This is a genomic window from Saccharothrix carnea, from assembly GCF_003014735.1.
Lineage (GTDB): Bacteria > Actinomycetota > Actinomycetes > Mycobacteriales > Pseudonocardiaceae > Actinosynnema > Actinosynnema carneum.
In genome coordinates this window covers 226628-340786 of record NZ_PYAX01000001.1, presented here as the reverse complement: position 1 = coordinate 340786, position 114159 = coordinate 226628, and the positions used below count along the sequence as shown (strand labels likewise).

Annotated in this window: 119 protein-coding genes (1 of these 119 running past the window's edge); 87 read left to right on the top strand and 32 right to left on the bottom strand. The window is 71.7% G+C overall.

The window, feature by feature from the left end; translation table 11 throughout:
- The 5 genes from B0I31_RS01665 to cobA form a co-directional block, all read left to right on the top strand.
- Window positions 1-627: the 3' portion of a bifunctional cobalt-precorrin-7 (C(5))-methyltransferase/cobalt-precorrin-6B (C(15))-methyltransferase gene (locus B0I31_RS01665; protein WP_106613494.1), read on the top strand. 231 nt of this gene lie to the left of the window's left edge; only the last 627 of its 858 coding nucleotides appear in the window; its start codon lies off the left edge, out of view; the stop codon is at window positions 625-627.
- The gene (locus tag B0I31_RS01660) at window positions 624-1883 is read left to right on the top strand and encodes a cobalamin biosynthesis protein (RefSeq protein WP_106613493.1); all 1260 of its coding nucleotides are present in this window, start codon (window positions 624-626) and stop codon (window positions 1881-1883) included. Before B0I31_RS01665 ends, B0I31_RS01660 begins: the two co-directional genes overlap by 4 nt.
- A 102-nt stretch (window positions 1884-1985) precedes the next feature.
- Window positions 1986-2777, top strand: a complete 792-nt coding sequence (locus B0I31_RS01655) for a S1 family peptidase (protein ID WP_106613492.1) — start codon at window positions 1986-1988, stop codon at window positions 2775-2777.
- 71 nt (window positions 2778-2848) lie between these two features.
- On the top strand, window positions 2849-3115 hold the full coding sequence (locus B0I31_RS01650; RefSeq protein ID WP_146173704.1) for a hypothetical protein: 267 nt from the start codon (window positions 2849-2851) through the stop codon (window positions 3113-3115).
- A gap of 59 nt (window positions 3116-3174) precedes the next feature.
- Window positions 3175-4392: a uroporphyrinogen-III C-methyltransferase gene (gene cobA / locus B0I31_RS01645; RefSeq protein ID WP_106613490.1), complete on the top strand. Its 1218-nt coding sequence runs from the start codon at window positions 3175-3177 to the stop codon at window positions 4390-4392.
- On the opposite strand, the gene B0I31_RS01640 is transcribed toward cobA, so the two are convergent.
- Window positions 4337-5278 (bottom strand): hypothetical protein, encoded by a 942-nt coding sequence (locus B0I31_RS01640; protein WP_219910568.1) that lies wholly within the window; start codon window positions 5276-5278, stop codon window positions 4337-4339. The genes cobA and B0I31_RS01640 overlap by 56 nt on opposite strands.
- 88 nt (window positions 5279-5366) lie before the next feature.
- Between B0I31_RS01640 and B0I31_RS01635 the strand changes: the two genes are divergently transcribed.
- Complete coding sequence (locus B0I31_RS01635) at window positions 5367-6251, top strand: ArsR/SmtB family transcription factor (protein WP_106613489.1); 885 nt, start codon at window positions 5367-5369, stop codon at window positions 6249-6251.
- Window positions 6252-6370: 119 nt separating this feature from the next.
- Here the strand turns inward: B0I31_RS01635 and B0I31_RS01630 are convergent, their stop codons facing one another.
- From B0I31_RS01630 to B0I31_RS01610, 5 genes are all read right to left on the bottom strand, one after another.
- Entirely contained in the window at window positions 6371-7210 is an 840-nt protein-coding gene (locus tag B0I31_RS01630) for a spermidine synthase (RefSeq protein ID WP_106613488.1), read from the bottom strand.
- Window positions 7211-7454: 244 nt separating this feature from the next.
- Entirely contained in the window at window positions 7455-8936 is a 1482-nt protein-coding gene (locus B0I31_RS01625) for a DEAD/DEAH box helicase (RefSeq protein WP_425444338.1), read from the bottom strand.
- 427 nt (window positions 8937-9363) lie between these two features.
- On the bottom strand, window positions 9364-10341 hold the full coding sequence (locus B0I31_RS01620) for a serine protein kinase RIO (RefSeq protein ID WP_106613486.1): 978 nt from the start codon (window positions 10339-10341) through the stop codon (window positions 9364-9366).
- 224 nt (window positions 10342-10565) lie between these two features.
- Window positions 10566-11078 (bottom strand): hypothetical protein, encoded by a 513-nt coding sequence (locus tag B0I31_RS01615; protein ID WP_106613485.1) that lies wholly within the window; start codon window positions 11076-11078, stop codon window positions 10566-10568.
- Window positions 11079-11145: 67 nt separating this feature from the next.
- Window positions 11146-12096, bottom strand: coding sequence for a GlxA family transcriptional regulator (locus B0I31_RS01610; protein ID WP_106613484.1), 951 nt, complete (start codon window positions 12094-12096; stop codon window positions 11146-11148).
- A gap of 86 nt (window positions 12097-12182) precedes the next feature.
- Here B0I31_RS01610 and B0I31_RS01605 point away from each other — a divergent pair, with 86 nt between their 5' ends.
- The gene (locus B0I31_RS01605; RefSeq protein ID WP_106613483.1) at window positions 12183-12425 is read left to right on the top strand and encodes a hypothetical protein; all 243 of its coding nucleotides are present in this window, start codon (window positions 12183-12185) and stop codon (window positions 12423-12425) included.
- Window positions 12426-12436: 11 nt separating this feature from the next.
- On the opposite strand, the gene yaaA is transcribed toward B0I31_RS01605, so the two are convergent.
- Window positions 12437-13174: a peroxide stress protein YaaA gene (yaaA, locus tag B0I31_RS01600; protein ID WP_106613975.1), complete on the bottom strand. Its 738-nt coding sequence runs from the start codon at window positions 13172-13174 to the stop codon at window positions 12437-12439.
- 130 nt (window positions 13175-13304) lie between these two features.
- Window positions 13305-13655, bottom strand: coding sequence for a VOC family protein (locus B0I31_RS01595; protein ID WP_106613482.1), 351 nt, complete (start codon window positions 13653-13655; stop codon window positions 13305-13307).
- 126 nt (window positions 13656-13781) lie between these two features.
- Between B0I31_RS01595 and B0I31_RS01590 the strand changes: the two genes are divergently transcribed.
- Complete coding sequence (locus B0I31_RS01590; protein ID WP_106613481.1) at window positions 13782-15527, top strand: proline--tRNA ligase; 1746 nt, start codon at window positions 13782-13784, stop codon at window positions 15525-15527.
- Between the two features lie 36 nt (window positions 15528-15563).
- Here B0I31_RS01590 and B0I31_RS01585 read toward each other — a convergent pair whose 3' ends face one another.
- The 3 genes from B0I31_RS01585 to B0I31_RS01575 are packed head-to-tail and all read right to left on the bottom strand — an operon-like array spanning window position 15564 to window position 17841.
- Window positions 15564-16244, bottom strand: a complete 681-nt coding sequence (locus B0I31_RS01585; RefSeq protein ID WP_106613480.1) for an HAD family hydrolase — start codon at window positions 16242-16244, stop codon at window positions 15564-15566.
- Window positions 16241-16936, bottom strand: a complete 696-nt coding sequence (locus tag B0I31_RS01580; RefSeq protein ID WP_106613479.1) for a DUF8017 domain-containing protein — start codon at window positions 16934-16936, stop codon at window positions 16241-16243. The genes B0I31_RS01585 and B0I31_RS01580 overlap by 4 nt, the downstream gene beginning before the upstream one ends.
- Window positions 16933-17841: a DUF8017 domain-containing protein gene (locus B0I31_RS01575; RefSeq protein ID WP_106613478.1), complete on the bottom strand. Its 909-nt coding sequence runs from the start codon at window positions 17839-17841 to the stop codon at window positions 16933-16935. The genes B0I31_RS01580 and B0I31_RS01575 overlap by 4 nt, the downstream gene beginning before the upstream one ends.
- Before the next feature lie 126 nt (window positions 17842-17967).
- On the opposite strand from B0I31_RS01575, the gene B0I31_RS01570 reads away from it, so the two are divergent.
- A complete protein-coding gene (locus B0I31_RS01570; RefSeq protein WP_106613477.1) occupies window positions 17968-18999 on the top strand; it encodes a YhgE/Pip domain-containing protein in 1032 nt (343 codons plus the stop codon).
- Here B0I31_RS01570 and B0I31_RS01565 read toward each other — a convergent pair.
- Window positions 18895-19302: a YjbQ family protein gene (locus B0I31_RS01565; RefSeq protein WP_073899510.1), complete on the bottom strand. Its 408-nt coding sequence runs from the start codon at window positions 19300-19302 to the stop codon at window positions 18895-18897. The genes B0I31_RS01570 and B0I31_RS01565 overlap by 105 nt on opposite strands.
- A gap of 57 nt (window positions 19303-19359) precedes the next feature.
- Here B0I31_RS01565 and B0I31_RS01560 point away from each other — a divergent pair, with 57 nt between their 5' ends.
- From B0I31_RS01560 to B0I31_RS01545, 4 genes are read left to right on the top strand one after another with little or no spacing between them, the layout of a single operon-like run.
- Entirely contained in the window at window positions 19360-20136 is a 777-nt protein-coding gene (locus B0I31_RS01560; RefSeq protein WP_106613974.1) for an SDR family oxidoreductase, read from the top strand.
- A 30-nt stretch (window positions 20137-20166) separates the two neighbouring features.
- Complete coding sequence (locus B0I31_RS01555; RefSeq protein WP_106613476.1) at window positions 20167-20646, top strand: DUF4442 domain-containing protein; 480 nt, start codon at window positions 20167-20169, stop codon at window positions 20644-20646.
- 7 nt (window positions 20647-20653) lie between these two features.
- Window positions 20654-21655 carry an aminotransferase class V-fold PLP-dependent enzyme gene (locus B0I31_RS01550; RefSeq protein ID WP_106613475.1) on the top strand — a complete coding sequence of 334 codons (1002 nt, stop codon included), beginning with the start codon at window positions 20654-20656 and terminating at the stop codon, window positions 21653-21655.
- Between the two features lie 25 nt (window positions 21656-21680).
- On the top strand, window positions 21681-22439 hold the full coding sequence (locus tag B0I31_RS01545) for a hypothetical protein (RefSeq protein WP_146173703.1): 759 nt from the start codon (window positions 21681-21683) through the stop codon (window positions 22437-22439).
- Here B0I31_RS01545 and B0I31_RS40320 read toward each other — a convergent pair whose 3' ends face one another.
- Together B0I31_RS40320 and B0I31_RS40315 are read right to left on the bottom strand one after the other, a co-directional pair.
- Window positions 22440-22874: a ferritin-like domain-containing protein gene (locus B0I31_RS40320; protein WP_245949584.1), complete on the bottom strand. Its 435-nt coding sequence runs from the start codon at window positions 22872-22874 to the stop codon at window positions 22440-22442.
- Entirely contained in the window at window positions 22871-23314 is a 444-nt protein-coding gene (locus tag B0I31_RS40315) for a hypothetical protein (RefSeq protein WP_245949583.1), read from the bottom strand. Before B0I31_RS40315 ends, B0I31_RS40320 begins: the two co-directional genes overlap by 4 nt.
- A 181-nt stretch (window positions 23315-23495) precedes the next feature.
- Between B0I31_RS40315 and rimP the strand changes: the two genes are divergently transcribed.
- The 22 genes from rimP to B0I31_RS01435 all read left to right on the top strand — a co-directional run bounded on the left by rimP (window position 23496) and on the right by B0I31_RS01435 (window position 43829).
- The gene (gene rimP, locus B0I31_RS01535; RefSeq protein WP_106613473.1) at window positions 23496-24020 is read left to right on the top strand and encodes a ribosome maturation factor RimP; all 525 of its coding nucleotides are present in this window, start codon (window positions 23496-23498) and stop codon (window positions 24018-24020) included.
- Entirely contained in the window at window positions 24017-25039 is a 1023-nt protein-coding gene (nusA, locus tag B0I31_RS01530) for a transcription termination factor NusA (protein WP_106613472.1), read from the top strand. The genes rimP and nusA overlap by 4 nt, the downstream gene beginning before the upstream one ends.
- Entirely contained in the window at window positions 24981-25406 is a 426-nt protein-coding gene (locus B0I31_RS01525) for a DUF448 domain-containing protein (RefSeq protein ID WP_106613973.1), read from the top strand. The genes nusA and B0I31_RS01525 overlap by 59 nt, the downstream gene beginning before the upstream one ends.
- A gap of 88 nt (window positions 25407-25494) precedes the next feature.
- Window positions 25495-28599: a translation initiation factor IF-2 gene (gene infB / locus B0I31_RS01520; RefSeq protein ID WP_106613471.1), complete on the top strand. Its 3105-nt coding sequence runs from the start codon at window positions 25495-25497 to the stop codon at window positions 28597-28599.
- Window positions 28600-28671: 72 nt separating this feature from the next.
- Entirely contained in the window at window positions 28672-28968 is a 297-nt protein-coding gene (locus tag B0I31_RS01515; RefSeq protein WP_073899524.1) for a DUF503 domain-containing protein, read from the top strand.
- 50 nt (window positions 28969-29018) lie between these two features.
- The gene (gene rbfA, locus B0I31_RS01510) at window positions 29019-29468 is read left to right on the top strand and encodes a 30S ribosome-binding factor RbfA (RefSeq protein WP_106613470.1); all 450 of its coding nucleotides are present in this window, start codon (window positions 29019-29021) and stop codon (window positions 29466-29468) included.
- Window positions 29469-29541: 73 nt separating this feature from the next.
- A complete protein-coding gene (locus tag B0I31_RS01505) occupies window positions 29542-30519 on the top strand; it encodes a DHH family phosphoesterase (RefSeq protein ID WP_106613972.1) in 978 nt (325 codons plus the stop codon).
- Between the two features lie 93 nt (window positions 30520-30612).
- Window positions 30613-31911 (top strand): MATE family efflux transporter, encoded by a 1299-nt coding sequence (locus tag B0I31_RS01500; protein ID WP_106613469.1) that lies wholly within the window; start codon window positions 30613-30615, stop codon window positions 31909-31911.
- 100 nt (window positions 31912-32011) lie between these two features.
- Complete coding sequence (locus tag B0I31_RS01495; RefSeq protein WP_106613468.1) at window positions 32012-33334, top strand: MFS transporter; 1323 nt, start codon at window positions 32012-32014, stop codon at window positions 33332-33334.
- Window positions 33335-33510: 176 nt separating this feature from the next.
- Window positions 33511-34410 (top strand): tRNA pseudouridine(55) synthase TruB, encoded by a 900-nt coding sequence (gene truB, locus B0I31_RS01490; RefSeq protein WP_106613467.1) that lies wholly within the window; start codon window positions 33511-33513, stop codon window positions 34408-34410.
- A 17-nt stretch (window positions 34411-34427) separates the two neighbouring features.
- On the top strand, window positions 34428-34832 hold the full coding sequence (locus B0I31_RS01485; protein WP_146173702.1) for a hypothetical protein: 405 nt from the start codon (window positions 34428-34430) through the stop codon (window positions 34830-34832).
- Between the two features lie 47 nt (window positions 34833-34879).
- The gene (locus tag B0I31_RS01480; RefSeq protein ID WP_106613465.1) at window positions 34880-35821 is read left to right on the top strand and encodes a bifunctional riboflavin kinase/FAD synthetase; all 942 of its coding nucleotides are present in this window, start codon (window positions 34880-34882) and stop codon (window positions 35819-35821) included.
- Window positions 35822-35912: 91 nt separating this feature from the next.
- Window positions 35913-36401 carry a helix-turn-helix domain-containing protein gene (locus B0I31_RS01475; RefSeq protein WP_073899538.1) on the top strand — a complete coding sequence of 163 codons (489 nt, stop codon included), beginning with the start codon at window positions 35913-35915 and terminating at the stop codon, window positions 36399-36401.
- A gap of 30 nt (window positions 36402-36431) precedes the next feature.
- Window positions 36432-36884: a 2'-5' RNA ligase family protein gene (locus tag B0I31_RS01470; protein WP_181319939.1), complete on the top strand. Its 453-nt coding sequence runs from the start codon at window positions 36432-36434 to the stop codon at window positions 36882-36884.
- 124 nt (window positions 36885-37008) lie between these two features.
- Window positions 37009-37278: a 30S ribosomal protein S15 gene (rpsO, locus tag B0I31_RS01465; RefSeq protein WP_106613463.1), complete on the top strand. Its 270-nt coding sequence runs from the start codon at window positions 37009-37011 to the stop codon at window positions 37276-37278.
- Between the two features lie 221 nt (window positions 37279-37499).
- Window positions 37500-39743, top strand: coding sequence for a polyribonucleotide nucleotidyltransferase (locus B0I31_RS01460; protein WP_106613462.1), 2244 nt, complete (start codon window positions 37500-37502; stop codon window positions 39741-39743).
- 74 nt (window positions 39744-39817) lie between these two features.
- Entirely contained in the window at window positions 39818-41146 is a 1329-nt protein-coding gene (locus B0I31_RS01455; RefSeq protein ID WP_425444345.1) for a M16 family metallopeptidase, read from the top strand.
- On the top strand, window positions 41143-41901 hold the full coding sequence (dapB, locus tag B0I31_RS01450; RefSeq protein WP_106613460.1) for a 4-hydroxy-tetrahydrodipicolinate reductase: 759 nt from the start codon (window positions 41143-41145) through the stop codon (window positions 41899-41901). Before B0I31_RS01455 ends, dapB begins: the two co-directional genes overlap by 4 nt.
- Before the next feature lie 25 nt (window positions 41902-41926).
- Window positions 41927-42382, top strand: a complete 456-nt coding sequence (locus tag B0I31_RS01445; protein ID WP_106613459.1) for a tetratricopeptide repeat protein — start codon at window positions 41927-41929, stop codon at window positions 42380-42382.
- A gap of 47 nt (window positions 42383-42429) precedes the next feature.
- Entirely contained in the window at window positions 42430-42552 is a 123-nt protein-coding gene (locus B0I31_RS42445) for a hypothetical protein (RefSeq protein WP_281262268.1), read from the top strand.
- A gap of 57 nt (window positions 42553-42609) precedes the next feature.
- On the top strand, window positions 42610-43389 hold the full coding sequence (locus tag B0I31_RS01440; protein ID WP_106613458.1) for a cellulose-binding domain-containing protein: 780 nt from the start codon (window positions 42610-42612) through the stop codon (window positions 43387-43389).
- A gap of 62 nt (window positions 43390-43451) precedes the next feature.
- Window positions 43452-43829 (top strand): PRC-barrel domain-containing protein, encoded by a 378-nt coding sequence (locus B0I31_RS01435; RefSeq protein WP_146173701.1) that lies wholly within the window; start codon window positions 43452-43454, stop codon window positions 43827-43829.
- On the opposite strand, the gene B0I31_RS01430 is transcribed toward B0I31_RS01435, so the two are convergent.
- Complete coding sequence (locus B0I31_RS01430; protein WP_106613456.1) at window positions 43777-44277, bottom strand: YqaA family protein; 501 nt, start codon at window positions 44275-44277, stop codon at window positions 43777-43779. The genes B0I31_RS01435 and B0I31_RS01430 overlap by 53 nt on opposite strands.
- 21 nt (window positions 44278-44298) lie before the next feature.
- On the bottom strand, window positions 44299-44850 hold the full coding sequence (locus B0I31_RS01425; protein WP_106613455.1) for a GNAT family N-acetyltransferase: 552 nt from the start codon (window positions 44848-44850) through the stop codon (window positions 44299-44301).
- A gap of 97 nt (window positions 44851-44947) precedes the next feature.
- Here B0I31_RS01425 and B0I31_RS01420 point away from each other — a divergent pair, with 97 nt between their 5' ends.
- The 4 genes from B0I31_RS01420 (at window position 44948) to B0I31_RS01405 (ending at window position 48778) form a co-directional block, all read left to right on the top strand.
- Entirely contained in the window at window positions 44948-45844 is an 897-nt protein-coding gene (locus tag B0I31_RS01420) for an EamA family transporter (protein WP_245949580.1), read from the top strand.
- Complete coding sequence (locus B0I31_RS01415) at window positions 45834-47045, top strand: winged helix-turn-helix domain-containing protein (RefSeq protein WP_106613971.1); 1212 nt, start codon at window positions 45834-45836, stop codon at window positions 47043-47045. Before B0I31_RS01420 ends, B0I31_RS01415 begins: the two co-directional genes overlap by 11 nt.
- A 64-nt stretch (window positions 47046-47109) precedes the next feature.
- Window positions 47110-48123 carry an aldo/keto reductase gene (locus tag B0I31_RS01410; protein ID WP_106613454.1) on the top strand — a complete coding sequence of 338 codons (1014 nt, stop codon included), beginning with the start codon at window positions 47110-47112 and terminating at the stop codon, window positions 48121-48123.
- 70 nt (window positions 48124-48193) lie between these two features.
- Complete coding sequence (locus tag B0I31_RS01405) at window positions 48194-48778, top strand: TetR/AcrR family transcriptional regulator (RefSeq protein WP_106613453.1); 585 nt, start codon at window positions 48194-48196, stop codon at window positions 48776-48778.
- Between the two features lie 79 nt (window positions 48779-48857).
- Here B0I31_RS01405 and B0I31_RS01400 read toward each other — a convergent pair whose 3' ends face one another.
- Window positions 48858-49745, bottom strand: coding sequence for a DUF4097 family beta strand repeat-containing protein (locus tag B0I31_RS01400; RefSeq protein ID WP_106613452.1), 888 nt, complete (start codon window positions 49743-49745; stop codon window positions 48858-48860).
- Between the two features lie 9 nt (window positions 49746-49754).
- Window positions 49755-50276, bottom strand: coding sequence for a toxin-antitoxin system HicB family antitoxin (locus tag B0I31_RS01395; protein WP_106613451.1), 522 nt, complete (start codon window positions 50274-50276; stop codon window positions 49755-49757).
- A gap of 175 nt (window positions 50277-50451) precedes the next feature.
- Between B0I31_RS01395 and thyX the strand changes: the two genes are divergently transcribed.
- The 6 genes from thyX (at window position 50452) to B0I31_RS01365 (ending at window position 56370) form a co-directional block, all read left to right on the top strand.
- Window positions 50452-51204 carry an FAD-dependent thymidylate synthase gene (thyX, locus tag B0I31_RS01390; protein ID WP_106613450.1) on the top strand — a complete coding sequence of 251 codons (753 nt, stop codon included), beginning with the start codon at window positions 50452-50454 and terminating at the stop codon, window positions 51202-51204.
- Between the two features lie 5 nt (window positions 51205-51209).
- Entirely contained in the window at window positions 51210-51599 is a 390-nt protein-coding gene (locus B0I31_RS01385; protein WP_106613449.1) for an ACT domain-containing protein, read from the top strand.
- Window positions 51600-51671: 72 nt separating this feature from the next.
- Complete coding sequence (locus tag B0I31_RS01380) at window positions 51672-53126, top strand: serine/threonine-protein kinase (protein ID WP_106613448.1); 1455 nt, start codon at window positions 51672-51674, stop codon at window positions 53124-53126.
- Between the two features lie 9 nt (window positions 53127-53135).
- Complete coding sequence (locus tag B0I31_RS01375) at window positions 53136-53756, top strand: TIGR03085 family metal-binding protein (protein ID WP_106613447.1); 621 nt, start codon at window positions 53136-53138, stop codon at window positions 53754-53756.
- Window positions 53757-53794: 38 nt separating this feature from the next.
- Window positions 53795-54691, top strand: coding sequence for a 4-hydroxy-tetrahydrodipicolinate synthase (gene dapA / locus B0I31_RS01370; protein ID WP_106613446.1), 897 nt, complete (start codon window positions 53795-53797; stop codon window positions 54689-54691).
- Window positions 54688-56370: a ribonuclease J gene (locus tag B0I31_RS01365; protein WP_181319938.1), complete on the top strand. Its 1683-nt coding sequence runs from the start codon at window positions 54688-54690 to the stop codon at window positions 56368-56370. The genes dapA and B0I31_RS01365 overlap by 4 nt, the downstream gene beginning before the upstream one ends.
- 254 nt (window positions 56371-56624) lie before the next feature.
- Here the strand turns inward: B0I31_RS01365 and B0I31_RS01360 are convergent, their stop codons facing one another.
- Window positions 56625-57413: a lysophospholipid acyltransferase family protein gene (locus B0I31_RS01360; RefSeq protein WP_106613445.1), complete on the bottom strand. Its 789-nt coding sequence runs from the start codon at window positions 57411-57413 to the stop codon at window positions 56625-56627.
- A 131-nt stretch (window positions 57414-57544) separates the two neighbouring features.
- On the opposite strand from B0I31_RS01360, the gene B0I31_RS01355 reads away from it, so the two are divergent.
- Window positions 57545-59986 (top strand): FtsK/SpoIIIE family DNA translocase, encoded by a 2442-nt coding sequence (locus B0I31_RS01355; RefSeq protein ID WP_106613444.1) that lies wholly within the window; start codon window positions 57545-57547, stop codon window positions 59984-59986.
- Between the two features lie 207 nt (window positions 59987-60193).
- Window positions 60194-60880 carry a glycoside hydrolase family 12 protein gene (locus B0I31_RS01350; protein ID WP_106613443.1) on the top strand — a complete coding sequence of 229 codons (687 nt, stop codon included), beginning with the start codon at window positions 60194-60196 and terminating at the stop codon, window positions 60878-60880.
- 67 nt (window positions 60881-60947) lie between these two features.
- On the opposite strand, the gene B0I31_RS01345 is transcribed toward B0I31_RS01350, so the two are convergent.
- From B0I31_RS01345 to B0I31_RS01325, 5 genes are all read right to left on the bottom strand, one after another.
- Entirely contained in the window at window positions 60948-61379 is a 432-nt protein-coding gene (locus B0I31_RS01345) for a phospholipase (RefSeq protein ID WP_106613969.1), read from the bottom strand.
- Between the two features lie 397 nt (window positions 61380-61776).
- A complete protein-coding gene (locus B0I31_RS01340; RefSeq protein WP_106613442.1) occupies window positions 61777-62034 on the bottom strand; it encodes a hypothetical protein in 258 nt (85 codons plus the stop codon).
- A complete protein-coding gene (locus B0I31_RS01335) occupies window positions 62031-62408 on the bottom strand; it encodes a hypothetical protein (RefSeq protein ID WP_106613441.1) in 378 nt (125 codons plus the stop codon). The genes B0I31_RS01340 and B0I31_RS01335 overlap by 4 nt, the downstream gene beginning before the upstream one ends.
- A complete protein-coding gene (locus B0I31_RS01330) occupies window positions 62405-63259 on the bottom strand; it encodes a MerR family transcriptional regulator (RefSeq protein WP_106613440.1) in 855 nt (284 codons plus the stop codon). The genes B0I31_RS01335 and B0I31_RS01330 overlap by 4 nt, the downstream gene beginning before the upstream one ends.
- 63 nt (window positions 63260-63322) lie before the next feature.
- On the bottom strand, window positions 63323-63823 hold the full coding sequence (locus B0I31_RS01325; protein ID WP_181319936.1) for an amino-acid N-acetyltransferase: 501 nt from the start codon (window positions 63821-63823) through the stop codon (window positions 63323-63325).
- Between the two features lie 292 nt (window positions 63824-64115).
- Between B0I31_RS01325 and B0I31_RS01320 the strand changes: the two genes are divergently transcribed.
- The 9 genes from B0I31_RS01320 to B0I31_RS01280 all read left to right on the top strand — a co-directional run bounded on the left by B0I31_RS01320 (window position 64116) and on the right by B0I31_RS01280 (window position 71336).
- Window positions 64116-64565, top strand: coding sequence for an AAA family ATPase (locus B0I31_RS01320; protein WP_483880258.1), 450 nt, complete (start codon window positions 64116-64118; stop codon window positions 64563-64565).
- Complete coding sequence (locus B0I31_RS01315; RefSeq protein WP_181319986.1) at window positions 64528-64806, top strand: RloB family protein; 279 nt, start codon at window positions 64528-64530, stop codon at window positions 64804-64806. Before B0I31_RS01320 ends, B0I31_RS01315 begins: the two co-directional genes overlap by 38 nt.
- Before the next feature lie 96 nt (window positions 64807-64902).
- Window positions 64903-66279 (top strand): 30S ribosomal protein S12 methylthiotransferase RimO, encoded by a 1377-nt coding sequence (gene rimO / locus B0I31_RS01310; RefSeq protein WP_106613438.1) that lies wholly within the window; start codon window positions 64903-64905, stop codon window positions 66277-66279.
- Window positions 66280-66326: 47 nt separating this feature from the next.
- Complete coding sequence (gene pgsA, locus B0I31_RS01305) at window positions 66327-66860, top strand: CDP-diacylglycerol--glycerol-3-phosphate 3-phosphatidyltransferase (RefSeq protein ID WP_245949661.1); 534 nt, start codon at window positions 66327-66329, stop codon at window positions 66858-66860.
- A 14-nt stretch (window positions 66861-66874) separates the two neighbouring features.
- Window positions 66875-67348, top strand: coding sequence for a CinA family protein (locus B0I31_RS01300; protein WP_106613436.1), 474 nt, complete (start codon window positions 66875-66877; stop codon window positions 67346-67348).
- 156 nt (window positions 67349-67504) lie between these two features.
- Entirely contained in the window at window positions 67505-67930 is a 426-nt protein-coding gene (locus tag B0I31_RS01295; RefSeq protein WP_073899596.1) for a helix-turn-helix domain-containing protein, read from the top strand.
- A gap of 284 nt (window positions 67931-68214) precedes the next feature.
- Window positions 68215-69078, top strand: coding sequence for a PspA/IM30 family protein (locus B0I31_RS01290; RefSeq protein WP_106613435.1), 864 nt, complete (start codon window positions 68215-68217; stop codon window positions 69076-69078).
- A gap of 16 nt (window positions 69079-69094) precedes the next feature.
- Window positions 69095-69871 (top strand): phage shock envelope stress response protein PspM, encoded by a 777-nt coding sequence (gene pspM / locus B0I31_RS01285; protein ID WP_106613434.1) that lies wholly within the window; start codon window positions 69095-69097, stop codon window positions 69869-69871.
- A gap of 220 nt (window positions 69872-70091) precedes the next feature.
- The gene (locus B0I31_RS01280; protein ID WP_106613433.1) at window positions 70092-71336 is read left to right on the top strand and encodes a uracil-xanthine permease family protein; all 1245 of its coding nucleotides are present in this window, start codon (window positions 70092-70094) and stop codon (window positions 71334-71336) included.
- Between the two features lie 60 nt (window positions 71337-71396).
- Here the strand turns inward: B0I31_RS01280 and B0I31_RS01275 are convergent, their stop codons facing one another.
- The 3 genes from B0I31_RS01275 to B0I31_RS01265 are packed head-to-tail and all read right to left on the bottom strand — an operon-like array spanning window position 71397 to window position 74070.
- Window positions 71397-72419 carry a quinone-dependent dihydroorotate dehydrogenase gene (locus B0I31_RS01275; protein WP_106613432.1) on the bottom strand — a complete coding sequence of 341 codons (1023 nt, stop codon included), beginning with the start codon at window positions 72417-72419 and terminating at the stop codon, window positions 71397-71399.
- Window positions 72420-72429: 10 nt separating this feature from the next.
- Window positions 72430-73224, bottom strand: coding sequence for a DNA-formamidopyrimidine glycosylase family protein (locus B0I31_RS01270; protein WP_106613431.1), 795 nt, complete (start codon window positions 73222-73224; stop codon window positions 72430-72432).
- 9 nt (window positions 73225-73233) lie between these two features.
- On the bottom strand, window positions 73234-74070 hold the full coding sequence (locus B0I31_RS01265; protein WP_181319935.1) for a ParA family protein: 837 nt from the start codon (window positions 74068-74070) through the stop codon (window positions 73234-73236).
- A 34-nt stretch (window positions 74071-74104) separates the two neighbouring features.
- On the opposite strand from B0I31_RS01265, the gene B0I31_RS01260 reads away from it, so the two are divergent.
- The 3 genes from B0I31_RS01260 to shbA all read left to right on the top strand — a co-directional run bounded on the left by B0I31_RS01260 (window position 74105) and on the right by shbA (window position 76318).
- Entirely contained in the window at window positions 74105-74827 is a 723-nt protein-coding gene (locus B0I31_RS01260; protein ID WP_106613429.1) for a class I SAM-dependent methyltransferase, read from the top strand.
- 78 nt (window positions 74828-74905) lie between these two features.
- Window positions 74906-75496 carry a sigma-70 family RNA polymerase sigma factor gene (locus tag B0I31_RS01255; protein ID WP_106613428.1) on the top strand — a complete coding sequence of 197 codons (591 nt, stop codon included), beginning with the start codon at window positions 74906-74908 and terminating at the stop codon, window positions 75494-75496.
- 231 nt (window positions 75497-75727) lie between these two features.
- Window positions 75728-76318 (top strand): RNA polymerase sigma factor ShbA, encoded by a 591-nt coding sequence (shbA, locus tag B0I31_RS01250; protein ID WP_245949660.1) that lies wholly within the window; start codon window positions 75728-75730, stop codon window positions 76316-76318.
- A gap of 18 nt (window positions 76319-76336) precedes the next feature.
- Here the strand turns inward: shbA and B0I31_RS01245 are convergent, their stop codons facing one another.
- The gene (locus tag B0I31_RS01245; protein ID WP_106613427.1) at window positions 76337-77668 is read right to left on the bottom strand and encodes a glutamine synthetase family protein; all 1332 of its coding nucleotides are present in this window, start codon (window positions 77666-77668) and stop codon (window positions 76337-76339) included.
- A gap of 36 nt (window positions 77669-77704) precedes the next feature.
- Here B0I31_RS01245 and B0I31_RS01240 point away from each other — a divergent pair, with 36 nt between their 5' ends.
- From B0I31_RS01240 to B0I31_RS01215, 6 genes are all read left to right on the top strand, one after another.
- Entirely contained in the window at window positions 77705-78805 is a 1101-nt protein-coding gene (locus B0I31_RS01240) for an amidohydrolase family protein (protein WP_106613426.1), read from the top strand.
- A 38-nt stretch (window positions 78806-78843) separates the two neighbouring features.
- Complete coding sequence (locus tag B0I31_RS01235) at window positions 78844-80145, top strand: DNA polymerase IV (RefSeq protein ID WP_106613965.1); 1302 nt, start codon at window positions 78844-78846, stop codon at window positions 80143-80145.
- 68 nt (window positions 80146-80213) lie between these two features.
- On the top strand, window positions 80214-80855 hold the full coding sequence (locus B0I31_RS01230) for a Crp/Fnr family transcriptional regulator (RefSeq protein WP_106613425.1): 642 nt from the start codon (window positions 80214-80216) through the stop codon (window positions 80853-80855).
- A gap of 84 nt (window positions 80856-80939) precedes the next feature.
- The gene (locus tag B0I31_RS01225) at window positions 80940-81200 is read left to right on the top strand and encodes a hypothetical protein (protein ID WP_106613424.1); all 261 of its coding nucleotides are present in this window, start codon (window positions 80940-80942) and stop codon (window positions 81198-81200) included.
- A gap of 188 nt (window positions 81201-81388) precedes the next feature.
- Window positions 81389-82330, top strand: a complete 942-nt coding sequence (locus B0I31_RS40310; RefSeq protein WP_181319934.1) for a hypothetical protein — start codon at window positions 81389-81391, stop codon at window positions 82328-82330.
- Window positions 82331-83504: 1174 nt separating this feature from the next.
- Window positions 83505-83888: a DUF3040 domain-containing protein gene (locus tag B0I31_RS01215; RefSeq protein ID WP_033437744.1), complete on the top strand. Its 384-nt coding sequence runs from the start codon at window positions 83505-83507 to the stop codon at window positions 83886-83888.
- 342 nt (window positions 83889-84230) lie between these two features.
- Here B0I31_RS01215 and B0I31_RS01210 read toward each other — a convergent pair whose 3' ends face one another.
- From B0I31_RS01210 to B0I31_RS01200, 3 genes are read right to left on the bottom strand one after another with little or no spacing between them, the layout of a single operon-like run.
- Window positions 84231-86669 carry a transglutaminase TgpA family protein gene (locus B0I31_RS01210; protein ID WP_106613423.1) on the bottom strand — a complete coding sequence of 813 codons (2439 nt, stop codon included), beginning with the start codon at window positions 86667-86669 and terminating at the stop codon, window positions 84231-84233.
- Window positions 86670-87935, bottom strand: coding sequence for a DUF58 domain-containing protein (locus tag B0I31_RS01205; protein WP_106613422.1), 1266 nt, complete (start codon window positions 87933-87935; stop codon window positions 86670-86672).
- Window position 87936: 1 nt separating this feature from the next.
- Complete coding sequence (locus B0I31_RS01200) at window positions 87937-88989, bottom strand: AAA family ATPase (protein WP_425444337.1); 1053 nt, start codon at window positions 88987-88989, stop codon at window positions 87937-87939.
- A 535-nt stretch (window positions 88990-89524) separates the two neighbouring features.
- On the opposite strand from B0I31_RS01200, the gene mraZ reads away from it, so the two are divergent.
- From mraZ to murD, 8 genes are all read left to right on the top strand, one after another.
- Window positions 89525-89956 (top strand): division/cell wall cluster transcriptional repressor MraZ, encoded by a 432-nt coding sequence (gene mraZ / locus B0I31_RS01195; RefSeq protein ID WP_106613421.1) that lies wholly within the window; start codon window positions 89525-89527, stop codon window positions 89954-89956.
- 170 nt (window positions 89957-90126) lie between these two features.
- Entirely contained in the window at window positions 90127-91074 is a 948-nt protein-coding gene (gene rsmH / locus B0I31_RS01190; RefSeq protein WP_106613420.1) for a 16S rRNA (cytosine(1402)-N(4))-methyltransferase RsmH, read from the top strand.
- Window positions 91071-91712 (top strand): cell division protein FtsL, encoded by a 642-nt coding sequence (ftsL, locus tag B0I31_RS01185; RefSeq protein WP_106613419.1) that lies wholly within the window; start codon window positions 91071-91073, stop codon window positions 91710-91712. Before rsmH ends, ftsL begins: the two co-directional genes overlap by 4 nt.
- Window positions 91713-91751: 39 nt before the next feature.
- Window positions 91752-93659 carry a peptidoglycan D,D-transpeptidase FtsI family protein gene (locus B0I31_RS01180; protein WP_106613418.1) on the top strand — a complete coding sequence of 636 codons (1908 nt, stop codon included), beginning with the start codon at window positions 91752-91754 and terminating at the stop codon, window positions 93657-93659.
- A gap of 169 nt (window positions 93660-93828) precedes the next feature.
- Window positions 93829-95358, top strand: coding sequence for a UDP-N-acetylmuramoyl-L-alanyl-D-glutamate--2,6-diaminopimelate ligase (locus tag B0I31_RS01175; RefSeq protein WP_245949577.1), 1530 nt, complete (start codon window positions 93829-93831; stop codon window positions 95356-95358).
- Window positions 95355-96815 carry a UDP-N-acetylmuramoyl-tripeptide--D-alanyl-D-alanine ligase gene (locus B0I31_RS01170; protein ID WP_106613416.1) on the top strand — a complete coding sequence of 487 codons (1461 nt, stop codon included), beginning with the start codon at window positions 95355-95357 and terminating at the stop codon, window positions 96813-96815. Before B0I31_RS01175 ends, B0I31_RS01170 begins: the two co-directional genes overlap by 4 nt.
- Window positions 96812-97900 carry a phospho-N-acetylmuramoyl-pentapeptide-transferase gene (mraY, locus tag B0I31_RS01165; RefSeq protein ID WP_106613415.1) on the top strand — a complete coding sequence of 363 codons (1089 nt, stop codon included), beginning with the start codon at window positions 96812-96814 and terminating at the stop codon, window positions 97898-97900. Before B0I31_RS01170 ends, mraY begins: the two co-directional genes overlap by 4 nt.
- A gap of 2 nt (window positions 97901-97902) precedes the next feature.
- A complete protein-coding gene (gene murD / locus B0I31_RS01160) occupies window positions 97903-99267 on the top strand; it encodes a UDP-N-acetylmuramoyl-L-alanine--D-glutamate ligase (protein WP_106613414.1) in 1365 nt (454 codons plus the stop codon).
- On the opposite strand, the gene B0I31_RS40305 is transcribed toward murD, so the two are convergent.
- Window positions 99252-99554 (bottom strand): hypothetical protein, encoded by a 303-nt coding sequence (locus B0I31_RS40305; RefSeq protein ID WP_181319985.1) that lies wholly within the window; start codon window positions 99552-99554, stop codon window positions 99252-99254. The two genes, murD and B0I31_RS40305, sit on opposite strands and share 16 nt — an antisense overlap.
- Window positions 99555-99563: 9 nt before the next feature.
- On the opposite strand from B0I31_RS40305, the gene B0I31_RS01155 reads away from it, so the two are divergent.
- The 14 genes from B0I31_RS01155 (at window position 99564) to ileS (ending at window position 114115) form a co-directional block, all read left to right on the top strand.
- Complete coding sequence (locus tag B0I31_RS01155; RefSeq protein ID WP_245949576.1) at window positions 99564-99683, top strand: DUF397 domain-containing protein; 120 nt, start codon at window positions 99564-99566, stop codon at window positions 99681-99683.
- A 61-nt stretch (window positions 99684-99744) separates the two neighbouring features.
- On the top strand, window positions 99745-101196 hold the full coding sequence (gene ftsW / locus B0I31_RS01150; protein ID WP_106613413.1) for a putative lipid II flippase FtsW: 1452 nt from the start codon (window positions 99745-99747) through the stop codon (window positions 101194-101196).
- 44 nt (window positions 101197-101240) lie between these two features.
- Entirely contained in the window at window positions 101241-102344 is a 1104-nt protein-coding gene (gene murG, locus B0I31_RS01145; RefSeq protein WP_245949575.1) for an undecaprenyldiphospho-muramoylpentapeptide beta-N-acetylglucosaminyltransferase, read from the top strand.
- Window positions 102341-103738 (top strand): UDP-N-acetylmuramate--L-alanine ligase, encoded by a 1398-nt coding sequence (gene murC, locus B0I31_RS01140; RefSeq protein ID WP_106613411.1) that lies wholly within the window; start codon window positions 102341-102343, stop codon window positions 103736-103738. Before murG ends, murC begins: the two co-directional genes overlap by 4 nt.
- Window positions 103735-104493 (top strand): cell division protein FtsQ/DivIB, encoded by a 759-nt coding sequence (locus B0I31_RS01135; protein WP_106613410.1) that lies wholly within the window; start codon window positions 103735-103737, stop codon window positions 104491-104493. Before murC ends, B0I31_RS01135 begins: the two co-directional genes overlap by 4 nt.
- 84 nt (window positions 104494-104577) lie before the next feature.
- On the top strand, window positions 104578-105090 hold the full coding sequence (locus tag B0I31_RS01130; RefSeq protein WP_106613409.1) for a DinB family protein: 513 nt from the start codon (window positions 104578-104580) through the stop codon (window positions 105088-105090).
- A gap of 209 nt (window positions 105091-105299) precedes the next feature.
- Window positions 105300-106640, top strand: coding sequence for a cell division protein FtsZ (gene ftsZ / locus B0I31_RS01125; RefSeq protein WP_106613408.1), 1341 nt, complete (start codon window positions 105300-105302; stop codon window positions 106638-106640).
- Window positions 106641-106912: 272 nt separating this feature from the next.
- The gene (pgeF, locus tag B0I31_RS01120; RefSeq protein ID WP_106613407.1) at window positions 106913-107617 is read left to right on the top strand and encodes a peptidoglycan editing factor PgeF; all 705 of its coding nucleotides are present in this window, start codon (window positions 106913-106915) and stop codon (window positions 107615-107617) included.
- On the top strand, window positions 107614-108312 hold the full coding sequence (locus tag B0I31_RS01115) for a YggS family pyridoxal phosphate-dependent enzyme (protein WP_106613406.1): 699 nt from the start codon (window positions 107614-107616) through the stop codon (window positions 108310-108312). The genes pgeF and B0I31_RS01115 overlap by 4 nt, the downstream gene beginning before the upstream one ends.
- A gap of 71 nt (window positions 108313-108383) precedes the next feature.
- Complete coding sequence (locus tag B0I31_RS01110) at window positions 108384-109001, top strand: cell division protein SepF (RefSeq protein WP_106613405.1); 618 nt, start codon at window positions 108384-108386, stop codon at window positions 108999-109001.
- A 20-nt stretch (window positions 109002-109021) separates the two neighbouring features.
- On the top strand, window positions 109022-109312 hold the full coding sequence (locus B0I31_RS01105) for a YggT family protein (protein WP_053715531.1): 291 nt from the start codon (window positions 109022-109024) through the stop codon (window positions 109310-109312).
- A gap of 51 nt (window positions 109313-109363) precedes the next feature.
- Entirely contained in the window at window positions 109364-110179 is an 816-nt protein-coding gene (wag31, locus tag B0I31_RS01100) for a DivIVA-like cell division protein Wag31 (protein WP_106613404.1), read from the top strand.
- Between the two features lie 28 nt (window positions 110180-110207).
- Entirely contained in the window at window positions 110208-110738 is a 531-nt protein-coding gene (locus B0I31_RS01095; protein WP_106613403.1) for a hypothetical protein, read from the top strand.
- 269 nt (window positions 110739-111007) lie between these two features.
- Complete coding sequence (gene ileS, locus B0I31_RS01090; RefSeq protein WP_106613402.1) at window positions 111008-114115, top strand: isoleucine--tRNA ligase; 3108 nt, start codon at window positions 111008-111010, stop codon at window positions 114113-114115.
- Window positions 114116-114159 lie beyond the last annotated feature (44 nt).

Genomic DNA, 114159 nt, shown 5'->3' with positions numbered 1-114159 from the left:
GCGGACGCGGTCGCGCGACCGTGGCCCGAACCCGGCGCGGTCCTGTGCCTGGCCGAGCAGAACTTCGCGCCCGCCGGCGAGGGCTGGGCGCTGCCGGACGACGATTTCGCCCACCGCGACGGCATGATCGCCGTCGCCGAGGTGCGGGCGCTGGTGCTGGCCCGGCTGGCACCGCGACCCGGCGTGCTGGTGTGGGACGTCGGCGCGGGTCCCGGCGCGATCGGCGTCGAGTGCGCCCGGCTCGGCGCGGCCGTCGTCGCGGTGGAACGCGACCCGGTGCAGTGCGTGCGGATCATCGCCAACGCCTCCGCGCACGGCGTGGACGTGCGCGTGGTCGAGGCGGAGCTGGGCGAGGCCGGGTCGGGCGAGGCGGGCGAGCTGCCCCGGCCGGACGCGGTGTTCGTCGGCGGCGGTGGCGCGGACGTGGTGCGGCGCAGCGTGCGGTCGGGTGCCCGGCGGGTCGTGGTGGCGACCCCCGACCTGGACCGCGTGCTGCCCGCGCGGGACGCGCTGCTGGAGGCCGGGTACTCCGTCGAGGGCAGCCAGGTGGCCGCCGCGCGGCTCACCGGCGGCACGTTGCTGGCCACCAACCCGGTGACCGTGCTGTGGGGGGTGAAGAAGGCGTGATCGGGGTGTTCGCCGCCGGTGAGCGCGGGCGGCGGGCCGCGGTCGAGCTGGCCGGGTTCCTCGGGCCGGACGCGGTGGTGCCGGACGGTCCGATCGGGCCCGCGTTGCGCGCGCTGTGGCCCCGGCTGGGTTCGGCGGTGTTCTTCCTCGGCACGGAGCCGACCGTGCGGCTGGTCGCGCCGTTGCTGCGGGACGAGCGGTCCGACCCGGGCGTGGTGTGCGTGGACGGCGGGTTCGCCGTGGCGCTGCTGGGCGGTGCGGACGCGCTGGCCGGCCGGGTCGCCGACGTGCTCGGCGCGCAGGCGGTGACCACGTCGGCGTCGGCGGGGTCGCCGCTGGACGAGCTGGTGGAGCTGCTGGACGCCACCGTGGAAGGTGACCTGGCCGGGTGCGGCGAGGCGGTGCGGCTCGGCGAGCCGGTGCTGCTGGCCAACCCGCTCGGCTTCCCGCTGCCCGCGCTGCCGGACAACGTCGTCGGTTCCGGCCACGAGGCCGCGTGGACCGTGCTGGTGGACGACCGCGTGCCCAAGGGACCGGCGGACGACCGCGTCGTGCGGGTGGTGCCGCGCACGCTCGTCGTGGGCGTCGGGTCGAGCACGGGGGTGTCGGCGGCGGCGGTGTCGGCGGCGTTGGCGCAGCTGGCGGAGAAGCGCGGGCTGGACCTGCGCGCCATCCGGGCGTTCGCCACGCTGGACCGCAAGGTCGCCGAGCCGGGCATCGCGGACGCGTTGGAGGACTGGGGTTTCTGGCACGACTCGACCACCGCGCCGCTGCTGTCCTACCCGGGCGAGGAGCTGGCGGTGATCCCGGTGCCGAACCCGGCGGAGCTGGCCATCGGCATCCCGAGCGTGGCCGAGGCGGCGGCGTTGCGCGGCGCGATGGAGCTGTCCGGCGGCGGTCGGGTGGAGATGGCGGCCGAGAAGGTGAAGGGCGAGGGCGTGACGGTCGCCGCCGCACGGGTGCTGCCGCGCGGCCGGTTGGCGCTGGTGGGGCTGGGTCCCGGTGACGCGGACGAGCGCACGCCGCGGGCCGAGGCCGAGCTGCGGCGGGCGTCGGTCGTGGTGGGCAGCGCCGACTGCGTGGCGCAGGTGCGGCACCTGCTGCGGCCCGGTACGCGGGTGGCGGCGGACGGCGCGGTGCGGTTGGCCGAGGCGGGCGCGGCGGTGGCGTTCGTGGCGGCGGGTGCCGGACCGGTTGTTGCCGGGCCGATTCGGGCGGATGTCGTCCGCGTGACGGGTGTCACTCGTCAACTGTGAAGTCCCGACAGCCCGTCGAAAGGCGGTTGTCGCTTCCGTCGTCTTGGTCCTAGCTGGAGGGTGCGCCCCGCAGAGGGGCGTCCCTGCACCGGAAGGATCGACATGGCGAAAACCCTGCGTCGCCTGCTCACCGTCCTGGCCGCGACGGTGGCCGCGATCGGTCTGATGACCACCGCGCCCGCCTCGGCCGAGACGTCCTCCGACACCGGCGTGTCGCCGTACATCGTCGGCGGCTCCCGCGTGTCCACCAGCACCTACCCGTGGGTCGTGTACCTGGCCACCAGCACCGGCGGCCAGTTCTGCGGCGGCACGCTCGTCAAGGCCAACAAGGTCGTCACGGCCGCGCACTGCGTGAGCGGCCGGAGCGCGTCGAGCACCCGCGTGGTGCACGGCCGCGACGACAAGCAGAGCACGGCGGGCACCGTGGCCACGGTGAGCGGGATCTGGGTGCACCCCAGCTACCGGACCGCCAGCTCCGGCTACGACGTCGCGGTGCTGACCCTGGGCACCAACATCAGCTCCACCTACCTGCCGCTGGCCACCCCGTCCGACACCGCCCTGTACGCGGCGGGCACCAGCGCCCGGATCTACGGCTGGGGCACGACGTCCTCGGGCGGCTCGGCCTCGCGGTACCTGCTCGGCGCGACCGTGCCGGTCACGTCCGACTCGACCTGCCGCACGGCCTACTCCAACTACAGCCCGACCTCGATGGTGTGCGCCGGCTACCCGCAGGGTGGCGTGGACACCTGCCAGGGTGACTCGGGTGGCCCGCTGGTCGCGGGCGGCAAGCTGATCGGCGCCACCTCGTTCGGCCGCGGCTGCGCGCTCGCGGGCTACCCCGGCGTGTACGCGCGGATCGCCTCGTACTACTCCGTGATCACCGCTCAGCTGTAACCACCCGCGACGTGCCCACGACCGGGTGTCTTGCCGGTCGTGGGCACGTCCGGCGTGTTCGATCCGGTGTCATGCGCCAACTACTCGTGATGCTGGTCCTGCTGCTCGCCGCGCCCGGCGTGGCGTCCGCGGCGGGAGCCCTGCACTCGTGCACCACGTCGGTCGAGGGCAAGGCGGCCTCGGGGGGGTGCGAGGGCCGCGGGTCGTTCCGCCTGGTCGCCTCCTGCGCGGACGGCACGACCGTCGACAGCTCGTGGTTCACCATCTCCAACGGCAGGGCCTGGACCAAGATCCGCTGCCGGTCGGCCGTCGTGGACGCGTGGATCGAGCAGAGGTAGCGCCGTGATGTGAAGCACCCGGGTTGGACAGGACATGTCTGGTGTGGATGCTTCTACCCATGCACGGTGAACAGCACTACCTCGTGGGCCTGGACCTGACCGGGCGGCGGGTCGTCGTCGTGGGCGGCGGCACGGTCGCGCAGCGCAGGCTGCCCAGGCTGGTCGCGGCGGGCGCCAGGGTGGAGGTGATCTCCCCCGAGGTGACCCCGGCGGTCCAGGGCCTGGTCGAGGGCGGTGAGGCGACGTGGCACGCCCGCGAGTACGCAGACGGCGATCTGGACGGCGCCTGGTACGTGCTGGCCTGCACGTCCTCGCCCGAGGTGAACGCCAGGATCACGGCGGACGCCGAGGAGCGCCGCGTGTTCTGCGTGCGCGCCGACGTGGCCGTGAAGGGCACCGCCGTGACGCCGGCGGTCGGCGAGCACGACGGCCTGCTGGTCGGCGTCCTCGCGGGCGGGCAGCACCGCCGGTCCGCCGGGGTGCGCGACGGGCTGCTCTCGGCGTTGCGCGACGGTTCGATCGCCGACCACCACGACCAGCCGGCGGGCGTGGCGCTGGTCGGCGGCGGCCCGGGCGACCCCGACCTGATCACCGTGCGCGGGCGCAGGCTGCTGGCCAGGGCGGACGTCGTGGTGGCCGACCGCCTCGCGCCGCGCGAGCTGCTGGACGAGCTGCCGCCGCACGTCGAGGTGGTGGACGCGGCGAAGATCCCGTACGGCCGGGCGGCCACGCAGGACTTCATCAACACCACGCTGGTCGACCACGCCAAGGCGGGCCGGTTCGTGGTGCGCCTCAAGGGCGGTGACCCGTACGTGTTCGGCCGGGGCTTCGAGGAGCTGATCGCGTGCGCCGAGGCGGGCGTGCCGGTCACCGTCGTGCCCGGCGTGACCAGCGCGTTCGGCGTGCCGGCGCTGGCCGACGTGCCGGTGACGCACCGGGGCGTGGCGCACGAGGTGGTGGTCGTGTCCGGCCACGTCGCGCCGGACGACGAGCGGTCGCTGGTCGACTGGTCGGCGTTGGCGCGGCTGTCCGGCACGGTCGTGATCCTCATGGGGGTGGAGCGGGCGGCGGCGTTCGCGGACGCCCTGATGGCGGGCCGTCCGGGCGACACCCCGGTGTCGGTCATCCAGGAGGGCGGCACCCGCACGCAGAAGGTCGTGCGGTCCACGCTGGCCTCGCTGGCCGCGGACATCGCCGAGCACGGCATCCGCCCGCCCGCGATCATCGTTGCGGGACCGGTTGCCGGGCTGGCGGGTGAGCTGCCGTTGCGGCCCTGAGGGCTGCCACCGCCCCGGCGGCGACGACCACGACCAGCCCGGCCGCCGCGGCCAGCGTCGTGCCGCCGGGGTGGGTCAGCGGTTCGCCGCGCAGGGCCTGCCAGACGAGCAGCGCGAACAGGCCCGTGTAGCCGAGGGCGGCCACTCTCACCAGGCGGGTGCGCACGCGTTCGGCGAGCCCGAGCGCGGCCAGGCCGAGCGCCAGCAGGACCATCACCTGCAGTCCGTGCATCCCGACGAAGTGCGGCACCCGCAGGTCGCCGCCGGTGGTGCTCCACCCGAGGACCGGCAGGCCCGGCCCGCCGTCCGGCACGCCGACGCTGTGCCCGGCGACCAGGTCGACCTCGCGGCCGCCCGCGTCGACCGCGGTGACCGGCTTGCGCTGGGCCACCATCAGGTACCCCGACGCCATGCCGATGATCGCCAGGCACAGCCCGCTGCGCACCGCCGACCGCACGTCCGGCCGCGCGAAGCGCTGGAACGACAGCACGAGCGCCAGCACCACGTTGGCCAGGAACACCGCCGGGATCGCCGTGCCGAACGTGATCTGCACGAACCGGTTCAGCGGGTCGTCGGAGCTGTTGTAGTGGGTGAACATGCCCCGGCCCGCCTGCAGGGCGATCAGCCCGACCTCCACGAACATGATCACCGCGATGAACGTGCCCGCGCCGCGCGTCCACCGCCGTCCCCGGTGCGGCAGGGAGAGCAGCCACGACAGGGTGAACGAGTAGACCGCCAGCGACAGCGTGAACTTGAACGGCTTCGCCCACAGCGGCGCGCCCTGCAACACCCTCCCGTCGAGCAGCATCGCCACCGCGCACCCCAGCGCGCCCACCGCCATCACCACGGCCACCCACAGGGTGGGCCGGTGCCACGTCTTCGTCATGGGCACCAGCGTCGGCCGGCGCCCGGCCGGGATCACTGGTGCAGGCCATGCCGTGCGAGGTAGGGCAGGCCACCGTCCAGGTGGGACAATGGCCGCGGTCGCGTGGAACGGGGACGTCGTGGCGGTGTGGGTGCGGCTCGCCGGGGTGGGGTTGGCCAAGGTGCGGTTCGCCTACTCCCCGGTGTTCGAGACCGTGATGGCGGTCGACGGGCTGCGCACGCCGGGCGCGCACGCCGTGCACCTGCCGTGGGTGCGGTGGGCGCGGGAGCGGCTCGACGGCATCGACGGGTTGGACACGCTGTTGGCCAGGCTGGAGGGCCCGGCGAAACCGGCCGACCTGATGCCCGTGCCGGACGTGCGGATGCCCGACCTCGACGCCGAGCTGCGGCAGGTCGCGCGACCCGAGGCGGACGTGATCCGGCGTTGCCACGACCGGCTCATCGCGCCGCACTGGAAGCGGATCACCGCGGTGCTGGAAGCCGACATCGCCGCGCGGGCGGCGACCCTGGCCGACAAGGGCGTCGAGGCGGTGTTCCACGACCTGCACCCCGAGGTCACGTGGGCGGACGGCGAACTGGTCCTGCACCGCAAGCCCGAGCACCGGGTCGACCTGGCCGAGCACGGTCTCGTGCTGTGCCCGAGCGTGTTCTGCTGGCCGAAGGCGTGGATCGCGATCGACCCGGTCGGCCAGGGCGTGCTCCGCTACCCGGCACGCGGCATCGGCACCCTGTGGGAGGACCGGGGGACACCGGACGACCTGGCCGCCCTGATCGGCCGCACCCGCGCCCACCTGCTCACGTTGCTCGAAGCGCCGAAGAGCACGACGGACCTGGCCGCGGCGCTCGGCGTCACGGCGGGTGCGGTGTCCCAGCACATCGGCGTGCTGCGGGCCGCACGGCTGGTGACGACCCGCCGTGAAGGTCGGCACGTGCTGCACATGCGCACCACCCGGGCCGACGCGTTGTTGAGCTAGTGCCGCGACCGGCACCCCGATGCACCCGTCCGGCCGGTGGAACACGGGGCAGAGGCTGCCGGTCGCGGCACTGGTCCCGGCGGAGGACGCTCGCCGAGCGACTCCGGTGGATCACGCGCTCACCGGTCCCAGCGGCGCACCGGGAGGACGGCGCCTGCCGGGTTCTCGGCGGTCAGCGGCGCCGCCGCACCGCGAAGGGCTTGGAGCTGGGCGGCCGAGAGGCAGAACACGCGGTGGCCCGCCGACTCCGCCCACGCGGTGAGCGCCCGCTGGGGCAACTCGCGGTCGGAGGCGGCCAGGACCACGTTGCCGTCCCGTTGGCCCAGGAGCAGGCCCGGTTCGGCGAGGAGCACGACGTGCCGGAACACCTCCGCGAGGGACGCTACGGCGCGGAGCGGCAGGTCCAGGTCCGCCGCGGACCACGCGTTGGCGAGGTGGAGGCCGCCGGGGCGGAGCACCCTGGCGCTCTCGCGCAGGAACTCCACGGTGGCCAGGTCGGGCGTCATGAGGCCCGCCCGGAAGACGTCCACGACGACCACGTCGGCGGACGCGTCGCGGGTGCGTTCGATGCCTGATTCGCCGTCCTCGACGCGCACTTCGAGGTTCGCGATCGCGTCCAGGTCGAGGTGCGAGCGCACTAGGTCGACCAGTGGGCCGTCCAGTTCGTAGACGGTCTGGCGCGAACCGGGACGGGTCGCCGCCAGGTACCTCGCGATCGTGAAACCACCGCCGCCGACCTGGATGGCCGACACCGGCTCGCCGGCGGGCCAGTGCAGGTCCAGCACTCGGGCGGCCCACTTGATGTACGGCACGTGCAGGTAGGTCGGGTCGGCCAGATCCACATAGGACTGGAGGGCGCCGTCGACCGTGAGCACCCAGCCGGTCGGGCGGTACGGCGCGGGTGCCAGCCTCGCCGTACCGAACCTGACCTGCCGGTTCACGGTCTCGCGGGCGTCCACGCCGCAACCCTAGCGGTCAGGTGCGTGCCGCCTGGCCGAGTTTGATCGGCCGCGTTGTCGCGGTCCCACGTCCGACCCGGGGGTGCCCCGACGACCTGCCCGCCGTGCGCGACGCGCGGTCGAGGCGAAGGCTCGGGGGAACGCAAAAGCAGAGGTCCCCGGCAAAGGGGACCCCTGCTTTCATGCTGCCACAAGGGTCTGACAATTTCGGGTGTCAGAGGCCGGTGCGGCGGTCAGCTGTGGACTAGTGCTGTGCCACCCGGCGGGGGCGGCCCGAGCTGCCGCGGTCCCGCTCGGAACGGCCGCCGCGGAAGCCGCCGAAGCCACCACCGCTGCCGCCGCCGCTGCGGCGAGGGCCACCGCCGCCGCCGCCACCACGACGGGCGCGCACCGGGACCTCCGGCTCGGCGACCGGGATGCCGCTGGGCACGCGGGCGCCCGTGATGCGGACCAGTTCCTCGTCGCCGGGACGGACCTTGGTGGACGTCGGTCGGACGCCCGCGCGCGCGGTCAGGCCCTGCACGGTGCGCCGCTGGTCGTGCGTGACCAGCGTGACGACCGTGCCCGACTGGCCGGCCCGCGCGGTGCGGCCGGCGCGGTGCAGGTAGTCCTTCGGGTCGGCGGGCGGGTCGACGTGGACCACGAGGCTCACGTCGTCCACGTGGATGCCGCGCGCCGCCACGTCGGTCGCGATCAGCACCGGCATGGAGCCCTCGCGGAACTGGCCCAGGACACGTGTGCGCGCGCTCTGCGCCTTCCCGCCGTGCAACGCACCGGCGTGCACGCCCATCGACCGCAGCTTCTTGGCCAACCGGTCCACGTGGTGCTTGGTGCGCACGAACATGATCGTGCGACCCTCGCGCGCGGCGACCTCGGTGACCACGTTCTGCTTGTCCTCGGCGGACACGAACAGCAGGTGGTGCTCCATCGTGGTGACGCTGCCCGTGGGCGGCGAGACCGAGTGGACCACCGGGTCGTGCAGGTACTGGCGGACGAGCTTGTCCACGTCGCCGTCGAGCGTGGCGGAGAACAGCAGCCGCTGGCCGTTCTGCGGCGTCAGGTCGAGGATCGCCCGGACCTGCGGCATGAAGCCCATGTCCGCCATCTGGTCGGCCTCGTCCAACGCGGTGAACATGACCTCGGACAGGTCGGCCGTGCCCTGCCGCACGTGGTCGGAGAGCCGACCCGGGGTGGCGATCAGCAGGTCGACACCACGGCGCAGCGCGTCGACCTGACGCGGGAACGACGTGCCGCCGACGACCGTGCGGCACCACAGGCCCAGCGAACGGGCGAACGGGCTGAGGGCTTCCTCGACCTGCATCGCCAGCTCACGGGTGGGCACGAGCACGAGCGCGCGCGGCTTGAGCGGCTTGGCCCGACCACCGGTCAGGCGGGACAGCAGCGCCAGGCCGAACGCCAGCGTCTTGCCGGAGCCGGTCTGGCCGCGGCCGAGGAGGTCACGACCCGCCATGGCGTCCGGCAGCGTGGCGGCCTGGATGGGGAACGGCTCGGTGATGCCCGCCTGCTCGAGCGCGCGCAGCAGCTCGTCGGACAGGCCCAGCTCGGCGAACGAGGGCAGCGGGCCCTCGGGCATCGTGCTCTCGACGTGTTCGGGGATGGTGGTCGTCAGCTCCGCGCTGGGAGCGGGACGACGGTTGCCCTGGCCTGGGCGCCGGTTACTGCGGGGCTTGCGGAACTGCGGGCGCTCGGAACGGCCTTGGGACATTGTCGGCAAAACAAACCTCCGGGACACGGCACGTCTCGAGGATTGCTCTGCTTGAGCAGGCGCGATCGCGGGGACGGGCCCGGCGCGCGGATCGCGCCGATAGTGGTTGGGAAGCACCACCGGCCACCCTGGCAGCCTGGGGCGCTCAGTGGCGCCACCGGGCGGTGCACCACTCAGTCTAGCTGATCACGCGCCGGAGTTCGTCATCCCGGCGGTGTTCTCGCGCACACGGGTGGTCGACCGGACGATCGCGGGTGCCGTGCCGAGGATAGCCGAGAACCGCAAAAGTGCACGTCACAAGACAGACGAACGTACCTCCCGCCAGCAGTCCGACGCAGTGCGCACCAACTGAACGGAGCAACCGCGAATCCGCGCGGTGACCACTTCGGGGTGTGCGACCCCGAAGTGGTCACCGAGACCGGTCCTCTCAGCGCAGACCGGCCACGTCGAGCAGCATCTCGGTGACGCCGTGCGGCTCCGCCAGCTCCGGCGCGAGGCCGCGCGCGGTGAACCAGCCGGCCACGTTGCGCACGTCCCGTTCCAGGAACTCCGGTCCGCGCGGGTTCGCCACCAGGTCCACCACCTGTGGCAGGTCGATCACGACCAGCCGACCGTCGTGCACCATCAGGTTGAACGCGGACAGGTCGCCGTGCGCCATCCCGGCGGACGCCATCACGCCCAGCGCGTCCACCAGTTGCCGCCACAGGTCGAGCAGCTCGTCCGGCTCCGGCCGCAGCTGCGCCAGCCTCGGCGCCGCCGCGCCGTCCGTGCCGACGAACTCCAGCAGCAGTTCGGTGCCGTCGCGCTGCACCGGATAGGGCACGGGTGCGCCCAACTGCCACAGCGTCGCCAGCGCGGCGAACTCGGCCACGGCCCACCGCTCGGCGATGAGGTTGCGGCCGAACGCGCTGCGGTTGGTCATCGCGCGCATCTCCCGGGACCGCCGCATGCGGCGGCCTTCGAGGTAGCCCGCGTCCCGGTGGAACAGCCGGTGGTCGTTGCTGCGGTACCGCTTCGCGGCCAGCAGGCACGACCGGTCGGTGCCGGGCAGCGCTCGTTCCAGCAGGAAGACGTCCGCCTCCTTGCCGGTCTTCACGATCCCCAGCTCGCGGTCCACCGCGGACAGGTCCGTGACCAGCCACTCCGGGTGCGGTTTCGGCCCCTGGTCGGCATCGCCCCAGGTGGACCAGCGGTCGCCGTCCTCCGGGACGTCCGCCGCGACGGCGTCCTCCCGCATCTGGGCGAGGCGGTCCTTGGCCTCCTCGGTGAGCCGGCCGCGACGGCCCGGCTCGACGTCGCCGTCGGTGCGGGCGGAGGCCTTCTTGGCTTTCTTGGCACGCCACTTGAGGTCGTCGGCGTGGTCGAAATCGGCTTCGAGATCGGTGTACTGATCGTGCTCGCGCACTGGATGAGCTCCAGGTGAAGTGGGAGTGATCGCCCCCACCCGGCGCGGTGTGGTCCTTCGCGCGGGTTCGCGTCAGGCGAGCGGGGCGAGCGGACGGGTCGGTGCCACGTCCCGGACAGCTGTCGCCATCTGGCACCTCCTCGACTCCGCCGTGGTCTGCCACCACCGGCGCTCTGCGCGTACGGGCACAGGCTGCCCTTCCCCGCCGCGCGGGCGCAACCGATTTATCGCGACTCCAGGCGGTAGCCGGCGAGCTCGCCCTGCCAGGCCGCCGCCAGCCGGCGGATCACCAGCGAGTCGTGCCGCAGCACGCGTTCGTCGTGCCACTGCGAGGCGCGCGGCGCGACGGCCAGCATCCGCTCCCGGGCCGTGCCGCTGAAGTCAACCAACGCGTCCACGGCGTCGTTCACCTCGTCCGGCCGGAGGGGGGTCGGCGTCGCGGTGTCCGGCAGGGTGAGCGCGGTGTCCGCGAACGTCGCCGAGGTGCCCAGGTCGTGCGCGAGCTGGTGCTCCAACGACTCCGCGTTGATCTGCCGCTGCTGCCACGTCCGGTCGGCCAGGGCCAGGCGCAGGCCGAGCAGTCGCGCCAGGCACAGCCCGGACCACACCCGCTTCAACGCCTCCGGCGCGTCGAGCGCGTCGGTCCGCAGGTCCTCGGTGGCCCCCCTCAGCTGGGCGGGGGTGACCGGTGCCGGGAACGTCCTGCCAGAGGCGTCATCGGGTGTGTCGGTGGTCACCCGGGCATTCTGTCATCACCCTCACGACAGGTGACAAATTCCGGACGCTCCGTCACGCAAATGGCGGTCAGCGGTGTGAAAACGAGCGTCGGTAATCCTTTGGGGGAACACCCACCACGGCGGTGAAGTGGTGGCGCAGCAACGCGGCCGTGCCGAAGCCGCACCGGTGCGCCACGTCCTCCACGGTGAGCCGCGTCTCCTCCAGGAGCTGGCGTGCGCGCAGGACCCGTTGGGTGGTGAGCCAGCGGTGCGGTGTCGTGCCGGTCTCGGCGGCGAAGCGGCGGGCGAACGTGCGCTCCGACATGTTCGCGCGCTCGGCCAGGCTCGTGACGGTGTGCTCGGCGTCGAGCCGGTCCTGCAGCCACGCCAGCAGCGGCTGGAGGCTGTCGGCCTGGTTCGGCGGCGTGGGCAGCGCGACGAACTGGCGCTGACCGCCCTCGCGCTGGGGCGCGACGACCATGCGGCGCGCGATGGTCGCCGTGACGGCCGCGCCGAACTCGCGGCGGACCACGTGCAGGCACGCGTCGATGCCCGCGGCCGTGCCCGCGCTGGTCACGATGTCGCCGTCGTCCACGAACAGCACGTCCGGGTCGACCTTGGCGTCGGGGAAGCGCTCGGCGAGCGCGGCGGCGTGGTGCCAGTGGGTGGTGCAGCGGCGGCCTTCCAGCAGGCCGGCGGCGCCGAGCACGAACGCGCCGGTGCACACCGACAGCAACGTGCTGCCCCGCCGGTGGGCTTCGCGGATGGCTTCGAGCAGCTGGGGCGGGTACTCCCGCCGGTTCGTCACCGCGGCCACCGCGACCAGGTCGGCGTCCACCAGCGCGTCGAGGCCGTGCTCGGGGGTCAGGGACACGCCGATGCTGGTGCGCAGCGGCTCGCCGGGGCGCTCGGCGCAGACCCGGAAGTCGATCGGCGGCACGCCGTCGTCGGTGCGGTCGACGCCGAAGACCTCGCAGAGCACGCCGAACTCGAACGGCGCCACGCCGTCCATGACGACGGCGGCAACGGTGCGCAGCATGCCACCACGGTACTTGGCAGGATCTTGACGCACAACGGCAAGACTGCCAATTGTGGCGGTTTCTTGCGCATCGCACAGTTAGTGCCATGACTTCGATCCTCATCGCCCTGGCCGTCGTCGCCCTCGTCGTCTACGGCTTGGAGCGCAACCACCAGCGACAACTCCACCTCGGCTCCCGGCTGGCGGGCAGTGCCGACACCGAGGACCGCGACGTGCCGCGCGTGCTGACCGACCTGCGGGCGACCGCCGCGCACTCGGCCCCGAACCGCGCCGACCGGCGCCACCGGGCCGTGGCCGTGCGTTCGGTCCACCCGGCGCGTTCGGCGTGAGGCGCGGACCGTCAGACGATCAGGTCGGCGGTCCGCGGACCGGTCGGCTCGACCCGCAGCCCGGCCCGGACCGCGACCCTGATCAGCCCCTTGAGGTCGGTGGGCTCGGACCGCGACTTGACGATCGCCTGCGCGAGCCGACCCTTGTGCGCCTTGTTGAAGTGGCTGACCGCGTTGCGGCGCCCCTTGCCGTCCTCGGTGACGACGCGGACCACGGCGGCGCCGGGGATGCGGGCCAGCGAGGTGTACGGGCTGGACCGCAGGTCGACCACGAACTCGTCGGCCGCCGCCAGCACCGGTTCGAGCGCGGGCCGCCACAGCCCGCCGAGCGGCCCGACTGACGGCAGCACGCTGCCGCCGGACAGCCGGTAGGCCGGGATCGGATCGCCGCCGCCGACGACGCCGAACAGCGCCGAGGCCACCGCGAGGCGGGCGAAGGCCCGTGACTTCTCGGTCTTGGTCAACTCCTCGAGCGCCAACGCGTCGTACAGCACCCCCGTGTACCGGGCCAGCGCGGGCAGCGTGGGCGAGCGGCGCAGTTCGGCGTTGCGCTCCACCTCGCCGGCCTGCCGTTCGGACAACCCGAGCACGGCCAGGCTGGCGGGCACATCGGTGGCGAGGTCGACCAAGGCGTCGACCAGCTTGCCGCGCACCGGCGTGAGCTCCGGGTGGGAGAGCAGGTCGAGGTCGAGCGGCGCACCGGACCCACCGAGGGCCTTGGTCTCGGACGGGGGCAGCAGTACCAACACGACGGCCAAGCCTATGCGCCCACCCCGACCGCACCCTCCGGCGCCCGACTCAGCCCGAACCCGACCCGCCCGCCCCGGCCACCGCTGAACCCCGCCCAGCGCTCACCCGACCCACCCTGCCCCGTCCAGCTCAGCTCGGCTGGCCGACGCAGAACTGGTTGCCGTCCGGATCGGCCAGGACGGTCCAGGCCAGGCCCGGGACGGTGTGCTCGCCGACCTCGGTCGCGCCCAGCTCCACCAGCCGCGCCACCTCGGCCGCGCGGTCCTCCACGTGGGAGTCGAAGTGCACCCGGTTCTTGCCCGGTGTCGGGTCGTCCACGCGTTGCAAGCCCAGTTGCGGCGCGCCCTCGCCGGTCGGGGCGAGGACCAGGAACTCGCCCCAGTCGTGCTGGATCGACGTGCCGAGCGCCTTGGTCCAGAAGTCCGCGAGCCGCCGCGGGTCCGCCGTGTCGATGGTGATCATGCCGATGCTGATGGTCATGGCCCGGCACGTTAGACCCGGCCACCGACAATTCCGGCCGCTCGCGTCGACCGGTAACCCGTTGGAACTGATCAGACCCGGTTCACTACCCTTTCCCGGACAACCCGCCCACGAGGAGCGCCCACCGTGATCACGAGGATGTCGTCGCTGTTCCTGCGCACCCTGCGCGAGGACCCGGCCGACGCCGAAGTACCCAGCCACAAGCTGCTGGTCCGCGCCGGCTACGTGCGCCGCGTCGCGCCGGGCGGTTACTCGTGGCTGCCGCTGGGGCTGCGGGTGCTGCGCAACATCGAGCAGGTCGTGCGCGACGAGATGGACGCCTTCGGCGCGCAGGAGATCCAGTTCCCCGCGCTGCTGCCGAAGGAACCCTACGAGGCGACGAACCGGTGGACCGAGTACGGCCCCAACCTCTTCCGCCTCAAGGACCGCAAGGGCGCCGACTACCTGCTCGGCCCCACCCACGAGGAGCTGTTCGCGCTCACCGTGAAGGGCGAGTACTCGTCCTACAAGGACTACCCGGTCACGCTCTACCAGATCCAGACCAAGTACCGCGACGAGGCACGTCCCCGCGCGGGCATCCTGCGCGGCCGCGAGTTCCTGATGAAGGACTCCTACTCCTTCGACCTCGCCGACGAGGGCCTGGCGCAGTCCTACCAGCAGCACCGCGAGGCCTACATCCGCATCTTCGACCGGCTCGGCCTGGAGTACGTGATCGTCTCCGCCACGTCCGGCGCGATGGGCGGTTCGGCGTCGGAGGAGTTCCTGGCCGTCGCGGAGACCGGCGAGGACACGTTCGTCCGCAGCACGGAGTCCGGCTACGCGGCGAACGTGGAGGCCGTGGTCACGCCCGCGCCCGCCGAGCAGGACCCGGCGGCGAAGCCCGAGGCGCAGGTCCACCACACGCCGAACACGCCGACCATCAAGACGATGGTGGACTTCCTCAACGCCAACACCGACCGCACCTTCACCGCCGCGGACACCCTGAAGAACGTCCTGGTGAAGACCAAGCGGCCCGGCGAGAAGGACTGGGCGCTGCTGGCCATCGGCCTGCCCGGTGACCGCGAGGTCGACCTCAAGCGCCTCGAAGCGGCGCTGGAGCCGGCCGAGGTGGCGATGCTGGAGGACGCGGACTTCGCCCGCAACCCCTTCCTGGTCAAGGGCTACATCGGCCCGGCCGCGCTGCAGGCCAACGGGGTCGAGTACCTGGTCGACCCGCGCGTGGTGCGCGGCACGGCGTGGGTGACCGGCGCGGACAAGGCCGACCACCACGTGGTGGACCTGGTCTGCGGCCGCGACTTCACCCCGGACGGCACGATCGACGTGGCCGAGGTCCGCGAGGGCGACACGTCGCCAGACGGCAAGGGCGTGCTGGTCGCCGCGCGCGGCATCGAGATCGGGCACATCTTCCAGCTGGGCCGCAAGTACGCGGACGCGTTCTCGCTGGACGCGCTCGGCCCGGACGGCAAGCCGATCCGGATCACCATGGGTTCCTACGGCATCGGCGTGTCCCGCCTGGTCGCCGCGATCGCCGAGCAGAGCCACGACGACCGCGGCCTGATCTGGCCGCGCAACGTGGCGCCCGCCGACGTGCACGTGGTCGTGGCGGGCAAGGACGAGACGCTGCTCGCGGGCGGCGAGAAGCTCGCGGGCGAGCTGTCCGAGGCGGGCCTGAAGGTGCTGCTGGACGACCGCAAGGCGAGCCCGGGCGTGAAGTTCGCCGACGCCGAGCTGATCGGCGTGCCGACGATCCTGGTGGTGGGCCGCGGCCTGGCGAACGGCTTGGTCGAGGTCAAGGACCGCCGCACGGGCGAGCGCGAAGAGGTGCCGCTCGACAACGCCGTCCAGCACCTGCTGGACGTCGTCAAGGGCTGAGCCGTCCCGGGCGGGCACGCGCGTGCCCGCCCGGACTCAGTTCAACACCGCCCGTAGCACCGTCGCGGTGTCGGCCAGGTCCTCCAGCACGACGTGCGCGCCCGCCTCCCGCAGTTCCGCGACGCTGCTGCGGCCCGTCGCGACACCGATGGCGACGGCGCCGTGGTGCAGCGCGGCGTCCACGTCGTGCGGCGTGTCGCCGATGACGACCGACCGGAACTCGCGGGTGTGCTTGGCCGTCGCGAGCCGCACGGCCTCCAGCACCAGCGCGGGCCGGTGCTCGGACACCGAGCCGTAGCCGCCGATCTCGAAGTCCAGGTGCTCGTCCAACCCGAACGCGGCCAGCTTGTACCGGGCGATCTCCACGAGGTTGCCGGTGACCAGCGACTGCACGACGTCCTGGCGCTCCGCCAACGCCTTCAGCGCCGCCAGGGCACCCGGCAGCACGTGCCCCCGGGCCGGCAGCAGGTCCCGTTCGCGCGTGGCCACGTCGATCAGCTCCGCGTGCATCCGGGCGACCAGTTCCTCGGTGGGCTCCAGGTCGTGCGCAGTCAACAGCTCCCGCGTGATGGCGCGCTCGGTGCGGCCGGGGAAGGTGGGCATGCGCACGAGCTCCAGGCCCGACGTCGCGCGGAACGCGGTGCGGTACCAGTCGCGCCCGATGCCGCGCGCGTCGATCAACGTCAGGTCGATGTCCCACAGCACCAACGTGTTCACGACAGCCGCACGCTCCCCAGGATGCGCTTCACGTCGTCCTCGGACGGTCCCTCGGCCACGTGCGGCCCGCCCTCGGCGACGTTGAGCACGAACACCGACACCTCGGACCCGTTGCGCAGCGCCACGGCGCTGACCGTGGCCTTGGGCGCGTAGCAGGCGTTGGCCGACTTCGGCGTCACCTCGACGCTGACCCGCACCCCGTCGTCGGTCGGCTCGACCCGCGGCTCGCCGATCTCGGGCGCCGCGCCGTTCACCGTGTACCCGCCCGCCGCGATCCGGTTCACCAGCTCGGTGGCGACCTGCTCCGGGTCGTCGTCGATGACCGAACCGGCCGCCGCCTGCGCCTGGATCATGCTGCGCCCCTGGCACTGGAACGGCCGCGACACGTACGACGTGGTCAGCCTGATCCGCCCGGACGCACCGGCGCCGCTGGACTCCCACGAGGGCGGCAGCTCGTACGCCACGCCCGCCTGCGAGTCGTCCACCGGCTGCCAGTCCGGCTCGGGGCTGGACGTGGTCGACGTGGTCGTCGGTGGCGCGGCCCGGTCGTCACCGGAGTTCAGCAGCACGAACGCGGTGACGCCGCCGCCGACGACGAGCACGGCGACCACGGCCAACGCGATCCACAGCGGCGCGCGGTTCGGCGGCTTCGGCGGTTGCTGCTGGTAGACGCCCAGCCCGGTGTAGGTCACCGGCTCAGCGGCTTCACGGAGTCGACCATGGCCTGCAGGTCGGCGTCTGTCGGCGGTTTCGGCTCGGCCGGCCCGCCTTCGAGGTCGCCGTTGGCCATGAACACGTGGAAGCCCTTGTCGCCCTTCAGGACCAGGACCTTCACCACGCCCTTGGTGGCCAGGCACTCGTCGCCGGACGTGGTGGCGACGGCGTCGACCTGCACGCCTTCGATGTTGCCCGCCACCGTCACCGGCTTCGGCTCGCCGAGCTCGACCTCGGACTTCGGCGCGGACTTGTAGTACTGGGTGGCGAGCTTCTGGGCGAAGTCCTTGGCCACCGCGGTCAGGTCGGTCTGCGGCACGACGACTCCGCCCGCGCCGCCGCGGGTGAACTCCCGGCCGCCGCAGTCGTACGCGCCGGTGACGGTCAGGCCGATCAGCTTCACGTCCGGCATGCCCTCGACCGGCGCGGGACCGGGCACCGGCGACCAGCCCTTGGGCACGTCGTAGCTGTACGACAGTGAGGGGACGGGCAGGCAGTTCCAGCTCTGCTTCGCGGCCTCGCAGCTGGGTGGCGGCGCGCTCGACGGCGTCGACTTGGCCGTGGTGGACGGCTTGGTCGTGGTGGCCGTGCTGCTGGGGGTGTTCTGCGCGATCGGGACCTGGTCGTCCGGTCGGGTCAGCACGTACGCGGTCACCCCGCCACCGACCAGCACGACGACGACGGCGCCGATCACCAGCCACAACTTGGTCTTGCTCTTCCGGGGTGGCGGCTCGTCGCCGCCGGAGAACACCCCGAGACCGCCGTAGGAGCCGCCGTAGTTCTGCGGGTAGACCTGCTGCGGGTAGCCCTGGTCCTGCCGGCCCCAGTCGCCCTGGTTGGGCTGGCCGCCCCAGCCGGACTGCCCGTCACCTGGGTATGTCACGGCCCAAACCGTACCCGGTGCGGGTCCCGACCAGGACCGCTCCGTTAATTCAGCACGCGTTGACTTCGTTGCCCGATCGGCCGTAGCCTCTAATTCAACACACGATGAACTACTGAGGAGGACGCCATGGCCGCACTGCACGACCGGCCGTCGTCGGTCATCGCGGTGGCCACCGCCGTCGTGGGCGCGTTGGTCGCGCTCGTCCTGGGTCTGCTGACGTTCGGCGTCCAGGCGACGGTCCACCCGGACGCGGTTCCGCTCGCGGTCGCTGTCGACGCCGAGGCGCCACCACCGCTGCGCGGCGTCGCGGACAAGCTCGCGGGCAGTGCCACGGCGGAGGTCTCCTGGCGCGTCGCCACGCCCGACGAGGCGAGGGACCTCCTGTCCCGCCAAGAGGTCTACGGAGTGCTCGAACTCGCGCCTGACGGCGCTACCGTCGTGCTCTCCGGCGCGGTGAACCCGTCCGGCACGCAGGTCGCCCAGCAAGTGCTGTCCGGCGTCGCCCAGGGCGCCGGCATGCGGGCCGGAACCGTGACGCTCAACCCGTCCTCGGCCGCCGGTCGCACCGCGCCGCTGGCCGCGACCGCGCTGCTGTGGATCGCGGGCCTGGTCGCCGGCGCGGCGTTCACCTTGGCGGCGCGCAAGGCGACCGCGCTCGGCCGGCTGGCGGGCGTCGTCACCACGACCGTGCTCGGCGTCGCCGTGGTGGCGGGCTTGTTCGCCCTCTGGGACTCGTCCCTGCCGCTCACCGCGGGCGTGCTCGGCTACCTCGCCCTGGTCGGGGCGGCGTTCGCGCTGGTCCAAGGCGCGCTGCTGAGGCTGCTCGGCATCCGGGCGATGGCCGTGCTCGGGCCGCTGTACCTGATGGCGCCCGCCGTCGCGGGCCAGGTGCCGGAGCTGATCGACCCCGTCTACCGGACCCTGCTGTGGTCGTGGACGCCGTTCCGGTTCTCCACCGAAGGGCTGCGCGTACTGCTGCACAGCGGGTCGTTGGACACCGCCCAGGTCTGGGTGTTCGCGGGGCTCGCCGCCGCGGGCCTGGCCGTGCTGCTGCTACCCGGGAAGAAAGGTGAACCGGACCTTGCGGACGGGGTTGTCGACGTTGGTGTCGACCAGGCAGACGGACTGCCAGGTGCCCAGCGCCAGCACACCGCCTAGCACCGGGATCGTCGCGTAGGGCGGCACGAGCGCGGGGAGCACGTGGTCACGGCCGTGACCGGGGGTCCCGTGCCGGTGCCGCCACCGCCCGTCGGCGGGCAGCAGCTCGCGCAACGCGGCCAGCAGGTCGTCGTCGCTGCCCGCGCCGGTCTCCAGCACCGCAAGGCCCGCGGTCGCGTGCGGCACCCAGACGTGCAGCAGCCCGTCGCCGTCCACATCGGCCAGGAAGTCCTCGCACGCGCGGGTGAGGTCGTGGACGACCTCGGTCGAGCCGGTGCGGACCTCGATCTCTTCGCTGCGCATGCCTGGAGAGCTTAAAACGCCGTGCGCCGCCGGCGCCCGGTCGGGCACGATGCCGTCGTGATCCACACCGCGATCGTCACCGGCGCCAACCAGGGCATCGGCGCCGCGACCGCCAAGGCCCTCGCGGCCCAGGGCGTCAACGTCCTCATCACGTACCTGCGGTTCGTGCCCGCGCCGGACCCGAGCCTGCCGCGCGAGTACTTCACCGCCCGCGAGTCGGACGCGGACGACGTCGTCGCCGCCATCACCGAAGCGGGCGGCAGGGCGCACGCGCTCGAGATCGACCTCACCGACCCGCTGGCGCCCACCACGCTGTTCGACACCGCGGAACGGGTCTTCGGCCCGGTCGACATCCTGGTCAACAACGCCTCCAGCTGGGTGCAGGACACGTTCCTGGCCGTGGAGACCGACCAGTTCGGCCGGGTGCTCCAAGCCGTCACGCCGCAGACGTTCGACGCGCAGTTCGCCGTGGACGCCCGCGCGGGCGCGCTGCTGATCGCCGAGTTCGCCCGCCGCCACATCGCCCGCGGCGGCAACTGGGGCCGCATCGTCGGCCTGACCTCCGGCGGCCCGCTCGGCTTCCCCAGCGAGGTGTCCTACGGCGCGGCGAAGGCGGCGCTGGACAACTACGCCATGTCCGCCGCCACCGAGCTGTGGCCGCACGGCATCACGTCCAACGTGGTCAAGCCGGGCGTCACCGACACGGGCTGGGTGAACGACGCGGTGCGCGCCGAGCACGACGTCTCCCAGCCCGAGGACGTCGCGGGCGTGATCGCGTTCCTCTGCTCGGACGCCGCCGCGAAGGTGACGAAGAACGTCATCACCCTGCACTAACGCTCATTACCCGCTGGTAACATAGCCGCCGTGAAGGCATCCCGTCTGCGCCGCGGCATGAACCTGTGGCCACCGTTCCTGTTCGCCGGCATCCGCGTGGTCGAGCTGTCCGACGACTACCGCCACGTCAAGGTCCGGATGCGGCTGCACTGGTGGAACCGCAACTACGTGGGCACCCACTTCGGCGGCTCGCTGTTCGCGATGACCGACCCGTTCTGGATGCTGCTCGTGCTCCACCACCTCGGCCGCGAGCACCTGGTGTGGGACCGGGCGGGCGAGATCGAGTTCGTCAAGCCCGGCCGCGGCACCGTCCACGCCGAGTTCCACCTGACCGACGAGCACCTGGACGAACTGCGTTCCCGAGCTGCGGACGACAACAAGGCCCTGCTCTGGTTCTCCACCGACGTCGTGGACTCCTCGGGCGAGGTCGTCGCCCGGACCCGCAAGCAGGTCTACGCCCGGCGCAAGAACCGCAAATCGGTGGACGGCGGGGTCGCCGGGACCGTGTGATGATCCCATGCGTTCCGCCTTCGGCTCGACCTTCGACGTCCCCCTCGGCTACCTGAACACCGCGAGCGTCGGCGTCCCGCCCACTCCCACCGCGGAGGCCGTCGCGGACGCCGTGCGCCGGTGGGCGGTCGGCGCGGACGGCCCGGGCGCCGCCGACGAGCACGCGACCACCGCGCGCCGGGCGTTCGGCCGGCTCGTCGGCGTGCCGTCCGAACGCGTCGCCATGGGCGCCTCCGCCTCCCAGCTCGTCTCGCTGGTCGCCGCCGGTCTGCCCGCCGACGCCTCCGTCCTCGTCGCCCGCGGTGAGTTCACCAGCCTGACGTTCCCGTTCGCCGCGCGCGGCCTGCGGGTCACCGAAGTCGATCTCGACGCCATCGTGGCCGAAGCGCCCGGGCACGACCTCGTCGCCGTCAGCGTCGTGCAGTCCGCGGACGGCCGGATCGTGGACCTCGACGGCCTGCGCGCCACCGGTGTGCCCGTGCTGCTGGACGCCTCCCAGGCTGTCGGCTGGATGCCCCTCGACCTGCACTGGGCCGACTGGGTCGTGGCCATCGGCTACAAGTTCCTGATGTCACCCCGCGGCTGCGCCTGGCTCGCGTGTTCGCCATCCGCCCTGGAACGCACCGTGCCTGTCGCCGCGAACTGGCACGCCGGCGACAACCCCTGGGACACCGTCTACGGCCTGCCGCTCCGACTGGCACCCGACGCCCGCCGCCTCGACCTCTCCCCGGTCTGGCTGGCCCAGTTCGGTGCCGCCGTGTCGCTGCCCTACCTGGCCTCGCTCGACCTGGCCGCGGTCCGCGACCACAACGTCACCCTGGCCGACGCCCTGCTCACCGGCCTCGGCCTGCCGCCGCGAGGCTCGGCGATCGTGTCCCTCGACCTGCCCGCCGACCGCCTCGCGCAGGCCCGCGTGCGCTCCAGCACGCGCGCCGGCCGCGTCCGCCTGGCGTTCCACCTGTACAACACGGTGGACGATGTCGATCAGGTGCTCAGAGCGCTCGACTGACCCTCGTCCGTTACCGTGGGTCTTTGTGTCGGTTCCTCCCGAATCACCCGAAGAGGTGACGCAGCGGATCCCGCCCATCCGGCCGTCCGACACCGCGCCCCTGTGGCGGTCGGAGATCGGGCAGCTGGACTCGTTGCTGAGCTCGCCGCCGCCCCCGCCCCGTCGCGGGCCCGCGGCCCCCGCGCCGCGCTCACGGCGCGGGATGGTGCTCAAGGGCCTCGGCCTGCTCGGCGTGGCCGTGGTGTCCGGGCTGGTGTGGCTGGTCGTGATGCCGAAGAACAACACCCCGACCGGCACACCGACGACCACGTCCGCCCCGGCGGGCGAGTTCGCGTTCACCGCGTCGCCGGACGTGCCCGAGCCGCTGAAGGACAGCGACTGCGCGTCGCACGCCTACGGGCAGACCAAGACGTTCCTCACGAACACGCCGTGCCAGCAGCTCACTCGCGGTCTGTACACGACGACCACGCCTGATGGGTTGAAGGTCTACACGTCCGTGTCGATCGTGCGGATGAAGACGACCGAGGACGCCGCCAAGCTGAAGGACCTGACCACCCGCGACGGCACCGGCAACGTCAACGACCTGGTCAAGGACGGCGCCGTCCGGGTGCCGAACCTGACCACCCTGGCCAACGGCGGCTTCGCCGCCCGCCAGCAGGACCGCGACGTGATCATCATCGAGTCGGACTCGGTCGAGCACGGCCCCGACGAGACCGCGCACATCCAGATGATGAAGCGGATCAGCAACGACGCCTTCCGCCTCGCCGCCGACCTCAACGCCTGATCAGCCGACCCCGGCACCCGGGAACGCGATCGAGGTCGGCGTCACCCCCGCTACCTTCCGCCACCGCGTCGCCCGCACCGCGGACACCGTCAACGCGTCCAACGCCGACGTCCGCAACGCCGCGTCACCGGTCCGCTCCAGCACGCCGCGCCACGCCACGCACGCATCCGTCTCCACGGCGATCAGCGCCGCCACGGCCGACGCCGCGCTGTCCACCGGCTGGGGCGGCAGGTAGGCCGCCGCCGGAGGTCGGGGCGTGGCACCGGCGTCGCGCAACCACCGCTCCGTCGCGTCCCGCCGGGCCCGGTGGGCCGTGGCGCCGTCCGCCACCGCCGCCGACAGCTGCGGCACCGCGATGAACGCGCTCACCAACCCGTACGTCCACACCGCCGCGTGCTCCGCGGCCAACGCGTCCTGCACCGCCTCCACGCTCACGACAGCGCCTCCACCAGGCTCGCGCACCCGGCCGCCACCGAGGCGACCAACCCCACCCGGTGCGCCTCCACCGACGCCACCAGCTCACCCGCCTGCTTCTGCGCCGCCTGCAACGCGGGCACCAACGCCTCCCGCGACGCGCCCGCCGGCGGCGCCACCGAAGCCGACGTCGACGGCGGCACCGACGCGCCCGGCACCCGCGGCGTGGCCCGGTCGACCTCCGCCTGCAACCGCTGCGCGTGCTCGGTGCGCGCCGCGGCCGTCTCGGGCGCGCCGACGGCCGTGGCCAGCGCGGCGTCCGACCGCGCCGCCTTCACCAACTCCGCCAGCGGGTCCGGTGGCGGCGGTGGGGGAGGTGGTGTGGTGCACGCGACTGCCAACGGCGCCGTGGCCGTCGCCAGCAGCACCGCGCGCCTGCTGAACGCCGTTCTTCCGATCACGTCCACCGATCCTGCCAGAGCCCCGCCGGTGCCCCGCGGCTCGTTCCGCAACGGGTCGTGATCGCCCGTGGCACGTGGGAGGCCGCCGAAAGAGATAGTCTGGGCGACCACGGCCGGCGAAGTGCAGCGTCGGCCGGGGTTGCCGTGCCCTCTGCACTCGAAGAGAACTTGGAGTCACCACGTGTCCAGCCCGCCGCGCGGAGAACTCGCCGCGCAGCTAGCACCCGTCGTGCGGGAGGCGGTCGAGGCGATCGGCTTCGACCTCGAACTGCTCGACGTGAACCAGGCTGGGCGTCGCAGGCTGGTCAAGGTGGTCGTGGACGGCGACGAGGGGATCGGCCTGGACGAGGTGGCGCAGGCCAGTCGCGCCGTGTCGGCCGCCCTCGACGCGCACGAGCACCTGATCGCCGGGCCGTACACGCTCGAGGTCACCTCGCCCGGCGCGGACCGCCCGCTGACCAGGCCTCGCCACTGGAAGCGCAACCGGCTCCGCCTGGTGAAGGTGAAGCAGCCGGAGCAGGTCGAGTGGTTCGGCCGCGTCGGCGATGCCGACGACACCGGCGTCGTGCTGCTGGTCAAGGGCGAGCTGCGCCGCGTCGAGTACCGGACGATCGAGCGCGCCGTCGTCGAAGTCGAGTTCAAGCAGCCGCCGGTCGAAGAGCTCGCGCTCCTCGACGGCAAGCACCCGAAGGAGGAGTCGGAGTGAACGTCGACATCGCCGCTCTCAGGGCGATCGAACGGGACAAGGACATCCCCTTCGACACGGTTCTCGAAGCCATCGAGACCGCCCTGCTGACCGCCTACAAGCACACCGAGGGCCACCACTCGCACTCGCGCGTCGAGATCGACCGCAAGACCGGCGTGGTCCGCGTGCTCGCGCAGGAGCTGAACCCGGACGGCACCGTGGCCGAGGAGTGGGACGACACCCCCGAGGGTTTCGGCCGCATCGCCGCCACCACCGCCCGCCAGGTCATCCTGCAGCGCCTGCGTGACGCCGAGCACGAGCGCACGTTCGGCGAGTTCTCCGCCAAGGAGGGCGAGATCATCGCCGGTGTCGTGCAGCGCGACGCCCGCGCCAACGCCCGCGGCATGGTCGTCGTCCAGATAGGGGACACCGAGGGCGTGCTGCCGCCCGCCGAGCAGGTGCCCGGCGAGTCCTACGAGCACGGTTCGCGGCTCAAGTGCTACGTCGTGGGCGTGTCCCGCGGCGCGCGCGGCCCGCAGATCACCCTTTCGCGCACGCACCCGAACCTCGTCCGCCGCCTCTTCGCGCTCGAGGTGCCCGAGATCGCCGACGGCACCGTCGAGATCCCCGCGGTGGCACGTGAGGCAGGTCACCGTTCGAAGATCGCCGTCCGCACCACCGTCCCCGGCGTCAACGCCAAGGGCGCGTGCATCGGGCCGATGGGCGCCCGGGTGCGCAACGTGATGAGCGAGCTGGCCGGTGAGAAGATCGACATCATCGACCACTCCGACGACCCCGCCACGTTCGTCGGGAATGCCTTGTCACCGGCGAAGGTTGTCTCGGTGCGGGTGCTCGACGAGCGCGCCAAGACGGCACGGGTCGTGGTCCCGGACTTCCAGCTCTCCCTCGCCATCGGCAAGGAGGGCCAGAACGCCCGGCTGGCCGCGCGGCTGACCGGCTGGCGCATCGACATCCGCAGTGATGCGGAGGCCGGCGGGTCCGCTCCGGCGGGCGCATCGGCATCCGGTTCGGCTGAATAGGCAACAGGGGATAGACTTCTCAGTGGTTCAACGTCGGGGATCGGATCTCGCGCACATCGGCCCGGTTCGTACGTGCATCGGATGCCGCGCTCGGACGTTGCCCTCCGAGCTGCTGCGCGTGGTGGTCGTGGACGGGACTGTGGTCCCGGACACACGTCGACGGTTGCCCGGTAGGGGAGCATGGCTGCACCCCGATCCGGACTGCCTCCGCAACGCCGAGAAGCGACGGGCGTTCCCCAGGGCCTTCAGGGTCCAGGGACCGCTCGACGTGGAACGCGTGCGCGGTCACCTCGAGCAGTGTGGGCAGGAGGTCACGGGATCGCCCCGTGACCAGCAGGAAGCAAGGAAGCAGGTCGACCCGTCATGAGTCAGCCGTGAAGCTGAAGACATGAACGCGCGACGTTAAGACGAGGTCGACGGGACTTGCCCGCCGGCCTCCCTCACAGAGGAGTGCAGTGGCAGGTAAGGCCCGCGTGCACGAGCTCGCCAAAGAGCTCGGCGTCACGAGTAAAGAACTACTCAGCAAGCTCGCCGACCAGGGCGAATACGTGAAGTCCGCGTCCAGCACCGTTGAGGCCCCGGTGGCCCGGCGGCTCCGTGACGCCTACGCCAAGGGCGAGTCGAAGCCCAAGTCGGCAGGTGCCCGTCCGGCGCCGCCGAAGCCCGCGCCGTCGAGCACCGGCTCGACCTCGGGCGAGACCAAGACCGAGGGCAGCCCGCGCCCGCCGGCCCCGTCCGGCAAGCCGGGTCCGCGCCCCGTGCCCGGCCCGAAGCCGATGGCGCCGAAGCCGGTGGCCAAGCCCGCCGCTCCGGCACCCGCCGCTCCGGCCGCGCCCGCCGCGCAGCCGCAGCCCCAGGCGCCCGCGCCCGCGGCCGCCTCGGCTCCGACGCCCACCCAGGCGCCCAAGCCCGCTGCCGCCGCCGCACCTCAGCAGCAGCAGTCCCAGCAGGCGCCTCAGCAGGCACCGCGGACCAGTGGCCCCGGCCCTCGTCCCGGCCCTCGCGCACCGCAGCAGCAGCCCGCGGCGGCGCAGAACTCCCCGTCCGTGGTCCCGCCGCGCCCGCAGGCACCCAAGCCCGCCGGTGCGCGTCCGCCGCGTCCGGGCAACAACCCGTTCGGCGTCGGCGGTGGCGCTCCGGCGCCGCGTCCGCAGGCACCGCGCCCGGCCGCGCCGGGTGGCGGCGAGCGCCCGTCCGGCCCCAAGCCCGGTGACTCGCGTCCGGCAGGCCCCCGTCCGGGTGGCTCCGGCGGCGGTCCCGGCGGTCCTCGGCCCAACCCCGGCAACATGCCGCCCCGGCCGAACCCGGGCATGATGCCCGGTCGTCCCGCGCCCCGCCCCGGTGGCGGTGGCGGTGGCGGTCGTGGCCCCGGCGGTCCCGGTGGCGGCGGCGGTGGCCGCGGTCCCGGTGGCGGCGGCGGTCGTCCCGGTGGCGGCGGTGGCGGTGGCGGCGGCTTCCGTCCCGGTGGTGGCGGTGGTGGCGGCGCCGGTGGCGGCTTCCGCCCTGGTGGCGGCGGCGGCGGTGGCGGTGGCTTCCGCCCCGGCGGCGGTGGCGGCGGTGGCGGTGGCGCACCGGCCGGTGGTGGCGGCGGTTTCCGCGGTCGTCCCGGTGGTGGCGGTCCCGGTGGTCGCGGCGGTGCCGCGGGTGCCTTCGGCCGTCCCGGTGGTCCGGCGCGCCGCGGTCGCAAGTCGAAGCGGCAGAAGCGCCAGGAGTACATGGACAACATGCAGGCGCCGTCGGTCGGTGGCGTCCGCCTGCCCAAGGGCAACGGCGAGACGATCCGCCTGCCGCGTGGCGCCTCGCTGACCGACTTCGCCGACAAGATCAACGCCAACCCGGCTTCGCTGGTGCAGGTGCTGTTCCACCTCGGCGAGATGGTCACCGCGACGCAGTCCGTCTCCGACGAGATCCTGGAGCTGCTCGGCTCCGAGATGAACTACAACGTGCAGGTCGTGTCCCCTGAGGAAGAGGACCGCGAGCTGCTGGAGACGTTCGACATCACCTACGGCGACGACGCCGGCGGCGAGGAGGACCTCCAGATCCGTCCGCCGGTCGTGACCGTCATGGGTCACGTCGACCACGGTAAGACGCGCCTGTTGGACACCATCCGCAAGGCGAAGGTCGCCGAGGGCGAGGCCGGTGGCATCACCCAGCACATCGGTGCCTACCAGGTCCGCACGGAGCTGGAGGGCAACGAGCGCCTCATCACCTTCATCGACACCCCGGGTCACGAGGCGTTCACCGCCATGCGTGCGCGTGGTGCGAACTCGACCGACATCGCGGTCATCGTGGTGGCGGCCGACGACGGCGTGATGCCGCAGACGGTCGAGGCGATCAACCACGCCCAGGCGGCGGGTGCGCCGATCGTGGTCGCGGTCAACAAGATCGACAAGGAGGGGGCCAACCCCGCCAAGATCCGCCAGCAGCTCACCGAGTACGGGCTGGTCGCCGAGGAGTACGGCGGCGACACCATGTTCGTCGACATCTCGGCGAAGCAGGGCATCAACATCGACGGCCTGCTGGAAGCGATCCTGCTGACCGCCGACGCCTCGCTCGACCTGCGGGCCAACCCGGAGATGGAGGCGCAGGGCGTCGCCATCGAGGCGCACCTCGACCGCGGTCGCGGTCCGGTGGCCACGGTGCTGGTGCAGCGCGGTTCGCTCCGCGTGGGTGACTCGATCGTGGCGGGTGCCGCCTACGGTCGCGTGCGCCGCATGGTCGACGAGCACGGCGTGGACGTCACGGTGGCGACGCCGTCTCGTCCGGTGCAGGTCATCGGTCTGACCTCGGTTCCCGGCGCGGGTGACACGTTCCTCGTGGTGGAAGAGGACCGGGTGGCCCGGCAGATCGCCGAGCGCCGCCAGGCGCGCAACCGCAACGCGATGAACGCCGCGAAGCGCAAGCGCGTCAGCCTGGAGGACCTGGACGCCGCGCTGAAGGAGACCAGCGCCCTCACCTTGATCATCAAGGGTGACAACTCGGGTACCGTCGAGGCCCTCGAGGACGCGCTCATGAAGATCGAGGTCGGCGACGACGTCGAGCTGCGGGTCATCCACCGCGGCGTCGGTGGCATCACCGAAGGCGACATCAACCTCGCCGTCGCGGGTAGCGCCATCGTCCTGGGCTTCAACGTCCGGGCCGAGGGCAAGGCCACCGAGCTCGCCAACCGCGAGGGCGTGGACGTCCGCTACTACACGGTGATCTACCAGGCGATCGACGAGATCGAGCAGGCCCTGAAGGGCATGCTCAAGCCGGAGTACGAAGAGGTCCAGCTGGGCCGCGCGGAGGTCCGCGAGGTCTTCAAGTCCTCCAAGGTCGGCACGATCGCGGGTTGCCTCGTGATGTCGGGCGAGATCCGGCGCAACGCCCGGGCCCGCCTGCTGCGCGACAACAACGTCGTGCAGGAGAACCTGCCCATCAGCTCGCTGCGCCGGTTCAAGGACGACGCGACCGAGGTCCGCGAGGGCTTCGAGTGCGGTCTGACGCTCGGCAACTACAGCGACCTGAAGGTCGGCGACATCATCGAGACGTTCGAGATGCGCGAGAAGCCGCGCGCCTGATCGTCTTCAGCCAGGTGCGGGGCCGTCGTGACCGGCGGCCCCGCACCCCTGGACACCCCCTGGTGATCAACTGTGTTCGTCGGTGCCCTTGAGTTGGACGTGCTGCTCGGCGACGTGCACTCGTTGAAGCAGAAGCGGTCCGTGGTGCGGCCCATCGTGGCCGAGCTGCGCCGCAAGTTCGAGGTGTCGGTAGCCGAGGCGGGTCACCTGGACCTGCACCGCCGCGCCCTGATCGGAGTGGCGGCCGTCGCCGCCGACGCCGAGCATGTGAGGGACGTGATGGCCGCCTGCGAGCGGCTGGTGGCCGGACGGCCCGAACTGGAACTTCTCTCCGCCCGCCACAGGCTGGTCGGGCCGGAAGACGACTAGCAGACGCCGCCCCTGGTGGCGGCACATCGCAACGACAGGAGGGGAGCGCCGTGGCCGACCAGGCACGGGCTCGCAAGCTGGCCAAGCGGATCTCGCAGATCGTGGCTTCCGCGCTGGAGCACGAGGTGAAGGACCCGAGGCTGGCCCGCGTCACCATCACGGACACCAGGGTGACCGGCGACCTGCACGACGCGACGATCTACTACACGGTGCTCGGCGAGAAGCTGGACTCCGAACCCGACCTCGCGGGTGCCGCGGCGGCGTTGGAGAGCGCCAAGGGCGTGCTGCGCACGATGGTCGGCCAGCAGACCGGTGTCCGGTTCACGCCGACGTTGACGTTCATCACCGACACCGTGCCCGACGAGGCGCGTCGGATGGACGAGCTGCTGGCCAAGGCGCGGGAGCTGGACGCCGAGGTGGCGCGGATCGCGCACGGCGCGGAGCCCGCGGGCGAACCCGACCCGTACAAGCCTGCGCGCGACGCCGAGGACGCCGACTAGCGTTCTCGTCGTGCACAACGATCCGAGCGTGAACGACCCGGGCGCGTCCGACGTCGCCCGCCCGTCCGACGACCTGAGCGCGGGCCTCGCCGAGGCCGCTCGCGTCCTGTCCGCGGCCACCGACGTGACGCTGCTGGCGCACGTGAACCCCGACGCGGACGCGTTGGGCAGTGCGTTGGCGCTGGGGTTGGCCCTGCACCGCCGAGGTGTGGTGGTGCGGGTGTCGTTCGGGGCACCGGACGAGGTGCCGGAGACGCTGCGGGGCTTGGACGTGGCCGGGCTGCTGGTGCCCGCTTCGGACGTGCCCGCCGCGCCGCCGGTGCTGGTCGCGTTGGACACGGGCAGTATCGGTCGGCTCGGTCCGTTGGCTGATCGGGTGTCCACCGCCGGTGTGGTGGTGGTGTTGGACCACCACGTGTCGAACCCGGGGTTCGGGCACGTGAACGTGGTGGACGACCGTGCCGAGGCGACCGCGCTGGTCGTGCTGCGGCTGCTGGACGAGTTGGGCGTGGAGCTGGACGAGCCGGTGGCCCGCTGCGTGTACGCGGGGCTGGTGACGGACACGCGGTCGTTCCGGCACGCGTCGGCGACCACGCACCAGGTGGCGGCCCGGCTGCTCGCCGCCGGGGTGGACGCCGAGGCCGTGGCCCGACCGTTGATGGACTCTCACCCGTTCGGGTATCTCGGGATGTTGGCGAAGGTGCTGAGCCGGGCGCGGCTGGAGCGTGACGCCGCGGGCGGGCGGGGGTTCGTGCACGCCGTCGTGACGCTGGAGGACGCCTCCGGGCTGCGGCCCGAGGAGGTGGAGAGCGTGGTCGACCTGGTGCGCACCACGGCCGAGGCCGAGGTGGCGGCGGTGCTGAAGGAGCTGCGGCCGTCGTCGTGGTCGGTGTCGTTGCGCGCGGTGCGCGAGGTGGACGTGCGCGAAGTGGCGCAGCTGCTCGGCGGAGGTGGCCACCGGCTGGCCGCGGGCTTCACCGCCACCGGCGAGGCCGACGAGGTGCTGGCGAACCTGCGTGCGGCCTTGGAAACCGTGGCCGCGTCGTCCTGAGCGTTGAATTCGGGTTCCGAACGTAGGACACGCCTGTTCTGAAGGTAGGACACGCGCGTTCGGGGCGGGTGTGTCGGGCATTGAGGGGATCGGGTGGAGGAGCGGGTTCCGGCGCGGCGGGTGGTCGGGTTGGCCGCGCCCGCGCTGGTGGTGTTGGCGGCCGAGCCGCTGTACGTGCTGGTGGACACGGCGGTCGTGGGGCATCTCGGTGCGCTGCCGCTGGCCGGGCTGGCGCTGGGCGGCGTGCTGTTCACGCAGGTCGCGACGCAGCTGACGTTCCTCTCCTACGGCACCACGGCACGCACGGCGCGGCTGTTCGGCGCCGGACGGCGGGCGGAAGCGGTCGAGGAGGGCGTGCAGGCGACGTGGCTCGCGCTGGCAGTCGGCGCCCTGGTGATCGTGCTCGGGCAGTTGCTGGCCGATCCCGCCGCACGGCTGCTGGCCGGTGGGGGCGAGGTCGCCGACAACGCCGTCTCCTGGCTGCGGATCGCGTTGTTCGGCGCGCCGTTCGTGCTGGTCACCATGGCGGGCAACGGCTGGATGCGCGGCGTGCAGGACACCCGCCGACCGCTGCGGTACGTGCTGATCGGCAACGGCATCTCGGCCGTGCTGTGCCCGGTCCTGGTGCACGGCGCGCACTGGGGTCTCGAAGGCTCGGCGATAGCGAACGTGGTCGCACAGGCGCTGTCGGCCGGGTTGTTCTTCAAGGCGTTGCGCTCGGAACGGGTGAGCCTGCGGCCCGACCGGCACCGGATGCGGGCCCAGCTGGGCCTCGGCCGCGACCTGGTGCTGCGCAGCCTCGCGTTCCAGGCGTGCTTCCTGTCCGCCGCCTCCGTGGCGGCCCGCACGTCGGTCGGCGCGGTGGGCGCGCACCAGGTGGTGCTGCAGCTGTGGACGTTCCTCGCGCTCGTGCTGGACTCGTTGGCGATCGCCGCGCAGTCGATCGTGGGCGCGGCGCTGGGCGCGGCACGCCGTGAGCAGGCCCGCCGGTTCGCCTGGCAGGTGACCGGCTACGGGCTGTGGTTCGGCGTGCTGCTCGGGGTGCTGTTCGCGGCGCTGTCCGGTCCGCTGCCGATGGTGTTCACCAGCGACCGGGCCGTGCTGGACGAGATACCGCACGCCTGGTGGTTCTTCGTCGGCCTGCAGCCGATCGCGGGCGTGGTGTTCGCGCTGGACGGCGTGCTGCTCGGCGCGGGCGACGCGAAGTTCCTGCGCACGGCGACGCTCGCCTCGGCGGCGCTCGGGTTCCTGCCGCTGGTGTGGGCGTCCTACGCGTTCGGCTGGGGGCTGACCGGGATCTGGACCGGCCTGTCGGCGTTCATGGTGCTGCGGCTGGTGCTGGTGCTCGCGCGGACCCGGTCGGGGGAGTGGGCGCGGGTAGGCGCGGTGTGACCAGGCGTGATGTGGTGCGCGGCACCCTCAGGAATCGTTAACAACAGGCAAGTGTTTCTCGATACTGGGACTGCCGCCGCACGCGAGCCTAGGAGACGCCTTGCCGGTCGATCGTGCCACGAAGCAAGCGTGGCTGATCTGGTCAACCGCCGTCCTCGTCTACATCGCCGCCCTGTTCCACCGGACCTCGCTCGGCGTGGCCAGCCTGGAGGCGGGCGACCGCTTCGCCGTGGGCCCCGCCGCGCTCGGCACGTTCACCGTGCTGCAGATCGGGCTCTACGCGCTGATGCAGATCCCCACCGGCCTGCTGGTGGACCGCTTCGGCCCGCGCCGCGTGCTGACCGCCGCCGCCCTGCTCATGGGTGTCGGCCAGGTCCTGTTCGCGATCGCCGACTCCTACCCGCTCGGCCTGGCCGCCCGCGCGGTGCTCGGCGTCGGTGACGCCATGACGTGGGTCAGCGTGCTGCGGTTGGCCGCCGCGCACTTCCCGCCCCGCCGGTTCACGCTGGTGATGACGCTGTCCGCGGCGCTCGGCGGTGCGGGCAACCTGGTCGCGACCGTGCCGTTGACGTTGCTGCTGGACAACGCGGGCTGGACGGTGACGTTCCTGGCCGCGGGCCTGGCCACGGCGGCGTACTCGGCGGTGGTCGCGTGGCGGATCCGCGAGGTGCCGGACGGCGTGCCGCAGCCGGTGGTCGAACCGGTGCCGTTGCGCGCGGTGGGCGCGAAGGTGCGGGACGCGTGGCGCGAGCCGAGCACGCGCCTGGGGTTCTGGGTGCACTTCACGTCGATGTCCACGCCCGCGGTGCTCGGCCTGCTGTGGGGTTTCCCGTACCTGGTGGAGGCGCAGGGCCTGTCCCGGCCGTCCGCCTCGGCGGTGCTGAGCACGCTGGTGCTGGTGGCGATCGTGACCGGGCCGGTGATGGGCACGGTGATCGGCAACCGGCCGGAGTGGCGGATGCCGATCGTCGGCTCCTACCTGGCCGTGGCCGTGCTGTGCTGGGCGGTGCTGCTGGGCTGGCCGGGCGGTGTGCTGCCGACGCCCGCGCTGTACGTGCTGTTCGCCGTGCTGGCGCTGGGCAATCCCGCGTCCGGCGTGGCGTTCGCGCTGGTGCGCGACTACAACCCGCTGCACCGGGTGAGCACGGCGACCGGCGTGGCCAACGTCGGCGGGTTCGCCGCGGTCACGTTCACCGCCCTGGTCGTCGGCGTGCTGCTGGACGTGGTCGAGCCCGCGCTGCCCGCGCCGCAGGCCTACCGGATCGCGTTCCTGTCCGTGGTGGCGGTGCTGCTGGTGGGAGTGTGGCGCACAGTGGTGTGGTGGCGTCGTGCGCGTGCCGCGGTGTTCGCCGCCGAGGACCGCGGCGAGGCCGTGCCCGTGCAGTTGCGCCGTCGTCGGTGGGATGTGCTGGTCGAGGCCTAGTACCGCGACCGGCAACCTCCACCGCGTCTTCCGACACTCGGCAAGGCGCCTCGCGGCACCGGCCCCACGCCCACAGCCAACCAGGATGAGGACGTGGGGCCGGCACCCCGAACCACCCGTCTGACCGCCGGAACACGGGGCGAAGGCTGCCGGTCGCGGCACTAGGATCCTCGACCGTGTCCGCAACTTCTCGTCCTCCTGTCCCGCCCGGCCTCGTCGTGATCGACAAACCCGATGGCATGACCTCGCACGACGTGGTGGCCAAGGTCCGCCGCATCCTCGGCACCCGCAAGGTCGGGCACGCGGGCACGCTCGACCCGATGGCGACCGGCGTGCTCGTGCTCGGCATCGAGCGCGCCACCAAGCTGCTCGGCCACCTGGCGCTGGACAGCAAGGCGTACCTGTCGACCATCCGCCTCGGCGCGGCCACCACGACCGACGACGCGGAGGGCGAGGTGCTGTCCACGGCCGACGCGTCCGAAGTGGACGAGGACGCCATCCGGGCCGGGGTGGCGAAGCTGACCGGCGCGATCGAGCAGGTGCCGAGCGCGGTCAGCGCGGTGAAGATCGACGGCAAGCGGGCCTACGCGCGGGTCCGCGCGGGCGAGGCGGTGGAGATCCCGGCGCGGCCGGTCACCGTGCACCGGTTCGACGTGCTGTCGATCCGCCGCGAGGACGGCGCCACCGAGCTCGACGTCATGGTGGAGTGCTCGTCCGGCACGTACGTGCGCGCGCTGGCCCGTGACCTCGGCGCGGACCTCGGCGTCGGCGGCCACCTGGCGGCCCTGCGCCGCACCCGCGTGGGCCCGTTCGACCTGCGCGTGGCCAAGACCTTGGAGCAGCTGGAGAGCGCGCCGGGCCTGTCCCTGGACCTGGACGCCGCCGTGTCGACCGCGTTCCCGCGCCGCGAGATCGCACCCCGCGAGGCGGTCGCCCTGTCGCACGGCCAACGCCTGGCCGCCGGCGGGCTGGACGGCACGTACGGCGTCTTCGGGCCGGACGGCCACGTGGTCGCGCTGGCGAAGGACGAGGGCCCGATCGCGAAGCCGTTGGTGGTACTCGCGCCCACGGCCTAGGGCTTACCGTGGAGGCCATGGCGAGGAGATGGGTGTGGCCGGCCGCTGCCGGTGTGGTGACTTCGGCCACCGGGGTGGCGATCAACCTGGCCACCGACGGGCGCGCGAACCCGTGGACCTGGGTGGCGGTCGCGTTGCTCACCGCGCTGGGCGTGGTCATCGCCCTGCGCCTGCAGTCGGCACCGTCCGCACCGCGGGTCGACGCGCCGCCCCAGTCGCGAGCCGACGTCCCGGCCGAGCCGGAACCGCAGGCGCCGACGACCGTGACCAACAGCATCAGCGGCACCGTGCACGGCGCCGTGGTGCAGGCGGGCACGCTCGGCTCGGTGACCGTCAACTCGCCGACCACGGTCAACCAGACCGCCATCGCGCGTGACGGCGGCACGGTCCACCAAGCAGGCCGCGACATCCGCCACGACTGAGCCCACCTCGGCCGGCCCGCCGCGGTCGACCCCCTAGGCTTGCCCGCGTGCAACGCTGGAGAGGGCTCGACCACCTGCCGGGCGGCTGGGGTCGCTGCGTCGTGACCATCGGCGTGTTCGACGGGGTGCACCGCGGGCACCAGGCGCTGATCAACCGGGCGGTCGGGCTGGCCGCGGACAAGGGCGTGCCCAGCGTCCTGATCACCTTCGACCCGCACCCGTCCGAGGTGGTCCGGCCGGGCAGCCACCCGGCCCAGCTGACCAGCCTGCGCCGGCGTGCCGAACTGGTCGAGGGCATGGGCGTGGACGTGTTCTGCGTGATCCCGTTCACCGCCGAGGTGGCGCGCACCCCGGCCGACGAGTTCGCGCACGAGGTGCTGGTGGACCGGCTGCACGTGGCGGCCGTGGTGGTGGGGGAGAACTTCACGTTCGGCCACAAGGCGGCGGGCAACGTGGACCTGCTGCGCGCGTTGGGCAAGCGGTTCGGTTTCGTGACCGAGGGGGCGGATCTGGTGACCGACGACGGTGTGACGTACTCGTCGACCTACATCCGGGCGTGCATCGACGCCGGCGACGTGGCCGCCGCGGCGCACGCGCTGGGCCGGCCGCACCGGCTGGAGGGCATCGTGGTGCGCGGCGACGGCCGGGGCAAGGAACTCGGCTTCCCCACGGCCAACCTGTCCACCACGCGGTTCGCCGCCGTGCCCGCGGACGGCGTGTACGCGTGCTGGTTCGTGCACGGCTCGGGCCGCCGCCTCAAGGCCGCCGTGAGCGTGGGCACCAATCCCACGTTCTCCGGCCGGGAACGACGGGTCGAGGCGTTCGTGCTCGACGTGGACGAGGACTTCTACGGCCAGCGCGTGGCGCTCGACTTCGTGGACCGGCTGCGGGACATGGAGAAGTTCGACAGCGTCGAGTCGCTGCTGGAGCAGATGCACCGCGATGTCGCTACGACCCGTGACCGCCTCACGGATCCGAGTGACGCCTGACCGGTTGAACCAGCTGGGTGGAACCGGCCGTGTGACGGGTGACTACCTGGCAAGATGCCTGTCACGTCCGTCGGTCAGGGGAGAGGCGAAGGTGGAGGACCACAAGATCGTCCAGCGCAACCTCGCGTTGCAGCGGGAGTGGTACGGGGAACCCCTGGGTGACCGGGTGCGCCGGCTGGTGGTCGCGTTCAACGTCTCGCAGGCCCAGCTCGCGGACGTGCTGGGCATCAGCGCCCCCATGCTGAGCCAGGTCATGAGCGGACGTCGGGCCAAGATCGGCAACCCCTCCGTGCTGGCTCGGATGATCATGCTGGAGCGCAAGGTCCTCACCCCCGACGTGGCGTCCGGCGCACCCGAGGCGTTGCAGCGCGCGCTGGAGGACGTGCGGCAGTCGAAGCCGACCGTGAGCCGTGATTCACTGCCGGTGAACGGCGCCGCCGACGACGAGGCCGTGGTGTTCCCCTTCCTGCGCCGCCTGGCCGACCGCCGCGAGCTGTCGCAGGCCGCCGACGTGCTGGGCGAGGACTTCCCCGCCCTGGCCGAGCTGCTGCGCCGCGCGGGCAAGGGCCGCGACACCTGACCGCCCGCCCGACCGACTGAACGACCGCTGGTGAGCCTCTTCTCCGCCCTCTTCCCGCCCGACGACGTCGTCGGGGAGCTGCACGACGCCCTCCGCCCGTTCCGCCGGGCCTACCCGCGGTTGCGCTGGCAGCACCCGGCCCGCTGGCACGTCACCGTCCGGTTCTTCGGCGAGGCCGAGCCCGCCGGCCGGCTCGACGGCCTGGACCGCGTCACCGCGCCCGTGCTGCGGCTGCGCGGCAGCGGCACGTTCCGCCGGGTGCTGTGGATCGGCGTGGACGGCCCGCTGGGTGAGCTGGGCGAGGCGGCGCACGTGCCGCCGGACTGGCGACCGCACGTCACCGTGGCCCGCGGTGCCGTGCTGCCGCACGTGGAGTTCACCGGTCGTGAGTGGACGGCCACGGAGGTCGCCCTGGTCCGCAGCGACCCGGCGGAGGGCTACACCGTCCTCGACCGGGTGCCCTTGAGCACGTCAAACGCGTAGCGCGCCGGTACTGCTGGTAACCTCGACATTTGGGTCTGGCTGTGGTCCGTGGCGGCCAGCACCGACTACCTCGCCCCCGGGCGGGGCCGCACGGCACTTAACCAGTACAAGGAGTAGCGAACACGTGGCACTGACCACTGATCAGAAGAAGACCATCCTCGCCGAGTACGGCGTCCACGACACGGACACCGGTTCCGCCGAGGCCCAGGTCGCGCTGCTGAGCAAGCGCATCGCCGACCTGACCGAGCACCTGAAGAAGCACAAGCACGACCACCACTCGCGTCGTGGCCTGCTCCTGCTGGTCGGCCGGCGCCGCCGGCTGCTCAACTACCTCCAGAAGGTGGACATCCAGCGCTACCGCGACCTGATCGGTCGGCTCGGCCTGCGCAGGTGAGACGTGCCGAGGGGGAGTGACCACACGGTCACTCCCCCTCGGCGTTGACGAAAACAAAGACGAGGGAAGCACGCGCGGCGCACGGGACGACAGTTCGCCGGTCCTCGGTAGTGGCCCCCTGGTAGAGGAAACCCAGGGGACTTCGATCGAAGACCGGCCTCGTCCGAACCGCGATCCCGCGCCATCGGCGCGCTGTGACCCGCATGACGAGGAGTACCCATATGACGGACATCGAGGTCCACGAGACTTCAGCCACTATCGACAACGGTCGGTTCGGCACCCGCACCATCCGCTTCGAGACCGGTCGCCTGGCCCGCCAGGCGGCGGGCTCGGTCGTCGCCTACCTGGACGACGAGACGATGCTGCTGTCGGCGACGACGGCGTCGAAGCACCCCAAGGAGCACTTCGACTTCTTCCCCCTCACGGTGGACGTCGAGGAGCGCATGTACGCGGCGGGCCGCATCCCCGGCTCGTTCTTCCGCCGCGAAGGCCGCCCGTCGACCGACGCGATCCTGACCTGTCGCCTCATCGACCGGCCGCTGCGCCCGTCCTTCGTGGACGGTCTGCGCAACGAGATCCAGGTCGTCATCACGGTGATGAGCCTGAACCCGGCCGACCTGTACGACGTCGTGGCGATCAACGCCGCGTCGGCGTCCACGCAGCTGGCGGGCCTGCCGTTCTCCGGCCCCATCGGCGGCGTCCGGGTGGCGCTGATCGAGGGCCAGTGGGTGGCGTTCCCGACCCACGAGCAGCTGGAGAAGGCCGTGTTCGACATGGTCGTCGCCGGCCGGGTCGTCGGTGACGACGTCGCGATCATGATGGTCGAGGCCGAGGCCACCGAGAAGGTCATCGACCTGATCGGCGAGGGCGCGCAGGCGCCGACCGAGGAGGTCGTGGCCGCCGGTCTGGAGGCCGCCAAGCCGTTCATCAAGGCGCTGTGCGACGCGCAGGCCCAGCTGGCGCAGGTCGCCGCGAAGGCCACCGGCGAGTTCCCGACCTACCCGGCCTACCAGGCCGACGCCTTCGAGGCCGTCGAGCAGGCCGCGTCCGGCGAGCTGGCGCAGGCGATGAGCATCGGCGGCAAGCAGGAGCGCGAGTCCCGCATCGACGAGATCAAGGCGTCGGTGCTGGAGAAGCTGGCCGAGCAGTTCGAGGGTCGCGAGAAGGAGGTCGGCGCGGCGTTCCGCTCGCTGACCAAGAAGCTCGTGCGCCAGCGCATCCTGCGGGACAAGGTGCGCATCGACGGCCGCGGCCTCACCGAGATCCGGTCGCTGTCGGCCGAGGTCGAGCTGATCCCGCGGGCGCACGGCTCGGCGCTGTTCGAGCGCGGCGAGACCCAGATCCTGGGTGTCACCACGCTGAACATGCTGCGCATGGAGCAGCAGATCGACTCGCTGTCCCCGGAGACGCACAAGCGCTACCTGCACCACTACAACTTCCCGCCGTTCTCCACCGGTGAGACCGGCCGCGTGGGCTCGCCCAAGCGGCGCGAGATCGGCCACGGCGCGCTGGCCGAGCGGGCGCTGATGCCCGTGCTGCCCAAGCGCGAGGAGTTCCCCTACGCGATCCGCCAGGTGTCCGAGGCGCTGAGCTCCAACGGTTCGACGTCCATGGGCTCGGTCTGCGCGTCCACGATGTCGCTGCTCAACGCCGGTGTGCCGCTGAAGGCGCCGGTCTCGGGCATCGCCATGGGCCTGGTGTCCGACGAGGTCGACGGCAAGACGGAGTACGTCGCGCTGACCGACATCCTCGGTGCCGAGGACGCGTTCGGCGACATGGACTTCAAGGTCGCCGGCACCAAGGAGTTCGTGACCGCGCTCCAGCTCGACACCAAGCTGGACGGCATCCCGTCCGACGTGCTGGCGAGCGCCCTCGGCCAGGCGCGTGACGCGCGCCTGACCATCCTGGAGGTCATGGCCGAGGCCATCGACAGCCCGGACGAGATGAGCCCGTTCGCGCCGCGCGTGACGTCGGTCAAGATCCCGACGGACAAGATCGGCGAGGTCATCGGCCCGAAGGGCAAGATGATCAACTCGATCACCGAGCAGACCGGTGCCGACATCTCCATCGAGGACGACGGCACGATCTACGTCGGCGCGGCGGACGGCCCTTCGGCCGAGGCCGCGATCGGCCTGATCAACGCGATCGCGAACCCGCAGCTGCCGAAGGTCGGCGAGCGCTTCCTGGGCACCGTGGTGAAGACCGCGGCGTTCGGCGCGTTCGTGTCCCTGCTCCCGGGCAAGGACGGCCTGATCCACATCTCGAAGCTGGGCAACGGCAAGCGCATCAACAAGGTCGAGGACGTGGTCAACGTCGGCGACAAGCTCCGCGTCGAGATCGCGGACATCGACCAGCGCGGCAAGATCAGCCTGGTGCTGGTGAACGAGGACGCGGACGCGGCCCCGGCCGCCGACAACCCCGCCCAGGACGCCGCACCCGCCGAGGCCGAGGCCTCCGCGCAGTGACGACGAGCGTCAACGGGACGGCCGCGGGTGCTTCTGGCACTCGCGGCCGTCCGCTTACGCGCAGGCTCGGCCACCTGCAGAAGCCCGGCAGCACGGTCTCGCTGGAACGCGGCGACGGCGGCTTGGCCGTGCGCCGCAGCGTGCTGCCGTCCGGGCTGCGGGTCATCACCGAGCGGATCCCCGGCGTGCGCTCGGCGTCGGTCGGCCTGTGGGTGCAGGTCGGGTCGCGCGACGAGCGGGTCGAGGTCGCGGGCGCCGCGCACTACCTGGAGCACCTGCTGTTCAAGGGCACGGCCAACCGCACGGCGGCGCAGATCGCCGAGGAGATCGACGCGGTCGGCGGTGAGCTGAACGCGTTCACCGCCAAGGAGCACACCTGCTACTACGCGCACGTCCTGGACGAGGACCTGCCGCTGGCGATGGACCTGGTGTGCGACGTGGTGTTCGACGCGCTGTGCGAGCCGCGCGACTTCGAGACCGAGCGCGGTGTCGTGCTCGAAGAGATCGCCATGCGCGACGACGACCCGGAAGACCTGCTGCACGACGCGTTCCTGGACGCCCTGCTGGGCGAGCACGCCCTGGGACGGCCGGTGCTGGGCACCGAGCAGTCCATCGGGGACATGGACCGCGACGCGCTGTTCGGCTTCTACAAGAAGCGCTACACGCTGCCGCGGATGGTGCTCGCGGTAGCGGGCAACATCGACCACGCGCACGTGATGCGCTTGGTGCGCAAGCAGATCGGCGACCGGCTCGACCGCGTCGGCACACCCGTCGCGCCGCGGTCCGGCCGGGCCCGCATCCCCGGTTCGCGCAAGCTGGTGCTGCACTCCGACGACACCGAGCAGGCGCACCTGATGCTGGGCGTGCGCGGCCTGGACCGGCACGACGAGCGCCGGTTCGCGCTGAACGTGCTCAACGCCGCGTTGGGCGGTGGCATGAGCTCGCGGCTGTTCCAGGAGGTCCGGGAACGGCGTGGCCTGGCCTACCAGGTGTACTCGTCGGTCGGCCTCTACGCCGACGCGGGCACGTTGTCGATCTACGCGGGCTGCCAGCCGGACCGGCTCGGTGACGTGGCCGGCGTGGTGCGGGACGTGCTGTCCACCGTGGCCCGGGAAGGGCTGGGCGACGCGGAGGTGGCCCGCGGCAAGGGCCAGCTGCGCGGCGGGCTCGTGCTGGGCCTGGAGGACACCAGCTCGCGGATGTCGCGCATCGGCAAGGGAGAGCTGAACTACGGCGACTACCTGTCCGTGGAGCAGACGCTGGCGCGCATCGACGAGGTGACCGCGGCGGACGTGGCGACGTTGGCGCGGGACTTGCTGCGACGCCCCGTCGCCGCCGCCGTGGTCGGCCCTTACGCTCACGCCGACGATCTGCCGTCCCAGGTGCACGAGGTGATCTCTTGAGTTCCGCAGAACCGCTCCGCGTAGGCGTCATCGGCGCCAGGGGCCGCATGGGCGCCGAGGTGTGCCGCGCGGTCGAGGCCGCGGGTGACATGGAAGTCGTCGCGATGGTCGACGCGGGCGACTGGCTGTTCAACCTGGCCGACGCAGGCGCGCAGGTCGCGGTCGACTTCACCAGCCCCGAGGTGGTGATGGACAACATCCGGTTCTGCGTGGACAACGACATCCACGCCGTCGTCGGCACCTCCGGGTTCGACGCGCAGCGGCTGGGCACCGTCGCCGAGTGGCTGGAGCCGAAGCCGGAGCTGGGCGTGCTGATCGCGCCGAACTTCGCCATCGGCGCGGTGCTGTCCATGCGGTTCGCCGAGCTGGCCGCGCCGTACTACGAGTCGGTCGAGGTCATCGAGCTGCACCACCCGCGCAAGGTGGACGCGCCCTCCGGCACGGCCGCGCACACCGCCCGGCTGATCTCGCAGGCGCGTGAGGCGGCGGGCCTGGGCGCGATGCCGGACGCGACGACGCAGGAGGCGCCCGGTGCGCGTGGCACGCTCGTCGGTGACGTGCGGGTGCACTCGCTGCGGGTGGCCGGGCTGATCGCGCACCAGGAGGTCGTGTTCGGCACCGAGGGCGAGACGCTGACGTTGCGGCACGACTCGCTGGACCGCAAGTCGTTCATGCCGGGCGTGCTGCTGGCCGTGCGGTCGATCGCGAAGCACCCCGGGTTGTCCGTGGGGCTCGACAAGTACATGGACCTCTGATCGGTCCGGTGGAAGTGGTCCGGTGATGAAGACCCGCACCGTCGCGTTCCTGATCACCGCCGCGCTGGCGGTGTACTTCGTGCTGCTCGGCGGCCGGGCCGTGGTGCTGCTGGGTACCGGCGACCCGGTCGGCATCGGCCTGGGCGTCGGCGTGCTGGTGCTGCCGCTGATCGGCGCGTGGATCGCGTGGACGAACCTCAGGTTCGGCTTCACCACCGAGCGGATGGCGCGGCAGCTCGACGCCGAGGGCGGTCTCCTCGACACCTCCGGGTTGCCGCGTCGCCCGTCCGGACGGGTGGACCGGGAGGCGGCGGACGAGTGGTTCGAACAGCGCCGGGCCGATGTCGAGGCGCGGCCGGGCGACTGGCGGGCGTGGTTCCTGCTGGCGCAGGCCTACGACTTGGCGGGTGACCGCGGTCGGGCGCGGGAGACGATGCGCAAGGCGATCGACCTCTTCCAGTCACCGACGAATCGGGTGTAGATCGGCCTCTCGGGGTGTGATTCATCCGGCCTTAACGTTCCCTTGCCTTGGATCTTCCGGTCGCCGTGGTTACCGTGGGTGGTGTGGCGAAGACCTGTGAGAACCTGCTGCTGACCGTTGCCTGCGTGGTGATCGCGGCCGCGCTGGGCATTGCTCTCACGTTCGGCTAACGACGCGGGCCTCCTGGGGAAGAATCAGGTGATCCACCGCACCTCCCAGGAGTCCCCATGCACTTCGCTCGGATCGTCCGGGCGGCTCTCGCCGTCGTCGCGGCCCTGGTCGCGGTCGGCCTCACCACCCCGGCGGCCACGGCCCGCGCCGCGGCCGGGTGCGACGTCGACTACGTGATCACCGACCAGTGGCGCGGCGGGTTCGGCGCGCGGGTCACGCTGACGAACCTCGGCGACCCGCTGTCGGGCTGGACCCTGGAGTGGTCGTTCGGCGCCGGGCAGCGGATCAGCTCCGAGACGTGGAACGGCGAGTTCAGCCAGACCGGCAGCACCGTGCGGGTGGGCAACGCCGACCACAACGGCCGGGTGGGCACGAACCGGTCGGTGACGGTCGGCTTCAACGGCACCTGGTCGGGCAGCAACCCCGAGCCGACGTCGTTCACCGTCGACGGCGTGCCGTGCACCGGTTCGGTCGCGGCCGTCACCACGACGGACGACGCACCGCCACCCTCCGCGACGCCGTCGCTCACGACCGCGCCGCCCGCCACGACCACCACGACGACGACCACCACCACGACGTCGGCATCATCGTCCTCGTCGTCCGCCACGACCGAGCCGTCCGCGCCGTCGTCGGCGTCCAGCACGTTCGCCTGGCCGACTGCCTCGCAGAAGGCCGCAGTCGTGCTGTCCGCCGACGTGAGCCCGGACAGCGGCGTGGACGCGCTGCGCCTCGGCCTGGTCATCAGCGTGCTCGTGGCGACCGTGGGCGTCGCCGTGCTGCTCGTGGTGCGCCGGCAGCTCAGACGGGTGGACGAGGACCCGGACGAGGGACAGTAGGCCGTCACACGACCGGGTGGTTGGCCGTGCGATCACCCGAACGGTCGGGTAGCCGATGAGGCATGGATCGTTCAGCGGTGGACCGCCTCTACGACTGTGACGTGCTGGATCGGCACGGCCGGCCCATCGGACCGGTCGCGGAGCTGTGGCTGGCCGGTGGCCGCCCGCTGTGGGCCTCCGTGCGCACCGACCGCGGCACCACGCTCGTGCCGATCCGGGGTGCCCAGGTGCGCGACCGCAGGCTCGTGGTGCCGGTGGAGGAGCGGGAGGTGGAGGACGCGCCGAAGGTCGGCGGCCGCGACCTCTCCGACGCCGAGCAGGCCGAGCTGCACGACCACTACGGGCTGAGGCTGCCCGAGCAGCGGCTGGTGCGCCACGAGCGCGGCGCTAGTGCACCCACCAGCCAGCCACCGCGGCGGGCGAAGCGGCGAGGACGCTGAACCGGGCGAACCGGCCCGCCACGCTGGTCGAGATGAACAACCAGGACGACATGCCCGCCAGACCCGCCAGCACGGTGGTGAACATGAACGGCGGCAGGCCGACCACCGAGCTGACCGCGTGCGTGCCGAACATCCAGTGCGGGTGCCGGTGGCAGCGCACGCGCACCCACTCCAGCCTGGCCCTCCACTTCAGCCGCCACGGCGACAGCGGCTTGGCCTTCTTCTCCTTGCGCTTGAGGAACGCGGGCAGGTGCAACGAGCCGCGCGCGGCGAGGAAGTAGAACATCTTGCCCAGCACCTGGCCCAGGGCGACCGCGAGGCCGATCCACCACCACGAGATGCCCGGTTGCTGGGTCACCAGACCGATCACGAAGATCTCGATGCTGATGAGGGGTAACAGAGCGGAGCCGAAAGCTACGCTGAACGTGAGGCACAACCACCCGAGCACCCGGCGAGGCTACCCGCGCCGTCAAGGCTCGAGCAGTAGGGACAACCCCCCGGTAACCCTTATTTCGCGCAATGGCTGCCCGCCGGCGTCCAGGGTGCGCACCGTGCCGTCGGCCGCCCAGTCCGCCTTGCCGTAGAAGCCGATCGACGCCTTGTCCGCCTCCGGCACCCAGGCGACGCCCCTGGTCGCACCCGCTTCGCGCAGCTGCGCGGCGGCCGTGGCGAGCAGCCTGCCGCCGTGCCCGCGCCGTCCCCACCGCGGTTCGACGAGCACGTTCACCAGCGCCGTGGTCGCCGCGTCGTCGGGCAGCGAGCCGTCCGCGTGCGCCACTTCCCCTTCGGGCGCCATCCCGGCGACGCAGAACCCGACCGTCCAGTCACCCTCGGCCGCGACGAACACCTGTCCGTGCGCGACGGCCTCGGCCCACGCGGTCGAGGTCTCGTCGACGTCGAGCGCCGCCAGCACCTCGGCGGGCACGAGGTCGCGGTACGCGGTGCGCCAGGTGTCGCGGTGGATGCGGGCGATCTCCGCCACGTCGTCGGGCTGCGCGGTGCGCACGGTGGCGTCGGCCATGCCGGCACCCTATCGGCCGCCCGGACCGGAGTGGCGTCGGACACCGTGGCCGAAATGCGCGTGATTCCGGGAGGTCCGACGTGACAGCGTCAGCGACGTGCGTTGGGCAGCGTTGGGTGTCGTGTACGTGGTCTGGGGTTCGACCTACCTGGCCATCAGGTTCACCATCGAGTCGATGCCGCCGCTGCTGTCGGGCGGCTCGCGGTTCCTGATCGCGGGCGCGGTGCTGGCGCTGGTGGTGGCGTGGCGTGGCGGGCTGCGGATGACGCGGAAGCAGTTCGGCTCGGCGGTGCTGCTGGGGTTGTTGCTGCCCGCCTGGGGCAACGGGCTCGTGGTGCTGGCCGAGCAGTCGGTGGCGTCGGGGTTGGCGGCGCTGCTGGTGGCGTCCGTGCCGCTGTACGTGGTGCTGATGCGGCGGTTCGCCGGGGAACGGCCGCACCGCGTGACGTACGCGGGCGTGGTGATCGGGCTGGTCGGGCTGGCCGCGTTGTTGTTGGACGACATGGGCGACTCGTCGTGGTGGGGGCCGTGGGTCGTGCTGCTGGCGGCGTTCGGGTGGGCGCTGGGGTCGTTCCTGAGCAACCGGCTGGACACGCCCGCGAACCCGTTCGCGCTGTCGGCGGTGGAGATGTCGGCCGGCGGGGCGGCGTTGACGGTGGTGGGGCTGGCCGCGGGGGAGCGGGTGTCGTTCGAGGTGATCACCACGTCGTCGTGGGTGGCGTGGGGCTACCTGGTGGTGTTCGGGTCGTTGCTGGCGTTCAGCTCGTACGTGTACGTGCTGGGTCAGCTGCCGGTGTCAACGGTGGCGACCTACGCGTACGTGAACCCGGTGATCGCGGTGGTGCTGGGCGTGTGGCTGGCCGACGAGCGGTTCGGGGTGTTCCAGCTGGTCGGCGGGCTGCTGGTGGTGGCCGCGGTGGTGCTGGTGGTCCGGGCCGAGCGGAAGTGTCGTACCCCGGTGGGAGGATCCGTCCGTGCAGAAGATGAGCGCTGACGTCGCCCGCCGGATCGCGCTGGGCGCCCAGGGTTTCGCCGACGCCCGGCCCGACTCGGCGCCCACCCGGCGGCACCTGCAGAAGGTGCTGTCCCGGATCCGGTTGCTGCAGCTCGACTCGGTGAACGTGGCCGTCCGCGCGCACTACATGCCGTTGTTCAGCAGGCTCGGCGCCTACGCGCCGTCCTTGGTGGACTCCGCCGCGTGGTCGCACAGCGTCCGCAAGCCGCGGTTGCTGGTGGAGTACTGGGCGCACGAGGCGAGCCTGGTGCCGGTGGAGGACTGGCCGTTGCTGCACTCCGGCGCCAAGCGGCCGGGCTGGTGGAAGAACTACACGGCCATCGCCGAGCGCTCGCCCCAGCTCGTGGACGACATCCTGGCCGTGGTGAAGGAACTGGGGCCGGTCGGCGCGGGCGCGATCGAGAAGGCGCTCGCCGGTGGCGGGCCGCGGGCCAAGGAGCACTGGGGCTGGAACTGGTCCGAGGTCAAGAAGGTGTGCGAGTACCTGTTCGGCGAGGGCGTGCTGACCACTGGCTCGCGGCGCGGGTTCGAGCGGCTGTACGACCTGAGCGAACGCGTGCTGCCACCGGAGGCTTTGGCGCGGCGGCTGTCGGTCTCGGCGGAGGAGGGTGCGCGCGAGCTGGTGGCCCGTGCGGCGACGGCGTTGGGCGTGGCGACCGAGCCGGACCTGCGCGACTACTACCGCCTGCAGCCGGGGCGCAGTCGGCAGGCCGTGGCCGAGCTGGTGGAGGCCGGGGTGCTGGAGCCGGTCGAGGTGCAGGGCTGGGCCGCGCCCGCGTACCGGCACGTCGAGGCCCGCGTGCCCCGGCGGATCACCGGTCGGGCCCTGCTGTGCCCGTTCGACCCGCTGATCTGGGAGCGGGCCAGGACCGAACGGATCTTCGACTTCTTCTACCGGATCGAGATCTACGTGCCCGCGCCCAAGCGGGTGCACGGCTACTACGTGTTCCCGTTCCTGCTGGACGGCGAGCTGGTGGGCCGGGTCGACCTGAAGGCGGACCGGGCAGCGGGCGTACTGCGGGTCCAGGCGGCCTACTCCGAGCCGACCGCGGACGTGGGCCGGGTCGCGGTCGAGCTGGCCGCCGAACTGCGCCACATGGCGGACTGGCTGGAGCTGGACGACGTGGAGGTGGTGCCGAAGGGCGATCTCGCGCCAGCGTTGAAGGTGGGGGTGCGGTGACGTCCACCATATGATGCGCTGACAGAAGTTGAAATCTGTCAGCCCAAGTCCCATAGTGGAGTGCATGACGAACTCCACCAACCGCGTGTCCCGTCGACGCGTCCTGGGCGCGACCGGCCCCGAGGTGTCCGCACTCGGCCTGGGCTGCATGGGCATGTCCGACCTGTACGGCCCGGCCGACGAAGCGGAGAGCGTGGCCACCATCCACGCCGCCGTCGACGCGGGCGTGACCCTGCTCGACACCGGCGACTTCTACGGCATGGGCCACAACGAGCTGCTGATCCGGCAGGCCCTGCGCGACCGCAACCGCGACGACCTGGCGATCAGCGTCAAGTTCGGCGCCCTGCGCGACGCGGACGGCGGCTGGCACGGCAACGACAACCGGCCCGAGGCCGTGCGCAACTTCCTCGCCTACACCCTGCGCCGCCTCGGCACCGACCACGTCGACGTCTACCGCCCCGCCCGCCTCGACCCCGCCGTCCCGATCGAGGAGACCATCGGTGCGATCAAGGAGGAGGTCGAGAAGGGCCGCGTCCGCCACATCGGCCTGTCCGAGGTCGGCACCGACACGCTGCGCAGGGCGCACGCGGTCCACCCGATCGTCGACCTCCAGATCGAGTACTCGCTGATCTCGCGCGGCATCGAGCAGGCGATCCTGCCGACCGCCCGCGAGCTGGGCATCGGCATCACCGCGTACGGCGTGCTGTCGCGCGGCCTGATCTCGGGCCACTGGACCCCGTCGAGGCGGACCGACGACTTCCGCGCCATCTCGCCGCGCTTCCAAGGCGAGAACCTCGACCACAACCTGTCGCTGGTGGAAGCACTGCGCGCGGTGGCCGCCGAGAAGGGCGTCACGGTCGCCCAGCTCGCCATCGCCTGGGTCCTGGCCCAGGGCGACGACATCGTCCCGCTGGTGGGCGCACGCCGCCGTGACCGCCTGACCGAGGCGCTGGGCGCGCTGGACGTGGTCCTCACCGGGGCAGACCTGGCCCGGATCGAGGCGGCGGTCCCCGCCGATGCCGTGGCCGGCGAGCGTTACGCGCCCGCCCTGATGGCGCACCTCGACAGCGAGCACTGACCGCGGTCCGGGTCGCCGGCCGGTGCGCGCACAATTGACACCGACCAGCCGGCGACCCAGGGAGCACCACGTGGCGGAAGCGCTGACCGCGGAGGTCATCCTCAGCACCACCGAGGACGTCCTGCGCCGCTACGGCCCGGCCAAGGCGACCGTCGTGGACGTGGCCCGCGCCCTGGGCGTGAGCCACGGCAGCGTCTACCGGCACTTCCCCACCAAGACGGCGCTGCGCGAGGCCGTCACGCAGCGCTGGCTCGCCCGTGCCCACGCGGGCCTGACCGACCTCGCCGCCGGTACCGCCCCTCCGCCGCGGCGCCTGCGCGACTGGCTGGCGGCCCTGTTCGAGTCCAAGCGCAAGAAGGCGTTGGACGACCCGGAGCTGTTCGCCACCTACTCGGTGCTGGTGACCGAGCACAGCGCCGTGGTCGACGCCCACGTGGCGACCCTGGTCGAGGACCTGACCCGGATCATCGGGGACGGCGTGGCGTCCGGCGACTTCACCACCGACGACCCGGCTGGGGCCGCCGAGGCCGTGCTGGCCGCGACCGCCAGGTTCCACGACCCAGTCCACGCGCCGTCGTGGTCGTCGCCGGGCGTCGACCGGAGCTTCGACGTGGTGGTGTCGCTGCTGGTAGCGGGACTCCGAGCGGCCAAGTAGGAAACCGCGGCGCGCGCATCGGGGGTGCGCACGCCGCGGTCTGGTCTGGAAGGACCACCGGTTCCGGGAGTACCGCCGGTCAGCCCGTGGTCGCGGTGGTCACCAGGGCGTCGCCGCTGCCGGTCCGGCCGGTGATGTACAAGGCCGGCTCGCCCTCCGGCGGGGTGTCGGAGACGTCCAGGTCGCTGCGCGCCGAACCGGAGCTGGAGACCAGGTCGACCTGCGCCGTCACGCCCGGTCGCACGCCCACGCGCACGTCGCCCGAGCCGGTGCCGAGCTGGAGCCGCCCGGACGCGGCGTCGGCGACCGTGACGTCACCACCGCCCGTGCGCACCTGCACGTCGTTCTGCACGGCGCCGAGCCACACGTCGCCGGTGCCCGTGTAGACGACGGTGTTCCCGCCGACCGACGACACCTCGATGTCACCGCTGCCGGTCTTCGCCTTCAGCCCGCCCAGCATCGGGCCGAGCCTCACCTTGCCCGAGCCCGAGTTGACCTGCGACGACGCGTCCGCGCGATCCGCGGTCACGTCACCGGTGCCGGTCTGGATCTCCAGCCGGCCCGCCGGACCGGTCACCGTCACGTCCGCCGAGCCCGCCTTGGTGATCACGTGCGAGCCGAGCGGCGCCCGCACCGTGACGCTCAACGGCACGGCGCGCAACGGCAGTGCCTTGGACGAGTGCACCTTCAGCCGCCCGCCGGACAGCTCGAGCTGGGCGTCCCGCACCGCGTCGCCCGGACCGGTCGGCTGCCCCGGCGCGCCGCCGAACTGGTTGTTCACCCAGGTCAGCAGCCCGTTCAGGCCCGCCGTCCACGACTCGCCCGGCGACGGGTCGTGCTTGAGCTCGACGTGCACGCCCGGCTCGTCGACCAGGTGCACCTTCACCCGGCCGGCGAGCAGTGCCACGTCGAGCTCCACCACACCGTCGACCTCGAAGCTCTGCTGCCGCACGACATCCGATTCCATGATCCCCCCTCAGCCCTGCACCCAGCCGCGGACGCGGGAGGACGACGACGAGTCGCCGCCCGACTGGTCCTTCGGCGGCCCCCAGTGCTTGTGGCCACCACCGCGCCGCCCGCCGACCGCGCCCTGCACGGCCTGCGCGACGAACGTGTTCAGCGACATGCCCTGCGCCGCGGCGGCCTGTTCCGCCTTGGCCTTCAGCTCGTCCAGCAGCCGCAGGGTGACGCGCGTGGCGTCACCGGCGGACGGCCGGGGAACTTCCTGCGGCTCGGGTTCGTGTTCTTCCCGAGCGGCCGTGCCGGTGACGACCACCTGCACGTCCCGTCCGTCCAACCGCACGTCGACGACGGGGCCGTCGAGGGCCGCGGTGACTTCCGCGGCCAGGTCGGACAGTGCGTTCATGAGCGCGAGCCGCGCGGCGGGCTCCAAAGCTGCGGACAGCAGGGCCGCGGTGCGCCGGGTGTTGTCGTCCCCGGCGGACGCGGCCGTGGCGAGGTCCTCGCGCAGCGCTGCGATGTACGGCGACAGATCCATGACACCACCATGACGTCAAATCTGACATCAGTCAAGGAAACCCGTGATGTCGTTCATGACATCAGGCGGCACACGGGTCGGTCGGGCACCGCGACCACGGGCGGTATGCTGGAAGATTGCTCTCAGTGGCTCGACTAGGCTGCCCGGCGAAGCCAAGCTGCAAGGAAGGTTCGTCGTGACCGAAACGGTGTCTCCGCACGTCCAGCTGATTGCGAAGACGGAGTTCTTCCCGCCTGCGGATGTCCCGTGGTCGACCGACGCCGACGGCGGCGAGGCGCTGGCCGAGTTCGCCGGTCGCGCGTGCTACCAGTCGTGGACCAAGCCGAACCCCGCCACCGCCACGAACGCCGGCTACATCAAGCACATCATCGAGGTCGGTCACCTGTCCGTGCTGGAGCACGGCTCGGTCAGCTTCTACCTGACCGGCATCTCCCGCTCGCTCACCCACGAGCTGATCCGGCACCGCCACTTCTCGTACTCGCAGCTGTCCCAGCGGTACGTGCCCGAGCGCAACGCCGCCATGGTCGAGCCGGACGTCATCGCGAACGACCCGGAGCTGCACGAGAAGTTCCTCGCCGCCGCGCAGGCCAGCGTCGACGCCTACAACGAGCTGCTCAAGGGCCTGGAGGAGAAGTTCTCCGACGTGCCCAGCGCCACCCTGCGCCGCAAGCAGGCCCGCCAGGCGGCCCGCGCGATCCTGCCCAACGCCACCGAGACCCGCATCGTGGTGACCGGCAACTACCGCGCCTGGCGGCACTTCATCGCCATGCGCGCCACCGAGCACGCAGACGTGGAGATCCGCGCGCTGGCCGTGGAGTGCCTGCGCCAGCTGCAGAAGGCGGCGGCCAACGTGTTCGCCGACTTCACCATCTCCACCCTGGCGGACGGCACCGAGGTCGCCTCCAGCCCGCTGGTCACCGAAGGCTGACGGCCGTGAAGCGGCTGATCGTCGACGTCCGGCCGGGTGAGTACGCGGTCGCGCGGCTGCCCGCCGACGCGCCCGTCCCGGCCGGGCTGCTCGACGCGCCCGGCCTGGTCTCGGTGACCAGGACGCCCGACGAGCTGTCGATCGTGTGCCCGGTCGAGCACGCGCCGCCGGCGGACACCGTGCAGCCCGGATGGCGGTTGCTGACCGTGCGCGGTCCGCTGGAATTCACCCTCACTGGCATCATGGCCGCACTGTCGGGTGAACTGGCCGCGGCGGGCGTGAGCCTGTTCGCGTTGTCCACCTACGACACCGACCACCTGCTGGTGAAGTCGGGCGACCTGGCCCGCGCCGTGCAGGCGTTGCGCGCATCGGGTCACGAAGTCACGAAACCGTGAAACCGGATCGGGCGATACAGGGTCTGAAGTAGCGTTCCGCCCGGTCCGCGGTCGGGGTTTCGAGGAGTGACGGTGACTGGTCCGACGCAAGGTGTGAGCGCCCGACCCCGCGTGATCGCGGGCAGGTACACCCTGCTCGCCGAGTTGGGGCGTGGCGGCATGGGCGTCGTCTGGCGCGCCCAGGACAACGTGATCGGCCGCCAGGTGGCGATCAAGGAGCTGCACCTGCCAGACGGCATCGCGGTGGAGGAGCGCCGGGTGCTGGAGGAGCGGGTGCTGCGCGAGGCGCGCACCGCGGGTCGGCTCAACGACCCCGGCGTGGTCACCGTGTACGACGTGGTCGCCGAGGCCGGCATGACCTACATCGTGATGGAGCTGGTCGAGGCCGCCACGCTGTCGACCCTGGTCGCCGCGCACGGCCCGATGCCGCAGGACCGGGTCATCTCGATGGCCATCCAGGCACTGTCCGCGTTGGACTCCGCGCACCAGGCCGGCATCGTGCACCGCGACGTCAAGCCGGGCAACCTCATGATCACGCCCAACGGCCGGGTGAAGCTCACCGACTTCGGCATCGCCCAGGCCGTGGACGACCCGCGGCTGACCACCGCGGGCAGCCTGATCGGCTCGCCCGCCTACATGTCGCCCGAACGCATCCACGGCAACGAGGCCTCGCCGGCCTCGGACCTGTGGGCGCTGGGCGCGACGCTCTGCTACGCCGTGGAGGGCGCCAACCCCTACGAGCGGTCCACCACCGCGTCCACCCTGCACGCGATCATGAACGAGATGCCTCGCCTGACCAGGGCGCACGGCGTGCTCGGCGCGGTGATCACCGGCCTGATGATGCCCGACCCGAACGCCAGGCTCACCGGCCCGCAGGCACGCGCCATGCTGGAACGCGCGGCCGCCCAGCCGACGCCGCCGACCGGGTTCGGCGTGCCACCGAACCAGACCATGCACTACACCCAGCCGACCGCCGTGCGCAAGCCGTGGCTCAAGGGCGTGCTGATCACCGGCACGGCGGTGGCGGCGGTGGCGCTGCTGGTCGCCGGCCTGTTCCTGGGCCGGTGGTGGTTCACCGACCAGCCGCCCGCCGCGATGGCCGAGACGATCACCTACGGACCCGGCGGCACCATCGAGCCCACCCAGTTCAAGGCGGGCAGCGGGCAGTGCGGCGACAACCTGGTCGACCCCAACACCACGGTCAACTACACCGACTGCGACGAGCCGCACCGGACCGAGGTCTACGCGGCGGCCGAGCCGTTCGGGTCGGACAAGATGCCCTACCCGGGTGACGAGTGGCTGCGCGGGTACGCGGAGAACTTCTGCACGCTGCACTTCATGTCCGACCGGGTGCCGGTCGAGGACAAGCAGTCGAAGCTGCGCTACGTCGCGGTCGTGCCGACCGCGGGCGTCTGGGCGGAGGACCCGGCCAAGGCCTCGTCGGACGACAAGCGGTTCCGCGACGTGGCGTGCGTGCTGTGGAACAAGGACGGCTCCGCGCTGAACGACCAGGTGTACGCCAAGTAGCGTGGGCCCATGGGCGTCGCGCAGGACGAACGCAGGCTGCTGACCGAGCTGTTCGCCGAAGTCGGCCCGGACGCGCCCACGCTGTGCGACCCGTGGCGCACGCGCGACCTCGCCGCACACCTGGTGCTGCGGGAACGCCGCCCGGACGCGGCGGCGGGCATCCTGGTCAAGCCGCTGGCCGGGCACACTCAGCGCGTCCAGGACGCCTACGCCGCCAAGCCGTGGGACGAGCTGGTCGGGCTGGTCCGCGTGGGCCCGCCCCGGTTGTCGCCGTACGCGCTGGTCGACGAGCTGGTGAACGCCGTCGAGTACTTCGTGCACCACGAGGACGTGCGCCGGGCGCGTGACGACTGGGAGCCGCGTTCACCCGATCCGGTACGAGACGCGGTGCTCTGGCGGCGGCTCGCGCCGACCGCCCGGCTGATGTACCGCAAGAGCCCGGTCGGCGTGGTGCTGCGCCGCCCGGACGGCGAGGCGGTCGTGGCCAGGCGCGGTGCGAACCCCGTGGTGCTGACCGGGCAGGTCTCGGAATTGCTGGTGCACGTGTTCGGCCGGGCCGCCGCACGCGTCGAGTACGACGGCGAGGCCGACGCGGTCCGGCTGGTGCGTGGCCTCGACCGGAGCATGTAGTCGCAGCTTGCGGAGGGTGACGCGGTAGATTTCCGGCCATGACCGGAAGTCCTACCGCCTCGCCCGGCCGACCCTTCGGCCGCGTGCTCACCGCCATGGTCACCCCGTTCGACGCCGAGGGGGCGGTGGACCTGGGCAAGGCGCAGCGGCTCGCCGAGCACCTGGTCGGGCTGGGCAACGACGGTCTCGTGGTCAACGGCACCACCGGCGAGAGCCCGACCACCAGCGACGCGGAGAAGGCCGACCTGGTCCGGGCCGTGGTGGAGGCGGTCGGCGACCGGGCCACCGTGGTCAGCGGCGCCGGCACGTACGACACCGCGCACAGCGTGCACCTGGCCAAGCAGGCGGAGGCGGCGGGCGCGCACGGCCTTCTGCTGGTCACCCCGTACTACTCGCGGCCCACCCAGGCGGGTGTGCTCGCGCACTTCACCACCGTGGCCGACCAGGTCGGCGTGCCCGTGATGCTGTACGACATCCCGCCGCGCACGGTGATCCCCATCGAGGTGGAAACGCTGCTGCGGCTCGCCGAGCACCCGCGTATCGTGGCGGTGAAGGACGCCAAGGGCGACCTGCTCGCGGGCAGCAAGGTCATCGCCGCCACCGACCTGGCCTACTACTCCGGTGACGACCCGCTGAACCTGCCGTGGCTGTCGGTCGGCGCGGTCGGTTTCGTCAGCGTCATCTCGCACATCGCCGCGGATCGGCTGCGCGACCTGCTCGACGCGTTCGAGGCCGGCGATGTCGCCGGCGCGACCGCGATCCACCAGTCGCTGCTGCCGCTGCTGCGGCCCTTCAGCCGGATGCCCGGCGTCACCTACGCCAAGACGGCGCTGCGCTTGCGCGGTCTGGACGTGGGCGACCCGAGGCTGCCGCTGGTACCCGCTTCAACCGAGGACATCGAGGCCGTCGAGGCCGAATTGGGAGTCAACGCGTGATCAACCCGAGCTCACCCCCGCCCGCACTGGCAGACGGAGGTCTGCGCGTCGTCGCACTGGGCGGAATTGGCGAGATCGGCCGCAACATGACGGTGTTCGAGCACGCCGGCCGGCTGCTCGTCGTGGACTGCGGCGTGCTCTTCCCCGAGGACGACCAGCCTGGCGTCGACCTGATCCTGCCGGACTTCCGGGCCATCGAGGACCGGTTGGACGACATCGAGGCGCTGGTGCTCACCCACGGGCACGAGGACCACATCGGCGCGGTGCCGTTCCTGCTCAAGCTGCGCCCCGACCTGCCGGTGGTGGGCTCGCGGTTCACCCTGGCGCTGCTCGCGGCCAAGTGCAAGGAACACCGCCAGACGCCGCGGCTGATCGAGATCACCGATGGCGAGCGCCGCACGTACGGGCCGTACGAGCTGGAGTTCTTCGCGGTCAACCACTCGATCCCGGACGCGGTCGCGGTCGCCATCCGCACGTCGGCGGGCCTGGTGCTGCACACCGGCGACATCAAGCTCGACCAGTTGCCGCTGGACGGCAGGCTCACCGACCTGGCCGGGTTCTCCCGGCTCGGCGACGAGGGCGTCGACCTGTTCCTGGTCGACTCGACCAACGCCGAGGTGCCGGGGTTCGTCGCGCCGGAGCGCGAGATCGGGCCGGTGCTGGAGAACGTCGTCCGCAAGGCCAACCAGCGCGTGATCGTGGCGTGCTTCGCCTCCCACGTGCACCGCGTGCAGCAGGTGCTGGACGTGGCCGTGCAGTACAAGCGGCGGGTGGCGCTGGTCGGCCGGTCGATGGTGCGCAACATGGGCATCGCGGCCGAGCTGGGCTACCTGAACGTGCCGGACGGCTTGTTCGTGGACCTCAACGAGGCCATGGAGATGCCCGAGGACCAGGTCATGTTCGTGTCGACCGGGTCGCAGGGCGAGCCGCTGTCGGCGCTGTCGCGGATGGCGCGCGGCGAGCACCGGCAGATCTCGATCAAGGCCGGTGACACGATCGTGCTGGCGTCGTCGCTGATCCCGGGCAACGAGAACGCGGTGTTCGGCGTGGTCAACGGCCTGGCGCGGCTCGGCGCGACGGTCGTGCACCAGGGCAACGCCAAGGTGCACGTGTCCGGCCACTCGCCCGCCGGTGAGCTGCTGTTCCTCTACAACGCCGTGCGGCCGTCGAACGTGATGCCGGTGCACGGCGAGTGGCGGCACCTGCGGGCGAACGCGGCGCTGGCCGTGGCCACGGGCGTGAACGAGGAGCGGGTCGTCATCGCCGAGGACGGCGTGGTGGTCGACCTGGTCGACGGCAAGGCGGCGATCAGCGGCAAGGTCGAGGTCGGCCACGTCTACGTGGACGGCCTGTCGGTCGGCGACGTCGGCGAGTCCACCCTGTCCGACCGGCTCGTGCTCGGCGAGGGCGGGTTCATCGCGATCACCGTGGCCGTCGACTCCAGCTCCGGCCGCGCGGTCGCACCACCGACCGTGTCCGGCCGCGGGTTCTCCGACGACCCGAAGGCCCTGGACCAGGCCATCTCCCTGGTGGAGATGGAACTGTCCCGCACCGAAGCCGAGGGCATCACCGACTCGCACCGCATCGCCCAAGCCGTGCGCCGCGTAGTGGGCCGCTGGGTCGCCGAGACCTACCGCCGGCGGCCGATGATCGTGCCGACCATCATCCCGGTGAACTGAGCGGCCCCTTGCGGCTGGTGTGCGCCATCCGGATCGCGCACACCAGCCGCGGGAAAGCTTCGTCGCGACCGTCACAGAGCGGCGGTGATGTGCTGGTCAACGCAGGAAGCCGCTGCTGGGGGACCAGCGCGTCGAGGTCGTCGTCGGATCCGGATGGCCGTGCCATCGGGTGGCGTCGTCCGGGATCGTTGCGGCCCAAGGCATCGCGGTGTTCCGGCGTCGGCTGCGGGAGGTGACGGCGGTCGGGTGACCGGTCAGCCCGTGGCGTCCGGCTCCGGCCGCCACGGGCTGGTGCCCGTCGTCGGCCGCGTGGGGTCGTGGAACTTCGGCAGGTCGGGCTCGTTGATCCGCAACGGGACCAGGCCCGCCGTGATGGCGCGCATGATCCGCTCGTGCGCCCGCCGCGCGTCGCCCGGCTTGCCGTCCTCCAGCCCGGACAGGTCCACCGGCTTGCCGAAGTGCACCTTGAACGTCGGCCGCTTCCGCAGCCCGCGCAGGTACGACGTGAGGTAGGGCTTGAAGTCGGCCCAACCGCCGACCCGGGTGTTGCCCCAGTACACGGCCTCGTGCGCGCCCCACTGGCTCACCGGGACCACCGGGATCCCGCCGCTGAGCGCGAGCCTCGCCGCACCCGTCTTGCCCCGCTCCGGCCACAAGCCGGGATCGAGGCTGATCCGGCCTTCCGGGTACATGGCGATCGGGTCGCCGCCGCGCCGCAACGCCTCGACGGTGCGGTGGTAGGCCTCGCCGACGTCGGCCGCCGCGCGGTCGACCCGCAGGTGGCCGGACGCGCGCAGCGCGGGTCCCATGATCGGTGCGTCGAGCAACCCGCCCGCGAGCAGGAAGCGCGGTGCGACACCGATCCGGCGGCACGCCGCGATCAGCACGAACGGGTCGAGGTTGCCGATGTGGTTGGACGCGAGCAGCAGGGGACGTCCCCTGAGGTCCGCCGGGATGTCGCCGGTGACTTCGAGTCGTCCGCTGAGGCCGACGACCCCTTGGTCGACGGCGGTCAGCACGCGCCACAGAAATGGTGTGGGCACAGCGCGAAAGGCTACGGCGTGTCGAGGTATCGGCGCACCGTGTTCGGGGCAACCATGGGCGTCGGGCAGCGCACGTCGCCTCGTGCGTGAACGCTGGGGCCGCTGAGGCCAGAGGGACTACCGTATACACCATGGCCGGCCGAACTGGGACCTCGCGCAAGGGCACGACCCGCAGCACCGGATCCGGGTCGAAGCCGCGGACCGGCGCGTCCCGACCGGCCTCGAAGCGCTCACCCGCCAAGCGGGCGCCGGCGAAGAAGTCGTCCGGTTCCATCGGCAAGGTCTGGGGACTGCTCGGCCGAGGTGTCGGCTCGATCGTCCGCGCGGTCGGCCGGGGCAAGGAGCTCGACCCCGCGCACCGCCGTGACGGCCTGGCGCTGGTGCTCATCTCGCTGGCCGTGATCACCGCCGCGGGCGTGTGGTGGCAGGCGGGCGGTCCGGTCGGCCAGTGGGTCGACGTGGCCGTGCGCAGCTCCGTCGGCGGTCCCGCCGTGATCGTGCCGGTGGTGCTGCTGGCGGTCGGCGTGGCGCTCATGCGCACCGACCCGAGCCCCGAGGCACGGCCCAGGCTGGTGATCGGCTCGATCCTGGTCGCGGTCGGCTTCCTGGGCATGTTCCACCTGGCAGGCGGCCTGCCGATGGACCCGATCGCCCGTCGTGACGCCGGTGGCGCGTTGGGCTACCTCTCCGGTGGGTTCCTCGCCCAGGGCCTCACGTCCTGGGTCGCCGGGCCGCTGCTCGTGCTGATCTTCGCCTACGGCGTGCTGCTGCTGGTGCACCTGCCGATCCGCGAGGTGCCCGCCAAGCTCGGCGGCCTGCTGCACCGCAAGCCCGACCAGCTCGACGGTTTCGGCGCCGAGGACGCCGAGCCGGAACCGGAGGAGGAGAAGCCGGTCAAGCTGCGCCGCCCGTCGCGCGGCCGCCGCCAGGCCGCCACCGCCGAAGCCACCGACGAGCAGCCCGAGCTGCCGCTGGACGAGGAACCGCCACCGCCGCCACCGGCCAAGTCCACGCCCAAGCCGAAGGCGACCCCCGAGACCTCGAAGACCGCCGCGATCGCCGTGCGCGCGGTCGAGGGCGACTACCGGCTGCCGCCGCCCACCATCCTCAAGGACGGCGACGCGCCGAAGGCCCGCAGCAAGGCCAACGACGTGATGATCGAGGCCATTTCCGGCGTGCTCGACCAGTTCTCCATCGACGCGCAGGTCACCGGTTTCACCCGCGGCCCCACGGTCACCCGGTACGAGGTCGAGCTCGGTCCGGGCGTGAAGGTCGAGAAGATCACCGCGCTGACCAAGAACATCGCCTACGCGGTCGCCACGGACAACGTGCGGCTGCTGGCGCCGATCCCGGGCAAGTCCGCGGTCGGCATCGAGGTGCCCAACAGCGACCGCGAGATGGTGCGGCTGGGCGACGTGCTGCGCTCGCCGTCCACGGTCAAGGACAACCACCCGATGGTCATCGGGCTGGGCAAGGACATCGAGGGCCACTTCGTCACCGCGAACCTGACCAAGATGCCGCACCTGCTGGTCGCGGGCTCCACGGGTTCGGGCAAGTCGAGCTTCGTGAACTCGATGCTGGTGTCCCTGCTGGCGCGCGCCACGCCGGACGAGGTCCGGATGATCCTGATCGACCCGAAGATGGTCGAGCTGACGCCGTACGAGGGCATCCCGCACCTGATCACGCCCATCATCACCCAGCCGAAGAAGGCCGCCGCCGCGCTGGCCTGGCTGGTCGAGGAGATGGAGCAGCGCTACCAGGACATGCAGGTCAACCGGGTGCGCCACATCGACGACTTCAACCGGAAGGTGCGGTCCGGCGAGATCTCCGCGCCGCCCGGGAGCGAACGCGTCTACCGGCCGTACCCGTACATCATGGCGATCGTCGACGAGCTGGCCGACCTGATGATGACCGCGCCGCGCGACGTCGAGGACGCGATCGTGCGGATCACGCAGAAGGCGCGTGCGGCGGGCATCCACCTGGTGCTGGCGACGCAGCGGCCTTCGGTGGACGTGGTGACCGGTCTGATCAAGACGAACGTGCCGTCCAGGCTGGCGTTCGCCACGTCCTCGCTGACCGACTCGCGGGTCATCCTGGACCAGCCGGGCGCGGAGAAGCTGATCGGCATGGGCGACGGCCTGTACCTGCCGATGGGCGCCTCGAAGCCGGTGCGCGTCCAGGGCGCGTACGTCGGCGACGACGAGATCTCCGAGATCGTCAACTTCACCAAGGACCAGGCGCAGCCCGAGTACACCGATGGCGTCACGGCGGCGAAGGCGGGCGAGAAGAAGGAGATCGACGCCGACATCGGCGACGACCTGGAGCTGCTGATCCAGGCGGCCGAGCTGATCGTCACCTCGCAGTTCGGCTCGACGTCGATGCTGCAGCGCAAGCTGCGGGTCGGCTTCGCCAAGGCCGGTCGGCTGATGGACCTGCTGGAGACGCGCGGTGTCGTCGGCCCTTCGGAGGGCTCCAAGGCTCGCGAGGTGCTGATCAAGCCGGACGAGCTGGACTCGGTCGTCTACCTGATCCGAGGCGGCTCCGGGCCGGACGACGACGGGGACGACGACTGACCGCCTTTCACCCCGGAATGGGTGTCGAATAGTCGGTCGAATGGTGCGGTCGAATCAGTCGAATACGTCGGGCGTTGACCCGGCGCGCATTGTGCTGCGATAGTCGGGTCATCCACCGCCGCGTCGCCAGGTATCCCGCGCACCGCGTTTCGAAGCGATTCGACACCGGTGTGCCGAAGTGGGCAGCGTTGCCCGGGAAGAAGCGCCATGAACAGGATGCGCTCGGCCGTGATCGCGGTCGCGTTGGTGGGGTCCCTGCTCGGAGCGACCGGTGTCGCGCACGCCGCGACCTGGTCGTCCAGCGACCAGTGGGCCACGTGGTCCAACGGCGGGTACACCGTCCGCAACAACATCTGGGGCTCGGGCGCCGGTCACCAGGGGATCTGGGCCAACTCCTACAGCAACTGGGGTGTGTGGGCCAACCACCCGAACACCGGCGGCGTCAAGTCCTACCCGCACTCGGCGAAGGCCGTGAACCGGAAGCTGAGCGGGTTGAGCAGGCTTTCGAGTTCGTTCAACGTGACCCGGCCGGGGTCGGGCGCCTATGCGACGGCATATGACATCTGGGCCGACAACCACGCTTACGAGATCATGATCTGGATGAACAAGCAGGGCGCGGTCGGGCCTATCGGGTCCAGGCAGACCACCGTGTCGGTCGGGGGTCACACGTGGGACGTGTACCGGGGTTCCAACGGCTCCAACGCCGTGTTCTCGTTCGTGCGGACGGGCAACACGAACTCGGGCACGGTCGACGTGCTGGCGGTGCTGAAGTGGATCGGCGCGCGCGGGTGGTACGGCGACGTGACCGTGGGCGACGTGCAGTTCGGGTTCGAGATCACGTCGTCGTCGGGCGGCATGGACTTCGTGTCGAACAGCTTCTCGATCACGACCTGAGGACTTCGCGGCGGCCCGGCCGAGAGGCACTCGGCCTGGGCCCCCGCGAAGCGGTCGACCGCGACCGTCAGCTGGCGCCGAACTCGCGCACGGCCTGGTAGTACAGGTCGGCCGTGCGGTTGCAGGACCAGTTGCCCGCGCACTGGTGGTACAGGTCGGACTTGAAGTTGTTGTCGATCCGCAGCCGGGTCGTCTCGTTGAACCGGCCCTGCCGCTTGTAGTTGCGGTAACCGAAGTCGTGCCGGTGGCAGGCGGGCAGGAACTTGAACCCGAACGGGTTGTCCGGCGACCACGAGCAGCCGTCCGACGACCAGTCGAGCTGGGTGCTGTACGGCCGCTGCGCCCGCAGCGAGCTGAACTGGGACAGGGACTTGCTGAAGAGGTAGTCGTCGGTCACGGCGGGCGCGTTGATGGCCGCCTGGCCGACGCCGGCACCGGCGCCGACCAGCAGGGCGAGCGAGGCGACCACGACGGCGAAAGCGTTGCGCAGGGATTTCACGAGCACGGTTGTTCCCCTCGGTTTTCGGGCTTGAGGGGTTCTTACCGGCCGGAGATCAACGCACAACAGCCCCGATCGGCTCATACCGCGTCAACGACGGGTGAACGTTGCACCGCACGCGATCCCGGCCGTCGACCGGACCGGCTGACCGCGCAATTCCAGCAACGCCAACACATCGGCCTCCGCCGCGCCGGCCGGCAGGTATCCGCTGAGCCAGTCGGAGGCAGACCGACTGCGCCGTCTTGCCTGCTTCGAGAAGGCCGAACCACGCACCGCACTGCCCGAACCCGACCAACACCGGCACGTCCGGCAGGACGAGCACCGACACCACCGCCGGTTCGGCGTCAGCGGCCGGGACTTCGCGCAGCCGCAGCCAGTCCGGCGTCCTGGGGCGTGATCAGGCCGCACGCCTGCGGTAGTACTCGGACACCCACGGCCCGGCCAGACCCACCGCCATCACGTACGCGAAGACCACCAGGACCACCACCGGGCCGACCGCCACGGCCAGCTGCGGCACCACGAGGCACTCGGCGACGAACAACAGCGCCCAGAACACCAGCCGCTTCACCCCCGACCGCAACGGGTGCCTGCCGATCGAGCGGTCGTACCGGTACCCCGCGCGCAGACCTACCAGTGCTCCGATCAGTGCGATCACGCCTCCGCCCTCCCTGCGTAGGTGGACTCGGCCAATCCGCCGAGGCAAGCGCTTGCGCCCCTGGGTGACGCCGCGTGGTGGTCGCCGAGCCCGGCGGGCCCCGTGCCGAAGACGCGCACGCCGACGTTCAGCGGCACGTCCGGCACGGGCAGGCCCACCGGGCGCGGCGCGCCCAGCCACCGAGGGTGCTCGCGGACCGGCGCGATGAGCCGTTCCGGGTCGAGCGGGCGAGCCGAACCCCTCCGCACCGGCTCGAACCGCCCGACCGGCACCCGCGCTTCGACGCTGGGCACATCAGGGGCGACGGAGTGCAGGACCACACCCTCGTCCCGCACCCGGGCGCACCGGGCCGGGGCGGGCACGAGCGCGGTCACCTGATCGGCTCGTCGTGGTCGTCACCCCGGTCGAGGAACCGCCGGATCGTCGGCTCGTCGGGGAACTCGTCGTCCTCATCGGTCTCGATGAGACGTTCGGCGATGGGCACCGGTTCCTCCACCCAGGCGGGCTGGAAGTCGTCGCTCGGCAGCAGTTGGTGGCGGCGGGCGAACTCCTCGGCGGCCTCGCGGATGGACTCGCGCAACGTGCCGATGACCACCGTCTCGGCGGTGTAGGTCAGCTCCACGAGCAGGGCGCGCATCCGGTCCAGTTGGTCGTCCTGGTCGGCGTTGTCCGCCAGTTGCGGCCACAGCCGGCGTTCGAAGACCTCCACGAAGTCGGCCGCGATGGCGTCGGTGGCGGTGCGCAGGTTCGCGAACTTGTCCAGCACGTCGTCGCTCGGGACGGACAGCGCGGCGAGCCGGTTGCCCGCCTCCAGCGCCCAGCGGCGGACGTGCGGCCAGCCGCGGCGCCAGCGGACCAGGCCGAGCTGCAGGGCCCGGCGCAGGACGCGCGGCCGGATGTCGCCCAGCGGGACCAGGTGGCTGATGTCGCGGACCTTGATCCGTACCCAGTCGTCCGGGCCTTCCGCCTCGCCGACGCCCAGCACCGCCGCGACGCTCGCGCCCTTCTCGCGCGCCTTCACCAGTTCGGCGATGGCGGGCAGCGAGAAGCCGCGCGACTGCAGGCGTTGGACGAGCGTGAGGCGTTCCAGGTGGGAGGCGTCGTAGTAGGCGACCCGTCCCTGCCGGCGGGGCGGGTGCAGCACGCCCTTGGTCTGGTACATGCGGATGGTGCTGCCGGGCAGGCCGACCCGGACCGCCAGCTCGTCGACCGTCAACTGCTCCACGTCGCCGATCTTGGCGGCTCGAGGTTCTTTGAGTCAACACTCTTCGAGTTTTTACTCGAAGAGTTACAGGTGCAGCAGCATGCGCGAGTTCCCCAGGGTGTTCGGCTTCACGTACGAGAGGTCGAGGAACTCCGCGACACCCTCGTCGGCCGACCGCATGATCTCCTCGTACACCTCGGGGGAGACCGGCGTGCCGTCGATCTCCACGAACCCGTGCCTGCCGAAGAACTCGGTCTCGAACGTCAGCACGAACAGCCGCTCCAACTGCAGCTCACGAGCCGTCTCGATCAACCGGTGCACGATCCGGTGCCCGATGCCCCGCCCCAACGCCTGCGGCGACACCGCCACCGACCGGATCTCGGCCAGGTCCTCCCACAGCACGTGCAGCGCACCACACCCGAGCACCACGCCGTCCTCTTCGGCGACCCAGAACTCCTGGATGTCCTCGAACAGCGTGACGAGCGGCTTGGCCAGCAGCACCTTGCCGGCGTAGGCGTCGATGAGGGCCTTCATCGCCCGAACGTCGCCGGTGCGGGCGCGACGCACGTTGATCGAGTCGTTCACGGTGCAAACGTAACCTTCGGCCGCCACCGCGTCTCACTCGGCGGTCGGCACGGTGGAACCTGTCTTCGCAGACCGCTAGCGCCGCTTCCGTGCGGTTTACTTGCAAAGAACGGGGTCGAAACGCGCTATCAGAGGTGTCTGATGCTCCGGAGCTTCAGGTTTGGCAGGAGGTAGTGGCCTTCCTGCAGCGGAATGGCTCCGACGTCGGTCGACTCTTCGAGTTGCGGCGGACGCCGGAATCGAGGAGGTCGTCCTCACCCCGCGGCAGGGGCTCCACTTCTCCTACGGTGGGGTGGGCTTCGTGTTGAGCGAGGAGTCGGCGGGCACTCGATCTTGGCTAGGCCTGCTTCCTTCGGTGTTGCTCGTGCTGAGCGAGGGTGGCGTCCTGGTGGTCGAGGAGATCGACGCGAGCTTGCACTCCCTGCTGTCCGCACGGCTCATCGCCCTGTTCAACGATCCGGACACGAACGCCGGCAACGGGCAGCTCATCTTCACCACGCACGACGCGACCTTGCTGCACCCACCCTTGGCAGATGAGGTTTTGGACCGGGACGAAGTCTGGTTCGTGGAGAAGGGCAAAGACGGGGCGAGCACCCTCTACCCGCTGTCCGATTTCAAACCCCGCCGGGAGGACAATCTCGAACGGCGCTACCTGGCCGGGCAGTACGGCGCTGTTCCGCACGTCGGCGAAGAAAATTTCATCAGTGCCGTACGAGACAGCGTCGCCGGTACTCGGGCGTGAGAACGTCGCAGACGTCTGGTGCGTGGTCGATGTCGACAACTTCGACGTCGCCGCCGCCGTCGAGGAAGCCGACAGCGCCAAGGTGAACCTCGCCGTGCGGAACCCGTGCTCCGAACTGTGGCTCCTCCTGCACTTCGCGGACCACCGAGCGCACCTCGCCGACTATCGCGCCGCTCTCCTCGGGCCGGACAACCCGGCCACGGGTGTCGGCCGTCTCGTCCACTCGGTGCTCCACGCCTGACCTGGACCGCGCACACCGCACGGGCGGACAGGAGAAGGGGAAGCGCCGGTTACGCTGAGCACCGTGTCTTCCCCCTCCACGTCCAAGCGCGTCGCCATGCTGACCCTCGGGTGCGCCCGCAACGAAGTCGACTCCGAAGAGCTCGCCGGCCGCCTCACGGCAGGCGGGTGGGAGTTGGTCGACGACGAGGCCGACGTGGTCGTGGTCAACACGTGCGGCTTCGTCGAGTCCGCCAAGAAGGACTCCGTGGACACGCTCCTCGCCGCCGCCGACAGCGGCGCGAAGGTGGTCGCGGTCGGGTGCATGGCCGAGCGGTACGGTGCCGAGCTGGCCGACAGCCTCCCGGAGGCGAACGCCGTGCTGGGGTTCGACCACTACACCGACCTCGCCGACCGCCTGGACGACGTCCTGGCCGGTCAGAGCATCGAGTCCCACAAGCCGGTCGACCGCCGCACCCTCCTGCCGCTCACGCCCGTGCAGCGGCCCAAGGCGGCCGAAGAGGTGCAGGTCCCGGGGCACGGCTGGGGCCCGCGCGTGCTGCGCACCCGCCTGGCGGACACGCCCGTCGCACCGCTGAAGATCGCCTCCGGCTGCGACCGCCGCTGCTCGTTCTGCGCGATCCCGTCGTTCCGCGGCGCGTTCGTGTCCCGCCACCCGGACGAGGTGGTGGCCGAGGCGATGTGGCTGGCCGAGCAGGGCGTCCGCGAGGTGTTCCTGGTCTCCGAGAACTCCACCTCCTACGCCAAGGACCTGCCCCGCGAGCTGGGCGGCCTGGAACTGCTGCTCCAGCGGCTGGCGAAGGTGCCCGGCATCGACCGCGTCCGCGTCTCCTACCTGCAGCCGGCCGAGACCAAGCCCACGCTGGTCAAGGCCATCGCCACCACCGACGGCGTCGCCGACTACTTCGACATGTCCTTCCAGCACTCCAGCGAGCCCGTGCTGCGCCGGATGCGCCGGTTCGGCTCCACCGAGTCGTTCCTGGGCCTGGTCGAGCAGATCCGCTCCCTCTCGCCGCGCGCGGGCATCCGCAGCAACGTCATCGTCGGCTTCCCCGGCGAGACCGAGGACGACGTGGCCGAGCTGGAGCGCTTCCTCACCGCCGCCCGGCTGGACGCGGTCGGCGTGTTCGGCTACTCCGACGAGGACGGCACCGAGGCCGAGGGCCTGCCCGACAAGCTGGACGCCGACACCATCGCCGAGCGCGTCGCCCGCATCTCCAACCTGGTCGAGGAGCTCACGTCCCAGCGCGCCGAGGAGCGCGTGGGCGAGGAGGTCGTCGTCCTGGTCGAGACCGAGGAGGACGACGAGAACGACTGCGTCGGCCGTGCCGCCCACCAGGCGCCCGAGGTCGACGGCGAGTGCGTCATCACCAACGCAGACGGCCTGAAGGTCGGCGATCTGGTCCGCTGCCGGGTCGACGAGTCCGAGGGCGTCGACCTGGTCGTCTCCGCGATCGAGGTGCTCCCGAGGTGACCGAACCCGCGCGCGTGCCGGTGCTGAACATCGCCAACGTGCTGACGATGTCCCGGCTGGTGCTCGTGCCGGTGTTCCTCTACCTCCTGTTCGCCGAGGACGGCCACCAGCCGTGGTGGCGGCTGGCCGCGTTCGGCGTGTTCGCGGTGGCGTCGGTCACCGACCACATCGACGGCAACCTGGCCCGCAAGCACGGGCTGATCACCGACTTCGGCAAGATCGCCGACCCGATCGCGGACAAGGCGCTGACCGGTGCCGCGCTGGTGGGCCTGAGCCTGCTCGGCGAGCTGCCGTGGTGGGTGACGATCGTCATCGCGGTCCGCGAGCTGGGCGTGACGCTGCTGCGCTTCTGGGTCATCCGGCACGGCGTGATCCCGGCCAGCCGCGGCGGCAAGGCCAAGACGCTCGTGCAGATCGTCGCCATCGGCCTGTACGTGCTGCCGCTGCCGTCCTGGCTGGACGCGGTGTCGGTGGCCACGATGGGCGCGGCCGTGGTGCTGACCGTCGTCACGGGCGTCGACTACGTCATCCGCGCCTTCCGGCTCCGGGCCAGGGGCAAGCGCGCGGTGGCGGGCACTTGAGCACTCAGGGCCGCGTGAGCGCTCAGGACGTCGTCCACGCCCTCAAGGCACGCGGTGAGACGGTCGCCACGGCCGAGTCCCTGACCGCGGGCCTGGTGACCGCCGAGCTGACCTCCGTACCCGGCTCCAGCGCCGTGGTGCGCGGCGGCCTGGTGGTGTACGCCACGGACCTCAAGCACACCCTCGCGGGCGTGGACGCGGCGCTGCTGGCCGAGCACGGCGCCGTGCACCCCGAGGTGGCCCGGCAGCTCGCCGAGGGCGCACGCGAGCGCTGCGGCGCGACGTGGGGCCTCGGGCTGACCGGCGTGGCGGGCCCCGACCCGCAGGACGGCGTCCCGCCCGGCACCGTCCACATCGGTTTGTCCGGTCCGTCCGGGTCGACCGTCGAAACGCTCACTCTCGGTGGTGACCGTGACGAAGTCCGCAAGAGTTCGACGACGGCGGTGCTCGACCTCCTGCTCGACCACCTCAAGATCCCCGTCGAGTGACGTGAGCAGCGAGTTCCCCGTCACGTCCGGACACGCACGCGGGAACTTACCGCCGAGTTCACTCGTTCGCCCTTGGCGGACGTGTCGGGAAGTCGCTGCCCGTCGACGGGACGGGTCGGTAACGTGGTGGCACGGCCGGCCGGAAGGAGGCGCGCGATGACCGTGCTGCTACGCGAGGCGATCGGTGATCGGCTCCGCCATGCCCGCACCACCCAACGCCGCACGCTGCGCGAGGTCTCCAGGACCGCCCGCGTCAGCCTGGGGTACCTCTCCGAGGTGGAGCGTGGCCGCAAGGAGGCGTCCAGCGAGCTGTTGGCCGCGATCTGCGAGGCGTTGGACCTGCCCCTGTCGGAGTTGCTGCACCTGGTCGCCTCGGACATCGGCGCCGTCACGCAGCCCGTGCCGACCCCAGCCGAGCTCACCGAACGGGCGCCCGCGTCTGCGTCGGCGGGTCTGGAAGGCGGCACCATGGTGCCCGCGGTGATCGGCAACGACCTGTCCGACCTGCGGCTGCAGCCGATGCTGACGCACCGGCTGTCGACCTCGATCAGCAAGCCGCGCAACGCGGTGGTGGCGGCGTAACCCCAGCGCACACGTGCCAGAGCCGAGCCGGTCCGACCGGCTCGGCTTTCGGCGCTTGCAACGACTTGGCAAACGCGCACGGGGTCGCCGCGTGCCCCCGATCGCGGGCGGGCAGGATGACCATGCCGACGAAAGTCTGGGGGTGACTCAGGGTGATCCCGGATATCTCCCCAGGTCGGTGGAAGCAGCGCGGGACAACTGACACGATGGAACCAACACCGGCACCGGGTCGTTGCCAATCACGAGCGCGAGCCAGGGAAGTGCGGAGAAGGCAGGCGTAGGAGATGGCCAACCCTTTCGTGAAGGCATGGAAGTACTTCATGGCGGCTTTTTCGTCCAAGATCGACGAGCACGCCGACCCGAAGGTGCAGATCCAGCAGGCCATCGAGGAGGCACAGCGGCAGCACCAGGCGCTGTCCCAGCAGGCCGCCGCGGTGATCGGCAACCAGCGCCAGCTCGAGATGAAGCTCAACCGCCAGCTCGGCGAAGTGGAGAAGCTCCAGGCATCCGCACGCCAGGCGCTCGTGCTCGCCGACGAGGCGCGCGCCAAGGGCGATGAGCAGCGGGCGACGCAGTTCGAGAACGCCGCGCAGGGCTTCGCCACCCAGTTGGTGACCGCGGAGCAGAGCATCGAGGACCTCAAGACGCTGCACGACCAGGCGTTGCAGGCGGCGACGCAGGCCAAGCAGGCGGTCGAGCGCAACGCGATGGTCCTGCAGAACAAGCTCGCCGAGCGCACCAAGCTGCTCAGCCAGCTCGAGCAGGCCAAGATGCAGGAGCAGGTGTCCCACTCGCTGCGCCAGATGACCGAGCTGGCCGCGCCGGGCAACACGCCGTCGCTGGAGGAGGTCCGCGACAAGATCGAGAAGCGGTACACCACCGCGCTCGGTTCGGCGGAGCTGGCGCAGAACTCGGTGCAGGGCCGGATGCTGGAGGTCCAGCAGTCGACCACCGAGATGGCGGGCCAGTCGCGGTTGGATCAGATCCGGGCCTCGATGGCGGGCGGCAAGGTCGCCGGCGAGGTGACGAGCGGTCAGCCGGCCAGCGCGAGCGCGAGCATCCAGCAGGAGATCCAGCAACGGGTGCAGCAGACGCAGGCGCAGCCGACCCAGCAGATGCAGCAGAACCCGCCGGCGAGCCAGGGCTGAGAGGGTGGTGTCCGCGATGGAACCGAGGAAGGTGGCCGGCGAGATCGCCCAGATCGTCGGCGGCCAGCTCCAAGGGCAACTCGCGGACCAGGTGAAACGGCGGTACGCCGCCTGGAACGACCCGCGCGCGAAGCTCGATCGGCGCTATCGCCGGTCGAGCCGCGTGCTCACCTTCTGGCTGATCGTGCTGGCCCTGCTCACGACCGTCGGCACGCTCGCCATCCTGGGTGTGATCGCTCCCGGGGTCGGTGTCGTCGCCGCCCTGGGTTTCGCCGGCTCGTCGGTGCTGGCCGTGCGCACGAACATCAAGATGAGGGGCATCGACGCCGAACGGCGGCAGCTGCAGGCCGCTCCGGTGCGCGTACCGCTGCCCGCCCGGTCCTCGGCGGCGCGTCAGCCGATGGAACGGCTGGAGGACGCCGAGGACACGTTGCGGGAGCTGCTGCACCAGCTCGACTCGGCGGCGTTGACGTCCATCCCCACCGACTCGGTCGAGCAGGCCCGCGCCACCGGCGCCGAGGCCGCGTCCGCGATCCGGGCCGTGTCCCACCAGCTGCAGGCCGTCGAACGGGCGCGTGACACCGCGCCGCCGCTGGACCGCGCCCCGCTGGTCGAAGGGGTGCGAAGACTGCGGGCCCAGCTGGACGAGGGCGTGGACGGCTACTGCGGCCTGGTCGCCGCGGCGGGTCGGGTGCTCGCCGAGAGCACCGCGTCCAACCCCCGGCAGGTGCTGGGTGACGCGACGGACCACCTGGCGAGCCTCGCCTCGGCGTTGCGTGAACTGTCGCGCTGACGCCCCCTGCGGATTTCCGCAGCCGTCGCGCGGCCATCTGCACGAACCGGGATTACGTCACGTTGCGTAGCGGAGTTGGGCTGACCTCGCAGCCGCAGTGGCGCACGCTGCTGCGATCGTGTGATTATCAGACCGTTATATAGCCGCAGCCACTACTTGGCGTGGCAGGATCCCTGGGTCGGACAGCGTGGTCCGTCCTGGTCGCCGGGGAGGTCATTGAGTGGCGTTGTGGACCGTGCGCGGTGATGGCCGCCCCACCGATGGCGACGCCATCGCGCCGCAGGAGCGGCTGAGCTGGCCGCGCACCATCGGTTTCGGCGTCCAGCACCTGGTCGCCATGGCAGGCGCCACGATCCTCGTCCCCGCCACCACCGGCCTCCCGGTGAGCACCACGCTCCTGTTCTCCGGTGTCGGCACGTTGCTGTTCCTGCTGATCACCCGCAACCGCGTGCCCAGCTACCTCGGCGCGTCGTTCGCGTTCATCGCGCCGCTGTCGGCCGCCCGCGACGAGGGCATCGCCGCGCAGCTCGGCGGCGTGCTCGCGGCCGGCCTGCTGGTGATCATCATCGGGGTCGCGGTGAAGGCGCTGGGCGTGCGGCTGCTGGAGGCCGTGATGCCGCCGGTGGTGACCGGTGCGGTGGTCGTGCTGATCGGCCTCAACCTGTCGCACCGGGCCACCGACTCGTTCGCGCAGCAGCCGCTGCCCGCCGTGGTCACGATGGGCATCATCCTGCTGTGCGGCGTGCTCGGCCGCGGCCTGTCGTTCCGCTTCTCCGTGCTCATCGGCGTGGTCGTCGGGTGGGCGCTCGGCTTCTGGCTCGACCTGGTCGACACGGCTGCGGTGGGCCGTGCCGCGTGGTTCGGGCTGCCCGAGTTCCACGCGCCGGAACTGCGGCCGACGGTCACGCTGCTGATGCTGCCGGTGGTGATCGTGCTGGTCGCGGAGAACGTCGGCCACGTCAAGGCGATCGGCGCGCTGACCGGCCGCAACCTCGACGGCAACGTCGGCGACTCGATCATCGCCAACGGCGTGTCCACCGCGCTGGCCGGTTTCGGCGGCGGGTCGGGCACCACCACGTACTCCGAGAACATCGGCGTGATGGGCGTGACCAAGGTCTTCTCCACCGCCGCGTACGCGGTGACCGGGGTGGCCGCGGTGCTGATGGCGTTCTCGCCGAAGGTCACCGCCGTGCTCGCGACCATCCCGGCGGGTGTGGTCGGCGGCGCCACGCTGGTGCTGTTGGGCCTGATCAGCCTGGTCGGCGTGCGGGTGTGGATGGACAACCGGGTCGACCTGACCAACCCGGGCAACGCGCTGGTCGGCGGCGCCGCCCTGGTCGCCGGCGTGGGCGACCTGACCTTGGAGCTGGGCGACATGGAACTGGGCGGCCTGGTCTGGGGCTCGCTGCTGGTGGTGATCCTGCACCCGGTGCTGCGCTGGCTGCGGACCGCCCGCCACAGCTGAGCCACCTCGCGAGGTCGACTTCCAGGCGACCGAGCCCGCCGTCTGCGGAGCAGCGGCCACTCAGCACAGCGCGCGGTTGATCCGGCGGACCAGACCCGGGCCTTCGTAGATGAACCCGGTGTAGAGCTGGATCAGGCTCGCGCCCGCGTCCAGCATCCGCTTGGCGTCGTCCGGGCTCGCGATGCCGCCGACGCCGATGATCGGCAGCCGGCCGTCGGTCTCCCGGCTGACGAAACGGACCACCTCGCGCGCCCGTTCGGTCAACGGCCTGCCGCTCAGCCCGCCCGCCTCGCCCGCCAGTCGCCGATCGGCCGGCGCCAGGCCGTCGCGCGACAACGTCGTGTTGGTCGCGATCAGCCCGCTGACCTCGTGCGCGGCGCACACCTCCAGCAGTTCCGCGATCGCGGGGTCGGTCAGGTCGGGCGCGATCTTGACCAGGATCGGCTTGACCGGCTCGGACCCGGCCAGGTCGCGTGCGGTGGCGTTGAGGGCGGACAGCAGCTCGGTCAACGCGCCGCGGTCCTGCAGGCTGCGCAAGCCCGGCGTGTTGGGCGAGCTGATGTTGATCGCGAAGTAGTCGCCGTGCCGGTAGAGCGCGCGCAGGGACGTCCGGTAGTCCTCCACCGCCTCCTCGACCGGCGTGACCTTGGACTTGCCCAGGCTGATGCCCAGCGGCACGGACAGCGGGCCGAGGCGGTCGAGCCGGTTGGCCAGCTCCAGCGCGCCGTCGTTGTTGAAGCCCATCCGGTTGATGATCGCCTCGCTGTCGCGCAACCGGAACAGGCGCGGCTTCGGGTTGCCCGGCTGCGCGTGCCGGGTGACCGTGCCGACCTCGACGAACCCGAACCCGAGCGCGCCCCACGCGTGCAGTGCCCGGCCGTTCTTGTCCAGGCCCGCGGCCAGGCCGACCGGGTTGGGGAACCGCACGCCGAAGACCGTGCGCCCACCGGCCAGCCTGCGCTTCACCAGCTTCGCCGCCGGGTTCAGCTTCTCCAGCGCGCCGAGGGTGGTCTCGTGGACCCGCTCCGCGTCCCCGCCGTGCATCCGGAACAACGCCTTGCGCACCACGCTCTTGTAGACCACGGCGGTAACACTAAGCGATCGGCCCTGGCTGGCAGCGCGGGCACCAGTACGCGGGACGCTCCAGCACGCCCGCGCCCTGCCCGCCGACGCGCACCCTCGTCCCGCAGCGCAGGCACGGCTTGCCGCCCCGTTCGAACACCCAGTGCTGCCGGCCACGCCCCATCAGACCGGTGGTGTTCTGCTCCGGGCGCCACGCGTTGGCCAGCAGCAGCTTGCGCGCCAGCCGCACCGCCTCCGCCGGGTCCACCGCCGACACCGGGCTCCACGGCGAGACGCCGAGCAGGAAGCACACCTCGGCCTTGTAGAGGTTCCCCACACCCGCCACGACCCGCTGGTCCAGCAGGGCCAGCCCCAGCTCCCGGTCCGGGTCCGCGACCAGCCGCGCGACCGCCTCGGCGGCCCGTGAGTCGTCCCAGTCGCCCAGCAGGTCCGGCCCCAGGTGCCCGACCAGCCGCGACTCCTGGTCGGTCGGCAGCAGCTCCAGGTCGTGCAGCGCGAACCCCACCGCCACCCGGTCCGGCACCTCCAGCAGCGCCCGTACCTGGTGGCCCGGCCGCTTCCAGCGCTCGCCGGGTCGGTAGAGGTGCCACGCGCCGTCCATCCGGAAGTGGCTGTGCAGGCTCAGGTCGCCGGAGAACCGGGTGAACAGGTGCTTGCCGACCGAACGCACCTCCAACACGTCCCGCCCGCTCAGGTCGGCGGTGGCCCACTTGGGGTGGCGGAGCTCGCCGCGCACGAGCGTGCGGCCGGCCAGCGCCTCGTTCAGGCGGTGCCCGGCCAGGAAGACGGTGTCACCCTCGGGCACGGAGCCCGCTCACGCGTCCACCGCTTCCTCGATCTCCTCGTCGTCGAAGTCGTGGTGCACGGCCCGACGTCTGCTCCGGCTGATCCGCAGGACCCGCGCCAGCAGCAGGTTGAACGCCAACGCCACCTCGCGGGCGCCCGGCGTGCCCCACTCGTGGATCGGCATGCACGCGCCCTGCGCCTGCTGCACCGCGAGCCGGTCCGGCAACGCCACCGGCATCACCAGCGGCCCGAAGATGTCGCGCAGCTCCTCGATGCGGAACTGGTGCTCGTGCGACCTCGGCCGCACCCGGTTCACCACCACGCCCAACGGCTGCAGGTCCTCGTTGTGCTCACGCTCGGCCTGCACCGCCTCGAACGCCCGCTGCACGCCCGCCACCGCGAACATGGTGGGCTCGGTCACCAGCAGCGCGCGGTCCGCCGCGACCAGCGCCGACCGGGTCAGCTGACCCAGCGACGGCGGGCAGTCCAGCAGCACCAACTGGTAGGGCTCCTCGTCGTCCTGCAACAGCCGCAACGCCTCGCGCAGCCTGCCGAGCCGCGTCTCGCCCGGGTCGGGGTGGTTCAGCGACTCCGCGTCCTCCGAACCGGCCAGCACGTCCACGCCGTCGCCCCACGCGCTGGGCGCGATCGCCTTGTCCAGCGTGTCGCGGCTCGGATCCTGGAGCACGTCGTAGATGCTGGCCTCGGTCTCGTCGGGTTCCAGCGTCGAGGTGGCGTTGCACTGCGGATCGAGGTCGATGACCAGCGTGCGGACACCGCGCCGCAGCGCCGCCGACGCCAGACCGAGCGCGACCGTCGTCTTCCCAACGCCACCCTTGAGGCTGAGCACCGCCACCGTATGCACGTAGTGCAGCCTACGGCCCTTACGCTCTACGTCCATGCGACCGGACGCCGTACACAGGGTGCTCGACGCCGAGCTGGCCGCCGCGCGCGACCGCCGGGGCGGTGAACCGCCGCGCGTGCTCGACGTCGGCGGTGGCAGCGGCGTGTGGGCCGTGCCGCTGGCCGTGGCCGGGTGCTCGGTGACCGTCATCGACCCGAGCCCGGACGCGCTGGCGACGTTGCACCGCCGTGCGGCCGACGAAGGCGTGCTGGACCGGGTCACCGCGATCCAGGGCGACACCGACGCGTTGGACCGGGACGGCTCGGCAGACCTCGTGCTGGGGCACGGGCTGCTGGAGGTCGTGGACGACGCCGGTGCCGCACTGGCCGCGCTGGCCGCCGCCGCGACCCCGGGTGGCGCGGTGTCGCTGCTGGTGGCGAACCGGTACGCGGCCGTGCTGCACCGGGCGATCGCCGGTCGGCTGGTCGACGCGCGCCGGCTGTTGGACGACGAGGCCGGTCAGCTCGCCGGCACCCGCGACCCCCTGCTGCGCCGGTTCGACGTGGTCGGGCTGGAGGCGTTGGTGCTGGCCGCGGGGCTGAAGGTCGAGCTGGTCCAGGGCCACGGCGTGGTGTCGGACCTGGTGCCGGGTTCGGTGCTGGAGAGCAGCCCGGGTGCCGCGGAGGCGTTGGCCGAGCTGGAGCTGGCCGCGTCGACCCGCTCGCCGCTGCGCGATGTGGCCGCCCGGTTGCACGTCCTGGGCCGAAAGCCCGCCTGAGTGCGGTAGAACGGAGTCTTCCGCCGCCTACCGCAGAGGACTCGCCATGGGAGACCCGCACTTAGCCGGGGCCGGCTGATGCCCGCGACCGCGCCCGAGGACCTGGACGTCCACGTGCGCGCCGCCGTCACCGGTGACCGCCGGGCCGTCGCGTCGCTGCTGGCCGCCGTCCGCCCGCTCGTATTGCGCTACTGCCGCGCCCGCGTGGGCAGGCAGGAGCGGTCGTCCACGTCGGCCGACGACGTGGCGCAGGAAGTGTGCCTGGCGCTGTTGACCGCCTTGCCGACGTACAAGGACCACGGTCGGCCGTTCTTGGCGTTCGTGTACGGGATCGCGGCGCACAAGGTCGCCGACGCGCACCGCGCGGCGTTGCGCAACCGGGCCGAACCGGTGCCCGAGCTGCCCGACGCACCGGACGACGAGCACGTCGGTCCCGAGCAGTCGGCGTTGCGGGTGGAGCTGTCGCGGCGGATCGGCGAGCTGCTGCGGCTGCTGCCGGACAAGCAGCGGGAGATCCTGGTGCTGCGGGTCGTGGTGGGGCTCACCGCCGACCAGACCGCCGACGCCGTCGACGCCACGCCCGGCGCCGTCCGCGTCGCGCAGCACCGGGCGCTGACCCGGCTCCGACGCGAGATCGAACGGCCGTTGGTCACCCAGCGCAATCGGTAGCGGGGATCGACTAGGCCGATCGGGGTCTAAACGCGGCCGTTCGGGGTAACTTCCTGTGAGTCGCGTCATCCCCGCGTGGGAGCGGCGTCGCGTTCGCATGTGCCCCCGATGGTCGTCCAGCGCGCGGACGCCGAGGAGCTCGTGATGACAGCAGTGGCGGTTGGGTTTTCGGGTGTGCCGGGATTTCGCGGTGATGCGGGGAGGTCGTTGGTGTCCGTGCAGTGCGAGGACGTGGCGTCCTCCTCACCGGCACGTGGGGAAGGAGGGCCGGAGTCGTACGTCGAAGGGGCGGTCCGCGGTGACCGGCGGTCGGTCGAGGCGTTGCTGGCCCGGATCAGACCGGCGGTCGTGAAGTACTGCCGGGCCAGGGTCGGGCACGGCCAGCGGTCGTCCGCGTCGGCGGAGGACGTGGCCCAGGAGGTCTGCCTGGCCGTGCTGAAGGCGCTGCCCAACTACCGGGAGCAGGGCAGGCCGTTCTTGGCGTTCGTGTACGGGATCGCGGCGCACAAGGTCGCCGACGCGCACCGCGCGGCGGCGCGCAACCGGGCCGAGTCCGTGCCGGAGCTGCCCGACAGCGCGGGCGTCGAGCCGGGACCCGAGCTGCGGGCGTTGCAGGGTGAGCTGTCCGAGCGGATGGGGCGGCTGCTCGACGTCCTGCCGGACCGGCAGCGGGAGATCCTGGTGCTGCGCGTCGTCCTCGGCCTGTCCGCCGAGGAGACCGCGGTGGCGGTCGGGTCGACGCCCGGCGCGGTGCGCGTCGCCCAGCACCGCGCCCTGACCCGGCTGCGCAAGGCGTTGGACGAGGCCCAGCACGGCGGGTGACGGTCCTCGGGCCGTCGCTCAGTGCCGCCAGCGGGTCAGCGCGGCGATCTCCTCCGGTGAGCAGTCGGCGAACCGGGCGATCTCGCCGCGCCGCACGTCGACGATGGTCGCGGCGAACTCCGCGCCGAACGCCTCGGTCAGCACCTCGTCCGCCTCGAACGCCGCCACGGCCTCCTCCAGGCACGTCGGCAGGCGCTCGGCGTCCGGCAGACCGGCCGGGTCGACGCCGACCGGCTCGGGCAGCCGCGCCCGGTCCACGATCCCGGCCAGCCCCGCCGCCATCGTGGCCGCCACCACGAGGTACGGGTTCGCCGCCAGGTCGTAGCACTTGACCTCCAGGTCACGGCCCGCGACCAGGCGCAGCGCCGCCTCCCGGTTCTCCAGGCCCCACACGGCGAACGCGCCCGCCCAGCTGTGCGGCACCAGCCGCAGGTAGCCGGCCACGGACGGGACGCCGATCGCGCACAGCGCGGGCAGCCGCCGCAGCACGCCCGCGGCGAACGCCTCGGCGTCGTCGGTCAGCCCGAACCAGCCCTCACCGCCGTCGAACAGGTTCCGGCCGTCACGCCACAGGCTCAGGTGCAGGTGGCCGCCGTTGCCCACGCCGTCGGCGGTGACCTTCGGCGAGAACGACGCGCGCATGCCGTGCCGCAGCGTGATGGCCCGGACCGTCTCCCTGACCAGCACCGACGTGTCCGCCGCGTGCACCGGGTCCTCGGGCGTGGTGGACACCTCGAACTGGCCGGGTGCGTACTCGGGGTGGAACTGCAGCACCTCGACGTCCTGCTCGGCCAACGCCGACAGCAGGTCCGCCGCGTAGTCCGACAGCTCGACCTGGCGGGCGTGGCCGTACGCGGGGCCGGTGGTGGCGGACCGGAACTCGTCGGTGTCGCCCCGGCCGACGACCCACTCCACCTCGAAGCCCGCTTGGACCTCGTAGCCGTGCACGGTGAGCCGGTCGGCCACCGCCCGCGCCAGGCCGCGTTCGTCCTGCGGGTGCGGCTCGCCGTGCTGGTCGAAGCGGTCGGCCGGGGCCCACGCCCAGCCCGGCTGGCCCGCGAGCACGGTGAGCCGGTCCAGGTCGGGGCGCAACCGCAGGTCGCCGACCGGACCACCCGCGTGCCGCCCGGAGATGATCGTGTCGTCCAGCAGGAACGCGTCGAACACCGGCGACGCGCCGACGCCGTCCGCGGCGGCTCTGGGCAGCCCCGCGAGCGGCACGGACTTCACCCTCGTGATGCCGCTGTGGTCGACCCAGGTCAACGCGACCGCCACCACGTCCTGCTCCAGCAGGTCTTCCACCAGCTCGGCCGCCAGCGCGCGCCGGTGCTCCTGCTCGGCTGTGTCCATCTGGCGTGGCTACACCAGGTCACTACTGTTCAACAAGTGGACCAGTTGCTGCCTTGTGTGGCCTCGCTGCGCCTCGTGGACCACCACTGCCACGGTGTGCTGGGTACCGATCTGGACCGGGACGGCTTCGAGTCGAACCTGACCGAGGCCGGGTCCCGGTCGCCCTTGGGCACGTCGTTGTTCGACTCGTCGTTGGGGCTCGCGGTGCGGCGCTGGTGTGCGCCTTTGCTGGATCTGCCGCCCCTCGCGCCGGCCGACGAGTACCTGGCGCGGCGGCGCTCGCTGGGTGCGGCCGAGGTGAACCGGACGTTGGTGTCGGCGGCGGAGATCTCGACGTTCCTGGTGGACCGCGGCACGTGGCCGGAGGGCTTCGCGGGGCCGGGCACGTTCACCGGTTCGCGTGAACATCTCGTGCTGCGTCTGGAGCGGTTGGCGGAGGACGTGGTGACCGAGGGCGCCACGGGGTTCCCGGCGCGGGTGCGGGAGGTGTTGGACTCGTCGCCGGCGGTCGCGGCGAAGTCGATCGCGGCCTATCGCGTGGGGCTGGAACTGGACCCGGCACGGCCCTCGGACGCCGACGTCGTGGCGGCGGCCGACCGGTGGCTGACCTCCGGCTCGACCCGGTGCGCGGACGAGGTGATCAGCCGGTTCCTGGTGTGGGAGGCGCTCGACCGCGGGCTGCCCGTGCAGTTCCACGTCGGCTACGGCGACGCGGACCTCTCGCTGCACAAGTGCGACCCGTTGCTGCTCACGGACCTGCTGCGGGCCACGGCGCCGCTCGGCGTGCCGATCATGCTGCTGCACAACTACCCGTTCCACCGCAACGCCGGGTACCTGGCGCAGGTGTTCCCGCACGTGTTCGTGGACGTCGGGTTGGCCACGCACGCGGTGGCGCACCAGGCTCGGCGGGTGCTGACCGAGGCGCTGGAGATCGTGCCGTTCGGGAAGTTCCTGTTCTCCACCGACGCGTTCGCGCTGGCCGAGCTGTACTACCTCGGCGCGGTGTTCTTCCGCCGGGCGCTCTCGGACTTCCTGTCGGCGGGCCTGCGGGAGCATGCTCTGGCCCAGGCGGACGCGGAACGGATCGCTCACCTGATCGGGTGGGAGAACGCGCAGCGGGCCTACCGCTTGGAGTAGAGTCTCGAACGGGTGTTCGGCTCTGGACGGGGGTGGTCGTGGGCCGTAGCGCCAACCTGCCGCGCGGTCTGGTCGATCGCTTCCGAGCCCGTGGCGACGTCTGGCCGGACGACACCGGCTGCACGATGCTGCACGTGGACATGGACGCCTTCTACGCGTCGGTCGAGATCCGCGACCGGCCCGAGCTGGCGCGCAAGCCCGTGGTCGTGGGCGGCACGGCGAACCGGGGCGTGGTCGCGTCGGCCAACTACATCGCCCGCGAGTTCGGCGTGCGCTCCGCCATGCCGACCTCGCACGCGCGCAGGCTCGCGCCGCACGCGGTGTTCGTGTCGCCGAACTTCGCCCGGTACCAGGAGGTCTCGCGCGGGGTGATGGCGATCTTCCGCGACATCACGCCGCTGGTGGAGCCGTTGAGCCTGGACGAGGCGTTCCTGGACGTGAGCGGCGCGTTGAAGCGGATGCGCCGCACCCCGGCGCAGATCGCGAACCTGATCCGCGAGCAGGTGGAGCAGGCGCACGGGATCACCTGCTCGGTGGGCGCGGCGCCGACGAAGTTCCTGGCCAAGCTCGCGTCCGGGATGTGCAAGCCGGACGGGCTGATGGTCGTGCCGCGCGACGAGGTGCTGGCGTTCCTGCACCCGTTGCCGGTGTCGGCGCTGTGGGGCGTGGGTCAGCGGACGGCCGAGCACCTGGACCGGGTGGGGCTGGAGACGGTGGCGGACGTGGCCGCGACGCCGTTGCCGCGCCTGCGCAGGCTGATCGGGGTGGCGTTGGCCGAGCACCTGCACGCGTTGGCGCGGGGGCACGACGACCGGCCGGTGGTGCCGTCCACGCGGGAGAAGTCGATCGGCGCGGAGGAGACCTTCGAGGTCGACCACTTCGACCGGGAGCTGCTGCGCCGGGAGTTGCTGCGGCTGTCGGAGCGTTCGGCGGCGACGTTGCGGGCGCGGGGGCTGCGCGGGCGCACGGTGTCGATCAAGGTCCGGTTCTCCGACTTCACCACGATCACCCGGTCGAAGACGCTGCGGGTGGCGACGGACGTGACGCAGGAGGTCTACAAGACGGCGTCGACCCTGCTGGACGAGCAGGTGCCGGCGGGCGCGGTGCGGTTGATCGGGGTGCGGATCGAGCAGCTGGTCGAGGGCGACGACGGCGAGCAGTTGATGTTCGACGCGCCGGAGCGCGGCTGGCGCGAGGCGGAGCAGGCGGCCGACCAGGCGCGGTCGAGGTTCGGCACGGCGGCGATCCGCCCGGCCTCGCTGCTGAACCAGGGACCGGCCCGGTCCGGGCTGAACGAGCCCAAGCCGGACCGGGGCGATTCGGCTTCCCGACCTCCGTGAGCGAGCCGTTCGGGTGGTCGCGGGCCTGATCGGGGGTCCGCGGGTGGATCACCCGGCACAGTGGAGCCGTGGATCGGTTCTGGGGTCTGCTCACGTCCTCCGAGCACGAGGTGCTCACCGCGACGGGTGTCGAGCGCGACTACCCGTCCGGTTCGGTGATCTGCCACGAGGGTGAGGTGACGCGGCACGTGCTGGTCGTCCGCCGCGGCCTGCTGCGGGTGACCGCGACCACGGCGAACGGCAGCGAGAAGGTGCTGGCCGTGCGCGGGGCGGGTGACATCGTGGGTGAGCGTTCGGCGGTGGACGGACGGCCGCGTTCGGCGACGGTGCGGGCCCTGGGCGCGGTGCGGGCGCTGGTGCTGTCGGCCGGGTCGTTCGCGAGCCTGTGCCAGCGGTACCCGCGCATCGCGTGGTCGGTGCTGATCGTGGTGGTGGCTCGGCAACGTGACACGGACCGCCAGCGCATGCAGATCAGCGGCACGGCCACGCAGCGCGTCGCCGCCGTGCTGATCGACATGGCGTTGGAACGCGGGATCGCCGACCAGGGCGCGATCGCGTTGAGCCAGGAGGACCTCGCGGGCATCGCGGGCACGTCGCGGGAATCGCTCGTGCGGGTGCTGCGCGTGCTGCGCGAGGAGGGCATCATCAGCACCGGGCGGCGGAAGATCGACATCCACGAGGTGCGCAGGCTCTACGACTTCACCAACTGATTCGGCGTTGTGCGTCATCTGACGCAGAACCAGGGCTGCCGACTCTCTACAAATGAGTCATCAGCCGAGCTCAGAGGGGGAGTCATGAACCACATCGAGGAGCCTGCCAGGTCCCGCCGGCGGTTCACCGAGCGCCTCGCCAGCACCCTCGTCTTCACCGCCGTCATGATCTGGGCGGCCGTGGTGATCATCGTCAAGTCCGATGTCGACGGTGTGGTCGCGCTCGCCGTCTCGTTCGTCCTCGCGGGCGGCCTGGTCGCCGTGTACGACGCCTGGCGCGAGGTCCGCTCCGTCCGCCGCGAGGTGGACGTGGAGATCCACGAGGAAGACCTCGTCCGCCTGTAGACCAAGCGGCGGCCAACGAGGGGTGGCTGCCGTTCTCCGAGGCCTTCCGCAGACGGTCGGGTCTGCGGAAGGCCTCCTTTTTGTCTGGGTCGCCCGGATCGTCGGACAGTTATCCACAGCCCATCGAGTTGTCCACAGTTCGCGATCTCCCCATCGACCACCCCGCCCGACCCGTCGATGGTGGACACATGCGAACCACGAACCGCACCACCATCGACCTGGACGCCCTGGGCGGCCTCTTCCCCCAGCGCGTCGCCACCGCCTCGGAGTTGCTGGCCCTCGGCCTGCCGAGCGAGGAACTCGCCCTCCGCTGCCGCCCGCAGGGCCCGTGGCAGCACGTCCTGCCCGGCATCCTGCTCTTGGCCCGCACACCGCCGACCCGTGCCCAACTGGTGCGCGCGGCCCTGCGTTACGGCGGCCCGCAGTCCCTGCTGACCGGTGTGGACGCCCTCCAGCTGCACGGCCTGCGGGCACTGCCCGCCACCGGCCCGGTCCAGGTCCTGGTCAACCGCGCCCTGGAGCCCGCCGCGAAAGTCCGCCTGACCCGGGTCCGCCGTTTACCCGACCCGGTCCTGCGCCGGGGGTTCCTGACGGTCCCGCTCGCCAGGGCGGCCGTGGACGCCGCGAGGGCACTGCACCGCCGTGACGACCTCCGCGCCGTCCTGACCGAGGTGGTCCGCCACGGCGGCGTCCCGGTAGCCGACCTCAGACCACTGGCCAGGGGTTCCGAAGAGGCCAGGCAGGTCCTCTCGGAACTGGTCGACGGCGTCCGCTCGGTGCCACAGGCCTGGGCCAAGGCGGTCCTGGACGACCTACCCCTCCCGCCACCTGCCTGGGGCGTCCCCCTGGCCACACCTGACGGCCGCCCCCTGGGCATCGCCGACGCCTGGTGGAACGACCGAGCCCTGGTCTGGCAGTTCAACACCCCAACCCCGAGGTCCGACCTCCTCACCGCCGCCGGCGCCACCGTCCTGCACACCACCCCAACCCGCCTCCGCCAATCCCCAACCTCCGTAGCCCAAGACCTCCTGACCGCCGCCACCAAAGCCACCACCCGCCCCCGCCCCCGAATAACCCCAACCCACCCCTTCCCCAACAACCCCACCACCAACTACCAACCCCCGCCCTGACCGCGCCGCCCTAACCGCGCCGCCCGCCCCGACAACCCCTGCCCCAACCACACTCCGCCCTCAAACCGGCCCACCCACCGACCGCGCCCACCTCGACCCCGGACAGCACCCCGACCTCCGCCCGAACCCATCAACCGCAGCCTTCCGCCGACCGACCGACCGACCGCCCAGGCCGGCCGACCCAGCCGCAGCCTCGAAGCCCCGCCTCCGCCGGGCCGCCGTCCTCATGCGGCAAGAAAGGAGCCCGCCCACACTCGACCGCCTCCGCCCACCACCCGAACCGCCCAGCCCGGACACCGCCCCACCTGGGCACGGCCCAGCCGGGACACCTCCCAGCCCGGACAACCCGCCCGGCCCGGCCCTGGGACGGCCGCCCAGCCCGGCCCTGGCGCGGCCCACCCCAACCGGCCGAGGCGCCGGCCGCGCCCGATCCCGATCTAGGAACCATCCCGCCCGAATCGGCTCGCCCCGAGTCCGTGCACCACCCGAACCGGGAGATCGACCCGCCCACCACCAACCCCGAGCCAGGCCGGGCCACGATCCGCTCCCGCCACCGAACCCGAGCGATCAGTGCCTGCGACCGCCTAGCGGAGAGAGGAGGCAGGAGTCGAAGCCGTTGGCAAATGCCGGCTGGATACGCGGAGCGATCTTTCGGGGACGCTGAGTGAGGGGCCAGCGGGTGGTTGGCTTCGTGGTCCCGTACCCGGCCGCCGGGGAGGTCTGGCGGGAGGGGATAGAGGCACAAGCGGCCGCGGGTTGGCTGTGATCTTGGTCTCGGATGGCCTTGTGCGGCGTTCATCCGGCCGGTTACAGAAAGTAGTTGGGTAAGTCCGAAAGTGGGATGGAGGGAGAGTGATGCGGGCGTTGGTGGTCGATCCAGGCCACAGTTCGGTAGCCGGGGCCCTGTGATCACCCGCGCAGAGGAGTGAACAATGGAGCTTTCTCGGGCCTTGACAGTTGACCACCGGGCGACTTGCACGACCTCACGGTGGTCTGACCGTTGACCCGTGAGGATGATGGTGACAGAACGAACCGCTTAGGGGCACGGACTGGGTAGTCGGCGAGCCTCGCGAATCGTATCCTGGTTGTGACGCCCCCAGGGCGGGGCGTCCGCCGGGACCGGCGGCAACCGTGATTACCCGGCGCCCGCGACCGCTGTGCCGGAGGAGGAGCCATGCCACTCTCCGAGCACGAGCAGCGACTGCTCGACCAGATCGAGCGCGCGCTCTACGCCGAGGACCCGAAGTTCGCATCCACTGTGCGCGGTGCCAAGCTGCGCAAGCCGTCCCGACGGCGTCGCATCCAAGGCATCGCGTTGTTCGCCGTGGGTGTGGCACTGCTGGTGACGGGTGTGATGTTGCCGAAGCTCGCTGGTATCCCGGTGGTGAGCGTGGTCGGCTTCCTGTTGATGTTCTTCGGCGTACTGCTCACCGTGACGACGCTGCGTCGTGGTGACCAGGGTGCCGAGGAGCCCAGCGAAGAGGGAAGCCGGCCCAGCCGCAGCTCGTTCTCACAGAAGATGGAAGAACGTTTCCGTCGCCGTTTCGAGGACGAGTAGTCCGCGCGACAGCCCGACTGAACGACCGCACGACTGAACAACGCACACGGCCCGCCCCGGCACCTCCGGGGCGGGCCGTGTGCGTGCTCAGGCCTGGCCGGGAACGCCCTGCCGCGTGGGTCGGGTCCGCCCGTGACGGCCAGGTCGAGCACGCGACGGCGCACCGGCGAGCGCGGGTGAGGGCCTGCCGGTGTGCGGTGTGGTGCTGGGTGTTGAGGGTCAGAGCGTCGGGGTGGGCTAGTGCGCTGGCGAGGGTAGGTGCGGCAAGGGCGAGGGCCGGGGGAGTGGTTGTCCCCCGGCCCTCGGGCCGTCACACCGCTGAGAGCTCCGAGAGCTCCGAGATCACTCGTCCGAGTCCGGGTCGGCCGGTGGCTTCGGTTGGAGCACGGACCGGGGGAGGACCTTGGCCTTCAGGGCGAGTGGGGCGTTGCGGGTCAGGCTTTGGCGGACGTTGTCCACCGCGCCCGGCAGGGAGGGGTCTGCTGCCGACTGAGTGCTGTACCACGACCGCTCCACCGCGCCGACGACCGCGCGAAGCCCGTCCCGCCCCTGCTCGTCCAGGTTGTGCGCCCGCACCAACCGCCGCGCGGCCACCCGCACGGTCTCCGTGCTCGGCACCCGCGTACCCCGGTCGACGGACTCGGCGACCAGCTCCTGCCAAGCCGCACTGGCCGCGTCCGGCCCCAGCCCGGCCACCGCGCGCAACCGCTGCTGCCGCCGCCAAGCACGCACGGCCGCCGGCGTCGCCGCCACCAGCACCACCAGCAACGCCACCGCCACCAGCCACGACAGCAGCGCCACGGCCAACGTCAGCGTGACCGCCCCGGCCACCAACGCCGTCACCACCGCCGCCAAGCGCAGCCACACCGGCCGCGCCAGCCGCGCACCGCCGAACAGCACGGCCAACGTCGCCAGCAGCGCGATCAGGGCCGCGACCCCGAGCGTCACGTAGTGCCACGTCGGCGTCGGCTCCTCCGTCGTGGTCGACCCGTCCTGCCCCTGAGCGTCCGGCACGGCCGACGCCGACGCCGAAGTGCCCGGAGCCACCGTCGTGGTCGTGGTCGTCGTCGCACCCGCGCTGGGGTCGTCCTCCTCGTCGTCCGGGTTCAGACCGGAGATGTACGGCGGGGTCACGCCGCGACCGTCCGACAGCGGCGTGGGGTCGAACGTCATCCAGCCGTAGCCGGGGAAGTAGATCTCGACCCACGCGTGCGCGTCCTGCGACGTGATCGTCTGCACGTCACCGGTCGCGTACCCGGCGGTGAAGCCGAGCGCCACCCGCGCGGGCATGCCGACCGAGCGCGCCATGATCGCCATCGCCGACGCGTACTGCTCGCAGAACCCCTTCTTGCCGTTGAGCACGAAGTCCTCCAACGCGTCCACGGACGTGTCGGAGTTCGAGGTCTGCGTCGTGTACTCGAAGCCCTGCGTGCCGTCCGTGAAGTGGTGGTACAACGCGGTCGCCTGGTCGAACTGGTTGTCGTGCCCGCTCACGATCTGCCGCGCCAACTCCGCCACCCGGCCCTCGACGCCCGGTGCCTCCAGGTACGACTGGTCGACGTCCACCGGACCGGCGGCCTTGCGCAGCGTGTCCGCGGACGGCACGTCGAACACCGTCTCCAGCGTGTACTGACCGGACTTGCGCGCCCGGACGCTGTAGATCATCCCGCGCGCCGGGTCGTACCTCCAGTCGTCGCCGACCTCCTCGACGGCACGCGGTCGGCCGTAGACCGGCAGCCAGTTGTCCACCCAGTTCACCGGCTCGATCCGGACGTCGACGACCTCGCCGTCGCCGGGGTCGCCGGGCTGCCCGGGCAGCGGCCCGTTGGCCGGCACCCCCTCGGGCATGTTCCCGCCCAGCTCCCAGCCCTTGTCCGGCACGTACTGGCGCAACGTCATCGCCCGCAGGTACGCCGACGTGCCCGGCATGTCGTGCACCCGGAACAGCTCGCGCGGCGCGCCCTGGTTGAGCATGCCGCGCAACTGCGTCATCGGGTCGATGCCCAGCCCACCGGTGCCGCCGCCGATCTCCTCACCGGTGCCCGGCAGCCGACCGACCGTGCCCACGAGGGTCAGGCTCGCCCCGGCCAGCAGCGCCACCACCACCGCCAACCCCGCCACGGCGGTCGCCGCCGGTCCCGACCCGCTCTGCCCGCCACCGGCCAACCGGCCGCGCCAGGCCTCGTGCCGGTGTTGCCCGTCCACGGCCAGCAGCAGCGCGAACGCGCCCGCACCGAACACGAACGTCCACAGCGGCAGCATCTCGTCGGCCAACGACGCGGGCACCGCGAACACGCACAGCAGCACCAGCCCGGACGCCGCGGGCGCCGCCGCACCGACCGCCAGGGTGTCCACCAGGATCGCGACCAGCCCGATCGCCACCATCACCAGGCACCGCATGGCCGGGCTGTCCGGCACCGGCGGCACACCGGTCTGCACTTCGGCCATCGCGTCGCCCAGCACCGCGAACAGGTCCTGCACCGACTGCGGCCCGGGCAGCACGACCAGCACACCGCTGCGGGTGAAGATCGTCACCAGCAGGCACAGCAGCGCCAGGAACTGCCCCAGACCGACCAGCGGCGCCGGCAGCCGGGTCGCGCGCAGCAGCACGCCCGTGCCGCCGATCACCGCGATCGCCACGGCCAGGTACACCAGCCACAGCACACCGTCGATCACGCTGGACAGCGCCGTCGCCGCGCACAGCGTGGCCAGGCCCGCGACCGCCGGCGTCGCGTTCACCGCCCAGTTGTCGTTGCCCACGGCGGTCGTCCTGCCGGTCACCTAACCCACCTCCGTGCGCACCACCGGGCCGCGGTTGCCCGCGCTGTGGCACAGCTCCTGCCAGACCTGCCCCATCGGCGTGGACGGCCGCGCCACGACGACGCCCCACCCCGCGCCGCTCAACAACCGCTGGGCGTCGGCGGGGTCGGGAGCCGGGTCCTCCGACGCCGACGCCCACGCACCGACGTCCATCACCACCGCCAGGCTGCGCATACCGCGCGGCCGGTTGCGCACCAGCGAGTCCACCACGGCGGGCGTGCTGCCGCCGAGGATCGCGATGACCTCCTGGCCCGCACCGGGGTCCAACCCGACGGCGGGCTCACGGCGGTGCGACGGCTGCAACGCGGCCAGCGCGTCCAGCACCACCGCGTCGCTGTACCCGCTGCCGCCCGGACCGCCCGCCAGCACCCGCCCGTCGTCGCCGACCAGGCGCACCTGGTGGCCGTACCGGTGCAGGTGCACGCAGATCGACGCGGCCAGCGACACCGCCCACTCCAGGCTCGCGCCCGGACCGCTGCCCCGGTGCGCGACCAGCCGGTGGTCCAGCAGCACGGTCGTGCCGCCGCGCCACGGCCGTTCCTCGACCCGCACCATCAGCTCGTCACGCCGGGCCGTCGAGCGCCAGTGCACCTTCCGCAGGTCGTCGCCGTGCCGGTAGGGGCGGACCACCGCGTCGTCCTCGCCCTGACCGGCGCGCAGCCGGATCGAGCCGTCGTCGCCGGAGCCCATGCCCGAACCGCTCGGCAACCCGTTCAGCGCCACCACGCGGGGCACCACGACCAGCCGGCTGCGGCCCGCCATCTCGCGGTCGAACTCGGCCAGGCCGAACGGGTCGGTGATCCGCGCCATCAGCGGACCGACCTGCTGCACGCCGCGCATCACCGGCTTGAGCGGGTACCGCAGCACGGTCACGATGTTGCGCGGCAGCCGTTCCACCACGAACCGCGGGCGCGCGCCCAGCGCGTACGGCACCGCGTCCTCCAGCAGCAGCCCACCGGTCGGCAACCGGCCGGCGCTGCGCAGCTCCACCCGCACGTCCGTCGCCGAGCCCACCTGGACCCGGCTCGGGTGCAACATCCGGGTCGCGTGCAGGCCGATCCTGGCCCGCTGCGCCAACCAGGCCGCCAGCAGCGGCAGGGCCACCACGAACGCGGCCACGCGCAGCAGGTCGCGCTCGTTGAGCACGATCGCGCACAAACCGGCCGCGAACCCCGCGGCCAACAGGCACCGGCCCCGGGTGGTCAGCCCGGACAGGGCTCCGCGCATGTCAGCGGTGGTTGTTCGGGTTGATGTTGTGCAGGAACTGCCCGGTCGGGTCCAGCGCCGCCTGCGGCACCGGCACCCGTTGCAGCAGGTTGCGCACCAGGTCGGCCGACGAACGGCGGGCCGCCTGCGCCTCCGCGGTCAGCACCAGGCGGTGCGCCAGCACCGGCACGGCCACCGCGTGGATGTCGTCGGGCACCACGAAGTCGCGACCCGCCAGCGCGGCCTGCGCCCGTGCCGCCCGCACCAGCTGCAACGTCGAGCGCGGCGACGCGCCCAGCCGCAGCTCGGGCAGCCGCCGGGTGGCGCCGACGAGCTCCACCGCGTACCGGCGGATCTCCTGCGACAGGTGCACCCGCCGCACCACCTGGACCAGCCTGAGCACCTGCTCGGCGTCGGACACCGGCCGCAGGTCGGCCATCGGGTCGTGGCCCGCGTGCTCGTCCACCATCGCGAGCTCGGCCTGCGGGTCCGGGTAGCCGATGGAGACCCGCGCGGTGAACCGGTCGCGCTGGGCCTCGGGCAGGGCGTAGGTGCCCTCCATCTCGATCGGGTTCTGGGTGGCGATCACCATGAACGGCGCGCCGAGCGGGTAGGTCTGCCCGTCGACGGTGACCTGGTGCTCTTCCATGCACTCCAGCAGCGCCGACTGGGTCTTCGGCGACGCGCGGTTGATCTCGTCGCCCACCACGATGTTGGCGAACACCGGGCCGGGGCGGAACTCGAAGTCGTTGTCCTGCCGGTTGTAGATCGACACACCGGTGATGTCGCTGGGCAGCAGGTCGGGGGTGAACTGGATGCGGCTCACGGTGCAGTCGATCGACCGGGCCAGCGCCTTGGCCAGCGACGTCTTGCCGACGCCCGGCACGTCCTCGACCAGCAGGTGGCCCTCGGCCAGCAGGGTGACCAGCGCGACCCGGACGACGTCGGGCTTGCCGACGATGACCTTCTCCACGTTGGCGGCGATCCGCCCGACCGCGGTGTGCAGCTCGCCGAGCGCTTCCTCCGGCCGGCCCGGTACGAGGTTGCCGTGCGCGTTGTTCGCCTGGTTGTGCACCTGGTTGACCGCAGGCGTGCCGCCGCCTCCGTAGGAGTGTTCTGGCAGCGCGGCTGGCTGTGTACTCGGAGTCACTCGACCTCCTGGAGCAGGGCGCGGCCCTACCGCGACCGGTTCGCGGTGGCGGTGAGCGTTTCACGCAGTGTGTCAAACCAGGGCGAAGCGCCCTACACCGATTGAACAGTTTCGGGCCCGGGGTTTCCACGGCCCGCGAGTCCGGTCGGTTCACCCCGCTCCTCCACGATTCCCCACCCGTGGTGCCGGTGAACCGGTTTTGCCCGATTTCGCTGGGCCAACCGGGTGGAGTTCGAGCCGGTTCGGCTCACCCGCGGAGGTGGTCGCGCTCGGCGTCCCCCACCACGCTCCACCCCGGCCATCTTCGTTCTACCTGCGTAAACGCTCCAGCACGCCCCGTGCAACCACCCGTTTCAGCGTTGACTGTGGTGAAAAGTGGGGTACTGTGGCGGCCGGTGGGGCAGACGGGGGCTCCACTGCCGGTCGGAAGTGAAGCTTCCGGCGTCGGGAGGTGGGCGCCGTGTTCCTGGGCACGCACTACCCGAGGCTGGACGACAAGGGCCGACTGACGCTGCCTGCGAAGTTCCGGGACGCGCTAGCGGGGGGTCTCATGGTCACCAAGGGCCAGGACCACTGCCTCTACGTGTTCCCTCGGGCCGAGTTCGAGCAGATGGCGCGCAAGGTGGCGGAGGCTCCTTTCACCAACGAGGCCGTCCGCGCCTACCAGCGCTACCTGTTCGCGGGGACCGACGAGCAGCGTCCGGACGGGCAGGGCCGGGTGTCGATCGCACCGGAGCTGCGGCGGTACGCGGGGTTGACCAAGGAGTGCGTGGTCATCGGCGCGATCAACCGGCTGGAGATCTGGGACGCACAGGCGTGGCAGCGCTACCTCGACGAACACGAGGACAGTTACGCCACGGCGCGCGAGGAGGTGCTGCCCGGCGTCTTCTAGATCGGCTGGATCGGCCGTTTGTTTCGAGGTTTCGGGTGCCGTGAGGCCTCGGTCCGCTCGGCTTTCGGCCCTGGCGCACCTTCCCCGGCGCCAGGTCCGACGGGCGGGCGGGGACCTGACGACACCCGAATTTCTTGTCTTTGTGAGGGGGGACCATCGAGGGAGGGGACATGGTGGAGCAGGCGCGTCACGTGCCGGTGCTGCTCGACCGCGTCCTCGACCTGCTGGCCCCCGCGTTGGCCGATCGGGACGCCGTGTTCGTGGACTGCACGCTCGGCCTGGGCGGGCACTCCGAAGCGGTGCTCCAGGCGCATCCGCGGGTCCGGCTGATCGGGCTGGACCGCGACCCACAGGCGATCGAGCTGTCCCGGCGGCGGCTGGCGCCGTTCGGCGACCGCGTGGAGTTCGTGCAGACCACGTACGACGGGATCGCCGAGGCGGTCGGCGGCGCGAAGGTCGACGGGATCCTGATGGACCTCGGGGTGTCCTCGCTCCAGCTGGACGCCGAGGAGCGCGGGTTCGCCTACTCCAAGGACGCGCCGCTGGACATGCGGATGAGCGCGGGCACCGGGATGACGGCGGCGGACCTGCTGAACACGTACTCGGTGGACGACCTGACCCGGATCCTGCGCGACTACGGCGAGGAGCGGTTCGCCCGCAAGATCGCTGGTGCGGTGGCGCGGGAACGGGAGCGCGAGCCGTTCACCACCAGCGGTCGGCTGGTCGAGCTGCTCTACGACGTGGTGCCCGCGGCGACCCGTAGGACGGGCGGCCACCCGGCGAAGCGGACGTTCCAGGCGCTGCGCATCGAGGTGAACCAGGAGCTGGAGTCGCTGCGCCTGGCGCTGCCCGCCGCGCTGTCGGTGCTGGCGGTCGGCGGGCGGATCGTCGTGGAGTCCTACCAGTCGCTGGAGGACCGGATGGTCAAGCGGGCGTTCACCGCGCTGGCCACGTCGACCTCACCGCAGGACCTGCCGGTCGAGCTGCCCGGGCACGGTCCCCAGCTGAAGCTGGTGACCAGGGGCGCCGAACAGGCGAACGAGCAGGAGATCGAAGAGAACCCCAGGGCCGCCTCGGTGCGGCTGAGAGCGGCGGAACGCATCCGGGAGGCGACATGACCGCACCGGCACGGACCGGCGGCGGCGTACCGTCCTCGGCCAGGTCGTCCAAGCCCCGTGAGCGCTCGCTGAAGGCCGTGCCCGCGGAGCGCCGCCGTTCGGCCGCGGCGGAGCGGGCTTACGCGCGGCGTGCGCAGCGCACGTCGCCGAAGCGCGGTCCGGCGGTGACCCGTCAACCGGCGGTGGCGCCCAAGGCGCCGTTCGTGGTGATGGTGATGGTCGTGCTCGGTGCGGGCATCGCGGCGATCATGTGGCTGGCGACCCAGGCGACCGCGGACTCGTACCGGTTGCAGGACGCGCGGGCCGAGGAGACCCGGCTCGCTCGGCAGGTCGACCAGTTGCGGCGGGAGGTCGCGCTGGCCGAGTCGCCGGCGAGCCTGGCCGACGCCGCGGCGAAGCTCGGCCTGGTGCCGGCAGGTGACCCGGCGCGGTTGCGGCAGCTGCCGGACGGGACGGTCGAGGTGTACGGCAAGCCGTCCGCGGTCCAGCCGCCACCGCCGCCCACCTCGTCGTCCGCCACCCCGCCCGCCCAGGGCCAGGAGCAGCCCGCCCAGGGCCAGACCACCCAGCCGCCCGCGCAGGGCCAGGACCAGGCCGCGCAGCAGGCGGGTGGCGGGCAGACGCCACCGCAGGGCTAGGAACGAATCCGTGACACAGCCGGTACCAGGAGGTCAGTGATGCCGGGGCCGAGTCGGGGCAGGCCCGTGCGACGTCCGTTGTCCGTCCGAGGCCCCGCACCCCGCAAGCGGCGCGGCGGCAACAGCCGGGTCCGCCTCGCGGTCGGCCGGCTGCTGCTGGTGGGCGCGTTGCTCCTGGCCGGGATCAAGCTGGTGCAGGTCCAGGGCTTCCAGGCGGAGGCGTTGTCCGCGCAGGCGGAGCAGCAACGCGCCACGAAGATCGACATCGCGGCGCCGCGCGGCTCGATCCTGGACCGCAACGGCAACCAGCTGGCGTTCAGCGTGGAAGCGCGCGCGCTCTACGTCGTGCCCAAGCGGATGCGGGAGGAGTGGGCCGAGGCGCTCGAAGCCCGCCCGGAGATCGGCAGCTTCTCCGACCGCATCGCCGACATGGCCGCGTTCATCGAGCAGACGCTGGGCAAGGAGGTCGCCGGGCAGAAGACCGACCGGGACACCATGCTCGCGAAGCTGTCCCAGGACACGACCTACGTCGAGCTGGTGGACAACGTCGACCCGGCCAAGGCTGCCGTCATCACGGAGAAGTACCACAACATCGGCTCCGAGTACCGGGCCGTGCGCGTCTACCCGAACGGCGAGCTGGCGTCGAACATCATCGGCGCGGCGAACTGGCGCAAGGACGCCGAACCGCCCGCCACGCACGGCCTGCTCGGCTTGGAGATCGCGCAGGACAACCTGCTCGCCGGCCGCAACGGCCTGCGGATCGTCGACACCATGCAGGGCAACGACGTCGTGATCCCCGGGCCGGACCGGTCGCGCGAGCTGGCCGCCGCGACGCCGGGCAAGAGCCTGGAGCTGACCCTGGACGTGGACACGCAGTACGCCGTGCAGCGCATGGTCACCGACTACACGACGAAGTCGAAGGCGCGCAGCGGGTCGGCGGTGGTGATGGACACCCGGACCGGCGAGATCCTGGCCATGGCCAACGACAAGACGTTCGACCCGAACGACTTCGGCAACGCCACCGAGGACGAGCTGCGCAACATCGCGGTCACGTCGGTGTTCGAGCCCGGTTCGGTGAACAAGCTCGTGACCGCCGCGACGGCCATCGAGGACGGCGTCTACCAACCGGACAGCGTGCTGCGGGTCGACGGCTCGATCAAGGTCGCCGACCGGGTGATCGGTGACTGGTGGCAGCACGGCCCGATGGACATGACGTTCACCGGCGTGTTCGCGAAGTCGTCCAACGTGGGCACGCTGATGACGGCGCAGAAGATCGGCCAGGACCGGTACTCGGACATGCTGCGCAAGTTCGGGCTGGGCAAGCGGACGCAGTCGGGGCTGCCCGGCGAGGAGTCCGGTTACGTGCCGCCGCTGAACCAGTGGTCCGGTTCGACGTTCGGCAACCTGCCGATCGGGCAGGGCCTGAACATGACGTTGTTGCAGATGACCGGCATGTACCAGGCGATCGCGAACGACGGCGTGCGCATCGCGCCGCGGATCGTGCGCGCCGAGGTGTCGGCGGACGGCAGCCGCAAGGAGATGGACCCCGCGGACACCGAGCGGGTCGTGTCGCCGCAGACCGCCAAGACGGTCCGCGACATGTTCCGCGCGGTCGTGCAGAAGGCGCCGGGGCCGGACTCGGTGGCGCAGAGCGGCACGGGCGTGCCGGCGGCGCTGCCGGGGTACCAGATCAGCGGCAAGACGGGCACGGCGCAGCAGATCGACCCGAAGTGCGACTGCTACAGCAGCTCGCAGTACTGGATCACGTTCGCGGGCATCCTGCCCGCCGACAACCCCAGGTTCGTGGTCGGCATCATGCTGGACAACCCGACCGAGGGCCCGCAGTCGTCCGCGCCGCTGTTCCACGACATCGCGTCCTACCTGACGCAGCGCTACCAGCTCCCGTTGTCGGCGGAGCAGAGCCCGATCGTGCCCCTGGTGGTCTAGTGCCTCGACCGGCAACCGGCCGCTGCCGTTCCGCCGGGGGACGTGTCGACGCCGCCGGACCGCTCCTCGCCTCCCCTTACGTGGAATCTGTTCAGGTTTGGTCGTGGTGAGCCGGTCCGGAGTGGACGTGCCGGATGAACACTCTCCGTGCGCCGGTAGCCTTCCGCGCGTGCCTGCCAAGCTAGAGGGCAAGGTCGCGACCGCTCCGCCTCGCCCTTCCCGCACCCAGCCCGTTGCCGTGTCCGAGCTCGCCGCCACGGTCGACGCGCACCTGACCGCACCCGACCGGGCACACGTCCAGGTCAGCGGGGTGACGTTGCGCGCCCAGCACGTGCGGCCCGGTGACCTGTTCGCCGCGCTGCCGGGCACGCGGGTGCACGGCGCCGACTTCGCCGCCCAAGCCGTGGAGCACGGTGCGGTGGCCGTGCTGACCGACGCCGCCGGCGCGGAGAAGGTCCACGGCGTGCCGGTGCTGGTGCACGCGGACCCGCGCGCGGTCCTGGGTCGGCTCGCGGCACGCGTCTACGGCGACCCGTCCACCAAGCTCGCCGTGTGGGGCGTGACCGGCACGTCCGGCAAGACCACCACCAGCTACATGGTCGAGTCGGCGCTGCGCGCGGCCGGTCGCGCCACCGGGCTCATCGGCACGGTCGAGACGCGCGTCGCGGGCCGCAGGCTCGACAGCGCCCTCACCACCCCCGAGGCCCCTGACCTGCAGGCACTGCTGGCCGTGATGGTCGAGTGCGGCACCACGGACGTCGTCATGGAGGTCTCCAGCCACGCGTTGCGGCTGGGCCGGGTCGGCGGCGTCGGGTTCGCGGTCGGCGCGTTCACCAACCTCTCCCAGGACCACCTGGACTTCCACCCGGACATGGAGGACTACTTCCGGACCAAGGCCGAGCTGTTCGACGGCCGGGCCCGCACCGAGGTGGTCTGCGTGGACGGCGAGTGGGGTCCCCGCCTGGTCGAGGACGCCACCATCACGGTCGCGACGACCAAGCCCGCGCACTGGACGGCCACCGACGCCACCGTGTCCGCCACCGGCGAGCAGTCGTTCACCGCGCACGGCCCGGACGGCGTCACGCTCGACGTCCGGCTCAGCCTCCCCGGCGACTTCAACGTCGCCAACGCCCTGCTCGCCATCGCCTGCCTGCGCACCCAGGACGTCCCGCTCGACGCCATCCGCGAGGGCCTGGCGAACGTCCAGGTCCCCGGCCGCATGCAGCGCGTGGACGAGGGCCAGGACTTCACCGCCGTGGTCGACTACTCGCACAAGCCCGCGGCCGTCGCGCTCGCCCTCCAAGCGGTCCGCGCCCGCGCCACCGGCCGCGTCATCACGGTCCTCGGCTGCGGCGGCGACCGTGACACGGCCAAACGCCCCCTCATGGGCGAGGAAGCCGCCCGTCGCAGCGACGTCCTCGTGGTCACCGACGACAACCCGCGCAGCGAGGACCCGGCACAGATCCGGGCCGCGATGCTGCACGGCGCGCTGTCCGTGCCGGACGACGAGCGCGGCGAGGTCGTGGAGATCGGCGACCGCCGCCGGGCCATCGAGCACGCGGTGTCCCTCGCCCACGCGGGTGACGTCGTCGTGGTCGCGGGCAAGGGCCACGAGACCGGCCAGGAGGTCGCGGGCGTCGTGCACCCGTTCTCCGACGTGGACGCACTGACCGAAGCGATCAGAGGAGCCACCCGGTGATCCAGCTCAGCCTCGCCGAGATCGCCGAGGTCGTCGGCGGCAAGCTGCACCACGCCACCGGCGCCGAGGTCGTCACCGGCAGCGTCGAGTTCGACACCCGCAAGGTCACGCCCGGCGGCCTGTTCCTGGCCCTGCCCGGCGAACGGGTCGACGGCCACGACTTCGCCGCCCAGGCCGTGGAGAACGGCGCGGTGGGCGTGTTGGCGGGGCGTGAGGTCGACGCGCCCGCCGTCATCGCGCCGCCCGTCGAGCGTGGCGGCGGCAACGCCTACGTGCTCTCCGGCGACACGGACGGCGCGGGTGCGGCGGTGCTGGCGGCGCTGGCGAAGCTCGCCCGGTACGTCACCGACCGGCTGGAGCACCTGACCGTCATCGGCGTCACGGGCTCGTCCGGCAAGACGTCCACCAAGGACCTCATCGCCCAGGTGCTGGCGCCGCTCGGCCCGACCATCGCGCCGCCCGGGTCGTTCAACAACGAACTGGGCCACCCGTGGACGGCGTTGCGCGCCGACGAGGACACCCGGTTCCTGGTCCTGGAGCTGAGCGCCCGCGGCATCGGCCACATCGCCGAGCTGTGCAAGATCGCCGTGCCCCGCGTCGGCGCCGTCCTGAACGTCGGCAGCGCCCACGTCGGCGAGTTCGGCTCGCGGGAGAACATCGCCCTGGCCAAGGGCGAGCTGGTCGAGGCACTGCCCGAGGACGGCATCGCGGTCCTCAACGCCGACGACCCCCTCGTGGCGGGCATGGCGAGCCGCACCAAGGCCAAGGTCGTGCTGGTCGGCGAGAACCCGTCCGCGCAGGTCCGGGCCACGAACATCCAGCTGGACGACCAGGCCCGCGCCCGCTTCACGCTCGTCACGCCGCGCGGCGAGGCGGACGTCCGGCTGGCCGTGCACGGACCGCACCAGGTCGGCAACGCCCTCACCGCCGCCGCGATCGCGCTCGAACTCGGCGCGACCCCGGAGCAGATCGCGGCGAGCCTCGGCAACGCCGAACGGGTGTCCGCGCATCGCATGGCGGTGTCCGAACGTCCTGACGGTGTGACGGTCGTCAACGACGCGTACAACGCCAACCCGGAGTCGGTGCGCGCGGCGCTGAAGTCGCTCGCCACCATCTCCCGGGCCACCACGCCCGCCCGCCGGAGCTGGGCGGTGCTGGGCCCGATGGCCGAACTGGGTGCGGACTCGATCCGCGCGCACGACGAGATCGGCCGGCTCGCGGTCCGCTTGGACATCAACAAGCTGGTCGTCGTCGGACAGGACGCCCGCGCGATGCACCAAGGGGCGCACCTGGAAGGATCATGGGGCGAAGAAGCGATCTTGGTGCCCGACGTGACGGCGGCCGTCGAGCTGCTGCGCGACCAGGTGCGGCCCGGTGACGTCGTCCTGGTGAAGGCATCCAACTCATACGGCCTGTGGCGGGTTGCCGAGGCTCTCCTGGAGGCGGTCAGCAAGTGAAGAGCATCCTGATCGCGGCGGCCATCGCCCTGATCACGTCGATCATGCTGACGCCGTACCTGATCAAGATCTTCTCCCGGCAGGGGTTCGGCCAGGAGATCCGCGAAGAGGGGCCGCAGAGCCACAAGACCAAGCGCGGCACGCCCACCATGGGTGGCGTCGCGATCCTGGTCGCGATGTGGGCGGGCTACCTCGGCGCGCACCTGGTCAACTCCATGTCGGCGTCCGCGCAGGACCAGACGCCCAGCGCGTCCGGCCTGCTGGTGCTGATGCTGACCACGTCGCTGGGCGTCGTCGGCTTCCTGGACGACTTCATCAAGATCCGCAAGCAGCGCAACCTGGGCCTGAACAAGACCGCCAAGCTGGTCGGCCAGTTCGTGGCCACGATCATCTTCGCGGTCCTGGTCATCCAGTTCCCGAACAAGGAGGGCTTCACGCCCGCCTCGGTGAACCTGTCGTTCGTGCGTGACATCACCGTGGTGTCGTTCGGCGTCGTCGGGTTCGTGGTGTTCTGCTACGCCGCGATCAGCGCCTGGTCGAACGCGGTGAACCTGACCGATGGCCTGGACGGCCTGGCCGGCGGCACGTCCGCGATGGTGCTCGGCACCTACGTCGTGATCAGCTTCTGGCAGTTCCGCTACAACTGCTCGAACCTGCTCGTGGCCGGCTGCTACGACGTGCGCGACCCGCTGGACCTGGCGCTGGTGGCCGCCGCGGCGATGGCCGGCTGCATCGGCTTCCTGTGGTGGAACGCCGCGCCCGCCAAGATCTTCATGGGTGACACGGGCTCGCTCGCGCTCGGCGGCCTGGTCGCCGGCCTGTCCATCACCACCCGCACCGAGCTGCTGATGGTCGTCATCGGCGGTCTGTTCGTGGTCGAGGCGCTGTCGGTGGTGCTGCAGGTCGCGGTCTTCCGGACATCACGACGGCGGTTGTTCCGCATGGCGCCGTTCCACCACCACTTCGAACTCGCCGGGTGGGCGGAAACCACGGTGATCATCCGGTTCTGGTTGCTCGCGGGCATGTGCTGCATGCTCGGGCTCGGCCTGTTCTACAGCGAGTGGCTGACCGCGGTCGAGAGCTGACGATGGGATTCCTCGCAGGCCGTCACGTGCTGGTGGTCGGCGCCGGCGTGACCGGCCGGTCCGCGGCGGAGGCGTTGCTGGCGGCGGACGCGGTCGTCACGGTGACCGACGATTCGGCCGATCGGCTCGACGCCCTGGAGCAGCTGCTGCCCGGCGTGACGCTGACGCCCGGTCTGGTGGAGCCACCGGCCGGCACGGACCTGGTCGTGACCAGCCCGGGGTGGCGTCCGTCCAGCCCGTTGCTGGAGGCGGCGACGGCGGCGGGCGTCGAGGTGATCGGCGAGGTCGAGCTGGCCTGGCGGATGGGGCTGGAACTGGCCGACCCGCCGACGTGGCTCGCGGTGACCGGGACCAACGGCAAGACCACGACGGTCGGGATGCTGGAGTCGATCCTGCGTGCGGCGGGGATCGACGCGGTGGCGTGCGGCAACGTCGGGCTGCCCGCGGTGGACGCGCTGCTGGCCGGGCGGCGGGTGCTGGCGGTGGAGCTGTCGAGCGTCGAGCTGCACTGGTCGCCGTCCGTGCGGCCGTTCGCCGGGGTGCTGCTGAACCTGGCGGAAGACCACTTGGACTGGCACGGCACGTTCGAGGCGTACGCGGCGGCGAAGGCCGGTGTGCTGACCGGTGAGGTCGCGGTCGGCGGAGTGGACGACCCGGTGGTCGCCGAGCTCCTGGCCTCGTCGCCGGCTGCTTCGCACGTCGGTTTCACGCTCGGGTCGCCGGAGGAAGGCCAGCTCGGCGTGCACGACGGGCAGGTGGTCGACCGGGCGTTCGGGCCGGTTGACGAGGTGTTGGTGCCGGTCGCCGACGTGCACCCCGGTGGGCCGCCCGGGATCGCCGACGCTCTGGCGGCGGCGGCTCTGGCCCGTGCGCACGGCGTGCCGGCTTCGGCGGTGGCTCGCGGGTTGCGCGACTTCAAGCCGGGCGCGCACCGGGCCGTGCTGGTGACGACGGCCGAGGGCGTTTCGTACGTCAACGACTCGAAGGCCACCAATCCGCACGCGGCGGCTGCGTCGTTGCGGTCGCACGAGAGCGTCGTGTGGGTGGCCGGCGGGCTGCTCAAGGGTGCTTCGGTGGACGAGTTGGTCCGCGAGGAGGGGCATCGGCTGCGCGGGGCGGTGTTGATCGGGGCGGACCGCGAGGTGATCGCCTCGGCGTTGGCCCGGCATGCGCCAGCGGTGCCGGTGGCGGTGCTGGACGAGGCTTCCATGGTGGACGCCGTGCGCGCCGCGCGTTCGATGGCGCAGGAGGGTGACGCCGTCGTGCTCGCCCCGGCGGCGGCGTCGACGGACGAGTTCACCGACTACGCCCATCGCGGCCAGGCGTTCACCGACGCGGTCCTCGGCCTGGTTCAGCACGGGCAGTGATCGTCGAGGATCCGGTCGGGGTCCTTGAGGTAGGTGTGCGCGCGGTCGATCACCGGGCACGGCCAGGTGCTGCGGCAGCTCAGGCACAGCCCCGAGCCGTCGACCTTGTGCGCGCTCAACGTGCCCCTGAGCGCCGCGATCAGGCGGGGGACTTCGGTGCGGGCGACGGCGAGCACGGTGTTCTCGTCGGTGTCCTGGTCGTTGGTCAGCAGTTCGACGGTGTCCAGGTAGCCCAGCATGTCCTGGTTCAGCAGGTGGTGGGCGCGAGCCAGCGCAGCAGAGATCATGCCCCTACGGTGCTGCACGAGGCACCAATCGCGTTCCGGGTCCGGGACAGCAAGAACGCGGCCGGTCCGGTGCTGGAGTTCGGCGGTCGGGCCATGGCGACCTTCCTGTCCGGTGTCAAGCGGGGATAAATCTCGCTGACACGCGGGCGATTGTCGGCAGTCGCCGCCGTCGCCGGGAGACGATGGGCGCATGACTGCGGTGGACCGGAAGCCGGTGGGGGAGCGACCGCCCAGAGCGCAGCGCACCAAGCGCGTGGTCGCGGTGCGGACGTCGTTGACCGCTTGGCTCGGCCGTCCGCTGGCGGACTTCCACCTGCTGCTCGCGATCTTCGGCATGCTGACCGTGCTCGGCCTGATCATGGTGCTGTCGGCGTCCGCGCCGGGTGAGGTGGCCGAAGGTGCCTCGGCCTACAGCGTGTTCAAGAAGCAACTGCTGTACGTGGGCGTCGGTGCGATCGTCTTCCTGATCGTCCTGCGCATACCGCTGCGCACCATCCGGCACGGCAGCACGATGGCGATGCTCGTCTCCGTCGTCCTGCTCGTCCTCGTGCTGACCCCGCTCGGCACGGTGCTGAGCGGTGCGCAGTCGTGGTTCACCGTCGGGCCCATCTCGTTCCAGCCGATCGAACCCGCGAAGCTCGCCCTGGCGCTCTGGGGCGCGCACGTCCTGGTCACCAAGCGCGCCCTGCTGGACCAGTACCGCCACCTGCTGGTCCCCGTCGTCCCCGTGGCGATGCTGGTGTTCGCGCTGGTGATGCTGCAACCCGACCTCGGCGGCACGATCACGCTGGGTGTCGTGCTGATGAGCCTGCTCTGGTTCGTCGGCGCGCCCATGCGGATCTTCGGGATCATCGCGATCGGCGCGGTGACCGGCGCGCTCGTCCTCGCCCTCGGCGCGGACTACCGGTCCAAGCGCGTGCAGACGTTCCTCAACCCCGCCGCCGATCCGCAGGGTGACGGGCTGCAGGCGTTGCAGGCGCTGTACGCGTTGGCGGAGGGCGGGTTCTTCGGCAAGGGCCTCACCAACGGCAGCTCGAAGTGGCGTTATTTGCCGAACGTGCACAGCGACTTCATCTTCGCCGTCATCGGCGAGGAGCTCGGGTTCATCGGCTGCGTGCTGGTGCTGGGCCTGTTCGCCCTGCTCACCGTGGTCGGCCTGCGGATCGCCGCACGCAACACCGACCCGTGGATCCGGATGGTGGCCGCGACGCTGACGGTCTGGCTGGTCGCGCAGGCCGCGATCAACATCGGCTACGTCGTGCAGTTGCTGCCGGTCACCGGCATCACGTTGCCGATGATCTCCTCCGGCGGCACGTCGGTCGTCACCACGATGCTCGTGTTCGGCATCCTGGCCAACTGCGCCCGGCACGAGCCGGAAGCGGTCTCGGCGCTGCGGTCCCTCGGACCAGGCAGGGTCGGCGGCGTGCTGAAGCTGCCCGCGCCCGAGGTCTACAAGCCGCCGCCGAAGCGCCGTCCCGTGCGGCCGTCCCCGCCGCCGCGCAGCCGCAAGGCCGCGCCACCGCCCGTGGACGAGCGGAGGATGGCCGGTCGTCACGCTCCGCCGTCGGAGTACCGTCGTCGCGAATCCCGAAAGGCAGGCCAGGACCGGGACGCGCGGTCCAGGCGGCGTGACGGGCGTTAGCGGTACCGGACGACGAGCGGTACATCGACGCGAGGAGGAAGTGCGTGACCGGGGTTCCCCAGCAGGCCGGACCGTGCGTGGTGGTCGCCGGAGGCGGCACCGCCGGGCACATCGAGCCAGCCCTGGCCCTGGCCGACGCGGTCATGCGGCTCCGGCCCGACGCGCGGGTCGTCGCGCTCGGCACGGAACGCGGTCTGGAGAACAGACTCGTGCCCGCCCGCGGCTACCAGCTGGAGCTGATCCCGCCGGTGCCCATGCCGCGCAAGCCCACGGCCGACCTGCTCAAGCTGCCGCTGCGGGTGCGCGGCGCCGTCAAGCACACGCGTGAGGTGCTGGAACGGGTCCGCGCGGACGTCGTGGTCGGCTTCGGCGGCTACGTCGCGCTGCCCGCGTACCTCGCCGCCCGCGGCCGGGTGCCGATCGTCGTGCACGAGGCCAACGCCAAAGCGGGCCTGGCCAACAAGGTCGGCGCGAAGTTCGCCGAACGGGTCGCCGCCGCCGTGCCCGACTCGGGCTTGACCGACGCCGAGATCATCGGCATCCCGCTGCGCTACTCGATCACCTCCCTCAAGCGCGCGGAACTGCGCCAGCAGGCCCGCGCCCACTTCGGCCTGCACCCGACCGCGCCGACGCTGCTGGTGTTCGGCGGCTCGCAGGGCGCCCGGTCGATCAACAACGCGGTGTCCGCCGCCGCGCCCGCGTTCGCCCAGGCGGGCATCGCGGTGCTGCACGCGCACGGGCCCAAGAACACCGTCGCCGTGCAGTCCGTGCCGGGTGCGGCGCCATACGTGCCGGTGCCGTACCTGGACCGGATGGACCTCGCCTACGCGGCGGCGGACGCGGTGCTGTGCCGGTCCGGCGCGATGACGGTGGCCGAGGTGTCGGCCGTGGGCCTGCCCGCGGTGTTCGTGCCGCTGCCCATCGGCAACGGCGAGCAGTCGCTCAACGCCGGTCCCGTGGTCGCCGCGGGCGGCGGCCTGCTGGTGCCGGACGAGCAGCTGACGCCGGAGTGGATCTCGGCGAACGTCGTCCCGCTGGTGTCCGACCGCAACCGGCTGGCCGCGATGACCACGGCCACGCTGAGCACCGGCCACCGCGAGGCCGACGAGGTGCTGGCCCGCATGGTGCTCGAGGTGATCAAGAAGTGAGCGACGTCCTGGACCGCGTGCACCTCGTCGGCATCGGCGGCGCGGGCATGAGCGGTATCGCCCGCATCCTCCTGGCCCGCGGCGCGCAGGTGTCCGGCTCGGACGCCAAGGACTCGCGCACCGTGCTCGCGCTGCGGGCGCAGGGCGCGGCGATCGCGGTCGGCCACGCCGGCGCGAACCTCGACCAGCTGCCCGGCGGACCCACGGTGGTCGTGGTGTCCACCGCGATCCGCGAGGACAACCCGGAGCTGGTGGAGGCCCGCGCCCGCGGCACGGTCGTGCTGCGGCGGGCCGAGGCGCTGGCCGCGTTGATGCTGGACCACCGGGTGGCGTGCGTCGCCGGTACGCACGGCAAGACGTCCACCACCTCCATGCTCACGGTCGCTCTGCAACATTGCAGGATGGATCCGTCGTTCGCGATCGGCGGTGACCTCAACGAGTCCGGTGCGAACGCCCACCAGGGCACCGGCGGGGTGTTCGTCGCCGAGGCCGACGAGAGCGACGGTTCGTTCCTCCACTTCTCGCCCTCGGTCGCGGTCGTGACCAACGTCGAGGCCGACCACCTCGACCACCACGGCACCGTCGAGGCGTACGTGGCGGTGTTCGACTCGTTCCTGGAGCGCATCCAGCCCGAGGGCGTGCTGATCGCGTGCGCGGACGACCCCGGCTCGGCGGCGCTGGCGGAACGGGCCGAGAAGCTCGGCATCAGGGTCCGCACCTACGGCCGCACGGCCACCGGTCCCGGCTCGGTCCGCATGATCGACTACCGGCCGGCCGACTCCGGCGGCGTGGCCGAGGTCGAGCTGGACGGCGAGGTGCTCCACGTGCGCGTGGCCGTGCCGGGTGAGCACATGGCGGCCAACGCCATCGCCGCCCTCGTCGCCGCACTGGAACTGGGCGCGGACCGCCAGGGCGTGCTGATCGGCCTGGCCGCGTTCGGCGGCGTCCGCCGGCGGTTCGAGTTCAAGGGCCAGGCCAGGGGCGTGCGGGTCTACGACGACTACGCGCACCACCCCACCGAGGTCGCCGCCCAGATCGCCGCCGCGCGCCCGGTCGCCGGCGACGGCAAGCTGGTCGTGGTGTTCCAGCCGCACCTGTACTCGCGGACCCGCCTGTTCGCCGAGGAGTTCGCCGCCGCGCTGAGCACGGCCGACGCGGTCGTCGTGCTCGACGTCTACGGCGCGCGCGAGGAACCGGAGCCCGGCGTCACCGGCGCGCTGGTCTCGGGCCTGGTGTCGCTGGACGTCGGCAAGGTGGTCTACGAGCCGTCGTTCGACCGGGTGCCCGCGCTGGTGGCGAGCATGGTCACCGAAGGCGACCTGGTGGTGACCATGGGCGCGGGTGACGTGACCATGATCGGGCCGGAGATCGTCGGGGAGCTGGACCGGGCATGAGCACGCAGGCGGCGCGCCGTCGTCCGGGCGCGGGCAACCCCGGCTCCCGTCCGGCGGCGCGTCGCCGTCCGTCCCGCCGTCCCTCGCGGGCCGACCTGCACCGGCGCAAGGTGGTCCGCCGCCGGGTCGGCACGATCCTCGCCATGCTCGTGGTGACCGTCGTCGTGTGCACGGTCTGGTTCACGCCGGCGCTCGGCGTCCGCCAGGTCGAGGTGCACGGCATCGCCGACCTGACCGGCGACGAGGTCCGCACCGCCGCCGCGATCGAGCCCGGCACGCCGTTGGTGCGGTTGGACGTCGACGCGGTCGCCGCCCGGGTCCGCGAGCTGCCGCGCGTCGCCGGGGTCGAGGTGGAGCGGGTCGTGCCCGGCACCGTGCGGCTCACCGTGGACGAGCGGGACCCCGTAGCGGTGATCAACGCGCCCGAGGGCGTGCACCTGGTCGACGCGACCGGCAAGGACTACGCGACCGTCGTGCAGCCGCCGGACGGGCTGCCGGAGCTGAAGGTGTCGCCGGACGCGCTCGGTGCCGCGGTGGCCGTGCTAACCCAGGTACCCGAGTCGTTGCGCCGGGACGTGCTGAGCGTCACCGCGGACTCGCCGTCGGACGTGCGGCTGGCCCTGACCGCCGGCCGCGAGGCCCGTTGGGGCTCCTCCGCCGACACGTCGCGCAAGGCCGCCGTGCTGGCGGTCCTGCTGACCCGCAAGGGCACCGTGTTCGACGTGTCCAGCCCTGAGTTGCCCACCGTGTCGTAAACCCGGGGACGCGGTGAACACCGCCACACGGTGTATCCGCGGAAGTCGATCGTCCGCGTCCGGTCGTGCGGTGATACTTCGGGAATGACCCAGACGCCGGTGGACAACCGGATCGAGCTCCCGTACACCGGTGACGAGCGCACCCTGCTGTGCGGGTTCCTGGACTTCCTGCGCGGGACGATCGAGTTCAAGTGCGCCGGGCTGAGCGACGCCGACGCGGCGCGATCGGTGCTCCCGTCGCAGCTCAACACGGCTGCGGGCATCGTCAAGCACCTGCGTTGGGTCGAGCACTACTGGTTCGAGGTGGCGTTGGCCGGACGGCCGTCGCGCGCGCCCTACACGCGTGAGGACCCGGACGCCGATTGGCGCGTCGAGCCGGGCGAGACGATCTCGGGATTGATCGCCGACTACGCTGAGCAGTGCACGGTGAGTCGGGAACTCGTCGCGGGCCTCGACCTCGACCACGAGGTGGTGTTCCGCGGGGACAAGCGCCTTTCCGTGCGCTGGGTGCTGATCCACATGATCGAGGAAACGGGTCGGCACGCGGGGCACCTGGACGTGGTGCGGGAACTGCTCGACGGGGTGACCGGCGAGTAGAGACCACTCACCCGGTCAGGACACAACACGGCGTGGCTGCTAGACCGAGGCATACGTGGTGCATAACGTTCAGCAGGAACATACGGGGTTGACATAACTCTGAACCTCTGGTTGAGAGTTTCAATCCGGGTGGAGATCCGTCCGGGCTGTGACACCGGTGGTCATCCACTCCAGCACATGAGCACGGACACGATCAGGAAGGCGGACCGATGACGCCCCCGCACAACTACCTCGCGGTGATAAAGGTCGTCGGCATCGGCGGTGGCGGTGTCAACGCCGTCAACCGCATGATCGAGGTCGGGCTCAAGGGCGTCGAGTTCATCGCGGTGAACACCGACGCCCAGGCGCTGCTCATGTCGGATGCCGACGTGAAGCTCGACATCGGCCGCGAACTCACCCGCGGCCTCGGTGCAGGCGCCAACCCCGAAGTCGGCCACAAGGCCGCCGAAGACCACCGCGAAGAGATCGAAGAAGTCCTCAAGGGCGCGGACATGGTGTTCGTGACCGCGGGCGAGGGCGGTGGCACGGGCACCGGTGGCGCGCCCGTGGTCGCCTCGATCGCCCGCAAGCTCGGCGCGTTGACCATCGGCGTGGTCACGCGGCCGTTCTCGTTCGAGGGCAAGCGCCGCGCCAAGCAGGCCGAAGAGGGCATCCAGGCGCTGCGCAACGAGTGCGACACCCTCATCGTGATCCCGAACGACCGGCTGCTGCAGCTCGGCGACATCGGCGTCTCGCTGATGGACGCGTTCCGCTCCGCGGACGAGGTGCTGCTGTCCGGTGTCCAGGGCATCACCGACCTGATCACCACGCCCGGTCTGATCAACCTCGACTTCGCCGACGTGAAGTCCGTCATGTCCGGCGCGGGCAGCGCGTTGATGGGCATCGGCTCGGCGCGCGGTGAGGGCCGGGCGGTCCAGGCCGCCCAGAAGGCCATCAACTCGCCGTTGCTGGAAGCGTCGATGGAGGGCGCGCACGGCGTGCTGCTCTCGATCGCCGGTGGCAGCGACCTCGGGTTGTTCGAGATCAACGAGTCCGCCTCGCTGGTGCAGGAGGCGGCGCACCCCGACGCGAACATCATCTTCGGTACGGTCATCGACGACTCGCTCGGCGACGAGGTCCGGGTCACGGTGATCGCGGCGGGTTTTGACAGTGGCGGGCCGACGCACAAGAAGCTGGAGCCGCAGGCTCTGTCCAGCCCGCCGCGCGGCACCGCCGTGGCCTCGGCCACGGCGGGTCAGGTGAACCACAACCCGCAGCCCCAACCGGTGCAGCAGGTCCAGCAGGTCCAACAGCAGCCCCAGCCGCAGCCTCAGCCCGTGCAGCAGGTGGAGCAGCCGGTCGTCCCGCCGCGGCCGACCGTGCCGCAGCAGTCGCAGTCCGGGCAGGGCAACGGCCAGCCGTCGCCCTACAGCACGCCGCAGCCGGCCATGCCGAGGTCGCTGTCGCCGGGCGTGCCGGGCAACACCGGCGGCTCGCTGCCGAACCGGGCCGTCCCGGTGACCGACGACCCCGACGACGAGGTCGACGTCCCCCCGTTCATGCGCCGCTGACCGCGAGAGTCCAACGCTCACCGCGCGAGAGTCCAACGCTCACCGCGCGAGAGTCCAACGCTCACAGCGCGCGTGTCCTACGTTCAGGACCCCCGAGTTCAACACTCAGAGCCGCCCAGTCGGGTCCGAGGGTCGAGCCCGGGGGTCCTGAACGTTGAATTCAGGTGTTCCGAACGTAGGACACGGGCGTTCCGAACGTAGGACACGCGCGTGCTGAGCGTTGGACTCTCGAGGCTTGAACGTTGGACTCTCGGGTCTGGGAAGCTTGGGGGGTGCGCATCCGTCGTGTCCTGACCACCCGCGAAGGCGGCGTGTCGAAAGCTCCCTACGACTCCTTCAACCTGGCCGACCACGTCGGTGACGACCCGGCCGCCGTCGAGGCCAACCGGAAGCGGCTCGCCGAGGGGATCGGGCTCGAACCCGAACGGCTGGTCTGGATGGAACAGGTGCACGGCCGCACGGTCGCGGTCGTGGACGGGCCGGTGGACGAGCCGCTGGAGGCCACGGACGCCGTGGTGACGAGGCAGGAACGGCTGGGCCTGGTGGTGCTGACGGCCGACTGCGTGCCGGTGCTGCTCGGCGACCCCGAGGCCGGTGTGATCGCCGCCGTGCACGCCGGACGGGTCGGTGCCCGCGTCGGCGTGCTCCCGGCGACCCTGGACCGCATGGTCGAGCTGGGCGCCGAGAAGCAACGGACCGAGGTGCTGCTCGGCCCGGCCGTCTGCGGCCAGTGCTACGAGGTCCCCGCCGCGATGCGCGACGACGTCGAGAAGCACCTCCCCGGCAGCGCGGCCAAGACCCGGTCCGGCAAGCCCGCCCTCGACCTGCGCGCCGGCCTCTGGCAGCAGCTCGCCGACGCGGGCGTCGGCCGGATCGGCGTCGACCCCCGCTGCACGGTCGAGGAGAAGTCCCTGTTCAGCCACCGCCGAGACCCCGGGACGGGGCGGCTCGCGGGTGTCATCTGGATGGAACCGTGAACCGGCGCGAAGAGCTGGCGCTGTCGCTGGCCGAGGTCAAGGACCGCATCGCCAAGGCCTGCGCGGCAGTCGGGAGGTCACCCGATGAGGTCGAGTTGCTGGCCGTCACCAAGACGTTCCCGGCCGAGGACGTGGCGATCCTGAGCGACCTCGGGCTCACCGCCTTCGCCGAGAACCGCGACCAGGAGGCGAACCGCAAGACCGCCGAGTTCGCCGAACTGCGCCCGGGCGCCGCGGCCAAGTGGCACATGGTCGGCTCGCTCCAGCGCAACAAGGCCAAGTCGGTCCTCCGCTGGGCCGACCGGATCGACACGGTCGACTCGATCCGGCTCGCCGACGCCGTCGCCAAGGCCGCCGCCGAACCGACCGAGGTGCTGATCCAGGTCAGCATCGACGGCGACGAGGCCCGCGGCGGCCACCCGATCGGTGACCTTCCGCGACTCGCCGATCACGTAGCACGTTCGAGTGAACTTATTTTTCGTGGTGTGATGACCGTCGCACCCCTCGGGATGTCTCCACAGCAGGCGTTTGCCGCTCTATACGAAGCGGTAACCCGCTTGCGGGTCGATCATCCCGATGCCACCGTGATCTCGGCGGGGATGAGCGGTGACCTGGAGGATGCGATCGCGCACGGATCCACGTGCGTGCGTGTCGGAACAGCGTTGCTGGGCAGCCGGAGACTAGCCTCGCCGTAACTGTCTGGAACCTCTGGGACGGCCGCGACGTCCTTGCGAGTAGGGATCTCGGCGGAGGAAGGGCTCGAGCCATGAGCGGGTTTCACAAGCTGAAGGCCTACTTCGGGATGGTTCCCGCCGAGTACGCCGACGACCCCGCGGCCTACGACGACGACCGGCGCTACCCGGACTACCGGTCCGACTACGCCGACTCGGACGACTACGAGCCGTACCCGGAGCAGCGCACCCCGCGTCGCCGTTCCCCGAACGGCTACCGCGCCGAGCTGGACGACTCGGACGACTACGAGCCGGAGCGCGGCGCACGCCCGCGCCGGCCGTGGAGCCCGGAAACCCACGGCGCGCTGGCCGTGGAGCCGCAGCGCGAGCCGGTGGGCAGGCTGCGGCCCGCCCCGGAGCCGGCGAGCCAGCCGCTGGGCCGCATCACCACGCTGCACCCGCGCAGCTACAACGAGGCGCGGACCATCGGCGAGCACTACCGCGACGGCACGCCGGTGATCATGAACCTCACCGACATGAACGACGCGGACGCCAAGCGGCTGGTCGACTTCGCGGCCGGTCTGGCCTTCGCGCTGCGGGGCTCGATCGACAAGGTCACCAACAAGGTGTTCCTTCTCTCACCCCCGAACATCGACGTGACGGCGGAGGACCGCAGGCGACTCGCTGAGGGTGGGTTCCTCAACCAGGGCTGAGTGGTGGCACAGTTGAGCATGTGGATGCCCTCTGGCTCGTGGTCTACTACGTGTTGTTCTCGTTCTGGCTGCTGCTCACGGCGCGTGTCGTCGTGGAGCTCGTCCGTAGTTTCGCCAGGGGATGGCGACCTGCGGGCGGCGTGGCGGTGGCGCTTGAGACCGTCTACACCGTGACCGATCCTCCGGTCCGCTTGCTGCGTCGGATCATCCCGACCGTGCGGATCGGGGGCATCGGACTGGACTTGTCCATTATTGTGCTGTTGCTGGTCGTTATCATTCTGATGCGAGTAGCCGATCCCAGGCCGTTGTGAGGGGACAGGGTCCAGGGATCTCCACAGCCCAGGAGTGCGTGAGGTGATCTGATGCCGTTGACCCCCGCGGACGTGCACAACGTCGCGTTCAGCAAGCCGCCGATTGGCAAGCGGGGCTACAACGAGGACGAGGTGGACGCGTTCCTCGACCTGGTTGAGGGCGAACTGGCCCGCCTGATCGAGGAGAACAACGACCTGCGCCAGCAGGTCGAGCAGCTCGACCAGCAGGTCGAGACCGCGCGTGCCGACCTCGAAGACGCCCGGGCGAAGGTTGCCGCAGGCGTCGGCCCGAGCCGCGTCGTGGACGAGCCCCGCAGGCTCGCACCGGTGCCGCCCCCTTCGGCGCTGGAGCAGACCTCGCCCGGCGGTGGTGGTGACCACCACGTGCAGGCCGCCAAGGTGCTCGGCCTGGCCCAGGAGATGGCCGACCGGCTCACCGGCGAGGCCAAGGCCGAGGCGGACGGGATGCTGTCCGAGGCCCGGACCAAGTCCGAGCAGCTGTTGTCCGAGGCGCGATCCAAGGCCGACACCATGGTCAACGAGGCGCGCACGCGTGCCGAGACCATGCTCAACGACGCGCGGACCCGCGCCGAGACGCTGGAGCGGCAGGCCCGTGAGAAGGCCAGCGCGCTCGACCGCGACGCGCAGCGCAAGCACGCCGAGGTGATGGGCAACATCACCCAGGAGAAGAACACGCTCGAGAAGCAGATCGACAAGCTGCAGACCTTCGAGCGCGAGTACCGCACCCGGCTCAAGACCATGCTCGAGTCGTCGCTGCGCGACCTGCAGGACCGCGGCCCGGCCGCGCCGTCCGACGGTCGTCAGCAGGGCGGGTACTCGTTCGGGGCGCGCGCCGAAGCCGGCTGATCGGCGTTGCTGATCTAGTCTGCTGGACGTGCTGTACATAGTCCTGCTGTTGGTGCTGGCAGCCCTGGGGTTGCTCGTGCCCGCGCTGACCAGCGCCCAGACGCACTGGGCCTGGTTGTCCGTGGGTGCGAGCGGGGCTGCTGCCGTGGTCCTGGTGCTCGACTGGTGGCTCCGCCGCCGGTCGGGCCCCCGGGCTGCCGGCGCCGCAGTTGTTGATCACCAGGTTAGCGGTGGTGATCAACCGGCCGTGCCGGAGGGTGCCGAGGACGAACCTCCGGAAAGTCCACCCGATCAGGCACATCTCGAACCTGGCGAGGAGGACGCGGACGCGGCCGACGCCTTGATCGTGAGCGAACTCACGGACGAGGTGCGGGTGCTGGACGAACGTCCCCGCTACCACCTCGCCGAGTGCTCCTGGCTCGGCTCCCGGTCGTCGCTCGGCCTGCCGGTCGACGAGGCGCGCCGGCTCGGCTTCACGCCGTGCGCGGTCTGCCGCCCGGACGCCGGCCTCGCGGCGCGCAAGCGGACCGCTGACCGGTCGGCGACCTCGACGGACTGACCCGGCGGGCGGCTGGACCCGGTGACCCCGGAAAGCGGGTTGCGCGGTTCGGCTACCCTGGGTGGTAGCACGGCGTTGATCCGGCCATCACCGGGGAGCCTCCGGAAGAACGGGCGCGAGCCCCAGTAGAACCGGACGGGAGCGGCCCGTCACAGCCGTCGAAGAGAGGCCAGTGCCTTCGCGCCCTGGCAAGCGGGGTGGTACCGCGGTGCGCCGTGACCGGCGTGTCGTCCCCGTGAGCCGGTTGGACGCACGCGAGGAGCAGCACGATGGCCTACCCGAAGGCAGGCGAGGGTTCCGTTCCCTCCCAGCCGTCCTTCCCCGCCCTCGAAGAGGGTGTGCTGGACTTCTGGAAGTCCGACCGGACGTTCCAGGCGTCGATCGACGCACGGCCCGCCGGGGACAACGGGGCCAACGAGTTCGTCTTCTACGACGGCCCGCCGTTCGCCAACGGCCTGCCGCACTACGGCCACCTGCTGACCGGCTACGTCAAGGACGTCGTCCCGCGCTACCGGACCATGCGCGGCGAGCACGTCGAGCGCCGGTTCGGCTGGGACACGCACGGCCTGCCCGCCGAGGTGGAGGCCGAGAAGCAGCTCGGGTTCTCGTCCAAGAGCGAGATCGAGGCGTTCGGCATCGAGAAGTTCAACGAGGCCTGCCGCACGTCGGTGCTGCAGTACACCGACCAGTGGCGCGACTACGTGACCCGGCAGGCCCGCTGGGTGGACTTCGACAACGACTACAAGACCCTCGACCTGGACTACATGGAAAGCGTCATGTGGGCCTTCAAGACCCTGTGGGACAAGGGTCTGGTCTACGAGGGCTTCCGGGTGCTCTGGTACTGCTGGCGCTGCGAGACGCCGCTGTCCAACACCGAGACCAAGATGGACGACACCTACCGGGACCGGCAGGACCCGGCGGTGACCGTGGGCCTGCGGCTGGAGACCGGCGAGCTGGCCCTGGTGTGGACGACGACGCCGTGGACGCTGCCGTCCAACCTGGCCGCGGCCGTGCACCCGGACGTGGACTACGTGACGGTCGAGGCCAACGGCGAGCGCTACCTGCTCGCCGAGGCGCGCGTCGCCGCGTACGCCCGCGAGCTGGGCGAGGAGCCGCCGGTGGTGGCCCGCTGCAAGGGCGCCGACCTGGTCGGCCGCAAGTACGCGCCGCCGTTCGACTTCTTCGTCGGCCGGGAGAACGCGCACCAGGTGCTGGCCGCCGACTACGTCACCACCGAGGACGGCACGGGCATGGTGCACATCGCGCCCGCGTTCGGTGAGGAGGACAAGGTCGTCACCGACGCGGCCGGCATCGAGGTCGTCGTGCCGGTGGACGCGCACGGCCGGTTCACCGCCGAGGTGCCGCCGTACGAGGGGCAACAGGTCTTCGAGGCGAACAAGGCGATCATCCGCGACCTGAAGGAAGCGGGCCTGCTGCTGCGCCACGAGACCTACGACCACCCGTACCCGCACTGCTGGCGGTGCGACAACGCGCTGATCCAGCGCGCGGTGTCGTCGTGGTTCGTCGCGGTGTCGAAGTTCAAGGACCGCATGGTCGAGCTGAACCAGCAGATCAACTGGGTGCCCGAGCACATCAAGGACGGCCAGTTCGGCAAGTGGCTGGAGAACGCCCGCGACTGGAACATCTCCCGCAACCGGTTCTGGGGCTCGCCGATCCCGGTCTGGGTGTCGGACGACCCGGCGTACCCGCGGGTGGACGTCTACGGCTCGCTGGACGAGCTGGAGCGCGACTTCGGCGTGCGCCCGACCGACCTGCACCGGCCGGTCATCGACGGGCTGACCAGGCCGAACCCGGACGACCCGACCGGTCGCTCGGTGATGCGGCGGGTGCCCGAGGTGCTGGACTGCTGGTTCGAGTCCGGCTCGATGTCGTTCGCCCAGGTGCACTACCCGTTCGAGAACCGCGAGTGGTTCGAGGACCACTACCCGGGTGACTTCATCGTCGAGTACAACGGCCAGACGCGCGGCTGGTTCTACACCATGCACGTGCTGGCCACGGCGCTGTTCGACCGGCCCGCGTTCCGCAACTGCGTGGCGCACGGGATCGTGCTGGGCGACGACGGGCAGAAGATGTCCAAGTCGCGCAAGAACTACCCGGACGTCAACGAGGTGTTCGACCGCGACGGGTCCGACGCCATGCGGTGGTTCCTCATGGCGTCGCCGATCCTGCGCGGCGGCGACCTGGTGGTGACCGAGCGCGGTATCCGTGACGCGGTGCGGCAGGCCGTGCTGCCGCTGTGGAACTCCTGGTACTTCCTGGCCCTGTACGCCAACGCGGACGGGGTCGAGGGGACGTGGCGGACGTCGTCGCAGCACGTGCTGGACCGGTACGTGCTGGCGAAGACGCACGACCTGGTGGCCGGGGTGACCGGGCAGCTGGACGAGTACGACATCTCGGGCGCGTGCGCGTCGATCCGGGAGTTCCTGGAGGTGCTGACCAACTGGTACGTGCGGCGCTCGCGCGACCGGTTCTGGTCCGGCGACCAGGACGCGATCGACACGCTGCACACCGTGCTGGAGGTCGTGTGCCGGGTGGCCGCGCCGCTGCTGCCGCTGACCACCGAGTCGGTGTGGCGTGGGTTGACCGGTGGCCGGTCGGTGCACCTGGCCGACTACCCGGTGGCGTCCGACCTGCCCGCGGACGACGTGCTGGTGGCCGCGATGGACCAGGTGCGGCAGGTGGCGTCCACGGCGTTGTCGCTGCGGAAGTCGAACAAGCTGCGGGTGCGGTTGCCGTTGGCGAAGCTGGTGATCGCGGCGGCGGACGTGGCGCAGCTGGAGGCGTTCACCGAGGTGCTGCGGGACGAGGTGAACGTCAAGGAGGTCGAGCTGACCACGGACGTGGACGCGCACGGCCACTTCCAGCTGGCGGTCAACGCGCGTGCCGCCGGGCCGCGGTTGGGGCCGGACGTGCAGAAGGTCATCAAGGCCGTGAAGGCCGGTGACTGGCAGGAGGTGGACGGTCGCGTCGTGGCCGCCGGGATCGAGCTGTTCCCGGAGGAGTACGAGCAGCGGCTGGTCGCCACCGACCAGGGCGCGACGGCGGCGTTGCCGAACAGCGGTGGGCTGGTCGTGCTGGACACCGTGGTCACGGAGGAGCTGGCGGCCGAGGGTGTCGCGCGTGACCTGGTGCGCGTGGTGCAGCAGGCGCGCAAGGACGCCGGGCTGGACGTGTCGGACCGGATCGCGTTGACGCTGCAGCTGCCGGCGGGCGTGGACGATGCGGTGCGCCGGTTCGAGGCGTTCGTCAGGGAGGAGACGCTGGCCGAGTCGGTTTCCTACGACGAGGTGGCCGAGGGCTCCGAAGGCGTCGTCGGTGACGGGCAGAAGGTCCGGGTGGCGGTCACCCGGGTCTGATCGGCCTGACGCGGTAGTCCGGTAGCCGGCGAGGATGTGCTGGA

What these genes read in the sequence shown, in the direction of transcription:
- B0I31_RS01655 (WP_106613492.1), top strand. Translation starts at nt 1,986, where the DNA reads ATGGCGAAAACCCTGCGTCGCCTGCTCACCGTCCTGGCCGCGACGGTG.
- B0I31_RS01650 (WP_146173704.1), top strand. Translation starts at nt 2,849, where the DNA reads ATGCGCCAACTACTCGTGATGCTGGTCCTGCTGCTCGCCGCGCCCGGC.
- cobA (WP_106613490.1), top strand. Translation starts at nt 3,175, where the DNA reads ATGCACGGTGAACAGCACTACCTCGTGGGCCTGGACCTGACCGGGCGG.
- B0I31_RS01640 (WP_219910568.1), bottom strand. Translation starts at nt 5,278, where the DNA reads ATGACGAAGACGTGGCACCGGCCCACCCTGTGGGTGGCCGTGGTGATG.
- B0I31_RS01635 (WP_106613489.1), top strand. Translation starts at nt 5,367, where the DNA reads ATGGCCGCGGTCGCGTGGAACGGGGACGTCGTGGCGGTGTGGGTGCGG.
- B0I31_RS01625 (WP_425444338.1), bottom strand. Translation starts at nt 8,936, where the DNA reads ATGTCCCAAGGCCGTTCCGAGCGCCCGCAGTTCCGCAAGCCCCGCAGT.
- B0I31_RS01610 (WP_106613484.1), bottom strand. Translation starts at nt 12,096, where the DNA reads ATGCTGCGCACCGTTGCCGCCGTCGTCATGGACGGCGTGGCGCCGTTC.
- B0I31_RS01605 (WP_106613483.1), top strand. Translation starts at nt 12,183, where the DNA reads ATGACTTCGATCCTCATCGCCCTGGCCGTCGTCGCCCTCGTCGTCTAC.
- B0I31_RS01595 (WP_106613482.1), bottom strand. Translation starts at nt 13,655, where the DNA reads ATGACCATCAGCATCGGCATGATCACCATCGACACGGCGGACCCGCGG.
- B0I31_RS01570 (WP_106613477.1), top strand. Translation starts at nt 17,968, where the DNA reads ATGGCCGCACTGCACGACCGGCCGTCGTCGGTCATCGCGGTGGCCACC.
- B0I31_RS01565 (WP_073899510.1), bottom strand. Translation starts at nt 19,302, where the DNA reads ATGCGCAGCGAAGAGATCGAGGTCCGCACCGGCTCGACCGAGGTCGTC.
- B0I31_RS01550 (WP_106613475.1), top strand. Translation starts at nt 20,654, where the DNA reads ATGCGTTCCGCCTTCGGCTCGACCTTCGACGTCCCCCTCGGCTACCTG.
- B0I31_RS01525 (WP_106613973.1), top strand. Translation starts at nt 24,981, where the DNA reads ATGCGGAGGCCGGCGGGTCCGCTCCGGCGGGCGCATCGGCATCCGGTT.
- B0I31_RS01485 (WP_146173702.1), top strand. Translation starts at nt 34,428, where the DNA reads ATGGCGAGGAGATGGGTGTGGCCGGCCGCTGCCGGTGTGGTGACTTCG.
- B0I31_RS01460 (WP_106613462.1), top strand. Translation starts at nt 37,500, where the DNA reads ATGACGGACATCGAGGTCCACGAGACTTCAGCCACTATCGACAACGGT.
- B0I31_RS01445 (WP_106613459.1), top strand. Translation starts at nt 41,927, where the DNA reads ATGAAGACCCGCACCGTCGCGTTCCTGATCACCGCCGCGCTGGCGGTG.
- B0I31_RS01440 (WP_106613458.1), top strand. Translation starts at nt 42,610, where the DNA reads ATGCACTTCGCTCGGATCGTCCGGGCGGCTCTCGCCGTCGTCGCGGCC.
- B0I31_RS01435 (WP_146173701.1), top strand. Translation starts at nt 43,452, where the DNA reads ATGGATCGTTCAGCGGTGGACCGCCTCTACGACTGTGACGTGCTGGAT.
- B0I31_RS01425 (WP_106613455.1), bottom strand. Translation starts at nt 44,850, where the DNA reads ATGGCCGACGCCACCGTGCGCACCGCGCAGCCCGACGACGTGGCGGAG.
- B0I31_RS01415 (WP_106613971.1), top strand. Translation starts at nt 45,834, where the DNA reads ATGAGCGCTGACGTCGCCCGCCGGATCGCGCTGGGCGCCCAGGGTTTC.
- B0I31_RS01410 (WP_106613454.1), top strand. Translation starts at nt 47,110, where the DNA reads ATGACGAACTCCACCAACCGCGTGTCCCGTCGACGCGTCCTGGGCGCG.
- B0I31_RS01400 (WP_106613452.1), bottom strand. Translation starts at nt 49,745, where the DNA reads ATGGAATCGGATGTCGTGCGGCAGCAGAGCTTCGAGGTCGACGGTGTG.
- B0I31_RS01395 (WP_106613451.1), bottom strand. Translation starts at nt 50,276, where the DNA reads ATGGATCTGTCGCCGTACATCGCAGCGCTGCGCGAGGACCTCGCCACG.
- B0I31_RS01375 (WP_106613447.1), top strand. Translation starts at nt 53,136, where the DNA reads ATGGGCGTCGCGCAGGACGAACGCAGGCTGCTGACCGAGCTGTTCGCC.
- dapA (WP_106613446.1), top strand. Translation starts at nt 53,795, where the DNA reads ATGACCGGAAGTCCTACCGCCTCGCCCGGCCGACCCTTCGGCCGCGTG.
- B0I31_RS01355 (WP_106613444.1), top strand. Translation starts at nt 57,545, where the DNA reads ATGGCCGGCCGAACTGGGACCTCGCGCAAGGGCACGACCCGCAGCACC.
- B0I31_RS01350 (WP_106613443.1), top strand. Translation starts at nt 60,194, where the DNA reads ATGAACAGGATGCGCTCGGCCGTGATCGCGGTCGCGTTGGTGGGGTCC.
- rimO (WP_106613438.1), top strand. Translation starts at nt 64,903, where the DNA reads ATGCTGACCCTCGGGTGCGCCCGCAACGAAGTCGACTCCGAAGAGCTC.
- pgsA (WP_245949661.1), top strand. Translation starts at nt 66,327, where the DNA reads ATGTCCCGGCTGGTGCTCGTGCCGGTGTTCCTCTACCTCCTGTTCGCC.
- B0I31_RS01295 (WP_073899596.1), top strand. Translation starts at nt 67,505, where the DNA reads ATGACCGTGCTGCTACGCGAGGCGATCGGTGATCGGCTCCGCCATGCC.
- B0I31_RS01290 (WP_106613435.1), top strand. Translation starts at nt 68,215, where the DNA reads ATGGCCAACCCTTTCGTGAAGGCATGGAAGTACTTCATGGCGGCTTTT.
- pspM (WP_106613434.1), top strand. Translation starts at nt 69,095, where the DNA reads ATGGAACCGAGGAAGGTGGCCGGCGAGATCGCCCAGATCGTCGGCGGC.
- B0I31_RS01260 (WP_106613429.1), top strand. Translation starts at nt 74,105, where the DNA reads ATGCGACCGGACGCCGTACACAGGGTGCTCGACGCCGAGCTGGCCGCC.
- B0I31_RS01255 (WP_106613428.1), top strand. Translation starts at nt 74,906, where the DNA reads ATGCCCGCGACCGCGCCCGAGGACCTGGACGTCCACGTGCGCGCCGCC.
- B0I31_RS01245 (WP_106613427.1), bottom strand. Translation starts at nt 77,668, where the DNA reads ATGGACACAGCCGAGCAGGAGCACCGGCGCGCGCTGGCGGCCGAGCTG.
- B0I31_RS01225 (WP_106613424.1), top strand. Translation starts at nt 80,940, where the DNA reads ATGAACCACATCGAGGAGCCTGCCAGGTCCCGCCGGCGGTTCACCGAG.
- B0I31_RS40310 (WP_181319934.1), top strand. Translation starts at nt 81,389, where the DNA reads ATGCGAACCACGAACCGCACCACCATCGACCTGGACGCCCTGGGCGGC.
- B0I31_RS01215 (WP_033437744.1), top strand. Translation starts at nt 83,505, where the DNA reads ATGCCACTCTCCGAGCACGAGCAGCGACTGCTCGACCAGATCGAGCGC.
- B0I31_RS01205 (WP_106613422.1), bottom strand. Translation starts at nt 87,935, where the DNA reads ATGCGCGGAGCCCTGTCCGGGCTGACCACCCGGGGCCGGTGCCTGTTG.
- rsmH (WP_106613420.1), top strand. Translation starts at nt 90,127, where the DNA reads ATGGTGGAGCAGGCGCGTCACGTGCCGGTGCTGCTCGACCGCGTCCTC.
- ftsL (WP_106613419.1), top strand. Translation starts at nt 91,071, where the DNA reads ATGACCGCACCGGCACGGACCGGCGGCGGCGTACCGTCCTCGGCCAGG.
- B0I31_RS01180 (WP_106613418.1), top strand. Translation starts at nt 91,752, where the DNA reads ATGCCGGGGCCGAGTCGGGGCAGGCCCGTGCGACGTCCGTTGTCCGTC.
- murD (WP_106613414.1), top strand. Translation starts at nt 97,903, where the DNA reads ATGGGATTCCTCGCAGGCCGTCACGTGCTGGTGGTCGGCGCCGGCGTG.
- B0I31_RS40305 (WP_181319985.1), bottom strand. Translation starts at nt 99,554, where the DNA reads ATGATCTCTGCTGCGCTGGCTCGCGCCCACCACCTGCTGAACCAGGAC.
- ftsW (WP_106613413.1), top strand. Translation starts at nt 99,745, where the DNA reads ATGACTGCGGTGGACCGGAAGCCGGTGGGGGAGCGACCGCCCAGAGCG.
- B0I31_RS01135 (WP_106613410.1), top strand. Translation starts at nt 103,735, where the DNA reads ATGAGCACGCAGGCGGCGCGCCGTCGTCCGGGCGCGGGCAACCCCGGC.
- B0I31_RS01130 (WP_106613409.1), top strand. Translation starts at nt 104,578, where the DNA reads ATGACCCAGACGCCGGTGGACAACCGGATCGAGCTCCCGTACACCGGT.
- ftsZ (WP_106613408.1), top strand. Translation starts at nt 105,300, where the DNA reads ATGACGCCCCCGCACAACTACCTCGCGGTGATAAAGGTCGTCGGCATC.
- B0I31_RS01110 (WP_106613405.1), top strand. Translation starts at nt 108,384, where the DNA reads ATGAGCGGGTTTCACAAGCTGAAGGCCTACTTCGGGATGGTTCCCGCC.
- wag31 (WP_106613404.1), top strand. Translation starts at nt 109,364, where the DNA reads ATGCCGTTGACCCCCGCGGACGTGCACAACGTCGCGTTCAGCAAGCCG.
- ileS (WP_106613402.1), top strand. Translation starts at nt 111,008, where the DNA reads ATGGCCTACCCGAAGGCAGGCGAGGGTTCCGTTCCCTCCCAGCCGTCC.